Origin of the sequence: Mesorhizobium australafricanum (genome assembly GCF_033977265.1) — a bacterium.
GTDB lineage: Bacteria > Pseudomonadota > Alphaproteobacteria > Rhizobiales > Rhizobiaceae > Mesorhizobium > Mesorhizobium australafricanum.
Genome location: NZ_JAVIIT010000010.1, coordinates 114,029 through 213,330, shown reverse-complemented (window position 1 = coordinate 213,330; position 99,302 = coordinate 114,029). Strand labels below are relative to the sequence as shown.

The following is a 99,302-nucleotide window of genomic DNA, read 5'->3' as shown; positions in this document are numbered from 1 at the left end:
GACGCCGGCTTTCCTTAGGAGGTCCCGACAAAGAGCCCGCCCAAACGTCAGAAGAGCGGGCTCTTTCATTGAGCCCTTGCCATCTGAAAGCATCTAAGGAATATAATCCTCTCCGGTGCGGCGACCCATTCCAGCGAGGGGATCTCCTGAAAATCATCTATTGTCACGAATGCCTGGCCGCCGCCGCGACGACCGAAACCTGCAGTTCACGAACCACGCGTTGACGCCGGAACAGCGAAGGGGCGGCCCGGCAAGCTGACCGGGGTAGGGCCTGCAAACGCCGGGCCTAACCGGCGACGGGGGCTCGGGGGCGAGACACCATACCGGCTGGCGACAAAGTATATGCTCGTACTGAAATGGCCGGCATCATCCATACGGACGAAGCTGGGAACAGCTTTTAGGATGTCGCCGGCAGCAGAAGCTTCATCGCCAGTGCGTAAGCACGTGAGAGCCAAGGAGCGACATCACCAGGCTCGCCGTCATCCCGATCAGGTCGCCCCGCCGGTAGCGCCAGATATCGCTGGTGAGCATGGCGAGGCAGATTGCGGAGATGGAGGGCGGGACCAGAATTTACACGCTCTAGCCGGCTAACAAGATCGCGCTAGTTTCATGGCTGGCGTGGCCACACCTGCGCCGTCGAGCGCCGGCTTGCCGGTCCCCGTAGCTGGCCGATTGGCAACCGGCGCTCCTCTATTTGCTCTTGCCCTTCGGCACTATCGAGAACTTCGGCGGATTGGCTTCGCGGATGAGCTTAGCGGCTTCGTCTATGGTGATGCCAACCTTGCGGGCGTAGTAGGCGGCTTCCGCTTCAAGCTCGCCGTCTAATGGAATATCAACCGCATGCTTGGCCTTGCGCTGTGCCTTCTTTCCCATGGGGGAATCATAGCACATTACGGGGCTTGGCTGAATGACCGCTTCTGATGCTGGTTGAATTTCAAACTGGACCACGCCGGCTCCCCGAAGGGGTTTGGCGATCAGCGGCCCTTGGCCTTTTGGACCTGCAACAGCAGCCATGCCCATGCGAGCCGAATCAGCGAGCGGATCAGCCTCGTGGCTCGGCCTCGTCGCCGGCGAGGTACTCCCTGACGCTTTCGGCCACCCCGATCGGCTCCCGACGGGGGAGTGCTTGACGATTTTAGCGGCTTGCAAGAACGCGCGCTGGCGGGGGCAGCAGACGGCAATGGGGATTCTGCTACAATCCCTTATGGTCGTCCGAATAGTGGTTGTCCTGGCGCTTCTTTTCGCCTTCGCCTACGGATTCGCAAAACTCGTGGAGCGCTATGGCGGCGTTGGCAATCTGCCCTCTGCGTGTGGACAATTGTCGACCGTTGATTGCCCAGACCAGAACGCGCCGCCTCCTGAGCCCAAGCCTACGCCTTCCTGAGCCTCACACCGGCGCCGCCGCCGTTCTCGGAGATGAACACCACGCCAGCGGCTTCCAGCGCCTGGTCATCGCCGCGAGGTTGTTCGCCCACTGGCAACGCCAACCTTCGCGCGCGCCAACAACAAGCCTGCCTCTCTGGTGTAGAGAGGCAGGCTGCCGTTCGGAACTCAGGCAGCAACCCGCAGGTGAAGCCGACGCTTCTTCGTCTTACGGAACCACACAACAGCCAGCGCCTTCCAAAATGGCCAGCGATGAGCGTGGCTCATCACTTTTGCATCGTCTTCGGCCGTTAGAAACATGTCGCTGATGGGTGTGGTTAGATCCTGCGGCTCGAACTTCTGGCAATAGTCCTTGTTCGTCATCAGGTATTCCGCGGCGCGGATGTGGTGGCCAGTGATGGGCGCCAGATCAGCGTTCGCCAGCACTTCTAGGATACGGCGCGCTCCCATGGCTGTCTGGCGGGCGACAAGGCTTGGCTGGACCTTCGACCATGACGAGACAATCGCACTGCTCACCTCGCTCACGGCTCGGGAGGCTTAGTTCTCCGCATGGCTGAAGACGACGGCACCGTTGTCCTTACGGACTTCAACGGACACGACCCCATCGTCACCCTTCCGGGTCTGGAACATAGCGATAGCATGGTCCTTGGCCGTCTTTTCGACGTCGAAGGTCACCTTGTCGATGATGCCTTTTCGCCCATACCAGATAACAGTGTAGACCATTGGGGCTCCCATGCTTTCCGCCAAGCTTATAGGAGTTCGGAAGCATAGGCGATAACGCCCAGGCGGAAGCGCATATTCCAAACTGAGAAGTCCCACCCCACCGCCGGACCAACGCTGGCAGCTTACATTTGGGCGTTGGCGGGTTCCCCGGCCTTGAAGGCGCCAAGATATCGGAAGCGCGCTAAGGCTGTCGAACGGCTGATAGTCGCGCTTCAGAAAAAGGTGACCAATTCTCAAACATGCGAAGCGGCCCTCCTATGGATGGCGGGTAGTGGGTCAGTTTGAAATTTCAGTCGAGCTTCTCAATACGACCCTTTTCGAGACGAAATATCCCATCGGTGCCCCCTTGGCGCTCGAAGTCGGTCTGGATTTCGTCCCATGTGCCAAGATACTGGCCGCAATCGGTGCATCTGATCGGCGTTAAAGGCTGGGCGTCTTTTGGAATCCTAAGACGTATGGTGCCGCAATAGGGACACTCCAACTGGTGGTTCAGGTACTCGCCTGCCATGGTCACTTTCAACGCACGTCCCTGCGGCGACTATTGGGCGAGCAATCGGCAAACGCAAGGTTATTTACGCGTGCGCCACGCATCAGCTGTGGCTCGAAAATGCGCTTGGGAGTGCCCTGGGGGTGCCCGCGCCCCACTACGGGGTCAGGCCGCATTGGGCCTTGCGAGATAACTAGCTGATAAAGCTAGAGAAACTTTGGTGGAGCCAATCGGAATCGAACCGACGACCTCTTGAATGCCATTCAAGCGCTCTCCCAACTGAGCTATGGCCCCACTCCCGGCAGTCAGCCGGCGCCGTTTCCGGCGAAGAGATCCGGCGCGGTTTGAGAGCCGCGCCGTTTTTAGTGCTGGCGGCTTCTAGCGCCGCCTTCGGACAAGATCAAGCCTTCAAAAGCCGCTTTTTCGTCACAGGCCAAAATGGCCGGCAAACGATCAAATCAGACCTCGTCCTCGTCGTCGCCGACGCCGATCATGTCGGAGACGTCGTCATCCTCTTCTTCTTCGTCGGCAAGGAAGGTATCGTCCTCGTCGTCGCCGAGATCGACGTCTTCATCCTCATCGTCGCCGAGATCGGGAAGATCGTCGCCGCCGCCCTTGGCCTCGTCATCGGCTTCCTCGAGCGAAACGACTTCGGCGCCTTCTTCCTCGTCGCCGTCCACTTCCTTGTCAGCGACCTCCTCTTCTTCCTCGATGGCGGAAATCTTGCCTTCGTCGAAATAGGAGCGCGGATAGCTCTTGCCCGTATAGGGCGAGACAATCGGGTCCTTGTTGAGATCGTAGAATTTCCGACCCGTTTCGGGGTCGATACGCTTGGTGCCAAGTTCAGTTTTCGCCACAGCAGGCCTCGTCAATAAAAGAGTGGTCCCCTTAACCGCAGTTTTAAGCGCTGTCAAAGCCAAAAGCCGGCGTCGTAAAACCCCGCGTTCGAACGGCCGCGCCAAGGGGATGACCATTGCAGCGCGCCGTGATACGAGACCGCCGCAACATCAAGAACAGAGCCGGGCAGCCGGCATTTCATTTGGAAGACAAGGATGTCTCACTCCGCCGCCGCTAAGCCAGCCACGGCCCGCAAATCCCCTGCCCTTTCCGGCACCGCGCGCGTGCCTGGCGACAAATCGATCTCGCACCGTTCCTTCATGTTCGGCGGCCTTGCCTCCGGCGAAACCCGCATCACCGGCCTGCTAGAAGGCGAGGACGTGATGCGCACAGGCGCGGCCATGAAAGCAATGGGTGCGCATATCGAAAAGAACGGCGCCGAATGGGTGATCCGCGGCACCGGCAACGGCGCGCTGCTTGAGCCCGAAGGTCCGCTTGACTTCGGCAATGCCGGCACCGGCTCGCGGCTGACCATGGGCCTTGTCGGCACCTATGACATGGAGACGACCTTCATCGGCGATGCCTCGCTGTCCGGCCGGCCGATGGGCCGCGTGCTCGACCCGCTGCGCCAGATGGGCGTGCAGGTGCTGAAGGCCGCACCCGGCGACCGCATGCCGATCACGCTGCGCGGCCCGAAGCATGCCGGGCCGATCACCTATCGCGTGCCGATGGCGTCCGCCCAGGTGAAGTCGGCGGTGCTGCTTGCCGGCCTCAACACGCCGGGCATCACCACGGTGATCGAGCCGGTGATGACGCGCGACCATACCGAGAAGATGCTGAAGGGCTTCGGCGCCAATTTGACCGTCGAGACCGACGAACGCGGCGTGCGCCACATCTTCATCGAGGGCCAGGGCAAGCTGACGGGGCAGACAATCGCCGTGCCCGGCGACCCGTCCTCCGCCGGCTTTCCGCTGGTGGCGGCGCTCATCGTTCCGGGCTCGGACATTACAATCGAGAACGTGCTGATGAACCCGACCCGCACCGGCCTTCTTTTGACGCTGCAGGAGATGGGCGGCCGCATCGATATCCTCAATCCGCGCAATGCCGGCGGCGAGGATGTGGCGGATCTGCGGGTGCGCTCCTCCGATCTGAAGGGCGTCGTGGTGCCGCCGGAGCGCGCGCCGTCGATGATCGACGAATATCCGGTGCTGGCCGTGGCGGCGAGCTTCGCCGAGGGCGAGACGCTAATGCAGGGGCTGGAGGAATTGCGCGTCAAGGAATCCGACCGCCTGGCCGCGGTGGCCACCGGGCTGAAGCTCAACGGCGTCGACTGCACCGAGGGCGAGGCTTCGCTTGCCGTGCGCGGCAAGCCGGGCGGCAAGGGGCTTGGCGCTCACCCCAACGGCCAGGATACGGCGGTGAAGACGCATCTCGACCATCGCATCGCCATGAGTTTCCTTGTCATGGGGCTGGCGACGGAAAAGCCGGTGACCATCGACGACGCCAACATGATCGCGACGAGCTTTCCGGAGTTCATGGGCTTGATGAAGGGGCTGGGCGCGGAGATCGAGTGACGGGCAATGAGCTTGAGCCGACCTGAGCTGTTGGCGGGACAGCACCCCCCTCTGTCCTGCCGGACATCTCCCCCGCAAGGGGGGAGATCAGCTGGCACGCGGGCTTTCGCTAATCGCCAACGTCGCAGGATTGAGCGGGGCGCAGCCGCCGCCAATCTCCCCCCTTGCGGGGGAGATGTCCGGCAGGACAGAGGGGGGTGCGAAGGAACGCGGCGCTTGTTCTATTCATCGTGCCCCCCGATCGCATCGGCTCGCCAATGACCCACACCTTCACCATCGCCATCGACGGGCCGGCGGGCGCCGGCAAGGGCACCCTCGCACGCCGGCTCGCCGACCACTACCGGCTCAACCTGCTCGACACCGGCCTGACCTATCGCGCCGTCGCCCACAAGCTGCTCGAGCTCGGCCTGCCGCTCGAGAATGTCTCGGCGGCCGAAACGGCGGCGCGGCAGGTCAACCTGTCGAACCTCGACCGCGCGGTGCTGTCGGCGCATGCGGTGGGCGAAGCGGCCTCCAAGGTCGCGGTCATCCCCACGGTGCGGCGCATCCTGGTCGAGAAGCAGCGCGCCTTCGCCAAGGCGCCGCCGGGTGCCGTGCTCGACGGCCGCGACATCGGCACCGTGGTGTGCCCCGACGCCGACATCAAACTCTATGTCACGGCGAGCGCCGAGGTTCGGGCGCTGCGCCGGCTGGCCGAGATCGAGAGCATGGGCGGCAGCGCCGACTTCGCCACCATCCTCGCCGATATCGAGCGCCGCGACGAACGCGACATGGGCCGCGCGGACTCGCCGCTCAAGCCAGCGGCGGACGCGCACTTGCTTGATACCAGCGAAATGGCTATAGAGGCGGCGTTTCTGGCGGCGATGGCGATCGTTGACGACGTCCTTGCCAAGAGAAACAAGGCCTGATCCGGGTTTTCTCTCACGCTTGCAATTGCCGAAAGCGGGAAAAATACCCATATCGGGCACGAACCAGCCTGCCAGCATTCTTTATGCGCCGGACTTGCCGCCTGAACAGCGGCCAAGGGCTTTCAGCCCGGAACGCCGGCAGGCTCAACGCAACGCTAACCCACGGCGCCCGCCCCGCTCAAGATGCGGGGTATTCCAGGAGAAACAATGTCAGTAGCTAATCCGTCTCGCGACGATTTCGCGAGCATGCTCGAAGAATCATTCACCGCCGGCCATTCCGGCGAGGGCCAGGTTGTCCGGGGCACGATCACCGCGATCGAAAAGGACATGGCCATCATCGATGTCGGCCTCAAGGTCGAAGGCCGCGTGCCGCTGAAGGAATTCGGCGCCAAGGGCAAGGAATCCGTTCTCAAGGTCGGCGACACCGTCGAAGTCTATGTCGAGCGCATCGAGAACGCGCTTGGCGAAGCCATGCTGTCGCGCGAGAAGGCTCGCCGCGAGGAGAGCTGGGTCCGTCTCGAAGAGAAGTTCACCAAGGGTGAGCGCGTCGAAGGCGTCATCTTCAATCAGGTCAAGGGCGGCTTCACCGTCGACCTCGACGGCGCCGTGGCGTTCCTGCCGCGCAGCCAGGTCGATATCCGTCCGATCCGCGACGTCACCCCGCTGATGCACAACCCGCAGCCCTTCGAGATCCTCAAGATGGATCGCCGTCGCGGCAACATCGTGGTGTCGCGCCGCACCGTGCTCGAGGAGAGCCGCGCCGAACAGCGTTCGGAAATCGTGCAGAACCTCGAGGAAGGCCAGGTGGTCGAAGGCGTGGTCAAGAACATCACCGACTACGGTGCGTTCGTCGACCTCGGCGGCATCGACGGCCTGCTGCACGTCACCGACATGGCATGGCGCCGCGTCAACCATCCGACCGAGATCCTCAACATCGGCCAGACGGTCAAGGTGCAGATCATCCGCATCAACCAGGAAACCCACCGCATCTCGCTCGGCATGAAGCAGCTCGAGTCGGATCCGTGGTCGGATATCGGCACCAAGTTCCCGATCGGCAAGAAGATCAAGGGCACCGTCACCAACATCACCGACTACGGCGCGTTCGTCGAGCTGGAGCCGGGTATCGAGGGCCTCATCCACGTTTCGGAAATGTCGTGGACGAAGAAGAACGTGCACCCCGGCAAGATCCTGTCGACGACGCAGGAAGTCGACGTGGTGGTGCTCGAGGTCGATCCGGCCAAGCGCCGCATCTCGCTCGGCCTCAAGCAGACGCTCGAGAATCCGTGGCAGGCTTTCGCCTCGAGCCATCCGGTCGGCAGCCAGGTCGAGGGCGAGGTCAAGAACAAGACCGAGTTCGGCCTGTTCATCGGCCTGGAAGGCGACGTGGACGGCATGGTGCATCTGTCCGACCTCGACTGGACCCGTCCGGGCGAGCAGGTCATCGAAGAGTACAATCGCGGCGACATGGTCAAGGCGCAGGTGCTCGACGTCGACATCGACAAGGAGCGCATCTCGCTCGGCATCAAGCAGCTGGCCCGTGACGCGGTCGGCGAAGCGGCGACTTCGGGCGAACTGCGCAAGAACGCCGTCGTCACCTGCGAGGTCATCGGCGTGAAGGATGGCGGCCTGGACGTGCGGCTGGTCGACAGCGGCATCGAGACCTTCATCAAGCGTTCGGATCTTTCGCGCGACCGCGACGAGCAGCGCCCCGAGCGCTTCACCGTCGGCCAGAAGGTCGATGCCCGCGTCATCGCCTTCGACAAGAAGACCCGCAAGCTGCAGGTCTCGATCAAGGCGCTGGAAATCGCCGAGGAGAAGGAAGCGGTCGCCCAGTACGGCTCGACCGACTCCGGCGCCTCGCTGGGCGATATTCTGGGCGCGGCGCTCAAGAAGCAGGGAAGCTAAGTCCTTCCGGCTACCGAACAAAAAACCCCGCCGGAGCGATCCGGCGGGGTTTTTCTTTGTTCGTGAGCTTTCTGCGTCAGGCCCGGCCATAGAGCGGCACCAGCGTGCCGCTCATGACCTGGTTGGTAGGCGAGGCGAGGTAGGCGATCGCTTCCGCCGCGGCTTCGAGGCTGACCCATTTGCCGAAATCGGCGTCGGGCATGTCGGCGCGGTTGGCGGGCGTGTCGAGGGTCGAGGGCGCCACGGCGTTGACCAGTATGCCCTTGCCTTTCAACTCCTCGGCCATGGCCACCGTCATCGCCGCGACCGCCGCCTTGCTTGCGGCATAGGCGACCATGCCGGAGCCGCGCCTGGGGTCGAGCCCGGCGCGCGCGGTGACGTTGACGATGCGCCCCGCGGTGCCGGACGCCAGCATCGAGCGCACCGCGGCACGGCTGCACAGGAAGGCCGTGCGGGCGTTGGTGTCCATCATTTCGGCGAAGGAAGCCGACTCGATCTTTTCGACCGGCGCCATGGTGAAGCCGCCGGCAAGGTGGATCGAGGCCCAGAGCTCGGGGACCTGATGGTAGAAGGCTTCGACTTTGGCCGAATCCGACAGGTCGACATTATGCGCCAGATGCACGCTGGCGTGGGCTGCGTAAGGAAAATGCGGCGGGGCCGCCGCGTGGGCATTGGGCACGTGGCAGATCGCGCCTTGCTCCAGCAATCTGCCGACAACCGCGCCGCCGAGCGCCCCCGTGCCGCCCGTCACCACGACATGCCTGCCGTTAAGCGTTTCCGTCATACTTAGACCGCTCCTGTCATTTTTTTATCATTATTTCTTTTGGTTACGCCGCCCCAGATTGGAACGTGGCGCCTTTCGCGTTGTCACTCAATTGAAATATCGACATGGCAGGCGCAGCGTCTTTGCATGCGTCGGGCTGTCGCGGGCGACATCAAGCCAGCCGCCATCTGGAATCGATCTGATGGTGAGATTTGCCGGGCGCCAGCCTGGGACCAACCCAACAGTCGCACCCGCCGCGACCTCTTTCAGTCGACGGTGATTTCGATGACGCGCGGCTTCCCGGCCGCCCGCGCGCGCTTCAGCGCCACGGCAAGGCCGCCGACCCCGGCCAGCCGCTCGGCCTCGATGCCATAGGCCTCGGCAAGCTTGCAGAAATCCGGCGGCGCCGGCGACACGCCGACCGGCTCGACGCCGACATCGAGCATCGACGTCTCGATCTCGCGATAGCCGCGATTATTCCACACGACGAAGATCACCGGCGCTTCGGCGTCGAGCGCGGCGCCGATTTCCGGCAAGGTGAACTGGAAGCCGCCATCGCCGGTAAGGCACACCACCGGCGCCTCCGGCACGGCAAGTGCGGCGCCGATCGCCGCCGGCGGACCGTAGCCGAGCGCCCCGAAGCCGGTCGCGGCGTTGAACCAGCCGCCGGGACGATCGTGGTCGTAATAGAGGTTGGCGGCGTAGATCGGCTGCGTCGAGTCGCCGACGATGATGGCGCCCGGCAGCGCATCGCGGATCGCTTCGACGGCGCGCACCTGCGCCAGATAGTCGGGCTTCAGTTCGGTCCGCGCGGCGGCGCGCGCCGCGGCAGCGCGGGCCTCCCCATCCCTTGCCGCAACATGACCGGCCCCGATCGCAGCAAGCAAAGCCTCGATCCCTTCGGCGCAATCCGCCTGGATGCCGACCGTCACCGGCCGGCGCGCGATCTGGTCGGCGCCGATATCGATACGGATCAGGTTCTTCGGCAGCACGAAGCCGCCATCGCCATAGCCGTCATAGTCGGTCGGGCCGAATTCGGTGCCGGCGGCAATCACCAGATCGGCGTCGGCCATCAGCGCGCGCACGGCCTCGAGGCTGGGGCTCGCCGGCACGCAAAGAGGATGGCCATGCATGAGGCCGCGCGCATTGGCGGTCTCGACCACGGGCGCGCCAAGCGTCTCGGCCAGACGCCGCAATGCCGCGTCGGCCTTCTTGGCGCCGCCGCCCGAAAGGATCAGCGGGCGGCGGGCGGCCTGGCAAAGTCGCGCCGCCTCGGCGATCGCGGCCGCATCCGGGACGGGCGGCGCGGCATTGCTCAGCGCTGCCGCGATGCCGTCGGCGGGTTTCACCATGACATCGGTGGGGATCTCGATATGGACCGGCCCCGGCCGCGCCGACGAAAACAGCGCGAAGGCGCGGGCGAGCGCGCCCGGCAGTTCACCGGCCTCGGTGACACGCTCGGAAAATAGCGCAACCTTTTCCATCATGCCGCGCTGGTCGGGCAGTTCATGCAGGAAGCCCAGCCCCTTGCCAAGCGTATCGGTGGCGTTGACGCCGGAGATGACCAGCATCGGCACCGAATCGGCGCGCGCCTGGCCCATGGCGGTGATGGTGTTGGTGAGGCCCGGCCCGGTGATGACGAAGGCGACGCCCGGCCGGCCGCCGGCCCGAGCATAACCGTCGGCCATGAAGCCGGCGCCCTGTTCGTGGCGCGGCGTGACATGACGGATCTTCGAGCGCGCCAGGCCGCGATAGAGCTCCACCGTATGCACCCCCGGAATGCCGAAGACGGTGTCGACGCCATGCGCCTCGAGCAGGGTGATCAGCGCTTCGCCTATGGTGGTCATTGGTCTTCTCCCCTTTCCTGTGCGAGGCCGAGCTCGGCCTCCACAGCCTTGATGCCGATCGCGGCCAATTCGCCGGACGAGAACATCTCGCCGGCCAGGCAGCCTTCGATCCAGAGCCCGTCGATGATCGCATTGATCGCGATGGCATGGTGGCGCAGCTCGCTTTCGTCCGTCTTGCGCTGTTCGGCGGCGAGCACTTCGGCCACAACCGCTTCCACCTCGTTGCGAAAGCCAAGGTAGCCTTCGCGGTGGGCACGGGCGAGCGTCGGATCCGCGCTGGCGCGGCCGAGGAAGGTTGCCCAGAGCGAAAACACCCGCTGGTCGATGATGGGCGCGTTGAGGTTGGCGGTGACGAAAGCGGCAAGCCGCTGGCGCGGCGAGGCATCCTCCATGACCAATGCCGCTTTCGCCTGCTCGGTCATGCGGCCGACCAGCGCCGTATAGGCTTCCTGGAGCAATTCTTCCTTGCCGGGGAAATAGTGCCGGATCAGCCCCGCGGTGACGCCGGCACGCAACGCGATGGTGCGCAGGCTAGCGCCTTGCAGGCCATATTCCGCCACGCAGTCCAGTGTCGCATCGATCAGATCCTGCCGCCGCCGCTCCTCGCCCTCGCGGCGGAACTTGCGGCGCGCATTCATTGGCGCAGGATCGGCCGCGTCAGGCATGTCGGCCCGCCCTCGCAGGCGATGCACAGCGCATCCGCCTCGAATATCTCAACGGTGCAGCCGGCGGCTTCCATCGCGGCTTTGGTCCTGGGAAAGCCGGCAACGGCAATGACCTTGAGCGGGCTGGTCGGCAGCACGTTCAGGCTGAGACCATTGGAAGCGGCGAACTCTTCGGCGTCGCCTTCGACCAGCCGGATGCCTCGCGCCTTCAGCATCTGATAGAATGGGGCCGGCAAAAGCGGTGAATAGACCAGTGCGAGGTCGTCGGCCAGCGGGCTGATCACCGACATCAGATGCAGGCACGCCTCTTCGCCATGCCACAGCGGCAGATCGAAGCCGTAGACGGAAATGCCCAGCGGCGTCAGCAGGTTGGAAAGCTGCTGGATGCCTTCCTGGTTGGAGCGGACACCGCGCCCGATGGCCAGCGTGCGGGCATCCACCCATACACAATCACCGCCTTCGACCTGACCGGGAGCCTCGACGCGGCCGAGGATCGGAATGCCCAGCCTTTTGTAGGTCTCCTCATGCAGCGAGGGCTCCCTGGCACGCAACGGCTTGCCCATGGACAGGATCAGCGCGCCGCGGTCGGTCATCAGCGATGGGTCGTGCGTGAACACCGAATCCGAAAGTGCGTCGGCCTTGTCCTCGATCCATTCGATTTGGGCGCCGGAAGCCGCCACCAGTTCGGCAAGGACCGCGTGCTGCGAAGCTGCTTTCGCCGGATTGAATCCCGGGCCATAGTGCCAGGCAGCCCTGTCGGCGTCGCGCATGGCGTTGGCCGCCGACCGCATCAGCACCCGCCGCAGCGGCGCCGCCATGGATTGTGATCCGAAAGCGCTCATCGATACCCTTTTAAGATGAAAAAAATCGTGAAAATTTCATGAAAGGCTATTTATACACTTGCACAACAAGGCCGCAAGTGCCGTAATGAGCGGGATTGACGGGCTCACGCTGTCGGGTCCATGCTGAAGTCAGGAGTGGGACAATACAGCGTATGTTGATTAGCCGGATGGACGTTCGACGAACTGCCGTCGCCCCTATAGAGGTCACCCGGTGAGCGCTGTGGGAGCTGCCGCAGCCCCATCCGGCGAGGCGCAAAGCGGCGCCGCCGAAGCCATCCATGTCGAAAACCTGCACAAGAAATTTGGCCAGCTGCACGTGTTGAAAGGCGTTTCGCTGTCGGCGCGCGACGGCGAGGTGGTCGCCATCATCGGCGGCTCCGGTTCCGGCAAATCGACGCTGCTGCGCTGCATCAACTGCCTTGAAAATCCGACCAGCGGCATCATCCGCGTCAATGGCGAGGAGATCAAGCTCAAGGCCGACAGCCACGGCCATACCGTTCCGGCTGACCGCAGGCAGATCGAGCGCATCCGCTCCCGGCTCGGCATGGTGTTCCAGAATTTCAACCTGTGGAGCCACATGACGCTGATCGAGAACGTCATCGAGGTTCCGGTGCATGTGCTCGGCGTCAAGCGCGACGAGGCGATCGTCCAGGCTGAGAAACTGCTGGCCCGGGTCGGGCTGGCGGAGAAGCGCGACGTCTATCCGGCTTTCCTGTCCGGCGGGCAGCAGCAGCGCGCCGCGATCGCCCGGGCGCTGGCGATCAATCCGCGCGTCATGCTGTTCGACGAGCCGACTTCCGCGCTCGATCCCGAACTGGTCGGCGAGGTGCTGAAAGTGATCGGCGACCTGGCGCGCGAGGGGCGCACCATGGTGCTGGTGACGCATGAAATGAAGTTCGCTCGCGAGGTCGCGACGCATGTCGTCTACCTCTACAACGGGCTGGTCGAGGAAGAAGGTCCGCCGGAACAGTTGTTCGGCGCGCCCAAATCCGAAAGGCTCAAGCAATTCCTCCGCAATGTCGGCTAGGATCGGCGTCAAGCGGTGCGAAAACCGGGAACAACAACAAACTGGGAGTCCTGACATGAAGACTGTTCTCAAGACATTCGCGGCGGCGCTGCTTCTCGGCGTCGCAGCTATGGGCGGCGTGGCAAAGGCCGACCAGGTCAAGATCGGCGTCGCCGCCGAGCCTTATCCGCCCTTCACCTCGCCCGATGCCTCGGGCAAGTGGGTAGGCTGGGAGATCGAGTTCATCGATGCGGTCTGCGCCGAGGAGAAGCTCGACTGCGTGATCACCCCAGTCGCCTGGGACGGCATCATCCCGGCGCTGACCACCAAGAAGATCGACCTGATCGTCGCCTCGATGACGATAACCGAGGAACGCAAGAAGACCATCGACTTCTCGGACAAGTACTACAACACGCTGCCGGCGATCATCGGCCCGAAGGACCAGAAATTCGGCTCCGCTCCGGACGATCTCAAGGGCAAGGTCATCGGCGTCCAGGTGTCCACCACGCACGCCGCCTACGCCAAGAAGCACTTCACCGGGGCGCAGGAGATCAAGGAATACCAGACCCAGGACGAGGCCAACCAGGATCTCGCGGCAGGCCGTCTCGACGCGGTTCAGGCGGATTCGATCGCCATGGCGGAGTACCTGAAGAGCGACCAGGGCAAGGCCTGCTGCGATATGAAGGGCATGGTGGCGCCGGATGACTCGGTGCTGGGGCCAGGCATCGGCGCCGGCGTGCGCAAGGAAGACACCGCACTGAAGGAAAAGATCAACGCCGGCATCAAGGCCATTCGCGCCAATGGCAAATATGACGAGATCACGAAGAAATACTTCGATTTCGACATCTATGGCGGGCCGGCGCAATCGAACTGAACCCTCTCGCAAATGAGTAAGGGCATGGCGCCCGCGCCATGCCCGACCTTGCCACGCATGCCCGCCGCTGACCTGGCCGTCAGCGGCTTGCCAGCAATCCGGGGGCGAAGCTGATCGACGCCTTTCTTCCGGCCTCCGCGGCCGGCATCATGGAACTCCTGTCGCCCGTGGCGCCAGGCTGGGGCGGCACGCTGCTGGTCGGCCTGCTGCATTCGGTCGAGATCGCCGTAGGCGCCACCTGCCTCGGCCTCATGATCGGCACCGCCGGCGCCTTCGGCAAGCTTTACGGTGGCCCGGTGACGCGCGATCTGCTCGCGGTCTATACGACCGTCGTGCGCGCCGTGCCGGAACTGGTGCTGATCCTGCTGCTCTATTACGCCGGCACCGACCTCATCAACCAGGTGCTGACGGCAATGGGCTACAGCCGTGTCGACATCAGCGGGCTCGCGGCCGGCATTTTCGTGCTGGGCTTCGTCCAGGGCGCCTATTCGACGGAAGTCATCCGCGGCGCCATCCTCGCCATCCCGCAAGGCCAGATCGAGGCCGCCCGCGCCTACGGCATGTCGCCAGGCCTGATGCTGCGGCGCGTCACGGTGCCGGCGATGCTGCCCTTCGCCATCCCCGGCCTGGCGAATCTGTGGCTCATCGCCACCAAGGACACCGCGTTGCTCGCCGTCGTCGGCTTCTTCGAACTGACGCTGGCGACGCGCCAAGCGGCGGGCGTCACCAAAGCCTACCTGCTCTTCTACCTCGCCGCCGGCGCGCTTTATCTTGCCTTGTCGCTCTTCTCCAACCTGATCATCGGCCGCGTCGAGACCTGGTCTCGGCGCGGCATGCCCTCCGTCAAGGAGGCGCGCTGATGTCGGCCGAAGCCACCGCGATCAACATGGCGGCGCGCGCCTCGATCTGGCTCAAGCCGCACCGCATCGTGCTGATCCTGATAGCCTTGGCGCTGGTGCTCTGCGCGGCCTTCTTCATGCGCTGGGACTGGCTGCCGCAATATTGGGAAATGGGCCTGATAGGCCTCTGGCGGTCGCTCTGGATCCTCGCCGTCACCTGCGCGCTGGGCTTTGCGCTTGCCGTGCCGCTCGGGCTCGCCCAGGCCGGCGGACCGATCTGGTTCTCGGCACCGGCGAAGGTCTTCTGCACCATCATCCGTGGAACGCCGCTGCTGTTGCAGCTGTGGCTGCTCTATTACGGCCTCGGCTCGATCTTCCCGCAATATCCGTGGATCCGCGAATCGTGGCTTTGGCCGTATCTCAGGCAGGCCTGGCCGTACGGTGTGGTGGCGCTGACCTTCTCCTTCGCCGGTTATGAGGGCGAAGTGATGCGCGGCGCCTTTGCCGGTGTGCCCAGAGGCCAGCTCGAGGCGGCGCGGGCCTTCGGCATGAGCCGCTGGAAGATCTTCCGGCGCATCTGGCTGCCGCAGGCCTTCTACCGAGCGCTGCCGACGCTGACCGGCGAGACCGTGCTGCAGCTGAAATCGACGCCGCTGGTGGCGACGATCAGCGTCATCGACATCTTCGCCGTCTCCTCCAAGGTGCGCCAGGACACCTATCTGACCTACGAGCCTTTGCTGTTGCTGGCGCTGATCTATATGACGATCACCGGCATCCTGGTCTTCGTCTTCAGTCGGATAGAGGCTCGGATCCCGGTGAAGATCGGATAGCGAATAGAGAGTAGCGAATAGCGAGTAGTTCGTTTATCTCCCCTACTCGCTATTCCCTATTCGCTACTCGCTGCAGGGCACCGCTGATGCAACTCACTCTCGACCAGGCAACAGGGCTGTGCCGGATGGCGGCGCTCGGCGCCGGCGCCAATGAGGAGGCGGCACAATCGCTTGTCGCCTCCATCATCGCAGCGGAGGCCGAAGGATTGTCGACGGTGGGGCTATCGCATTTCATCGACTATCTGGAAGCGCTCGAAGCTGGCCGCATCGACGGCAACGCCGAGCCTTTGATCACCCGGCCGGCGCTCGCCGTCTATCTCTCCGACGCGCGCGGCGGGCTCGCCCATACCGGCTTCGACCGCACGATCGACGACCTGGTCAAGGCGGCGAAGCTGTTCGGCGTCGCCATCTTCTCGCAGAAGAACGCCTATACCTGCGGCGCGCTCGGCTATTTCACCGGGCGGCTGGCGGAACAGGGACTGGTCTCCTTCGCCGCCACCAACGGACCGGCGGTGCTTGCCGGCTCAGGCTCGATCAAGCCGGTCTATTGCACCAATCCAATGTCGTTCGCGGCGCCCGCCGCCGACGGGCCGCCGCTGGTCATCGACCAGTCGTCGAGCGCCACGGCCTTCGTCAACATCCGCAAGGCGGCCGAGGACGGCAAGAAAATCCCCGAAGGCTGGGCGCTGGATGCCAGCGGCAACACGACCACCGATCCGGCGGCGGCGATGAAGGGCGCGATGCTCGCCTTTGGTGGTCAGCGCGGCGCCAACATCGCGCTTATGGTCGAGGTGCTGGCGGCGGGCATTTCCGGCGCAAACTGGTCGCTCGACGCGCCCTGGTTCTCGGGCGGGCCGGACAGCCCCGGCACCGGCCTCTTCGTTCTCGCCATCGAACCCAAGCTGCTCGATCCGGAATTCGAGCAGCGCATGAAGGACCAGCTCGACCGGCTGCGGCGGCGCTATGGCGTGCATATTCCCGGCCGCTCCCGCGCCGAGAGCGCGGAGAAGGCAAAGGCGCGCGGGATCGCCACGTCCAAGGCGGTGGTGCAGCGCATTTCGGAATTCGCCGAGCGTTATTCGGCCTGATTTTCGCGCGCGATCGAACCTTTTCCGGCCCTGACACGACCCATCTGCGGCACCCCACGCCGCGAGCCGCCTGGTTGGCTTCGTTCGGCTCGCGGTTGGCGGCGCCGCGCCGGGCGTTCAGGGCGGAGGCGGGCGTGCTTGCTTCACGCCACCTTGATACCGTCTCAGGTCAGGCCGCCTCGTTGGACCCTGTTTCGGCGTGGACACTGCCCGGAAAACCCCGCTTCGGTGGGGTTTTCTGCGTTTTCGATCGCATTTCCGGGCGGCAATCCCGGCCTTCTTCGTAATCCGCGGCGGCAGTCGCCACTCGGTCGACGCGCCCACATCGGCAGGGCTTTCCGGACGATGCAAAACAAGCAGCGGCGACCTCCGGTCGCTCTTTGCCTTTGGCGAGAAACGGATTAAGAAACGGCTTCAGCCAAGCATTTTCGCGCGCGGAGCCAGCCATGACCGAAATCCTGCAGACCCCCAAGCTCGTCGTCGTCTTCGGCGGTTCGGGCTTCGTCGGTCGCCACGTCGTGCGGGCGCTGGCCAAGCGCGGCTACCGCATCCGGGTCGCCTGCCGGCGGCCCGACCTTGCCGGCCATGTCCAGCCGCTCGGCAATGTCGGCCAGATCCAGCCCGTGCAGGCCAATGTGCGCGTGCGCTGGTCGGTCGACCGCGCCGTGCAGGGCGCCGACCATGTCGTCAACCTGGTCGCCATCCTGCATGAGACCGGCCGCCAGAAATTCGGCGCCGTGCACGATTTCGGCGCGCGCGCCGTCGCCGAGGCCGCACGCTCGGTCGGCGCCGGCCTCACCCAGATCTCGGCGCTCGGCGCCGATCTCAATTCGCCGTCCGACTATGCCCGCACCAAGGCACTCGGCGAAAAAGCCGTGTTCGACACGATCGGGGACGCCGTCATCTTCCGGCCGTCGATCAATTTCGGGCCGGAGGACAGCTTCTTCAACCGCTTCGCCGGCATGGCGAAGCTCTCGCCCATCCTGCCGCTGATCGGCGGCGGGCAAGCGAAATTCCAGCCGGTCTATGTCGGCGACGTCGCCGAAGCGATCGCGCGCTCGGTCGACGGCAAGGTCAAGGGCGGCGAGATCTATGAGCTCGGCGGCCCGCAGGTGCTGACCTTCAAGGAATGCATGGAGGAGCTGCTCGCGGTCATCGACCGCCGGCGTCTGCTGGTGCCGGTGCCGTGGTGGGTGGCGAACATCCAGGCGTCGATCCTTCAGCTGCTGCCCAATCCGCTCCTGACCAAGGACCAAGTGCTGCAACTGCGCGCGCACAACGTCGTTTCGGACGAAGCCGCCAAGGCCGCCAGGACACTTGCCGGGCTCGGCATCCAGCCGCAGGCGATCGCCACGATCCTGCCGAGCTACCTGTGGCGCTTCCGCGCCGCCGGTCAGTTCCAGCAGCGCCGGCCGATCGCCGACCGCTAACAAAAGCTCAGGCGCGGCGGGAGACCTGCATCGGCAGGCCGCCCTGCGGCTGCGTGGTGAGCTTCTGCACCGGCCATGGCCGGGTCTCGGCCGTCGCGTCGAAGCGGAAGCGCGACAACAGGATCGCCAGCGCGATGATCGCCTCCTGCATGGCGAAGCTGGCGCCGATGCAGACGCGCGGGCCAGCACCGAAGGGCAGATACTGGAAGCGGTCGATCCTGTCGCGATTTTCCGGATGGAAACGCTCCGGCATGAAGGCGTCCGGCCTGTCCCATAGCTTGCGGTGGCGATGCACGACCCAGGGCATCACCAAGACCGCGGCATATTTCGGGATATAGAGACCGTTCCAGGTCTCCGGCTCGATCGGCTCGCGGTTGATCGAGGGCGCCGGCGGATAGAGCCTCAGCGCCTCCTCGAAAGCGGCCCGGGTGAGCGGCATGGCATCCAGCCATTTGGTCGGATCGGGCTCGTGCGCCAGCACGGCGTCGATCTCTTGCTCGACCTTGTCGCGTTCCCAGGGCGCCTCGGCGAGGCAATAGATCGTCCAGCCGAGCGCCCGCGCGGTCGTCTCATGGCCGGCGCCGATGAAGGTGATGATGTTGTCCTCGACTTCGGCGCGGGTCAGCCCGTCCGGCCCCTCGGCCCGCAGGAGAAGCGTGAGAAAATCCTGCGGCACGCCATCGGGATCGCGCTTCATCCGCTCTTCGCGCATCCTCACCGTGCCGGCGACGATGTTGCGGAAATAGGCCATGGTCTTGCGGCCGCGGATGCGCGTGAGCCGCGGCAGCCATTCGGGCGCCCGCAACAGGTCGAGCGGATCGACACGGCCCATGGTCTCGAACAGGCGGTCGATCTCCCCGGCGAAGCTGCCGGGTTCGCCGGCGATCTCGCCGGAAAACAGCGTCTCGGCGAGAATATCGTAGGTGAGCAGCGTCATGTCATGTGCGATGTCGGACATGCCGCCGGCCTCGTAGCGGGTGACGAATTCCAGCGTGCGCTTCAGCATCGGCTCGGCGAAGCCGAAGATGTGGCGCGGCGTGAACACCGGCGCCATCGCCTTGCGCGAACGCCTCCAGACTTCGCCCTCGGCGGTGAGCAGGCCGTCGCGCAGGATCGGGCGCAGAATCAGCTGGCGGACCGTCGCCATCTTGTAGTTCTTGGCGTTGTCGATCAGCACATGGCGGATGAGGCCGGGATCGTTGGCTACGATCAGATGTCCACCAACGCCATTCGCCGAAATCCAGGGCTCGTTGTAGGTGTGCTCGCCCCACAGCTCGAGGGGATTGCGGTAGACGATGCGCATCATCTCCAGCGTCGAGGGCGGCGTGGTGCGCGGCTTCGGCGCGGGCGGCACAAAGGGGGCGGGCTTGGTGTCCATGATGCGTGCTCCGCTGACAGCGTCAAATGTAGTGCCCGATGAAGCGGACGTCCATGTGACCCGTCCGCAAGGACGATGCTCGACGGATTGTTCCGCTGGGCCGAGGCGCCGACGACGCTGCGCGCCGCCGCATAAGCGCAAAAATTTCCCCAGGGAATGCAGTTACGAGGCTGCGCTTCGGCGCTGCTTTCGCAATCGGTTGTCTCCATGCACGCGCCAGTATCTCGTGCAGGCGTGGAAAGACTGTGTCGCCAAGCCGGCAAAATGCCCGCAAACCTTGGAAAAGCAGCCGTTTGCGCCTATATCTAGGACATCAAAACGGCGCGATTCGGGGCCATTTTTCCGCGCTGTATCAGCGCCACCAATCAGACAGGTTTTCATGAGCGACCAGACCGAGAGCGCCATTGGCGCGGAAGCCGAGTACGGCGCCGATTCCATCAAGGTTTTGAAGGGGTTGGATGCCGTGCGCAAGCGGCCGGGCATGTATATCGGCGACACCGATGACGGTTCGGGCCTGCATCACATGGTCTATGAGGTGGTGGATAACGCCATCGACGAGGCGCTGGCCGGGCACGCCGACCTCGTTTCGGTGACGCTCAACCCCGACGGTTCCGTCACCGTCATCGACAATGGCCGCGGCATTCCCACCGATATCCATTCCAGCGAGGGCGTCTCGGCGGCCGAAGTGATCATGACGCAGCTGCATGCCGGCGGCAAATTCGACCAGAACTCCTACAAGGTTTCCGGCGGCCTGCACGGGGTCGGCGTCTCGGTGGTCAACGCGCTTTCCGCCTGGCTGAAGCTCAAGATCCGCCGCAATGGCGAGATCTTCGAGATGAGCTTCACGCATGGCAATGCCGACGCGCCGCTGAAGGTGACCGGCAGCTACGAGCAGGACAAGCAGCCCGGCACCAACGAAGGCCGCAGCGGCAGCGAGATCACCTTCTTCCCGTCGGCCGAGACCTTCACCATGGTCGAGTTCGACTACGGCACGCTGGAGCACCGGCTGCGCGAGCTTGCTTTCCTCAATTCCGGCGTGCGCATCATCCTGACCGATGCGCGCCATGCCGACCTCGTGCGCCATGAGCTGCATTATGACGGCGGCCTGGAGGAGTTCGTCAAATATCTCGATCGGGTGAAGAAGCCGCTGATCGAGACGCCGATCGCCATCCGCGCCGAGCGCGACGGCATCACCGTGGAAGTCGCTATGTGGTGGAACGACAGCTACCACGAGAATGTGCTGGCCTTCACCAACAACATCCCGCAGCGCGACGGCGGCACCCATCTGGCCGGCTTCCGCGCGGCGCTGACCAGGCAGATCACCGGCTACGGCGAATCTTCCGGCCAGACCAAGAAGGAAAAGGTCTCGCTGACCGGCGACGACTGCCGCGAAGGCCTGACCGCGGTTCTCTCGGTCAAGGTACCGGACCCGAAATTCTCCTCGCAGACCAAGGACAAGCTGGTCTCCTCCGAGGTTCGTCCGGTGGTGGAGAGCCTGGTCAACGAGGCGCTGGGCACGTGGCTGGAAGAGCACCCGAGCGAAGGCAAGGTGGTGGTCGAGAAGGTGATCCAGGCCGCGGCAGCGCGCGAGGCCGCGCGCAAGGCGCGCGACATCACCCGCAAGAGCTCGCTCGGCGTCACCTCGCTGCCCGGCAAGCTTGCCGACTGCCAGGAGCGCGATCCGGCGAAGTCGGAAATCTTCATCGTCGAGGGCGACTCGGCCGGAGGCTCGGCCAAGGGCGGGCGCTCGCGCCAGAACCAGGCGATCCTGCCGCTGCGCGGCAAGATCCTCAATGTCGAGCGCGCGCGCTTCGACCGCATGCTCTCCTCCGACATGATCGGCACGCTGATCACCGCGCTCGGCACTTCGATCGGCAAGGACGAGTTCAACGCCGACAAGCTGCGCTACCACAAGATCATCTTGATGACCGACGCCGACGTCGACGGCGCCCACATCCGCACGCTCCTGCTCACCTTCTTCTTCCGGCAGATGCCGGAGCTGATCGAGCGCGGCCACCTCTACATCGCCCAGCCGCCGCTCTACAAAGTGACGCGGGGCAAGAGCTCGCAGTATCTCAAGGACGAAAGCGCCTACGAGGAATATCTGATCGAGTCGGGGCTGGACGAGGCTTCGCTTGTACTTGCCTCCGGCGAGGTGCGGGCAGGACAGGATCTGCGCAGCTCCGTCGACGATGCGCTCGCGGTGCGCCAGCTGATCAACGGGCTGCACACGCGCTACAACCGCAGCGTCGTCGAGCAGGCGGCGATTGCCGGCGCGCTCAATGCCGACGTGCTTGCCGATCTCGGCCGCGCCAACGCCATGGCCGAGCGTGTCGCCCGGCGGCTCGACATGATCGCCGAGGAGACCGAGCGCGGCTGGGCCGGCCGGCTGTCGACCTCCAATGACGGTTCCGGCGGTTATGTCTTCGAACGTACCGTGCGCGGCGTGAAGGATGTGGCGCAGCTCGATGCCGGGCTGATCAATTCGGCCGATGCGCGCCAGCTCGACCGCTACGCGTCGCGCCTGGCGGAAGTCTATGGCGAACAGCCGAGCTTGCGCCGCAAGGAGAGCTCGGAGCTGCTTTCGGGGCCGCTGGCGCTGCTCAACGCGGTGTTCGCCTCCGGCCGCAAGGGTCTCACCATGCAGCGCTACAAGGGCCTTGGCGAGATGAATGCCGAGCAGCTCTGGGAAACCACTCTGGATCCGAATGTGCGCTCGCTGCTGCAGGTCAAGGTTAATGACGCGACCGACGCGGATTCGCTGTTCTCGCGGCTGATGGGCGACGAGGTCGAGCCGCGGCGCGAGTTCATCCAGGACAATGCGCTGTCGGTGGCTAATTTGGACATCTGAGCGGAATCCGGGGCCGACAGCCTTCCGCAACAAAAAAGCCCGACCATGTCGGGCTTTTTTGTTGCGGAAGCTGCGGCTGATCAGTGGTCCATGGCCTTGACGATTTCCTCGGTCATCTTCTTGGCGTCGCCGAGCAGCATCATGGTGCCGTCCTTGTAGAACAGCGTGTTGTCGATGCCGGCATAGCCGGAGCCGAGCGAGCGCTTGACGAACAGGCAGGTGCGGGCCTTGTCGACGTCGAGGATCGGCATGCCGTAGATCGGCGAGGACTTGTCGTCACGCGCGGACGGGTTGGTGACGTCGTTGGCGCCGATGACATAGGCGACGTCGGCCTGCGCGAATTCGGAGTTGATGTCCTCCAGCTCGAACACCTCGTCATAGGGCACGTTGGCCTCGGCCAAGAGCACGTTCATGTGGCCGGGCATGCGGCCGGCGACAGGGTGAATGGCGTATTTGACCTCGACGCCATTGGCCTTGAGCTTGTCGGCCATTTCGCGCAGCGCATGCTGCGCCTGGGCGACCGCCATGCCGTAGCCGGGCACGATGATGACCTTCTGCGCGTTCATCATCAGATAGGCGGCATCGTCGGCCGAGCCCTGCTTGACGGTGCGCTCGATGCCGTCGTCGACAGCCGCGGCCGTCTCGCCGCCGAAGCCGCCGAGGATGACCGAGATGAAGGAGCGGTTCATGCCCTTGCACATGATGTAGGACAGGATCGCGCCGGACGAGCCTACCAGCGCGCCGGTAATGATCAGCGCCAGGTTGCCGAGCGTGAAGCCGAGAGCCGCCGCCGCCCAGCCGGAATAGGAGTTCAGCATCGACACCACGACCGGCATGTCGGCGCCGCCGATCGGAATGATGAGCAGCACGCCGAGCACCAGCGAGGCAGCGACGATCAGCCAGAAGACGAGCTTTGCTTCGGTGGCGACCAAAAGCACGATCAACACGACCAGCGCTGCGCCGAGGGCGATGTTGATCAAGTGGCGGCCGCCGATCATGATCGGCTTGCCGGACATGCGGCCGTCGAGCTTCAGGAAGGCGATGACCGAGCCGGTGAAGGTGATGGCGCCGATCGCCACGCCAAGGCTCATTTCGATCAGCGCCTGGGCGTGGATGTCGCCCGCCGTGCCGATGCCGAAGCTTTCCGGCGCGTAGATGGCGGCGGCCGCCACCATGACGGCGGCGAAACCGACGAGCGAGTGGAACGCGGCGACGAGCTGCGGCATCGACGTCATGGCGATGCGGCGCGCGGTGACGGCGCCGATGCCACCGCCGATGGCGAGGCCGAGCACGATCAGGCCGAAGCGGCCGGCCGACGGGGTCGCCAACGCCAGCGTGGTGGCGATGGCAATGCCCATGCCGATCATGCCGTAGAGATTGCCCTGGCGGCTGGTGGTCGGGTGCGACAGGCCGCGCAGAGCCAGGATGAACAGGATGCCCGAGACGAGATAGAGGAAGGAAGCGAAGTTGGCGTTCACGTCACTTTTCCTTCTTCTTGTACATGGCCAGCATGCGCTGAGTGACGAGGAAACCGCCGAAGATATTTACCGAAACAAGCACCAACGCGACGAAGCCGAAGCCCGCGGCAAGGCCTGAAGCGGCAATGCCGACGGCAAGCAGCGCGCCGACGACGATGACCGAGGAGATGGCGTTGGTGACGGCCATCAGCGGCGTGTGCAGCGCCGGCGTCACCGACCACACGACATAATAGCCGACGAAGATCGCCAGCACGAAGATGGCGAAACGGAAGACGAAGGGATCGATGGCGCCGCCAGACAAGGCATGCGCCGCGTTGCCGGCGGCCTCGGCGCCGGCCGGCGCGTTGGCAAGATCCTGCACCGCAAGGCGAACGGCGGCGGTCGCCTGATCGAGCTGGTCGAGAGCTTTCTGCAGCTGTTCCATCACGCGGTCCCTTTCGACTTGGACGAGGGCGACTTGGCTGCGGCGGGTTGTTTCGCCGCTGTCTTCTTCGCAGCAGGTTTGGCCGAGACGTCGGCGACCATCGTCGAGGCCGGGATCGCAGCCGGTTCGGTACGCGGCTCCTCGGCTGCCTTGGCGAAGTTCGGATGCACGACTTTGCCGGCGTCGGTCAGCATCGTCGCCTTGACCAGCTCGTCGTCGCGCTTGATGGCAAGCTGCTTGGCCGCCTTGTCGACCATGGTCTCGAGGAAGGCGTAAAGGTTCCTGGCGTAAAGCAGCGAGGCCGAGGCCCCGACGCGGCCCGGCACGTTGAGATGGCCGACGATCTTGACGCCGTTTTGTGTCGTCACGACCTTGCCGGGCACCGCGCCCTCGACATTGCCGCCGCGCTCGACGGCTAGGTCGACGATCACCGAACCCGGCTTCATCGAGGCGACCATGGCGGCGGAGACCAGCTTCGGCGCCGGACGGCCCGGGATCAGCGCCGTGGTGATGACGATGTCCTGCTTGGCGATATGCTCGGCCGTGAGCGCCGCCTGCTTGGCCTGGTATTCCTTCGACATTTCCTTGGCATAGCCGCCGGCCGTCTCGGCCGCCTTGAACTCCTCGTCCTCGACCGCCAGGAACTTCGCGCCAAGCGATTGCACCTGCTCTTTCACAGCCGGCCGCACGTCGGTGGCGGTGACGATGGCGCCGAGACGGCGCGCCGTGGCGATCGCCTGCAGGCCGGCAACGCCGACGCCCATGATGAAGGTCTTGGCCGCCGGCACCGTGCCCGCCGCCGTCATCATCATCGGCAATGCGCGGTCATATTCGGCCGCCGCGTCGATCACCGCCTGGTAGCCGGCAAGATTGGCCTGCGACGACAGCACGTCCATCACCTGCGCACGGGTGATACGCGGCATGAATTCCATGGAGAAGGCGGTGATGCCGGCCTTTGCCATGGCGGCCACCGCGGCATCGTTGCCGTATGGGTCCATGATGGCGATGACGGCAGCACCCGACTTGTAGCCCTTCAGCTCCGCATCCGTTGGCCGGCGCACCTTCAACACGACATCGGCCTTCCTGGCATCGCCGGCCGTTCCGAGCATGCCGCCGGCGCCGGTGAAATCCTGGTCGGGGATGCGGGAGCCGAGGCCGGCACCCTTTTCGACGATCACGTCAAAGCCGAGACCCACCAGACGTTTGACCGTGTCCGGCGAGGCCGCGACGCGCGGCTCGTTCGGGTCAAGCTCACGAGGGATGAACACTATTTGTCCCACCGGATGATCCTTTCGGCTGGAACCTTGATCACGCAAGGCGTCGGCCGGGACGTCCGGCGACGTCGAGGGCAATGGGCTTGGGAAGTTTACCGCAAAATGAGAGTGCCGAGTGCCGTGATCAGGATGAACACGATGAGCCCCGAAAAGAAGCCGCCGACAAAGAAGCCGAAGGCCATTGCAATAAGGATGGCGGCACAGACCAGCGAGCCATATTTGGCCAGGCCGAGAAAGCCTTTGTAGGTACGGTCGTGCTCGGCATAGTCCATCTGCGCGCCCAACTCGACAGGACCGGTCGGCGTGTGATCAGCCATGGAAGTACCCCTTCGAAAATGCCTTTGAGGCACATAGCGAAAAGCCGAACCAAGAGCAATGGCGCTATTGCCGCACGGCCTGCGACAACAGCCTCAAATGAAAGTTGAAAAACTGGTTGTCGCCGCAGGCAGCGGCCGGCGCCTGGCGATCCCTATCAGCCCTTCTTCATGTGCTTTGACAATTTCGCGTTTTCCCGCGCGAGGGAGGAAGACTATCGTTGCCGGCTCGGAGGACCCGACCAGGAGCCGCCATGATTTTGCCGACGCAGAGATTTGATTGGAACGGCACCATGATCGCCTGGGGCTCGGTCGGCTCCGGCCCCGCCATCGTGCTCGTCCATGGAACGCCTTTTTCCTCGCATGTCTGGCACCGTGTTGCCCCTGAACTGGCGCGTGACCACACGCTTTATTTTTACGATCTGCCGGGATATGGCCAGTCCGAGAAACGGGAAGGCCAGGACGTCTCGCTGGGCACCCAGAACAAAGCCCTGGCGGCGATGCTGGAGTTCTGGAAGCTCGACCGGCCGAACGTAATCGCCCATGATTTCGGCGGCGCCACCGCCTTACGCGCGCATCTGATCAACGGCTGCAATTATGAAAGGCTATTGTTGGTCGATCCGGTGGCGGTTCGGCCCTGGGGCTCACCTTTTGTCCAGCATATCTTGCGCCACGAATCGGCTTTCGCCGGCGTACCGGACTACATCCAGGCGGCGATTCTGAAGGCCTATATTGCGGGCGCAGCCGCCAAGCCGTTGTCGGACGGCGACTTGCAGCCCTACATCGCACCATGGACCGGACCGGTCGGCCAGCCCGCCTTCTATCGGCAGATCGCGCAGATGGATCAGCGTTTCACCGACGAAGTCGAACCGCTCTATGGTGCGTTCCGCTGTCCTGTGGCCTTGCTGTGGGGAGAGGAGGACCGCTGGATCTCACCGCAGAGCGGCGCGAAGCTCGCGGCCATGCTGCCGGACTGCAGCTTGACGCTCATTCCAGGCTCCGGGCACCTCATGCAGGAAGACGCGCCCGAAGCGATCGTGGCCGCCGCCCTGCGCTTCTTCGCCGGCTGAGCGGTTCATCAGCTGGCGAGGTGGGGAAACAAGCCGAGCAGGCCGACAACGATCAGGTAAAGCGCGACGATGTAGTTGAGGAGCCGCGGCATGACCAGGATCAGCACACCGGCGATCAGCGAGATCAGCGGGGTCAGCGCGAGCGAGTGGATGGTCATGTGTGTATCCTTTCCTATGCCAGGCGAGCGCCTGTCATGACAGGGCTGCGGACCCGATAACGGCACAGCCCGCGAAAGGTTCATTGCCTGCGGTCAGGCAGCTGCGAGAAGGAATTTCGCCGTCGGCACAATCGAGAGGGGGGTCAGCCGGTTGATGGCCGGATTGCCGAACATCAGCCGCTGCTCCAGCGGCGTCGATCTGAAGAACGGCAATCGTTTGAGCGTCAGGCGCATGTTTTCGCCGGCCGGTATTTCGAACAGTGCGAGCGGGGGAAGAACGCCCGGAAATGCTTTACCCTCTGTCCTCTGCACGGCCTGAAAGTAACGAACGTAAAAAGCGGAATGCTCCATCTTGACCGGCGTCAGCACCGAGTCCTGGCCAAAATAACAGGAGGCGACCATGGCAATCCTGAGCGTCAGGAAAGGTATCACTCCGGGCGACGGTGCGCTGGCAGGATCGGCTGCGAAGCGGGTTCCGTCAATGAAGGTTTCGCCGCGGGCGAGCCGTGGAAGCAAGACTTCGGGATAGGCATCGATCGAAGGCGAGTATGGCTGCGCACTGGTAATATAATGGAAACGCAGTGTGCTGACCAATTGGTCATAGCAATAGACACCGAACCGATAGGCGTTGGGTAGATTATCCCAGCGATCCTCGAACATCCCACTCGCGATCGGACCACACATACCTGAGCGCCGATAGGAATTGTAGCGGAGCCGATAGATCGCCTCCTGATCTTCACCTCCCGCGATGAGACGATATTCGACATGGTCCAGCAGTTCCATCATCGACCGGTTGAGCGCGGAGTCCATCCTCGCGCTGGCGTCGGCCGACGCACTCTTCCTCGCAGCATCCATTGTCAGTCCTCGAATTCCGCCTGCGACTAAGGCTATTCGAGTTGAAATGAGACACAAGCTGAAAATTCGATATTGCTGATTTACCTTTTGTTAACCTTAATGCCGGGCGCCAAATTTCGCTGATCATGCGCGAAAAAGCAAATCCCGGCGCGAGCGACCGTCTAATACCAACCGGTTCTAATCGATGGAGTCATTTTGAATTCAGAGCTTCGAAAGCGCCGAAGCATGCCCAGCCTACACTTGTCCTGTAGCGGCCGATATATTTGGCGGGCCCTCAACACAGATCGTAATTCTGCGAAGTGGAAGCCGTTTTGCGCTTTGCCCGGGAAATCCGGTCAGCTGGCCGTTCGTTTGCCGGCGATATGCAGCTCTGCGGCAAATGGCCATGTGACGCTCGACATCGTCTCGATGCCCGACGCGCTGAGCGCGGCGCCGAAGAGAAAACCCTGCACGAAGTCCGGCTTGACCAGATGAACCAGCGTCTTCAGCTGCTCGAAGGTCTCGACCCCTTCGATGGTGACCGAAAGGCCCAATGTCCGCGACAGGCTGACGATGCCCTTCAGCAGATCGAGCGACTGCCGGTTCTGGTTCAGATCGACCAGGAACGAGCGGTCGATCTTGATCTTGTCGAGCGGCAGCTTGTGGAGATAGCTCAAGCTGGAGTAGCCGGTCCCGAAATCGTCAAGCGCGATGCGCGCGCCAAGGGCCTTCAATTCCTCGATCGACTCGCGCGTCAGCGACTTGTCGTCGAGCAAGGCGGTCTCGGTGACCTCGATTTCGAGCCGGTGCGCCGCCAGGCCCGACTTGGCCAAGGCGTCCCTGACCTTCTGGACGATATCGCGACTGCGGAAATCCTTGGCCGACAAGTTCACCGACACACTGGTCTGGGCCGGCCATTTGGCGCATTCGGCGCATGCGGCCTCCAGCACGAACGTGCTGATGTCGGAAACGATGCCCATCTCTTCCGCCAAGGGGATGAAGACACTGGGCGAGATCGGGCCGAGATCGGGATGGTCCCAACGGCAGAGCGCCTCGCAACTGGCGATGCGCATGGTGCTGACAGCCACGATCGGCTGATAGACGACGCGCAATTCCCTGGCCTGCACGGCGTTGCGCAGATCGGCCTTCATCAGCTGGCGATTGCGGAAGGCGGCATCCATGGCCGCCTCGAACAGTCGCCAGCTGTTCTTGCCAAGCTCCTTGGCCTTGTAGAGGGCAAGGTCGGCCTTGACGATCATGGCATCAACGTCGGTGTCCTTGACCTTGGACAGCACCGCGCCGCCACTGGCCTGGATGCGCAACCCGTGGCCGGCGACGTCCACCTCGCCCTGCAGGTCCGCGAAGATCCGGTCGAGCAGGGTGCCGAGATGGCTCTCGTCCTCGACGCGGTCGAAGAAGATCATGAACTCGTCGCCGCCGAAGCGGCTGACCGTGATGCCCGGTCCGGCAATCGCCGCGAGACGCTCGGCCACGGCGTAGATCAGCCCGTCGCCGACCGGATGGCCGAGCGTGTCGTTGACGCTCTTGAAGTCGTCGAGATCGAGCACCGCGAGGCCGCAGAGCCGATCCTCCTCGCCGGAGGCCATGGCCTCACGGACCAGCTCGTGGAAATAGGCGCGGTTCGGCAGGCCGGTCAGATTGTCATAGCGCGCCATGAAGCGGATCTTTTCCTCCGCCTCGACACGGGCCGTTACATCCTCGAAGGTGATGACGCCCAGTTCCTGGCTGCCCTCGCGGGCGGAGAACTCATAATGCTGGCCGTTGGCGAGCGAGACCAGCACCTTGCGGTCGCGGCCCTCGCGCAAGGCGCGGGTCAGCTGCGCCTCGATGTAGCGGCAGTCTTTCGGCGCCAGCATGCCGCCGGCGACGCCGCGCATCAAAAGGCCATGGATCGAGCGCCCCAGCAAAGCATCGCCCGATCTCAGCGACATCAGGCGGGCCGCCTCTGCATTGGCCACCGCGACGCGCCCGTCGGGCCCCAGCATGACCAGGCCATGCGACATGGTGTTGAGCGCGCGATCGAACCGGCGCGTCAGGTTCCTGGCCTGCTTGTGGCCGATGACCGCGGAGAAGAGCACGTTGCGGACATGGTCGGCGCTGTTGATGGTGACGAACGTCAACGGGAAGATCATCAAGCCGAGGACGACAGAAGCCATATCCATGCGCAGGATGAGCGCAAGAGCCGCGGGCCCGACGAGGGTCAAGGAAAAAATCTGGACCATGCGCATGGACCCGTAGCTTCGTCCGACAACCGTTACCAGGGTCGTCAACGACAACGACACCGACGCCAGTTCAGCAAATTGATCAGGACGAAGGTAGATCGACACGAAGCAGAATGACCCCAATGCGAGGCCTTGCGCGCTGCCTTTGAGAATGTAATTGCGCTCTATCGCTTCTGCCTCTGCGACACTTGCTATGGTGCCGCCCGCTCTATGGAAGCCTCGGATGCTGAAGTACCGCCAGAGGCTGGCCGATAGCAGAACGAAAGCCAACGTCAGATAAAGCAGATCCTGCGTACGCAGGTAGACCATGAATCCGAGAATCCAGTAGCATACGCCGCCGATCGCAACCATGCCGGCGTTGTCGAACAATGCCCGCACGAACTGGATATAGACATCCGCCGGGATGTTCTCGGTCTTTGTTCTGCCCATGTCGCTGGCCCAACACTAAGCCCTCTAATGCCACGCCCGCCTTAAGAAAGGCTTAGAACAACGGCTTGACCTCGGTTGCCGAAGTTACGAAACCGAGGGGCAGATCAGAGAATTCAATCCTTCGGCAAACAATCGGCCGGCTGGTGCGATCACTCCGCCGCCCGAAGTGCCGGCTCCGCCGAAGCCTGGGCCAAACGCTCGATCAACCGCGAGCGCTCGCCTGCCGCCTTCCCGGCGCTGGCCTGCCGGACATGGCCATAGCCGCGAACAAGAGCCGGCACGGAGGCAAGGGCCGTCGCGGCCTCCACCCTGCCGGGTGTCAGCGCGCCGGCAATGAGGTCGAGATCGGCTTCGTACTCTCTCAGCAGCTGTCGTTCCATGCGCCGCTCGGTCGTGTAGCCGAAAAGATCGAAAGCGGTTCCGCGCAGGCCCTTCATCGCCGCCAGCAGCCGAAACCCCTTCATCATCCACGGGCCGAAGCTGGATTTCCTGGGCTTGCCGTCATTGCCGCGCCGGCCAAGGATCGGCGGTGCGAGATGGAATTCAAGCCTCTCGTAACCCTGGAACTGCTTGGCGAGGTCGGCGGCGAACGTGCCGTCTGTGTAGAGCCGCGCCACCTCGTACTCATCCTTCATCGCCATCAGCTTGAAGAGATTCCTGGCGACGGCCTCGGTCACCGCGGTCGAGCCGGGCACGGCCTTGGCTTCAGCGGCGCGCAAGATGGCCAGGCGGTCGGCGTAGCGCCTGGCGTAGGCGGCGTTCTGATAGGCGGTGAGGAACGCGACACGGCTGGCGATGACATCGTCCAGCGTCTCGGCCGGCGTGGATGCCGCCTTGCCGGCCTGGCCAACCAGCCCGCGCACGAAATCAGGCTGATGCGCGGCGCGGCGGCCCCAACGGAAAGCCGCGATATTCATCGCCACCGCTTCACCGTTCAATTCTATCGCCTTTTCAACGGCTTCGGCTGAAAGCGGCAGGCCGCCATGCTGGAAGGCGAAGCCAAGCATGAACATGTTGGCGCCGAGCGAATTGCCGAACAAAGCGGTCGCCGTGCGGGTGGCATCGAAGAAGTGGGCCTTGTCGTCGCCGGCAGCCGCCCGGATCGCCTTCTTCAACCGCTCGATCGGCAGCGAGAAGTCGGCGGAACGGGTGAATTCGCCAGGCATGATTTCGGCGGTGTTGGCGAGGAAGATCGTGTGGCCCTCGCGCACCGCGCCCAGCACCTTCTTGGCTCCGGAGACGACGAGATCGCAGCCGAGCACGAGGTCGGCCTTGCCGGCCGAAACGCGAATGGCGTGGATGTCCTCGGGCGTCGGGGCGATGCGGACATGGGTGAAGACCGAGCCGCCCTTCTGGGCAAGGCCGGCCATGTCGATCATGCCGCAGCCCTTGCCTTCCAGATGCGCGGCCATGCCAAGCACCGCGCCGACGGTGACGACGCCGGTGCCGCCGACGCCGTCGATGATCGCCGCCCAGCCCTGATTGCCCATGCGGAATTCAGCCGGCACGGGCACGCCGTCCAGCGGATCGGCCCTGCCGGCAATGCCTTCGGCCTTCCTGATCTTGCCGCCATGCACGGTGACGAAGGACGGGCAGAAGCCGTTGAGGCAGGAAAAATCCTTGTTGCAGCTCGACTGGTCGATGCGGCGCTTGCGGCCGAATTCGGTCTCGACCGGCTGGATCGAGACGCAGTTCGACTGCACACCGCAATCGCCGCAGCCTTCGCAGACCAGTTCGTTGATGAAGACGCGCTTGTCGGGATCGGGAAAGGTGCCGCGCTTGCGGCGCCGACGCTTTTCGGCGGCGCAGGTCTGATCGTAGATCAGCACCGAAACGCCCTTCACGTCGCGAAGCTCGCGCTGGACGAGGTCGAGATCGTCGCGATGATGGATGGTGATGCCGGGAGGGAAATCGGCCTTGCCGGCATATTTGTCCGGCTGGTCGGTGACGACGGCGATGCGGTCGACGCCCTCGGCGCGCACTTGTCTCGCGATCATGTCGACGGTCAGGCCGCCCTCATGCGGCTGGCCGCCGGTCATCGCCACCGCGTCATTGTAAAGGATCTTGTAGGTGATGTTGGCGCCGGCGGACAGTGCGAAGCGGATCGCCAGCACGCCGGAATGATTGTAGGTGCCGTCGCCGAGATTCTGGAAGATGTGGTCGCGCCTGGAGAACGGCGCCTGGCCAACCCATTGCGCGCCCTCGCCGCCCATGGCGGTGAAGCCGACGGTGTTCCTGTCCATCCACAGCGCCATGAAATGGCAGCCGATGCCGGCGGCGGCGATCGAGCCGTCCGGCACCTTGGTCGACGAATTGTGCGGGCAGCCCGAGCAGAAGAAGGGCGTGCGCGAACCGATGTCGACGGTGTCGGCAAGCATCGCCTGGAACTGGCGCAGCTTCGCCACCCGCGCGGCGATCTCTTCCGACGGACCGATCGTGCGCAGGATCCTCTCGCCGAGCGCGATCGCGATCTCGTTCGGATCGAGCGCGCCCTTGGCCGGAAACAACCAGTCGCCGCGCTCGTCCTTCTTGCCGACGATCACCGGCCGCGTGGCGGTGCCGTAGAGGTTCTCGCGCAGCTGCACCTCGATCAGCGAGCGCTTTTCCTCGACGACCACGATGGTGTCGAGGCCGCGGGCGAATTCGGCGATATGCTGCAGGTCGAGCGGCCATGGACAGCCGACCTTGAACAGGCGGATGCCGATGCGATTCGCCGCCCCTTCGTCGATGCCGATATCCTCCAGCGCCTGGCGGACATCGAGATAGCTCTTGCCGATGGTGATGACGCCGAGCTTGGGATTGCGGCCGCCGGAATAGACGATGCGGTTCAGCCCATTGGCCTGGATGAAAGCCGAGGCGGCGGCGCGCTTATATTCATGCAGCCGCTCTTCCTGGCCGAGCATGTCGATCTCGTGGCGGATGTTCAAGCCGCCCTTTGGCATGTCGAACTCGGGAATGACGATGTTGAGCCGCTCGATCGAGGCGTCGACCGAAGCCGTCGATTCGACGTTGTCCTTCACGCATTTGATCGCCGCCCAGGTGCCGGCGAAGCGCGACATGGCAAAGCCGTAGAGGCCGTAGTCGATGATCTCCTGGACGCCGGCCGGGTTGAGGATCGGCACCATGGTATCGACGAACAGGAATTCGGTGGCATGCGCGTTGGTCGAGGATTCGGCCATGTGGTCGTCGCCCATCAGGGCAAGCACGCCGCCATGCTTCGACGAACCGGCAAGATTGGCGTGGCGGAAGACGTCGCCGGAACGGTCGACGCCCGGCCCCTTGCCGTACCAGACCGAAAAGACGCCGTCATGCGTGCCCTCGCCCAGCAATTCGGTCTGCTGCGAGCCCCAGCAGGCGGTGGCGGCGAGTTCCTCGTTGAGGCCGGGCTGGAAGACGATATCAGATTGCGCGAGCTGCCTTTTTGCCCGCCATAGCTGCATGTCGAGGCCGCCAAGCGGCGAGCCGCGATAGCCGGAGACGAAGCCCGCCGTGTTGAGGCCGGCGCGCCGATCGCGCTCGCGCTGCATCAGAAGCATGCGCACAACCGCCTGCGCGCCGGACAGGAAGACGCGCTCCTTGCCAAGGTCGAACTTGTCGTCGAGCGCGACGTCGTGCAGCGTCATCAGGTATTTCCTCTGCGGAGGCGCCGCAAATCAGGCAGCCAGCGTCGGAGTGGGACGGCGCAGTCTTTCTTTCCTTGCGGGAGAGGTCAAACAAAATCGCAGGGGCCAAGTAACACGCAACAAACGGTCTGGCGAATAGCCAGCGGCGCATGCAAGATGATGCTAACCGCTTCGCGAGGAACAAAAATTTCGCGTGAATGCGTGCGTTTCAGGTCGCTTTCGAGCAATCCGGCTTCTGCTCATCGGGCAGTTTGCCGTCAGGATGACCGGCGAGGTCCGGGTTGAGCTCGTAGTTCGGCCCGATCACCAGCGGCCGGTCAGGCAGCATCGTCTGGTCCTCGGACGAGGTCATGGTGGTGTCGATGCTCTGCAGCAACGTGCCGCTCGCATCCTGGATGCGGATCGAGACGGCGTAGGGCTTGTCCTTGACCACGCAGGTGAGCGGCGGGCTGGTCAGCGTAATGTGAGGCAGCTTCGGCCAGATCTTCTGGTTGACGATGATCGGATCGCCACCGGCCGGGTTCTGGAAGCTCACGACCGCGACCTGGCCATCGACCATCGGGCGCAGCGGCTTCAGCGTGATGACATAGGTGGCGATGGCAAGCCGGTAGTTGAACTCGAACAGTTTTCCGGAGATGGCAAAGAGCTGATCCTTGCCGGTGTCGCGGCAGGCGCCGAGCGCGATTGCGGCGACCAAGGCAGCGCCGACCAGAGCCGAACGCGACAGTTTCCTAAGCATTGCTGACCTCCCTCGCCGCCGTACGACGGCGGTAATAGCGGTTTGCCTTCTGGCGGTTGCCGCAAACGGCCATGTCGCACCAGAGACGGCTGGCGTTGCGGCTGCGGTCGACGAACAGCCAGCTGCAATTGGGGCAGATCCTCAGCCTCGCCACCGTTTCGTCGCGCAACAGCGACAGCGCCGAGACGGCCAAAGCCGCCTCGAAGGCAATCGGCGTTTGCGGATTGCCGAAAGGCTGGCCCGGCGCCCCGATCTCGGTCGCGCTGCCGGACAGCCCGCTGGCGCAGGCGGTGAGGAAATCCGGCAGGTGGCTGGTCGCGACCGCGCCGTTCGATACGGCGTGGCGAAACAGGCGATCGGTCGCTTCTCGAATCGAGATGACAGTTGGTTTTATCTCGCCCGGCTCCGGCGCCCTCAGCCGCCGGCCGCCGAGCTCGGTGGCGCGAAAGCCGCTCGCCGCCTCCGCGAAGCGGGCGATCTCGGTCGGATCGTCGAAGCGATCGAAGGACTTTTGCGGATCGTTGCGCAGCACGACGGTGTTCGCCGTGTCGAGCGCTAGAATGCCACCGGTGAAGCGGTGTGGGGTCCAGGATACCGTCATGGTAGAAATCTAACCGATAAAACCTGTTTGACAAGTTAGATTCCGGATGCAACGCTTCGAATTGTGGCCAAGGGGACGCGACGGCCCAGGGATGCCGCATGCTCTATTTCTTCCAGCAGGTGCTAAACGGGCTGCATTCGGGCGCACTCTATGCGCTGCTCGCTTTCGGCTATGTGCTGACCAACGGCATCCTGCACCGCACCAACCTAGCCTATGGCGCGCTGTTTGCCTTTTGCGGCCAGACGATGATCCTGACCGCCGCCTTCGGCTATCAGGCGCTGTGGCTGACGCTGGCCGCCTCGGTCGCGCTCGGCGTGGTTGCCGCCGTGCTTTACGCCGCGCTGATCAGCCATGCCTTGTCGCGCAGCGTGTTCGAAAAGCTCGCCGACCGTTCACCCAACGCCATCGTCGTGACGACGCTCGGCATTTTGCTCTTCCTGTCGGAAGCCAGTCGCATCGCCGCCGACACGCACGACCTCTGGCTGCCGCCAATGCTCGCCGATCCCGTCATTTTCGCCCAGGGTGACGGCTTCAAGGTCACGCTCACCGTCATCCAGTTGCTCGACTGCGCTTGTGTCATCGCGATGGTGGCGCTGGCCGCCTGGCTGTTTTCGCATTCACGCTTCGGCCGCGCCTGGCGCGCCGTCTCGGACGATCCGAAGGCGGCGGCGATGTGCGGCATCGACGTGGGCGCGGTGTTTCGCCTGGCCGTGCTGTTCGGCGGCTTCTGCGCAGCCTTGGCCGGGGTGCTTGCCGGTCTCTATTACGGCAATGTCAGCTTCGGCACCGGGCTCATCTACGGCCTCAAGATCCTGTTCGTGACGGCGGTCGGCGGCTATCTGTCGCCGCTCAAGGCGGCGCTTGGCGCGGCGGCCTTCGGCATGGCGGAATCGCTCTGGGCCGGCTACTTCCCGCTCGAATGGCGCGACGCCTGGATCTACCTCTTCCTCGTCGCCATGCTGGTGCTGATCGGCGCCGGCCGCGACCAGGCCAAGATCGCCTGAACCTCCATACTTTGGTTGCATGACGTTCGGTGAACCGGCGCCTTTCCACCGGCGCTATCGTTTGTCGCGCCTTGTCGTGTTGACCTGCCAGACCACGCGCTGCATACCGTTGGGCCAGGCGACGCGACACCGGAGGGGGAATCGGGCGCGCCGTCTAGCATCAGGGAGGAATGCATGGCAGGGCTTCTCGCTCTTTCCAGGACAATCGACCGCATCAATGAGTTCATCGGCCGCTGGGTCTCGTGGCTGATCCTGCTTGCGATCCTGGTGAGCGCTGGCAATGCCGTCATCCGAAAGGTGTTCGACATCTCCTCCAATGCCTGGCTGGAACTGCAGTGGTACCTGTTCGGCGCCGCCTTCATGCTGGCCTCCGCCTACACGCTGAAGCAGAACGACCATATTCGCATCGACATCGTGTACGGCATGTTTTCGCGCCGTGCGCAGCACCGGATCGACCTGCTCGGCCATCTGCTTTTCCTGATGCCGTTCGTCGTGCTGATGGTGATCTATTTCGTGCCTTACGTGTCACTGTCCTTCCACAGCGGCGAGATGTCGACCAATGCCGGCGGCCTGATCGTCTGGCCGGCCAAGGCCATCCTGCTCGTCGGCTTCTTCCTGCTCGCCCTGCAAGGGGTTTCCGAAATCATCAAGAAGATCGCCATCATGCGCGGCGACATGGACGATCCCAATCCCTTCGTGTCGGCGCATGAGCAGGCCGAACTGGAGGCCAAAGCGCTGGTCGAAGAGGCCAAGGCGATCGCTGGCGAGGTGCGCCCGTGATCGAATTCATCGCGCAGAACATGGCGCCGATCATGTTCGCCTCGCTGATCATCTTCCTGTTGATCGGCTACCCCGTCGCCTTCTCGCTCGCCGCCAACGGCCTGCTGTTCTTCTTCATCGGCGTGCTGGTCTCGCCCTATTCCGGCGGCTCGATCAACCTTGCCTGGCCGCTGCTGCATGCATTGCCCGACAATTTCTACGGCACCAGGGTGATGTCCAACGACACGCTCCTGGCGATCCCCTTCTTCACCTTCATGGGCATCGTGCTGGAACGGTCCGGCATGGCCGAGGACCTGCTCGACACGGTCGGGCAGCTTTTCGGCCCGATCCGCGGCGGGCTTGCCTATGCGGTGATCTTCGTCGGCGCGCTGCTTGCCGCCACGACCGGCGTGGTGGCGGCGTCGGTCATTGCCATGGGGCTGATCTCGCTGCCTATCATGCTGCGCTACGGCTATGACCGTCGCGTGGCGTCGGGTGTCATTGCCGCCTCCGGCACCCTCGCCCAGATCATCCCGCCCTCGCTGGTGCTGATCGTGCTCGCCGACCAGCTCGGACGTTCAGTCGGCGACATGTACGCCGGCGCATTGATTCCGGGCCTCGTTCTGACCGGCATCTACATGCTCTATATCCTGATCGCGTCGATCGTCCGGCCGAACGCAATGCCGGCATTGCCACTCGAAGCCCGCACGCTCGGTCACGGCGTGATCTCGCTGATCGTGGCGCTGCTGGTCGCGGGCGCGGTCTCCTACGGCGCCTACCGTTACCTCGTGCCAGCCCATGGCGACAATGCCGACATCCTCGGCGCCGCCGTCGGCGTCATCGTCATCTACATCGTCGCCATCGCCGACAAGCGACTGAACATCAAACTGATGTCGAGGCTGGCGCAGCAGGTGGTGATCGTGCTGATCCCGCCGCTGGCGCTGATCTTCCTGGTGCTCGGCACCATCTTCCTCGGCATCGCGACCCCGACGGAGGGCGGCGCCATGGGCTCTGTCGGCGCTTTGATCATGGCGGCGGCGAAGGGTCGGTTGTCGCTGGATGTGATCAAGCAGGCGCTGACCTCGACGACGCGCCTGTCTTCCTTTGTGCTCTTCATCCTGATCGGCGCGCGCGTCTTCTCGCTCACTTTCTATGGCGTCAACGGCCATATCTGGGTCGAGCATCTGTTGACCTCGCTGCCCGGCGGCGAGGTCGGTTTCCTGATCGGCGTCAACATCCTGGTCTTCGTGCTCGCCTTCTTCCTCGATTTCTTCGAGCTCGCCTTCATCATCGTGCCGCTGCTCGCACCGGCCGCCGACAAGCTCGGCATCGACCTGATCTGGTTCGGCGTGCTGCTCGGCGTCAACATGCAGACCAGCTTCATGCATCCGCCCTTCGGCTTCGCGCTGTTCTACCTGCGCTCGGTCGCGGCCCGCGTGCCCTATCTCGACCGTATTACCGGCAAGAAGATCGCGCCGGTCACCACCGGGCAGATCTATTGGGGCGCGGTGCCGTTCGTCTTCATCCAGGTGATCATGATCGGGCTGACCATCGCCTTCCCGCAAATGGTGATGCGCTACAAGGGCGCCGCAGTCGAGCCCAGCAGCATCGACATCAAGTTGCCGGACATGCCGTCGCTGTCGCCGCTCGGCACGCCGCCGGCGGGCAATGGCGCTGAGCCGGCAAATGGCGGCGCGCCGGCGACATCCGGCACGCCAGACCTGTCGCAGCCGCCGAACTTCGGCGACGCGCCGGCCAAGCCGGCGGCGCCGGCGCCCGATCTCTCGCAGCCGCCCAAATTCAACTAGGGCAATTCACCGTTTCACAGAAACGGCGAAATGCCCTATCTCTTTGTTTTGACGCAATTTCGGACGGAAGGCTACGGCGAAGTCGCCGAGCCTAACCGCTTCACACTTTTCCTGAAATTGCTCTGAGGTGATTACCATGCGAGCCGTGCGGCTGGACAAAGTGGGCAGCATCGGGCTGCGTGAGGTTCCCAGGCCCGTTCCCGGGCCCGAGGACATTCTCGTGCGCATCGAGGCCTGCGGCGTCTGCGGCACCGACCGGCACCTTTTCCATGGCGAGTTTCCCTGCACGCCGCCGGTAACGCTCGGCCATGAATTCTCCGGCATTGTCGAAGCCGTCGGCAGTGCCGTATCCGGCATTGCCGTCGGCGACCGGGTCACCGGCGATCCCAACATCGCCTGCGGGCGCTGCGCCCACTGCCATGCCGGCCGCGTCAATCTCTGCAGCAATCTCAGGGCCATCGGCATCCACCGCGACGGCGGTTTTGCCGACTATGTGCTGATGCCGCAGAAGCAGGCTTTCCGGCTGCCGGCAAGCCTCAAGCCGACGCATGGCGCCTTCTGCGAGCCGCTGGCCTGCTGCCTGCACGGCGTCGACCTGGCCGCGATCCGGCCCGGCGCGTCGGTCGTCGTGCTTGGCGGCGGCGTCATCGGCCTGCTCGTCGTGCAACTGGCCAAGCTTGCGGGTGCGGCGACCATCATCCTGTCGACCAGGCAGGCCTCGCGCCGCGCCCTTGCCGAAGAGCTCGGCGCGACCGCAACGGTCGATCCAAGCGCCGGTGATCCTGTTGATGCCATCGCAGGTTCGTCCGGCCTGGCGCCCGGCGGTGTCGACGTGGTGCTGGAATGCGCCGGCGTGCGCGACACGGTCGAGCAGTCGATGCGGATGGCGAGGGCCGGCGGCACGGTCGTGATCGTCGGCGTCGTGCCGCAAGGCATGAAGGTGGAGATCGAGCCGTTCGACCTCCTGTTCAGGGAATTGAAGGTGCTCGGTTCCTTCCTCAACCCGTTCACGCATGGACGCGCGGCGCAGCTCATTGCCTCAGGCGCCATCGAGATCGACCGGCTGATTTCGCGGCAGGTCAGCCTTGAAGAGGCGCCGGACGTGATCGCCAACCCGCCAGCGCCGGGCGAGGTCAAGGTGCTGGTGGTGCCTGGCCGAGGCTGAAGTGCAGCCTTGCAACGGCTGGCGATTGACGAAACCGCCGGGACAGCGCCCCTCTCTGCGTCTCTATACGGGGAGAGGATGCCGGTCCACCCTCCGCAGCTGCAGCGCAGCTGCTGCGGAGGACGGGCAGGCAGATGAGGGGCAGCGCCAGCGCCGGACGGGTAAGGCATGAGGTTGGTGCTTCGGCCCTGCACTTAAGCCCAAGGCGATCCAATTGCCGAAGCTGGCGCCGCCCCTCATCCGCCCTTCGGGCACCTTCTCCCCGTATAGTGACGGGGAGAAGGGACTGTTCGCGGCCTACAGCTTGCCGTTGCGCTGCTGCACCATCATGAAGGTGTCGTAATTGTATTCGGCGACCTGGGCCCACAGGTAGTGCTCCTTACGGAAGCCCTTGATCGATTCCCAGATCTTCTTGAACGGCGCGTTCGAGGATTCCATCTCGGCGTAGACCTCGTTGGCCTTCTCGAAGCAGGCGGCCATGATCTCCTGGCTGAACGGCGCCAGCTTGGCGCCGCTCGACACCAGCCGTTTCACGGCGGCCGGGTTGAGATAGTCGTATTTCTGCAGCATGTTGGCGTCGGCAGCCTGGGCCGCGGTGTGCACCAGCGACTTGTAGGCCGGCGAAAGCTCTTCGTACTTGGCCTTGTTGAACAGCAGGTGGACGGTGGGGCCGCCTTCCCACCAGCCGGGATAGTAGTAGTAGGGCGCCACCTTGTAGAAGCCGAGCTTCTCGTCGTCATAGGGGCCGACCCATTCGGCGGCATCGATGGTGCCCTTTTCCAGCGCCGGGTAGATGTCGCCGCCGGCGATCTGCTGCGGCACGACGCCCAGCTTCTGCACCACTTTGCCGGCAAAACCGCCGATGCGCATCTTGAGGCCGGAAAGATCCGCGACGGTGTTGATCTGCTTGCGGAACCAGCCGCCCATCTGAACGCCGGTGTTGCCGCCCGGCAGGCCGAACAGTCCTTGCGTGGCAAGGAACTCGTTGAAGAGATCGATGCCGCCGCCATGATAGTGCCAGGCATTCATGCCGCGCGCATTGAGCGAGAAGGGCACGGCTGCGCCCAGTGCCCAGGTGGGGTCCTTGCCCCAGTAATAGTATGCCACCGTATGGCAGGCCTCGACGGTGCCGGCCGTGGTGGCATCCGCCGCCTGCAGGCCAGGCACCAGTTCACCCGAGGCGAAGACCTGGACCTGGAAATTGCCGTCGGTTGCCTCCGACAGCATCTTGGAAAAGACTTCGGCGCCGCCATAGATCGTGTCGAGCGATTTCGGGAAGGACGACGCAAGCCGCCAGGTCACTTTCGGGTTGGACTGGGCAATGGCCGGCGTGGCAAGTGCTGCGGCCGCTGCCGCAGCACCGACGCCGGACGCACCGGCCTTGCGGATGAATGAACGACGATCCATGCAGTTTCCTCCCTTGCGGATCAGCTGACCGGCCTATCGGCAATCCTCGCTGCCTTGGTCGGTTGCGCGAAACAATACACGGGCAAGATGTCGAGTCCAGCATCGCGGGCAACGTGCAACTATAGTCTAACGCCATTCGCCCTGGCCCATGCGAGGCCACGAAACTTGCCATGGCAAACTGCCTTCAGATCGCCTATTTTGTAGGCAGATTAACTCCTTAGCTCTCGAAGGACCCCAGACCCAAAATGCAGCAGCCGCTTGTCGCAGTCTCGACCGACGTCCGCCAGTTCGACAACTACACCTGGCACGCAGCACCGCAGCAATATCTGGAAGCGGCGGTCGCGGGCGCCGGTGTGTTTCCGCTGCTGGTGCCGTCCTTCGGAGATCGGCTCGACCTCGACGAATTGCTGTCGTCGGTCGACGGCGTCATGGTCACCGGCTCGAAGTCCAATGTGCATCCTTCGCTCTATGGCGGCGATCCGAGCGAGGCCAACGGTCCCTACGATCCGGCGCGCGACGCCACCACGCTGCCGCTGATCCGCAAGGCGATCGAGCGCGGCGTGCCGCTGCTTGCCATCTGCCGCGGCATCCAGGAACTGAACGTTGCGCTCGGCGGCACGCTGGGCACCGAAATCCAGGAGCGCGAAGGCTCGCTCGACCATCGCGCGCCGGTGAGCGACAATCAGGACGAGCGCTTCGGCATCCACCAGACGATCTCGATCAAGCCGGGAAGCTGTCTTGCCGGCGTGTTCGGCGCCGGTGAAATCAAGGTGAATTCCCTGCATCGCCAGGGGATCGACCGGTTGGGTTCCAAGCTCCAGGTCGAAGCTTTGGCTACCGACGGCACTGTCGAGGCGGTCTCGGTCAAGGACGCCCGCGCCTTCGCGGTCGGCGTGCAATGGCACCCCGAATATTGGGTGAAGTCGGACAGCAATTCCGCCAAGATCTTCCGCGCCTTCGGCGATGCCGTGCGCCTGCATGCGGCGGCGAAGACTGGCGCCCGCGCGGCGGCGGAATAGAGCTGCCGGGAAGTTCGGCCGTTATTCGTCGTTGTTGAGAGCCAACAGCGGCGCGGCCGGCGCATAGGATTCATAACCATCGCCATCGGCAACGCCGAAGGCGACGATCGGATCGACGCCGTTCTCACTGAAAGCGACCGAGCCGTCCGCCTGCTCGCGCCAGAATTTCACGCGCTCGATGCCGGGCATCAGCCTGCGGCAATCCGGAGCAACATCGAGCCGCGACAGACCGTCCGAGACCGAGGCTCCCCGCTGGACAGCGCAGGCCGCTTCGTCGCCATTGGCAGTCAATCGGTAGGTGGTTGCGGCGGCGGTCTCGACAGCCATGCCTTGGCCGTCGCTGCCATCCAGGAAATGCGCGCCCCCGAACAACGCGACCGACGCAACCAACCCTGCAACCAGCTTCACGCCGCTTCTCCATACTCAGCCAAGTATGGAAAATGATTTCAAATGGTTAAGCAGCAGTTAATGCGCTATCAATGCATTAACAAATGTGGCGAACACGCCTAAAGCGCGTCGCGCTGAACCGGGTTCAGGCGACGCGCTTTAAGTCGTTGTTTGATACATGTCGTTGTCCCAGAACCGCTGCACACTTCTGGGCGACATGCATTAACCGCGCGCCTTGACGTTGATCGTCTCCGGCACGGGGGTCAGCGGCCGGCGCTCGGTGAACCAGGCGACGAGATTGTCAACGCAGAGATCGGCCATGGCGCGACGGGTATGGTCCGAGGCCGAGCCGATATGCGGCAGCAGCGAGGTGTTGGGCGCGTCGAGCAGGGCCTGCGGCACGTTCGGCTCGTCGGCAAAGACGTCGAGCCCCGCTGCGGCGATGGTGCCGTTCTTGAGAGCCGCGGCAAGCGCTGCCTCGTCCACCGTGCTGCCGCGACCGATGTTGACCAAGACGCCGTTCGAACCCAGCGCCGACAGGATCTCGGCATTGATCGCTTTTTCCGTGGCAGCACCGCCCGGGGCAATGCAGATCAGCGTGTCGACGGCTTCGGCAAGGCCTTTCAAAGTGGCGTGATATTCGTAAGCCGGGCCTTCGACCTTGCGGCGGTTGTGATAGGCGATCGGCAGGCCGAAGGCTTCAAGGCGACGGGCGACGGCAAGGCCGATGCGGCCCATGCCGAAAATGCCGATGCGGCGGCCGCGCAAGGTAAGCCGGCTCAGGCGATAATTGCCCTTCTTCACCCAGTCGCCGTCGCGCAGCCATTTCTCGGCGGCGTACATGTCGCGCACGGTGTTGATCAGCAGGCCGATCGTGGTGTCGGCAACCTCCTCGGTCAGCACATCGGGCGTGTTGGTGACCATGACGCCGCGCTTCGCGGCATGATTGGCATCGACCGAATCATAGCCGACGCCGAAATTGGCGATGATCTCGAGGTTGGGCAACGCGTCGATCATGGCGGCGTCGATGCCGCCGAAGCAGGCGATGCCGCGCACGGTCCTGCGCATTTCGTCCGTCACCAGCCCAGGGTCGGCGCGTTCGATCCGAACGCGCTTGAACGCCTTGTCGATGCGGCCGATGGCATGGTCGTTGAAATTGCCCGGCACCAGGATGGCGACCGGCGATGTTCCTTCGGCCTTGGTCATGCACGCTCCACCGGCTTGCCGGTCGACTGCCGCACATGCAGTTCCGGCTTGATCAGTTCCTGCGAGGGCCGCACCGCCTGTCCGTTCAATTTGTCGAGCAAGGCGCTCGCGGCGCGGCGGCCAACCTCACGCTGGCCGTTCCAGACCGTGGTCAGGGCCGGTGTCGCGATTGCCGCCTCCTCGAGATCGTCATAGCCGGTCACGGAAATATCGACGCCTGGCATGAGGCCGGCGCGCGCGATGCCGTTCATCAGCCCGATCGCGACCAGATCATTCCAGCAGCAGGCGGCGGTCGGCTTGTCTTTCAGCGCCAAAAATTGTCCCGCGGCCTCAAAACCGGCCTGCTTGGTGCGCGGCCCGGGAATGCGCCAGGACGGCCTGACTTCCAGTCCGGCCGCCTCCATGGCGTTGACATAGCCCTGGTAGCGGTCGCGGCCTGTCGAGGTCTGATCGGTGCCGCCGACCATGGCGATGCGCTTGTGGCCGAGCGAGATCAGATGATTGGTGGCAAGTGCCGTGCCATAGGCATCGTCGCCGCGAAACACCGGCACGTCGGCGCCGGCGACGGTGCGCGCGATCAGAACGGCGGGCAAGCCGTTTTCCTCGGCCATGATGATGTCCTCGGCCGGCGTGCCGATCGCGGGCGACATGATGACGCCGTCGGCGCCGAGCTGCAGCAGCGTGTCGATGAAGGTGCGCTGCTTTTCGAGCTGGTCGTAGTGGTTGGACAGGATGAATGTCTGACGGCTGCGGTCGAGCTCGCTTTCGATCGAGCGCAGGATTTCGGCGAAGAACGGGTTCATGATGTCGTGCACGACGACGCCGACGATGCCGGAGCGCGAGGTGCGCAGCGAGGCGGCGCGACGGTTGTAGATATAGCCGATGGCGCGGGCGTGTTCCTTGATGCGCTCGCGCGTGGCGCCGGCCACCAGCGGGCTGTCGCGCAGCGCCAGCGATACCGTTGCCGTGGAGACGCCGAGCGCATCCGCGATCGTCGAAAGCTTGATCTTCTGTGCCAGTGCCCTTCGCTCCCCAGGGTCTTTGGATTCAGGTCTTTAAATTTTTTAAAACGGCCTTATGCCATCGATCAGGAGCAATTCAAAGTTTTTTCGCCAGCGTTTCGGCCTCGGTATCCACCGTCGCAAGGTTGCGCAGGCGCAGCCGGTGCTCGCGGTGGATGATGTAAAGGCCGCTGGCAACGATGATGGCCGCACCCAACAGCGTCCAGCGGTCCGGGAACTGATGGAAGATCAGCCAGCCCGAAATGATCATCCAGACCATTTGAGAATAGGGGTAAGGCGCAAGTGCCGTGGTGGTGGCCAGGCGATAGGCCTGCACCAGCAGGTAGTGACCGCCGGCGCCAAAGACCCCCAGCATCAAAAGAATGAACCAATGCCAGCCGTCCAGCGGCAGCGCATGCGAGAAGGGCAGCATGGGCAACAGCAGCGCGGCCGGCGCCAGCGCCGAGAACAGGATCAGGCTCTCGGACGTTTCCGTCGCCGACATGCGCCGGGTCATGATGACGTAAAAGCTGTTCGACAGCATCGAGCCGAGCGCGAAGAGATGGCCGACGCCGAACACGCCTACACCGGGCCGGGTGATGACAAGCACGCCGAAAAAACCGGTGAGGATCGCCAGCCAGCGCCGCCAGCCGGCCCATTCACCAAGCAGCGGGCCGGCAAGCGCGGTGATGACCATCGGGCCGAAGAAATAGATCGAGGTGGTTTCGGCCAGTTGCAGCGTCTTCAGCGCCAGGATGTTGAACATGGTCGAGCCGAAAAGCAGGCAGCCGCGCAAGATATGCGCCGGCAGGTTGTTGGCGCGAAAACGCGCCGGCTTGCGCCAGCCGCGCAGGAAGAGACCGACGAGCAGCACGTGGACGGTGAATCGGGTCCAGGCGACGATCAGCGCCGAAACGCCGGCCAGCACCAGATATTTGCTGGAGGTGTCGAGAAAGGTGAAGCAGACATAGACGCAAAGCATCAAAAGCATCGCCACGGGCGGCGTTGCGCTGTCGTCGTTGTTTTTGGGAATGTTCAAAGTCGGGCCGGGGGAAAGGTAGACACCACCCTTTTGCGGCAATCGCCGCCGGCCGGCAAGCCAAAAGCGACTGGCCCAACAAGCGCGCCGGACAGGCTTAGAACGCACAGTCGATGGCGATTGGCCTGAGCGTTCCTCGTTGTGATAGCGTTCAGACTGATCGTGGAGGGATTGACCGAAGCCTCCGGGACGTCGTCATCCACGGGCGGAGCGACGCGAAGCGGAGCGAAGACCCGAGGATCCATTCCGTGACCTTCCGCGTGGAGTGCAAGCGGAGCAGAATTCTGCATCGTGGCAACGCTTTGAAGTCACGGAATGGATTCTATGGTCTGCGCCGCGTCGCTTCGCTCCTTGCTCCGCCATAGAATGACGACGTGATGGGCGTTCAGGCCAACCCCAAACGTCCGCAATGGCCCTTCGGGCGAAGGAGCATGTCACCCATTTCAGGCATGCATGCGGGCGCCCTTGGTGATCTTGTCGGCCAGCTTCTTTTCGCCGCGCAAAGCGATGCCGACGACCTTGGCATCGTTGGGGGCGAATTCGGCGAAGACGGCGCGATTGGCAGCATCATGGCCGGTCGCGAACATCTCCTCGACATAGGCGGATGTCGTTACGCCGCGCTCCAGTGCCCGGCGATGGATCGTGCTCAGCGTCGCCCCATCAGCCGACAATACGATGATCGGCTGGACGGACATAGGGTTGTAAGGATTGCCGGCGCGGTCGCGATAGGGGTCGCCGATGATCTCGGGGAACTGTGCCACGATACCGCTGGTCAGGAACGCCGTGACGTTGAGCTTCTGCCACACAGGAAGATCGTCCCTCAGAACAATTGCAATTTTCGTATCGAACACCAAGATTGAGACTCCGAGAGATGGCCCATGACGGGCGGGACGCGATGGCTCAGGGTCTAGGCGGTGAGGTGGCACAGGGTCTTGAACGTTCGTGCGCGGATGCTACCGGTGACCGCATCGTTTCGGCGCCGGGCGGCCTGGGCCTCGAGCGCATCGAGGCGCGCTTCCGTGGCAATGCCTTCGACCTGCACCGGCACGACACCTATGCCATCGGCGTGACGCTCGACGGCGTGCAGCGCTTTCACTATCGCGGCGCGCTGCAACACAGCCTGCCCGGCCAGGCGATCGTGCTGCATCCGGACGAATTGCACGATGGCGGCGCCGGTACCGAAGACGGGCTGCGCTACAGGATCCTTTACCTGGAGCCGTCCCTGCTGCTCGACTGCCTCGATGGCGAGCCGCTGCCTTTCGTCCGTGACGCCGTGGTCAACGATCCGGCGCTGCGAGACACGCTGCTGTCGGCGCTGGCGCCGCTGGACGAGGAGCTCGGTGACCTTTTCGTGGCTGATTTCGTTGCGCAGCTGGCGCAACACCTTCAGCGCCACGCCGGACAGCCGGCAAAGTCAACAGGCAAGACCGCATGGCGCGCCGCCGCGCTTGCCCGCGACTATCTTGAGGAGAATGCCGAACGGCCGGTGCGCTCCGATGAGCTGGAGGCCGTTACCGGCCTCGACCGTTACGCGCTGTCGCGGCATTTTCGCGCGACCTATTCGACCAGCCCGCATCGCTTCCTGTTGATGCGCCGGCTGCAAAGGGCACGACGCATGATTGCCGAGGGAGAGTCGCTGGCGGAAATCGCCGCTGGCGCCGGCTTCAGCGACCAGAGCCATTTCAACCGCCATTTCAAGAAGGCGTTCGGCCTGACGCCGGGGCGTTGGGCAGCGCTGGTTGGCGCGACGCGTAGCGTCGTCGCTCAAGGGCGAGACGGCCGGTGATGGCGCCAAGCGCGATGCGCAGCATCGTCGCCCTTTTCGGCTAAAATCCTTGGGTGGTGCATGAGCGATGACGCTGCGCGTCACGCTTTCGGAACAATGTCGACGTGGGTGAGTGAAGCGACGACGCTGCGCGTCGCGCCTTCACGCTTCATCCAGCTCCGCATCGTCGTCGATCAGGACCAGATCTTCGTTCGACAAGTTGGCCTCGATGCGGGCAAGCAGCTTGAACAGCGCTTTCTGATCCTTCTTGTCGAGGCCCTTCAGCGCCTGCTTCTCGGTCTTCTTGACCGACTTCTCAATGGCGCGGATGGTTTCGCGACCGGACTCGGTGAGGAAGATATGAGCCTGACGAGCGTCGGCGTTGGAGGCGCGCTTTTCGAGGAAACCCTGCGCCTGCAGCCGGTTGATGGTCTTGGTGATGGTCGGCGGACGCACGCCGAGCCGGCCGGCGAGGGTGCCGGGGGTCTGGCCGTCCTCGCGGTCGAGCGCCAGCATGATCTGGTCCTGGCCGGCATAGAAGCCGTGCGCCAGAAGCCGCGCCGCGAGCGCCGTGCGCGCCAGCCTTGCCGCCGAATGCAGCCGGCTCATTGTCGCTGTCTTGTCCGCCTTGGCCATGGTCATTCCCTCTTCGGCCGAACCGGTGCGGGCACCTTAAAGGCTGTCCGACGGTTGGCAAATGACGATCTCTAAGAATCCGGCTTGCGGAACGCTTTGCCGGCAAGCATTGCGGTGCCCGGGCAGGTGATGCCAGATGTTTATTTCAGTTAGATGACAAACGACTTTTGTGCCGACGAGATTCACGATGGACGCCGGCAAGGGCCATTCGGCGCCCGCGCGGCTGCTTCGTTTGGCCTGCCTCGAGCGCCGCCAATCCGTCCTTGGCGCCACCCCGATCGGAGGGTCCGCCTGGCCTATCGGTTTGGCGCGTGCAAAAGCGTGGCACCCATCCTATATGAGGCCGACAATCCAAGATTTTCGAGGCCAAGATTTTCGAGGCAAGTCATGAGCGATGCACAGACGCAAATCCCGGTAACCGTTCTCACCGGCTATCTCGGCGCGGGCAAGACGACGCTGCTCAACCGCATCCTGTCGGAGAACCACGGCAAGCGCTACGCCGTCATCGTCAACGAGTTCGGCGAGATCGGCATCGACAATGACCTGATCGTCGAATCCGACGAGGAAATCTACGAGATGAACAATGGCTGCGTGTGCTGCACGGTGCGCGGCGACCTCATCCGCGTCGTCGAAGGCCTGATGCGGCGGCCCGGCCGCTTCGACGCCATCGTCGTCGAGACGACGGGGCTGGCCGATCCGGTGCCGGTGGCGCAGACCTTCTTCATGGATGACGACGTGCGCACCAAGACCAAGCTCGACGCGGTTGTGGCGCTGGTCGACGCCAAGCACCTGCCGCTGCGGCTCAAGGATTCCAAGGAAGCCGAGGACCAGATCGCCTTTGCCGACGTCGTGGTGCTGAACAAGACCGATCTGGTCACCCCGGAAGAGCTGGAAAAGGTCGAGGCGACGATCCGCGCCATCAACCCGGCGGCCAGAATCCATCGCACGGAGCGCGCCGGTGTCGCGCTTGGCGAGGTGCTCGACCGCGGTGCCTTCGACCTGTCGCGCGCGCTGGAGAACGATCCGCATTTCCTCGAGGCGCATGATCATGATCATGATCACGACCACCACGATCATGACGGGCATGACCATCATCACCACGACCATGCGTCGGATATCCACGACGTGACGGTGAAGTCGGTGTCGCTGCGCGGCGGCGAGATGGACCCGAAGAAGTTCTTCCCCTGGATCGAGAAAGTGACCCAGATGGAAGGGCCGAACATCCTGCGGCTAAAGGGCATCATCGCGCTCAAGGGCGACGACGACCGCTATGTCCTGCAGGGCGTGCACATGATCCTCGAAGGCGACCACCAGCGCGCCTGGAAGGATGGTGAAAAGCACGAAAGCCGGCTGGTCTTCATCGGCCGCGATCTCGACGCCGATCGGTTGCGCAAGAGTTTTGAAGCCTGCCAGGCGGCTTGATTTCCGCCGGCCTTCCCCTTCTCCCCTTGTGGGAGAAGGTGGATCGGCGCGCAGCGCCGAGACGGTTGAGGGGTGCGTGACGGATCGCCGTCTTTGCCAAGCTGGAGCACCCCTCATCCGACCGAGCTTCGCTCGGCCACCTTCTCCCACAAGGGGAGAAGGGAGAACCCCGGCGCCGGCGCCCCCCTCGCTTGTCACGGTTCCAATCATGGGTTGAGACCCGCAGCTCAACCCCTTATGGGGAACGGCAGAAATCTCATATGGACCAATTTGCATGCCGACAGTCGCCCCGCTTGATCTCGAAGGCCATTGCGTCGCCGCGGTCTTCCTTGCCGACGTGCCTCACTTTGCGCTCGCCGACGGTTCGATCCACCGGCTGGACAATGGGCAAAAGACGGTGCGGGCCAATGACGGACTGCTCGCCGCCTTCCACGACGCTCCCAACGACCGGCTGATCACCGGCGGGGAGGACGGCAAGGTGTTTGCCGTGAAGGCCGGCGGCGAGGTGAGCGAGCTCGCCAGCGCGGGTAAAAAATGGATCACCAGCGTCGCCGCGGGGCCGCAAGGCGCGATCGCCTATGCGTCGGGCAAGAACGCTTTCGTGCGTTTTGCCGACGGCAAAACCAAGGAATTCATCCATCCGCGCTCGGTGGAGGGGCTGGCCTTCTCGCCCAAGGGCATGCGGTTCGGCGTTGCCCGCTACAATGGCGCGACGCTGCATTTCCCGGCCGCCGAGGGCAAGCCCGTCGAACTCGAATGGGCCGGCGCCCATACCGGCATCAGCTTTTCGCCGGACGGGGCCTTCCTGGTCACCACCATGCAGGAGAATGCGCTGCATGGCTGGAAGCTTGCCGACGGCAAGCACATGCGCATGAGCGGTTATCCCGGCAAGGTGAAAAGCCTCTCCTGGAGCGTCAAGGGCAAATGGCTGGCGAGCTCGGGGGCGCCGGCGGCAATCGTCTGGCCCTTCGCCAGCAAGGATGGACCGATGGGCAAGGCGCCGCTGGAGTTCGGCACGCGCGGCAACACAATGGTGACCTGCGTCGCCTGTCATCCGAGCCAGGATGTTGTGGCCATCGGCTATGAGGACGGCATGGTGATCGCGGCGCGCTTCGCCGATGCCAAGGAAGTGCTTCTGCGCCGCCCCGGCAAGGGCGCCATCACCGCGATGATGTGGGACAAGGAAGAGCGCCGCATCGTGTTCGGCAGTGCCGCAGGCGATTGCGGCGTCATAGACATCACGGCATAGGCAGTAGGGAATAGGCAGTAGGGCTTAGGGACGACGGCACCTACTGCCTACTGCCTACTGCCTACTGCCTACTGCCTACTGCCTACTGCCTACTGCCTACTGCCTACTGCCTACTGCCTACTGCCTGAAGGGGGCTTCATGCATTCAATCGACCGGACTTCCATCGGCGGCATCGCTGCCGCCCGCATCGCCGAATTGCGCGACACTGAGGCGGCCGCCTTCCGCAAGGCGCGGCCGAAATCCGAGGCCAAGCTCGGCAATGGCATCGCCGGTTTTCTCGGCGGCGTGCCGATGCACTGGATGACCGACTGGCCAACGCCGTTCCCGATCCTGGTCGACGGCGCGAAAGGCGCCACCATCACCGACATCGACGGCAACAGGCTTGACGATTTCTGCCTCGGCGACACCGGCTCGATGCTTGGCCATTCGCCGCCGCCGGTTGCCCGCGCGATTCGCCGCCAGTCCGGGCGCGGACTGACCTATATGCTGCCCAGCGAGGATGCGCTGGCGATAGGCTCGCTCCTGCAGCAGCGCTTCGGCCTGCCCTACTGGCAGATCGCCACCACCGCCACCGACGCCAACCGCTTCGCGCTGCGCGTGGCCCGCGCCGTGACCGGGCGCGAAAAGATCCTGGTCTTCAACGGCTGCTATCATGGCGCGGTCGACGAGACGATGGTGCGGCTGGTCGACGGCAGACCGGCGAACCGGCCGGGGCTCGCCGGCGAGTTCCGCGACCTGACGCGAGCGACCAAGATCGTCGAGTTCAACGACATTGCCGCATTGGAAGCGGCGCTGGCCGACCGCGACGTCGCCTGCGTCATCACCGAGCCGGTGCTGACCAATTCCTGCATGGTGCTGCCGGAGCCCGGCTTCCACGACGCGCTGCGGCGCCTGACCCGCGCGGCCGGCACGCTGCTCCTGATCGACGAGACGCACACGATTTCGACGGGGCCGGGCGGCTATACAAGCAAGCACGGGCTGGAGCCGGACCTGTTTGTGCTCGGCAAACCGGTGGCCGGCGGCGTGCCGGCGAGCATCTGGGGCATGAGCGAGGAGGTTGCGACACGCTACGGCGCCTACAACCGGGTGAAGGAGCCCGGCTATTCCGGCATGGGCACGACGCTGTCGGCCAATCCGCTGCAATTCGCGGCGATGCGCGCGACGCTCGAAGAGGTGATGACCGAGGCGGCCTATGCACATATGGACCGGCTGGCGCGCCGGCTCGATGCGGGGCTCTCGGCCGTCATCGAGCGAAACAAGCTGCCCTGGCATGTCGCGCGGGTCGGGGCGCGCGTCGAATTCATCTGCGTGCCCGGGCCGCTCGGGAATGGCGGCGAGGCGGAGAAAGCGCATGCGCCGGAACTGGAAGCCGCCATCCATGTCGCGCTGGTCAATCGCGGCGTGCTGATCGCGCCGTTCCACAACATGATGCTGATCTCGCCGGCAACGACTTCCGCGCAAGTGAGCCGGCTGATCGCCGCCTTCGCCGCAGTTGCAGCCAGGCTGACGGCATGAGACAAGCAGTTGAAAGATTGGCGGCCATGGACAATCCGAACACAGTTGCGACTTCTCCTCCCGGCTCGGCGCCCGCGGAGGCAAAAGCCTTTCTCGACGCGCATCCCGAGATCGAGGCGTTCGACATCGTGCTCACCGACGCCAACGGCATCGGCCGCGGCAAGATCGTGCGCCGGCACGAGCTGATGGGCATTTTCGAGAACGGACGGCATCTGCCGATCTCGATCCTTGGCCTCGACATCACCGGCGAGGACGTGCACGAAACCGGGCTGGTGTGGGACACCGGCGACGGCGACCTTCGGGCATGGCCGATCCCCGGCACGCTGGTGCCGCTGCACGGCACCACCCCGCCGCGCGGCCAGGTGCTGATGTCGATGCACCACCTCGACGGGCAGCCGATGACTTCCGATCCGCGGCTGGTGCTGGCAAGGCAGGTGGAGTTGCTGGCGGCCAGAGGTTTGCATCCGGCCGGCGCCTTCGAGCTGGAATTTTTTCTTTTAGCCAACGAGCGCGATGCGGACGGCAAGGTGCAAGCCGCCCGCGCGGTGCTCGACGGCCGCCGCTCGGCCAAGACGGAAGTCTATTCGGTCGACCATCTGCACGGCATGGAGCCGCTGTTTTCCGACATTTACGCCGCCGCCAAGGCGCAAGGCATCCCGGCCGAGACGGTCATTTCCGAATACGCGCCCGGCCAGTACGAGCTGACGCTGAACTACCGCAAGGACGTGATGCGGGCGGCGGACGACCTCGTCATGCTGAAGCGGCTGGTCAGGGCGCAGGCGCGCCGGCACGGCGTCACCGCCTGCTTCATGGCCAAACCCATCGAGGCCTATGCCGGCTCGGGCATGCATTTCCACGTCTCGCTGCAGGACGATGCCGGCCGGAACGTCTTCACCGAGGCCGCCGGCGAAAAATGGTCGCCAAGCCTGCTCAACGCGCTGGGCGGCCTGATCCACACCATGGCGGAATCGATGCTGGTGTTTGCGCCGCACGCCAATTCATGGCGGCGCTTCGTCGCGCAATCCTACGCGCCGGTGGCGCCGAGCTGGGGCGTCAACAACCGCTCGGTAGCGCTGCGCGTGCCGGCGGGCGATGCCAGGAACCGCCGCATCGAACACCGGCCTTCCGGCGTCGACGCCAACCCCTATCTGGTGGCGGCGACTGTGCTGGCCGGCATCGTCAAAGGGCTCGACGAGGGACTGGATCCAGGGCCTGAGACAACCGGAAACGGCTACGAGCAGGCAACGGAGAAATCGACCATGCCGGTCGACTGGCGCGCCGCGATCGAGGCGGCCAGGGCCTCGTATTTCCTGAAGTCGGCGCTCGGCGCCGACCTGCACCGTACCTTCGTGGCGATCAAGCAGGCGGAATATCTGCGCGTCGCGCGCACCGTCAGCGAGCTGGATTACCACCTCTACCTGCACGAGGTGTGAGGATCGGGAACCATTGCCAGGCTCGCCCATTTCAAGTTTGAAAGCGGGCGAGACAGAACGATGGCGACAACACTGTCAACTATGGCCTTGCGACGTGAAGCGAGGCGTCCAGCCAGGCGCATCCCCGCGCCCGAGCCAGAGCCAGCTGCAGAAGGAGGCGCCACCTCCATCGGCGAGGCGCGCGAAGCGGCAAAAGGCTGCCATCGCTGCTCGCTCTGGCGCAACGCCACGCAGACCGTGTTCGGCGAGGGACCGGAGAGTGCCGATGTCATCTTCGTCGGCGAGCAACCCGGCGACCAGGAGGATCTGGCCGGCAAGCCTTTCGTGGGGCCGGCAGGCAGAGTGTTCGACAGCATCCTGGACGACGCCGAGATCGACCGCCGTAAGGTCTATGTGACCAATGCGGTGAAGCATTTCAAATTCGAGCCCCGCGGCAAGAGGCGCATCCACTCGAAACCCAATGCCGGCGAGATCCAGGCCTGCCGCTGGTGGCTGGACAAGGAGCTCGACCTCATCAAGCCGAACCTCGTGGTGGCGCTCGGCGCGACGGCGGCGCAGTCGCTGCTCGGCAAGGCGGTGCCGATCATCAGGATGCGCGGCGACGTGGTCGAGCGGGAGGATGGGTTGCGCGTGTTCCTGACCATCCATCCGTCCTTCATCCTGCGTATCCGCGACCAGGAGGACAAAGAGGCCGAGCGCGGGCGGTTTTTGAAGGATATGCGGAAGGTGAAGCAGTTGATGGGTGCTTGATCATTGTTCTGCGCGCCCAGGAACGGCCGACGGGAGTTTGACGGGGCTTGCTGTACGAAGTTGCGCGGCGTTGGGGATTAGCTGAAGCGCTTATCGCTTCGTCATCCATGGGCGGAGCAAGGAGCGAAGCGACGCGCGCAGACCCGAGGATCCATGCCATTACTTCGACGTGTTGCGACCGGGCAGAATTCTGCTCCGTTGCATCCTTCGACCAAGGTCACGGAATGGATCCTCGGGTCTCCGCGACGGAGCTGCGCTCCTGCTTCGCCCGTGGATGACGAAGTTCTGGAGGCTCTAGCGCTACCTAACCAGAATCGCCCTCAGATCATTCACATTCGTTCCGGTGGGACCCGGCACGAACAAATCCCCAACCGCGTTGAAAGCCGTCCAGGCGTTGTTGCCGGCGAGCATCGCCTTGGCATCGACGCCAGCAACCCGCATCCGCGCCACCGTCGAGCCGTCTGCGAAGGCGCCAGCATTGTTTTCCGAGCCGTCGATGCCGTCGGTGTCCGCAGCCAATGCGTGGATGCCATCGACGTCGTCGATCCCGATGGCGAAGGCAAGCAGGAATTCGGAATTGCGGCCGCCCTTGCCCTTGGCCCGCAGCGTCACCGTCGTCTCGCCGCCGGACAGGATCAGCACCGGCTTCCTGAAGGGCCGGTTGCGCGTCGCCACCTCGCGGGCGATCGCGGCGTGGACGCCGCCGACCTCGCGTGCCTCGCCCTCGATCGCATCCGACAGGATGACGGCCTCGATGCCTTGCCGCTTCGCTTCGGCGGCCGCCGCTTCCAGCGACACGCCGGCCGAGGCGGTCAGGTGAACTTCATTGCCGGCAAAGCGGGGATCGTCGGGACGTGGCGCGTCGGCGGCCGGCGAACTGATATGCGCCATGACCGCATCCGGCAGCTTCATGCCATAGGCGGCGATCGAAGCCAGCGCATCCTCGCGGCTGCCTGTGTCGGGAACGGTCGGGCCCGAGGCAACCAGCGCCGGATTGTCGCCGGGGATGTCGGAGACGACCAGCGACACCACTCGCGCCGGGTGCGCCGCGGCAGCCAGGCGTCCGCCCTTGATGGTCGAGACATGCTTGCGGATGGCGTTCATCGCCGCGATGGGCGCGCCGGAGGCAAGCAGCGCCTCGTTGACGGCGATCTCGTCGGCAAGCGTCAACCCGGGAGCGGGCGACGGCAGCAGCGCCGAACCGCCGCCGGAAATCAACGCCACGACCAGATCGTCGGCGGTCAGACCCCGCACTTTCTCCAACAACCGTTTCGAGGCTTCCAAGCCCGCGGCGTCCGGCACCGGGTGCGCCGCCTCGATGATCTCGATGCGCTCGCATCTGGCGCCATAGCCGTAGCGGGTGACGACCAGCCCGTCGATCGGGCCGTCCCAGACCTTCTCGAAGGCAGCCGCCATCTGCGCCGAGCCTTTGCCCGCGCCGATGACGATGGTGCGGCCTTTCGGCCTCGCCGGCAAATGATCGCGGATCGTCTTTTCCGGATCGGCGGCGGCGACGGCGGCGTTGAAGATCGACGTGAGGAAGCTTTTCGGGTCGGTCATTTTTCTTCCGGCGGCAGCGCGAGCCCGCTCGCATCGATGCCAAGATGAGCGCAAAGCGCGTCGACGACGACGCCATGGTCCTCGCGTTCCGGCAGGCCCGAGACCGCGATGACCCCGATGACGCCGGCGCCCTTGACGGTGACGGGAAAGCCGCCGCCGGCAAGCACATAGTCCGAAATGTCGAGCGCCTCGCCGACCTTGAAGGTACGGTCGGGCCGCTGCTGCTCCAGCACAAGACGGTAGGTGCTGCTCAGATAGCGCTTCACGACATTGATCTTGCGCCGCGCCCAATCGGGATTGGAGGCGTTGGAGCCCGGCATCGCGGCATAGAAGAGCGGCCGGTCGAAGGTCCTGATGTCGACGATAATCGGCAGGTTTTCCTTCAGCGCCCGATCCCTGATGGCAGAACCGATCTTGAAGGCGACGGCCTCGTCGAAGGCCGGGAAGACCAGCGTGGCTTCCTGTTTCTTGATCAGAGCGATGTCGTCGGCGGCAGCCATGGCGTTTCCCCTGTCAAATGTCGACGCACGCTTTGGCCGATGGCTGACGCGGGGTCAAGCGAAGAGCAGGTTTAATCTATGCGACAATCGCGCTCTTCGCCGGCCGGCCCGCCACATAGACCTCGCGCACGGCACGATCGTCGCCCAGCGTCTGCAACAGGAACAGCTCCTCGGCCAGCGTCTCCACCGTCTCCATCCTGAGCCGCATGCCAGGCGTCGTATGGGCGTCGAGCACGACGATGTCGGCATCCGTGCTTTCATCCAATGTGCCGACCTTGTCGGCCACCGACAACGCCTCGGCATTGCCGCGCGTCAGCTGCCAGAAGGACTGGAACGGGTTCAGCTTCTCGCCATTCAGCGCGATCACCTTGTAGCCTTCGTCCATGGTGCGCAGCATCGAATAGTTGGTGCCGCCGCCGACATCGGTCGCCGCTGCGATTCGCAGCGGCTTCTCGCGCCGGCGATAACGCTGGTAGTCGAACAGGCCGGAGCCGAGGAAAAGATTGGAAGTCGGGCAGAACACCGCCACCGAGCCCGATTGCGACAGTGCGTCCGCCTCGCGTTCCGACAGATGGATGCAGTGGCCGAACAGGCTCTTTTTGCCGAGCAAGCCGTAGCGCTCATAGACATCGGTGTAGTCGCGCGACCAGGGATAGAGCTCCTGGGTGAAGGCGATCTCGGCGTGGTTCTCCGACAGGTGCGTCTGCATATGCAGATCGGGATGCTCGCGACAGAGCGCGCCGGCCATTTCCATCTGCTCGGGCGACGAGGTGATGGCGAAGCGCGGCGTGATGGCATAGAGCTGGCGGCCTTTGCCGTGCCATTCGGCGATCAGCGCCTTGGTTTCGTCATAACCGGTCTGCGGCGTGTCGAGCACACCGTCGGGCGCGTTGCGGTCCATCATCACCTTGCCGGCGATGTTGAGCATGTTGCGCTCATGCGACTCGGCGAAGAAGGCTTCGGCCGACGATTTGTGCACCGAGCAATATGCAGCGACCGTCGTCGTGCCGTGCCGCAGCATCTCGTCGAGGAACAGCCTGGCGATGCGGCGGCCGTGCTGCGCGTTCTGGAATTTCGACTCCTCCGGAAAAGTGTATTTGTTCAGCCAGTCGAGCAGTTCGGCACCGTAGGAGGCGATGACCTGCATCTGCGGAAAATGCACATGGGCGTCGAGAAATCCAGGCAGGATGAGATGCGGACGATGGTCGATCGTCTCGACCCCCGCGCCCGCCTTCTTCGCGACGTCCGCATAGGAACCGGCGGCAATGATCTTGCCGTTGTCGATCAGCAGACCGCCATCCTCCTCGTAACGCCAGGCGGAATGGTCGTCGATCGCTTCGGGCCAACGCAGGAAGGAGAGCGTGCGGCCGCGCAGAAGTTTTGATGTCATGCTTATTTTCCAGCGCCTTCGAACCAGGCGACCAGAAGGACTCGTTCCTGGTCGGTGATGTGGCTGACATTGGCGGGCGGCATGGCATGCGCCCGGCCGGCCTGGATATAGATCTCGCGGGCATGCTCGGCGATGCGCGCGTCGGTGTCGAGCAGCACGCCCTTCGGCGCATGGTAGATGCCCTCATAGACCGGCTCTTCCGTGTGGCACATGGAGCAGCGGCCCAGCACAGTGTCGCGCACCGCCGGGAAATGCGCCGATGCCATATAGACCTGCGCGGCGGCGGAGGCCGCGGAGGCCTTCGGCTCGCCGGTCAGCACCTTCGGCACGGTCGACAGCCAGATGATGATCATGAACAGCACGGCCGCGCCCAGCCAGGTCCAGGTCGGGTTGCCTTTGCGCGCATGCACCGTGTTGAAATAGTGCCGGATCAGCACGCCGATGATGAACACCAGCGAGGCGATGACCCAGTTGAACTCAGTGCCGAAGGCCAGCGGGTAGTGGTTCGACAGCATCAGGAACAGGACCGGCAAGGTCAGGTAGTTGTTGTGCAGCGAGCGCTGCTTGGCGATCTTGCCGTATTTCGGATCCGGCTTGCGGCCGGCGATCAGGTCGGCGACGACGATCTTCTGGTTGGGGATGATGACCATGAAGACATTGGCCGACATGATCGTGGCGGTGATGGCGCCGAGATGCAGGAAGGCGGCGCGACCGGTGAAGAGGTGCGTGAGTCCCCAGGCGATGAAGACCAGCACGCAATAGAGCACCAGCATCAACCCGGTGTCGCTTTTGCCGAGCGGCGAGCGGCAGAGCAGGTCGTAGACGATCCAGCCGACGCCGATGGTGGCCAGCGACAGCAGGATGCCGACCGGCACCGAGATGTTGAGCACGTTGGGGTCGATCAGGAAGAGATCGGCGCCGGCATAATAGACCACGCAGAGCATGGCGAAGCCCGACAGCCAGGTGGCGTAGGATTCCCATTTGAACCAGGTGAGGTGCTCCGGCATCTCGGCGGGCGCCACCAGATATTTCTGGATGTGGTAGAAGCCGCCGCCATGCACCTGCCATTCCTCGCCGAAAGCGCCGACGGGCAGGCCCGGGCGCTGGCGCAAGCCCAGGTCGAGGGCGACGAAATAGAAGGACGAGCCGATCCAGGCGATGCCGGTGATGACATGCAGCCAGCGGACGGCGAAGCTCAGCCAGTCCCAGAAAATCGCGAAATCCATCATTGAAATCGTCCCTGCCGATCAGGCGACTTTACGGGCTGGCGCGCAAACGAAAAGAGGCGAGGTGCGCGATGACTTTCAAAAAAAAATGGAAAATAGTAGGCTTGCTCAAGATGTGTTGAGATTCAGGTCAGGCCGAGCCGAAAATGACGGGTTTCGAGAACCGGAGCGGAGCGTACTTCCGGTACGTGAGCACCGGAAGCGCAGGAACACGGCATTTGCAGGCCGGCATCAACTGAATATCGACATATCTGGACGCAGCTGTTTGAGAGCCACGAAAGCCGCATGGCCTATCTCGACAACATCGCCGTCTTCGTCCGCGTCGTCGAGCTCGGCAATCTGTCGGCGGCGGGGCGCGACATGCGCATTTCTCCGGCGGTCGCCTCCAACCGCATCAAGGAACTGGAGAAGCATCTAGGGGTCAGGCTGTTCAACCGCACGACAAGGCAGTTGATGCCGACCGAGCACGGCACGGTGTTCTATACCGGCGCCAAGCAGGTGCTGGATTCGATCACCGAGGCGGAAGCCGCGGTCGCAGCACTTTCCGGCCAGCCGCGCGGCACCATCAGGGTGACGGCGCCGCTCGGCCTCGGCCGGCGGCTGATCGCTTCCGGCATTCCGGATTTCCACGATCGGTACCCAGATATCGAAGTACGGCTCAGGCTTTCCGACCACAATGTCGATATCATGAAGGAAGGCATCGACGTCGCCTTCCGGCTCGGCATCATCGAGGATTCGAGCCTCAGGATGCGCGGCATCATGGAATGCGAGCGAGTGCTGGTGGCCGCACCGAAATATCTGGAAGCGCGCGGCGAACCGACCGAGTCGCAGGAACTGATCGGCAAGAAGCACGATTGCCTGATGCTGCGCTATGCCGGCGCGCGCGAATATGTCTGGACGCTGCAGACGCCGAGCGGCCCGCAGAAATTCGAGGTGCACGGCCCCTACGACACCGACGATGGCGATGTGCTGACCGGCTGGGCGCTGTCGGGCCGGGGCATCATCAACAAGCCGCGCTTCGAGGTCGAGCCCTTCATCCGCGACCGGCGGCTGAAGGTGATCCTGCCCCAGACACCGCCGACGCCGGTGCAATTCGCCGCCGTCTATCCGCACAAGAAGCTGCAGGATCCGAAGGTGCGGCTGCTGCTCGACTTCATGGCCGAACGCTGCCAGCGGCTGATCAAGGATATCTTGGCCGGCAAGTAGGGGGCTGGCAGCGTTGCGTCGCGATTGGCCGAAGCCTCCGTGGCGTCGTCATCCACGGGCGAAGCGACGCGAAGCGGAGCGCAGACCCGAGGATCCATTCCGTGACTTTCGCCGAAGGGCGCAGCGGAGCAGAATTCTGCACCGTCGCAACGCGTCGAAGTCACGGAATGGATCCTATGGTCTGCGCCGCGTCGCTTCGCTCCTTGCTCCGCCATAGAATGACGAGGCGCGTCGGCTAACCACCGAGCTATGCGACCCGCCACGCAACATCGGCTCGGCAGGACTTCTACCTCGCCGCTAATACGGTGGCTGGTCGGCAGGTGACAGCTTGGTGGCCCACTCGCTCCCGTTGCCTTGCGCAAAAGCGAGCCTAGGTTGGTAGCCGAATGGCTGCAGACGCCGGTTGCAGCCGAATGGGCCGCACAATGCATCTCGCCGTTTCGCTCAACATTGCTTCCTCCATCGGGCAGGCCAGTCTGACATTTGCTGAGATCGCCGGCTTGGTGCGGAAGGCGGAGGCGGCCGGGATCGATATGGTTGTCATCTCCGATGCAACGGACGAGCGATCAAGCAGCCCTTTCGAGGCAACGACGCTGCTGGCTGCGCTGGCAACGGCGACAGAAAGGATCGGCCTCGTCGCCAGCGCCTCGACGCTCGCGCACCAGCCCTACAATCTGGCGCGCCGTTTCGCTTCGCTCGACATCATCAGCCATGGCCGCATCGGCTGGAACGCCACGCTGAGGCAAAATCCGCGTGAGGCTGCGAACTTCAGCCGGTCGGAAGGGTTTTCGAACGATGATTTTCGCCGCCGCGCGGAAGAGTATATCGGCATCGTCCAGGGGCTATGGCGAGGCTGGGATACGGACGCCTTGCTGTTCGACAAGGCGGGCGGCCGGTTCCACGATCCCGACAAGATGCATTTCCTCGACCACAAGGGCGAGTTCTTCTCGGTGCGCGGGCCGCTGAACATTGCCCGCTCGCCGCAGGGCACGCCAGTACTGGTCATGTCCAGCCTGGCGGAAGCTGAGTTCGATTTTGCGGCCCGCGTCGCTGACGTCATCTTGGTTGACGCCGTATCACCGGCAGACGCGAAGGCCGCTTGCGACGACTTGAAACGCCGGGCGGTCACCGCCGGACGCGAGCCGCACGCGTTGAAGACATTGGCCACGCTCCAGGCGGAGCCCGAGCTCGGCACCGATCATCTGGATCACTGGTTCGCCGGGCAGGGCTGCGACGGCCTCAACCTCGCTTTGCCGGCCGATCTTTCGGCACTCGACGACTTCGCCGATCGCATCCTGCCGGACCTTCGCCGCCGCGACGCCGCCCGCTCCGCTCATGCCGGGGCAAGATTACGCGACCATCTCGGACTCGGGGCGGGAGGCGAGAAATGAGCGCACGCCAGATGAAGCTCGGCCTGTTCCTGTGGGCGACCGGCCATCACATTGCCGCCTGGCGTCACCCGGACGCACATGTGAAGGCCGGCATCGACATCGATCACTACATCCAGCTGACGCGAACGGCGGAGGCCGCGAAGTTCGACATGGTGTTCTGCGAGGACGCCGCCGGCCTGCGCGAGGCCAATATCAACATCGCCAGCCAGACCTCGCGCTCGATCGGCTTCGAGCCGATCAGCCTGCTGTCAGCGCTTGCCGCGCAGACCGAGCGCATCGGCCTCGTGTCGACGGCATCGACGAGCTACAACGAACCCTATGGGCTTGCGCGCGTCTTCGCCTCGCTCGACAATCTGAGCGGCGGGCGCGCCGGCTGGAACCTGGTGACCTCGGCAAGCCCCGTCGAAGCCGCGAATTTTGGGGCGACGGGCCTGAGACCGCACGCCGATCGCTACGCGCGGGCACGCGAGTTCGCCACGGTGATCACCGGCCTGTGGAACCGGCGCTTTGCCGGCCATGACGGCGAGAGCTTTTCGGTTCGCGATGCGCTCGACATACCGCCCTCGCCGCAGGGCGCGCCGGTGATGGTGCAGGCCGGCGCCTCCGACGATGGCAAGGATCTTGCCGCCCGCACCGCCGATGTCGTGTTTTCGGCGGCCCAGACTTTCGAGGAGGCCAAGGCCTTTTACGACGACCTCAAGGGACGGCTCGCCGCCTATGGCCGCCAGCCGGACGATGTGAAGATCATGCCCGGCGTGGCGCCGATCGTCGCGGCGACCAAGGCCGAGGCGCAGGCCAAATACGATGCGCTGCAGGAATTGATCCCCGACGACGTCGGTGTCGCGCTGCTCTCCAGCTATCTCAGCATTTCCGATCTTGGGCGCTATCCGATCGACGGGCCATTGCCCGAACTACCGGAGAGCGAAGGCATGAAAAGCCGGCAGGCGCTGGTCATAGATCAGGCGCGCCGCGACGGGCTCTCGATCCGCGGGCTCGCGCGTTATTTTGCCGGCGCGCGCGGCCACTGGCGCGTCATCGGCACGGCCGGAGAGATCGCCGACGAATTGCAGGCGCGTTTCGAAGGCGGCGCCGCCGACGGCTTCAATGTCATGCCGTCCTGGTTCCCGGGCGACCTCGACGCCTTCGCGACGCTGGTGGTGCCGGAACTGCAGCGGCGCGGCCTGTTCCGCAAGGAGTATGAAGGCCGCACGTTGCGCGAGCATCTCAGCCTCAAGCGGCCGGTTTAAGCCGCGGCGGCCCGCGCATCCATCAGGCGGGCTGTTCCAGACACCCTGATCGAGCTGCCCGGTGGCGAGGGAATATCGGCATGAAGCCGCGAGCGCATGCCCATGTCCTCGCCCTGGACGATGTCGATCCCGCCGCCATGCGGCCAGCCGAGATCGCGCAGATAGCCGGCAAAGGCCGCCGTCGCCGCCCCCGTTGCCGGATCCTCATAGACACCGCCGGAGGCGAATGGATTGCGGGTGTGGAAGAGGCGCGGCGTCTCGGCATAAGCGAGCAGGATCGTGACCAAGCCTTCGCGCCGCATGAAGGACTGGCCCTGCTTCAAGGCATAGGCCATGGCGGCCAACGCCTCGCGTGACTTCAGCGCGAGCACGAGATGATCGGCACCACCATGGACGAGCGCCGGCGGAATAGCGGGGTCGAGATCGCCTGGCTGATAGCCGAACAGCGCCAATGCCTCGCCGACCAGTTCCGACGAAGCCGGCCCGCTGCGTGTCGGCGGCGATTGCAGGGCGGCGGCGAAATTGGCGCCGTCGCGAAAACCTTCGACGGTGATGTCGGCCTGGTTGAGGGCCAGCTTGAAAATGCCGTCGCCGAACTTTCTGACCAGCGCCGCACCCAGCGCGATGGTGGCATGGCCGCAGAACGGCACTTCCGATTCCGGCGAAAAATAGCGGACACGCCAGCCGTCATCTTCGGGCGCGGCAAAGGCGGTTTCCGAAAAGCCGACCTCGGCCGCGACGCGCTGCATGTCAGCCGCGTCCGGCAAGGCCTCGCCGATCACCACGCCGGCGGGATTTCCGCCTCCATTCCCGTCTGCAAATGCCGCTATGCGCAATACGTCCATGTCGTTCACCCGTGTTGATGCGTGTGTTTGTCAGGCGCGCAGAAAACACCGCTCGACCGCGTTTGGGAAACGAAGAAAACGACGAGCAGCTGTGAGCGGCAGTCATACCTCCCGGCATCGTCGGCGCCCTTCGGGACGGAACGAACTTGCTCTGTCACCGTTTGGCGATTGGCGGTCACTCAGACCGCCTCCTCAGCCAATCGACGCAGCGCGAACAGGAGCCGACCATGGACGCCATCGTCACCAAGAACGACCTCAAATCCGATGCCAAGAAGGAATCGATCGACCTTCTCAACGCCAGGCTTGCCGACGCCATCGACCTGGCGCTGATCACCAAGCAGGCGCATTGGAACGTCAAGGGGCCGCAGTTCATCGCCATCCACGAAATGCTGGATGAATTCCGCGAGGAAATCGACGGCCATGTCGACATCGTCGCCGAGCGCGCCGTGCAGCTCGGCGGCACCGCGCACGGCACCTCGCAGGAAGTGTCGAAGGCGACCAGGCTGAAGCCCTATCCGACTGACATCCACAAGACCAAGGATCATCTGGCGGCGCTGATCGACCGCTATGCCGCGGCGGCCAAGCTGACCCGCGAAGCGATCGACGAGGCGGACGACGCCGGCGATCGCGATACCGCCGACATTTTTACCGCCTATTCGCGCTCACTCGACAAGTTGCTCTGGTTCCTAGAGGCGCATACCCAGGAAAAGGAATAGCCAAGCGGCTACTCGTGCATGGCCGTCTGGATCAGCCGGCCATCGCCTTTTCGGGCGCAGCTGAAGCCGATGCCTGGGTCGAATGCGACACCAGCGCCGTCATGATCTCGGCGGCGGCAAGCGCGGCGATCACCGGCGGGCGCTTGTCTTTCACCGCGTTGCCGCCGATCGGCGAGACGAGCCGGCCGAACTGCGCGTCGCTGCCCTCGACAGATTTCAGGAACCAGTTCCTGAAGGTTGCCTTCTTGGTCTTGGAGCCGATCATGCCGACATAGGCCGTGTCGTCGCGCTTCAGCGCCTCGGCGACGATCAGGAAATCCAGCGCATGGTCGTGGGTGAGGATGGCGAAGGCCGATCCGGCCGGCGCCTCGCGCACCACGGCTTCGGGCATCGGCGTCAACCGCGTCTCGACCGTGTCCGGCATGCCTTCCAATGCTTCGGATCGGGTTTCGATGACGACGACGTGGACCGGCAGGAGCGTCAGCGAAGCGGCCAGCGCCCGGCCGACATGGCCACCGCCGAACAGATAGACATGCGGAAGATGCGCCTCTTCCAACTCGGCGTTAGCGATCAGCTCATGTTCAAGCGAAGCATCGACGAGGCGGATCAGCACCTCGACGCGCCCGCCGCAGCATTGGCCGATTTCCGGCCCAAGCGGGACGTCGAGCGTGGCGCAGATTTCATCGACCTCGATGCGGGCTCCCTTATCCTCCCCCTTATGGGGAGATAGGGGGCGCAGCATCTGCCGCGCCTTGTCGATCGCCATATATTCGAGCTGGCCGCCGCCGATGGTGCCGAAAATGGCCGATGCCGAGACAAGCATGAAGGCGCCGGCCTCGCGCGGCGTCGAGCCCTTCGTGGCCGCGACCTCGACGAGCGCAGCGCTGCCGGCCTTGCCAAGAAACACTTTCAGCTCTTGCACTTTCGAGTTCATGGTCTGCATTTCCGACTGCTCGGCGCATGATCTTTTCCGAAATCGATGCCGATTTCGGGCTCATGCGCTGGGAAATATAGCGTTTTGCGCCCCGATTTGCACGTTTAGCCGGATTCAGGCCGGCTTCGCGGCTTCCCGCTTCAGCCGCTCGATCGCCATCAGCACCCGTTCCGGCGTGGCCGGCGCGTCGAGGCGCGGGCAGATCTTGTGGTCGGCCACACTGGCCACCGCGTCCGACAGCGCATGCAGCACTGACATGCCATGCGGCAGCGGAGGCTCGCCCACCGCCTTGGAGCGGTGGATGGTCGGCTCATAGGCCGACGACCAGTCCGTCAGCTTGACGTTGAATATTTTCGGCCGGTCGGAGGCGAGCGGGATCTTGTAGGTCGATGGCGCATGCGTGCGCAGCCGGCCGCTGTCGTCCCACCACAATTCCTCCGTCGTCAGCCAGCCCATGCCCTGGATGAAGCCGCCCTCGATCTGGCCGAGGTCGATCGCCCGGTTCAGCGAGCGGCCGGCATCGTGCAGGATATCGGTGCGCTCGACGACATATTCGCCGGTCAGGGTATCGACCGAGACTTCCGAACAGGCCGCTCCATAGGCGTAGTAGTAGAAGGCATGGCCGCGACCCTTGCTGCGATCCCAATGAATTTTCGGCGTCTTGTAGAAGCCGGCCGCCGAAAGCTGGATGCGGGCGATATAAGCCTGCTTGACCAGATCGTTGAAGGTCACTTCCTGATTGCCGACGCGTACACGGTTGGGCAGGAAGACGATCTGATCGAGGGGAACCTGGTATTTGTCGGCGGCGAAATCGGTCAGCCGCTTGCGGATCTGGCGGGCGGCATCCTGCGCCGCCATGCCGTTGAGGTCGGCGCCTGAGGATGCGGCCGTCGGCGAGGTGTTCGGCACCTTGGCGGTGGTGGTCGCGGTGATCTTGACCCGGTCAAGATCGATCTGGAACTCCTCGGCGACGACCTGCGCCACCTTGAGATGCAGGCCCTGGCCCATCTCGGTGCCGCCATGGTTCATATGCACCGAGCCATCGGCGTAGACATGCACCAATGCGCCGGCCTGGTTGGCCTCCGTCTTGGTGAAGGAGATGCCGAACTTGACCGGCGTCATCGCCAACCCGCGCTTGATGAAGCGGCTGTTGGCGTTGAAGGCGCTGATCTCGCGGCGGCGCCGCGCATAGTTCGAGCTTTCCTCCAGCTCCGCCACGATGCGCTGAATGATGCAGTCCTCGACCCTCTGGTGATAGGGCGTGACGCAGCGCTCACCGATAGCCTCCATCGGGTCGTAAAAATTCAGCTTGCGGATTTCGAGCGAGTCCTTGCCGACGGCGAAGGCGACCTCGTCGATGATGCGCTCGGCGCCGACCATGCCCTGTGGGCCGCCAAAACCGCGAAAGGCGGTGTTGGAGACGGTGTTGGTGTAGAGCGGCGCCGATTTCGCATGCACCGCCGGGTAGAAATAGGCGTTGTCGCAGTGGAACAGCGCGCGGTCGCCGACCGGGCCGGACAGATCGGCGGAGAAGCCGCAGCGCAGCGCATAGGTGAAGTCGACACCGAGGATGTTGCCCTCGTCGTCGAAGCCTACTTCATAATCGATCACGAAATCATGTCGCTTGCCGGTCGCGGTCATGTCTTCGTCGCGGTCGAGCCTGATTTTCACCGCGCGCTTCAATTTCTTGGCGGCGATCGCGGCGATTGCGGCGCATTGGTTGGCTTGAGTTTCCTTGCCGCCGAAACCGCCGCCCATGCGGCGCACCTCGACCGTTACGGCATGGCTCGGCACGCCGAGCGCGTGGGCGACCAGGTGCTGCGTCTCGCTCGGACCCTGTGTCGAGCAATAGACGATGACCTCGTCATCCTCACCGGGGATGGCCAGCGAGACCTGACCCTCGAGATAGAAATGGTCCTGGCCGCCGAGCCACATGCGGCTCTTGATGCGCCGGGGTGCCGCTGCGATCACCGCCGCGGCGTCGCCGCGTTTCAGGATCAGCGGCGTGGTGACCTGCTTGTCCTTGACCGGGTCGAGATCCCAGATGTCGATGACGGCCGCAAGCTCGTCATACTCGATTCTGGCCAAACGCGCGGCGCGGCGCGCCTCCTCGCGCGTCTCGGCAACCACGGCGAAGATCGGCTGTCCGTAAAACTGCACCTTGTCTTCGGCGAGCACCGGATCGTCATGCATATTGCTCGGCGAAACGTCGTTCTCGCCGGGCACGTCTGCATAGGTCAGCACGTCGACGACGCCGGGCGCCGTGCGCACGGCCGACAGGTCGACGCTTTTCAGGGTGCCGTGCGCGACTTTCGACAGACCAAGGCCGACATGCAACGTGCCGGCGGGCTCCGGCATGTCGTCGATATAGACGGCGGTGCCGCTGACATGCTTGTGCGCGGAATCGTGCCGCTGATCGGTGGCGACGCCGCCAACGATTTTTTCCGCCTTGAGATTGGGGGTGGCGTGCTTGTTCATCAGGCCGCCTCGTTGCGTGATATCTGGAACGGCGCCTTCGTTCCTGTCGTCTCGACATAAAAGCGCAGCAAGAGGTTCTTTGCCGCCAGCGCCCGGTATTCAGCGGTCGCCCGCATGTCGGTCAGCGGCGTGAAATCCTTGGCATATTCGGCCATCGCGGCCTCCACCGTCGCTTCGTTCCAGACCTTGCCGATCAGCGCATTCTCAACCGCCGTGGCGCGCTTCGGGGTCGCGGCCATGCCGCCATAGGCAATGCGGATATCGGCCACGGTGCCGTCCTTGGCCAAGGTCAGATGGAAGGCGCCGAGCGTCGCGGTGATGTCCTCGTCACGGCGCTTGGTCACCTTGTAGACGGCAAACTTTTCGCCCTTTGCCGGCACGGGCACATGGACTGCTTCGACGAACTCGCCGGGCTGACGATCCTGCTTGCCATAGGCGATGAAGAAGGTTTCGAGCGGGATCGTGCGGCGGTCCTTACCCTTGCGCAGGGTGAGCCGCGCGCCAAGCGCGATCAGCGGCGGCGGCGTGTCGCCGATCGGCGAGCCGTTGGCGATGTTGCCGCCGATCGTGCCCATGTTGCGCACCTGCTCGCCGCCGATGCGGTCGACCAGAGGGCCCAAGGGGGGGATGCGCTTCGACAGCGTCTCGAACGCTTCGGTGTAGGTGACGCCGGCGCCGATGGTGATAACGCCATCTTTCTCCGACATCGCGCGCAGGCCGTCGAGACCGCCGATGAAGATCGCCGGCGAGATGTCGCGCATGTGCTTGGTGACCCATAGGCCGACATCGGTCGAGCCGGCGACGATGATGGCGCCCGGCTCCTTCTCGAGCGCGGCGGCGAAATCGTCGACGTCAGCCGGCACGATCAGCCGCTTCCTGGCCGATCCGACCTCGACCCTGGCGCCGTCGCGCAGCGCTTCCAGCCGAGCGGTAATGTCCTTGCGTTCCACCGCCAGCGGGTCCTTCGCCGCCTTGCCGTAGCTCGAAATGGCACGAGCGGCGCGCATGATCGCCTCATAACCGGTGCAGCGGCAGAGATTGCCCTGCAGCGCCTTTTCGATCGCCGCATCGGACGGGTTGGGTGTCCTCATCCACAGCGCATAGAGCGACATGATGAAGCCCGGCGTGCAGAAGCCGCATTGCGAGCCGTGGAAATCGACCATCGCCTGCTGCACCGGATGCAGTTTTTCGCCATCGCCGCGCAAATGTTCCACAGTCACGACGTGCGTGCCGTCGAGCGAGCCCATGAAGCGGATGCAGGCATTGACGCTCTCGTAGACCAGGCCTTCGACGGAGAGCTTGCCCACCAGCACCGTGCAGGCACCGCAATCGCCTTCGGCGCAGCCTTCCTTGGTGCCACGCAGCGAACGGCTGAGCCGCAGCCAGTCGAGCAGCGTTACATCGGGCGCGACGTCACCGAGCGCGACGTCAGTGCCATTCAGAATGAAACGAATCTCGTTGCGGATCTTGGTGTCTGCCATGTCTCAGCTCCCCCGATAGGTCGAGTAGCCATAGGGCGAAATCAAGAGCGGCACATGATAGTGCCGCTCTTCCGCCATGCCGAAGCGGATCGGCACGATATCGAGGAAAGCGGGTTGCGGCAGGCTGTTACCCTGCCCGCGCAGATAATCACCGGCAGCGAAAACCAGCTCATACTCACCGGTGCGGAAATCGGCACCGGCAAGCAGCGGCGCATCGCAGCGGCCGTCATCGTTGGTGGCAACGGTCTTGAGATGCGTGCGGCTCTGGCCCTCGATGCGGAAAAGCCCGATCGACAGGCCCTTTGCCGGCCGGCCGGTCGCCGTGTCGAGCACATGGGTCGTCAGGCGCCCGCCATCGGCTTTCGACGTTTCTGCCACTGGCCGCCTCCCATCTCGGTACAGTTCAACGTTTTCAAGTCAATTGTGCGCCAATTAAAGGCGATGCATAAGCCCGGGTCGAGCGGAGTGCGGCAAAAAGCACTTTCAAAAATTTTCGGGGGAATGCAGCAGCACTCCTTTCGATATCTTCAACGCAACAATCGGGCAGGAGCGGCAATGCGTTACGACAGGGACATGCGCGGTTACGGGGCCAATCCGCCGGACCCGAAATGGCCCGGCGGGGCGTATGTCGCGGTGCAGTTCGTCGTCAACTATGAAGAAGGCGGCGAGAATTGCGTGCTGCATGGCGACAAGGCTTCTGAAGCCTTCCTTTCTGAGATCGTCGGGGCGGCTCCCTGGGTCGGCCAGCGCCACTGGAATATGGAATCGATCTATGAATACGGCGCCCGCGCCGGCTTCTGGCGGCTCCACCGTCTGTTCACCGAAGCGCAGGTGCCGGTAACCTGCTACGGCGTCGCGACCGCGCTCGCCCGCTCGCCCGACCAGGTCGCGGCGATGCAGGAAGCCGGCTGGGAGATCGCCTCGCACGGGCTGAAATGGATCGACTATCGCGACCATGCGGCCGAGGACGAGCGGCGCGATCTCGAAGAGACGATCCGGCTGCATTACGAGGTGACCGGCGCGCGCCCGACCGGCTGGTACACCGGCCGCACCTCGGTCAACACGGTGCGGCTCGTCGCCGAGGAAGGCGGCTTCGACTACGTGTCCGACACCTATGACGACGAACTGCCCTACTGGTTCGACCGCGACGGGCTGGAGAAGCCGCAGCTCATCATCCCTTACACGCTCGATGCCAACGACATGCGTTTTGCCACGCCGCAGGGCTTCAACTCCGGCGACCAGTTCTTCGCCTATCTGAAGGATAGCTTCGACACGCTCTATGCCGAGGGCAAGGCGGGTAGGCCGCGCATGATGAATATCGGCCTGCATTGCCGGCTGGTCGGCCGCCCGGGCCGCGTCGCGGCGCTGAAGCGCTTCGTCGACTATGTGAAATCGCATGACAAAGTGTGGCTGACGCGGCGCATCGACATCGCCAGGCACTGGCGCGAAACGCATCCTTACGAGGCTCCGGCGCTGCGCCCGTCGCGGATGACGTTCGAGGAGTTCGTGCATGCCTTCGGCGGCGTGTTCGAACATTCGCCGTGGATCGCCGAGCGCGCCTACGAATTGGAGCTTGGACCGGCGCATGACAGCGCGGGCGGCCTGCACAACGCGCTCTGCCGCATCTTTCGCGCAGCAACGGAAGCCGAGCGGCTTTCCGTGCTCAACGCCCACCCGGACCTTGCCGGCAAGCTGGCCAACGCCAAGCGCCTGACGCCTGAATCGGCCAAGGAACAAGCCTCCGTCGGGCTCGATGCGCTGACCGACAAGGAGCGCGAATTGTTCTCCAAGCTCAACGCCGCCTACGTCACCACCTTCGGCTTCCCCTTCATCATCGCCGTCAAGGGCAAGACCAAGGACGAAATCCTGGCGGAGTTCGAGGCGCGGATCGGCAACAGCCGCGGCACCGAGTTCGAAACCGCCTGCCATCAGGTCGAACGCATCGCGCTGCTTCGACTGAAAGACATGCTGCCGCAATAACGCCAGGGATCCCCATGGATATGATCAAGACGTCCGAGCGAACCTATTATGCGCCGCATGGCGGCCATTCCGGCCAGAACGAGCTTTTGACCGGCCGCGCCGTCTTCACCGAAGCCTATGCGGTCATCCCCAAGGGGGTGATGCAGGACATCGTCACCAGTCCGCTGCCGTTCTGGGACGAGACGAGGGCCTGGATCATCGCAAGGCCGCTCTCGGGCTTCGCCGAGACGTTCTCGCAATATATCGTCGAGGTTCTGCCTGGCGGCGGCAGCGACCGGCCGGAACTCGACGCGGGCGCCGAGGGTGTGCTGTTTGTCGTCGAGGGCGAGCTCACCGTATCGCTTGCCGGCAAAAAACATGTGCTTGCCCCCGGTGGCTTCGCCTTCCTGCCCCCGGCGAGCGGCTGGACGGTGCGCAACGAAAGCGGCGCCGCCGTCCGCTTCCACTGGATCCGCAAGGCCTATGAGGCCGTCGAGGGTATCGACGTGCCGGAGGCCTTCTTCTCGAGCGACCGGCAGGTGGCGCCGAGCCCGATGCCCGGCACCGAAGGCCGCTGGGCCACGACGCGCTTCGTCGACCCGGCCGACATGCGCCACGACATGCACGTCACCATCGTCACGCTCGAACCGGGCGCGGTCATTCCCTTCGCCGAAACCCACGTCATGGAGCACGGGCTCTATGTGCTCGAAGGCAAGGCGGTGTACCGCCTCAACCAGGACTGGGTCGAGGTCGAGGCGGGCGATTTCATGTGGCTGCGCGCCTTCTGCCCGCAGGCCTGCTACGCCGGCGGCCCAGGCAACTTCCGCTACCTGCTCTACAAGGACGTCAACCGTCACGCCAAGCTTGGCGGCGCGCATGGGGGTCTGGCGCGGTGACCCGCATCGTCGCCCAGCCGCTGAGCCGCGAAACCTTCGCGCCCTTCGGCGACGTCATCGATATGGGCGGCGACAACCGCTACCCGATCAATGGCGGCAAGGCGATGCGCTATCACGACCTCGCCACCGCCGAGGCGATGGGACCGAATGCGCGGGTGCTGATTTCCATGGTGCGCGGAACGCCTTACGAAATGCCGCTGAAGCTCACCATGGTCGAGCGCCATCCGCTCGGCAGCCAGGCATTCATCCCGCTGTCGCCGCGGCCCTTCCTGGTCGTTGTCTGCCATGACACCAAGGACGGGCCAGGCGAGCCGCACGCCTTCATCGCCGCGCCCGGACAAGGCATCAACTACCGCCGTAACCTCTGGCACGGCGTGCTGACGCCGATCGGCGAGGAACAGGATTTCCTCATCGTCGACCGCGGCGGCGAGGGCTCCAATCTCGAAGAGTTTCATTTCTCGCATCCGTACGAGATCCACCTTCCCTGAAAGCTTCCGATTCATATGACCGACGTTTCGCTGATCGACCGCCTGCTCGACGTGATCGAGCATGACATCGTGCCCAAGACCGCCGAAGGCGTTGCCCATGGCAACAAGCTGTTCGGGGCCGCCATTCTGAGGAAGGGTGACCGCTCGCTGGTGCTGGCCGAAACCAACAACGAGATGGAAAATCCGCTCTGGCATGGCGAGGTGCACTGCCTGAAGCGTTTTTACGAAATGCCCAAGGCCGAGCGCGTCGATACCAAGGATGCGCTGTTCGTCGCCACGCACGAACCCTGCTCGCTCTGCCTGTCGGCCATCACCTGGACCGGCTTCGACAATTTCTACTATCTCTTCAGCCACGAGGATTCGCGCGACAGTTTTGCTATCCCGCATGACCTGAAGATTTTGAAAGAGGTCTTCACCCTCGACCCCGGCGGCTACAATGCCGAGAACGCCTATTGGAAAAGCTTCTCAATCCGCCGGCTGGTGCGCGCTTTGCCCGAGGCGGAACGCAGGCGGCTGGAGGCCCGCATCGACAGGATCTCGGCGCGCTACGACGAATTGTCGGGCACGTATCAGTCGAGCAAAGCGGATAACGACATCCCGCTGAACTGAGCCCAGTTCAACTGCTGCTTGAATTGCCACCTTTATGGTGGCATACTAGGCTATGGAGAAACTCAGGCCCACGTACGATCTTGACGCGATCAAGACGACGTTTGGGTCTGTTGATACGCTGGCTATTACGGCGTCTGCGCTACGAGACGCAGTTGGCGTCGGCTTCGATCGCGCCGGTATTGTCGAAGTGATCGGCGGCATGACGCGGAAGATGTTCGTGAAGTCGATGACGACCTTCGCTGATCACCGCGTCTGGCAGGACGTCTATCACGTGCCGGCGCGTGGCTTGCTTCTCTATGTGAAATTTCAGGCGGATGTCGTGACCGAATTTACGGTCATGGCATTCAAGGAGAAATGACCCATGGCAAGAGAAACCAGTGAAACCATGATCTCTCCCGAAACCGGAGAGACGCTGACGCGCAGCGTGCGTCCGTTCACCGTGACCTACAAGAGCGAGAGCATTACGGTCGACCTGCCCGGCTACTATCCGGCATCGGATGGCGAAAGCGTGCATGTCGGGGACGACATGATTGCCGTCGATGCGGCGCTCCGCCTCCTCAAGGAGAAGATCGACGGTGTCCCAGCTCCGGCAACCATCCGGCGCATGCGCACAAAGCTCAAGCTGTCCCAGCGCGAGGCCGGGTCCCTGTTCAAGGTCGGCGAGAATGCTTTCGACAAATATGAAAGAGGCCTTATCGAGCCGAGTGGCCCGACCATTCAGCTGATGACATTGCTCGAAAAACACCCCGAATTGGTCGACGAATTGCGCTAACGGCCCAGGTCGCAATTTTTGATGCTCCAGTCGCGAATGGCGATTGAAAGTCGCCACGCTGCGTAGCGTTATGCACGGCCATGAAAACCGTCACCGAATTTCCCCGCAAGGTCGTCGAGTTCCCTGACATGGGCATTGTCATGCCGGATGGCTGCCGCTTGTCGGCGCGCATCTGGATGCCCGAGGACGCGACCGACAATCCGGTGCCGGCAATCCTCGAGCACCTGCCTTACCGCAAGCGCGACGGCACCATCTTCCGCGACCAGCTCACCCATCCCTATTTCGCCGGGCACGGCTACGCGTCGATCCGGGTCGACATGCGCGGCAATGGCGATTCCGAAGGGCTGATGGACGACGAATATTCCGAGCAGGAATTGCAGGATGCCTGCGACGTCGTCGCCTGGGCGGCGGCGCAGCCCTGGTGCAACGGCAATGTCGGCATGATGGGCATTTCCTGGGGTGGCTTCAACTGCCTTCAGGTGGCTGCCAAGCAGCCGCCGGCGCTGAAGGCGGTGATCAGCCTCTGCTCGACCGTCGACCGCTATGCCGACGACATCCACTACAAGGGCGGCTGCCTGCTCTTGGAGAATTTCGGCTGGGCCTCGACGATGCTGTCCTACTCGTCGCGGCCGCCGGATCCGGCGATTGCCGGCGGCAACCGCTGGCGCGATCTTTGGCTCAGCCGGCTCGAAAACCAGCCTTTCCTGTTGCCGCTCTGGCTCAGCCACCAGCATCGCGACGCCTATTGGAAACGCGGCTCGATCTGCGAGGATTTTTCGGCGGTCAAAGCGGCCGTGCTGTCGATCGGCGGCTGGCACGACGGCTACCGCAACACGATCTCCAACCTCGTCACCGGCATCCAATCGCCGGTCAAAGGCATCGTCGGCCCCTGGATCCACAAATACCCGCATTACGCCGGGCCCAGTCCAGCCATCGGCTTCCTGCAGGAAGCGTTGCGCTGGTGGGACCGCTGGCTGAAGGACACAGAAACGGGCGTCGAGACCGATCCGGACTACCGCGCCTATGTCATGGACAGCGTGCGGCCGGCGCGCTGGCATCCCGAGCGGCCGGGTCGCTGGGTGGCGGAACAGGAATGGCCATCTTCCAACATCAAGATCGAGGCGATCGACCTCATTTCCGCGGGCGCAAGGCCTTCGATCGTCGCTTCGCCGCAGACCTGCGGACTTGCCGGCGGCGAATATTTTCCCTTCACCTTCGGGCCGGAACTGCCGGGCGACCAGCGCCCAGACGACGCGCTCTGCGTATGCTTCGACCGACCGGAACTTGGCGAGGCGATCGACATTGTAGGAGCGCCGGAACTTGAGGTCCGGGTCGCCGCCGATCGGCCCCAGGCCAACATTGCGGTGCGCCTCTGCGACGTGCATCCCGACGGCGCCTCGGAACTGATCTCCTATGGCGTGCTCAATCTGACCCACCGCAATTCGCATGAATTCCCGCAAGCGCTCGTCCCCGGCGAGACAGTTTCGGCACGCGTCGTGCTCGACCAGTGCGCCTACCGGGTGCCTGCCGGCCACAAATTGCGCATCGCCGTCTCGACCGCCTACTGGCCGATGATTTGGCCCTCGCCGGAGCCGGTACGGCTTGATCTCGCAAAGGCGACGCTGAAGCTGCCGCTGCGCCCGCTGGCGAAAGGGGATGAGGTTTCGTTCCCTGAGCCGGAAGGCGCGACTGCATGGGCGACCGAGGAAATCAGACCGACCAACTCGGAACGCCACATCGATCGCGATGAGAAGACCGGCCTAGTCACCCTTTCCATAACCGACGATTTCGGCGAAGTGCGCGATCTCGACCACGGGCTGGTCAATGGCAGCATCGTGCGCGAGACATGGGCGATCCATCCCGACGACCCGCTGTCGGCCACCGGAGCCACGCATTGGACGCAGACATTGTCGCGCAACGAATGGTCGGTGCGGACCGAGACCTTTGCCCGGATGCGATCGGACGCCGGGAACTTCATCGTCAGCGCCAGAATCGAAGCCTATGAGGGCGAAAAACTGGTCTCCGAACGCGACTTCGAGCAGACGATTCCCCGCTCTCTGGTTTGAGTCGGGCGAGATTGGTCCAAACGAGACGTGCGATTTACGCCACGGTATGTCGCATTCGGTCTTGCCTGCTGCTTTCCCTTACGGTCATTATCCCCTCCAATAGCAAGAAACGACCATAAGGTCGGATACCCAGAGTGAGGAACCATAATGTCCAACGAACTCGACTATCTCAGCCGGCGAGTCGCTGCCGGAAAGCTTAGCCGTCGCGACTTTCTCGGCCGCGCCGCGGCGCTCGGCGTCGCAGCCACCGTTGCCAACTCGATGCTCTCCAGCGCCGTGCGCGCTGCCGGCCCGGTCAAGGGCGGCACGCTGAAGGCCGGCCTGCAGGGCGGCGAATCCACCAACAGCCTCGATCCGGCGACCTTCCTTAGCCAGGTTCCGTTCGCTTTCGGCAAGTGCTGGGGCGAAACACTGGTCGAGCTCGCGCCGGGCGGCGGCGTCGAATATCGCATCGCCGAGGAGATTGGATCTTCGGACGACGCCAAGACCTGGACGATGAAGATCCGCAAGGGCGTCCAGTTCCACAACGGCAAGGAAGTGACGCCGGACGACGTGGTGGCGACGCTGAAGCGCCACAGCGACGAGAAGTCCAAGTCGGGCGCGCTCGGCGTTCTGAAGAGCATCGACACCATCAAGACCGATGGCGGCAATGTCGTGGTCACGCTGAAAGACCCGAATGCCGACATGCCTTATCTGATGGCGGATTATCACCTGATCATCCAGCCGAATGGCGGCATGGACAAGCCGGATGCCGGCATCGGCACCGGCCCGTACAAGGTCACCACCAACCAGCCCGGCGTGAAGCATGGCGGCGAGCGTTTCGCCAATTACTGGCAGGCCGACAAATACGGCCATGCCGACCAGGTCGAGATCATCGTCGTCAACGACCCGACGGCGCGCATGGCCGCGCTCCAGGGCGGCCAGGTCAACATGATCAACCGCGTCGAGCCGAAGATCGTCGATCTCGTCAAGCGGCTGCCCGGCGTCACCATCCGCGCCGCCTCGGGCCGCGGCTTCTATCCCTTCAACATGTTCTGCGACACTGCGCCTTTCGACAACAACGACCTCAGGATGGCGCTGAAGCTCGCCATGGACCGCGAGGAGATGCTGACCAAGATCCTGCGCGGCTACGGTGAAGTCGGCAACGACATGCCGGTCAACAAGGCCTATCCGTTGTTTGCCGGCGATTTCGAGCAGCGCAAGTTCGATCCGGAAAAGGCGGCCGCGGCTTACAAGAAGTCGGGCCATAGCGGCTCGATCCTGCTGCGCACCTCCGACGTCGCCTTCCCCGGCGCCGTGGACGCCGCCCAGCTCTATCAGCAGAGCTGCGCCAAGGCCGGCATCAAGATCGAGATCAAGCGCGAGCCGGGCGACGGCTACTGGACGGAAGTCTGGAACAAGCAGCCCTTCTCGCTCTCCTACTGGGGCGGCCGCCCGACCCAGGACCAGATGTACTCGACCGCCTATCTGTCGACCGCCGACTGGAACGACACCCGCTGGAAGCGCCCGGACTTCGACAAGATGGTGCTATCCGCACGCGGCGAGCTCGACGAAGCCAAGCGCAAGAAGATCTACCGCGACATGGGCGAGATCATGCGCGACGAAGGCGGCCTGATCGTGCCGTTCTTCAACCAGTTCGTCGACGCGACCGGCAAGGGCGTCGAAGGCTGGGTCGACAACCCGGCGCAGGAACTCAGCAACGGCCATGCCCTGATCGAGTGCTGGCTGCAGGCTTGACGAAGGATAAGGGAAGGGCCGGCGCGAGTCGGCCCTTCCTGGCTTTCATGACCCGCCCGAAAGGCGGGCATCATCCCTTCTTCACCATGGCGGGTTGCCGATGTCGTCTCCGATCCTGAGATTGGTTGCTCAGCGTATCTTGCTGGGCATAGTTCTTCTATTTGCCGTTTCGGTGCTGATCTTCGCCGGCACGCAGATCCTGCCGGGCGACGTCGCCCAGGCGATCCTCGGCCAATCGGCAACGCCGGAGGCGCTGGCGAACCTGCGCCAACAGCTCGGGCTGAACGACCCGGCATGGCTGCGCTACGTGCACTGGCTCTGGGGCATCCTGCATGGCGATTTCGGCACGGCGCAGTCGAGCGGACTGGACATTGCGAGCTCGATCGGCACCCGGCTGAAGAACACGATGTTCCTGGCGGCCTGCGCGGCAATCGTCGCGGTGCCGCTGGCGATCATTCTCGGCCTGATCGCGGTGCGCTACCGCAACGGCTTCGTCGACAAGCTGATCTCCGGCCTGGCGCTTGCCTCGACCTCGTTCCCGGAATTCTTCATCGGCTATGTGCTGATCTTCGTTTTTGCCGTGCACTGGCAGATCTTCCCGAGCATCTCGACGGTGGATGACTCCACGCCTTTCCTGGAAAGGCTGCAGGCCGTGGTGCTGCCGGCCACCGCGCTGACGCTGGTGGTTCTCGCCCACATGATGCGCATGACGCGCGCGGCGATCCTCAACGTCATGCAGTCGGCCTATATCGAGACGGCTGAGCTCAAGGGGCTGAAAGCCTTCGACATCATCCGCAAGCACGCTTTCCCGAACGCGATCGCGCCGGTCGTGAACGTCGTCATGCTCAACCTCGCCTACCTCATCGTCGGCGTTGTGGTGGTCGAGGTGATCTTCGTCTATCCGGGCATGGGGCAATATCTGGTCGACCATGTCGCCAAGCGCGACGTGCCTGTGGTGCAGGCGGTCGGCCTGATCTTCGCCGCGGTCTACATCACGCTCAACATCGTCGCGGACATCGCCGCCATCGTGGCAAATCCGCGGCTGAGACATCCGAAGTGACTGGGGCATCCGAAGCGACGGGCCGGATGCGGGACGACCAGAAGGGGAACTGAGGCGAATGGCACTAAGACAAATTCCGTTCACCGCCTGGGTGGGGCTGATCCTGACCGGCGCTTTCGCGTTCTGCGCCATCTTCGCGCCCTGGGTCGCGCCCCACGGCAATGGCGAGATCGTCGGTGACGTCTGGGAGCCGATGTCGGCCGCCCATTGGCTTGGCACCGACAATCTCGGCCGCGATCTTATCTCACGCATGATCTATGGCGCGCGCATCACCATGGAGATCGCGGTGGCGGCGACGGCGCTGTCCTTCTCGCTGGGGTCGATCCTCGGTTTCTCGGCCGCGGTATTCGGCGGCTGGTTCGACACGTTGATGTCGCGCTTCGTCGACCTTTTGATGTCGATCCCGACGCTGATCTTCGGCCTCGTCGTGCTCTCGGTGCTGCCGACGAACGCGCTGACGCTGATCCTGGTCATGGGCATCCTCGATTCCACCCGCGTCTACCGCCTGTCACGCGCGGTCGCCGTCGACATCAACGTCATGGACTTCGTCGAGGCGGCGAAGCTGCGCGGCGAAGGCAAGGCCTGGATCATCTTCCGTGAGATCCTGCCCAACGCGCTGTCGCCGCTGGTGGCGGAGCTCGGCGTGCGCTTCATCTTCGCGGTGCTCTTTCTCTCGGCGCTGTCCTTCCTCGGCCTCGGCGTGCAGCCGCCGGATTCGGACTGGGGCGGCATGGTCAAGGAAAACAAGGACGGCATCGTGTTCGGCATTCCGGCGGCGCTGATCCCGGCTGCGGCGATCGCGGTGCTGGCGATCTCGGTCAACCTCGTCGCCGACTGGGTGCTCAACCGCACGACGAGTCTCAAGGGAGGACGCGGCTGATGGCTGACAATCAGGCAAAGTCAAAGTCCGGGCAGGCAAAGTCCGAGCAGACGAAATCGGGCCGGCTGCTCGACATCCGCAATCTGCGCATCGAGGCGACCGTCTATCCTCCGGGCGAGGCGCCGAAGACCATCACGCTCGTCCACGATGTCTCGCTGACGCTCGAAAAGGGCAAGGTGCTCGGCCTGATCGGCGAATCCGGCGCCGGCAAGTCGACCATCGGACTCTCGTCGATGGCCTATGGCCGCGGCGGCGTGCGCATCACCGGCGGCGAGGTGATCCTCAACGGCCGCGACATCATGAAGGTCGGCCCGAGGGGCGTGCGGGCGCTGCGCGGACGCGAGGTCTGCTATGTGGCGCAGTCGGCGGCTGCCGCCTTCAATCCGGCGCACAAGCTGATCGACCAGGTAGTCGAGGCGACCCTGCTGCACGGCACCGCAACGCGCGCCGAGGCGGAGAAGCGGGCCATTGCGCTGTTCAAGAAGCTCAGCCTTCCCAATCCGGAAACGATCGGCGAGCGCTACCCGCACCAGGTCTCCGGCGGCCAGTTGCAGCGCGTGATGACGGCGATGGCGCTCTGCTCGGAGCCCGACCTCATCGTCTTCGACGAGCCGACCACGGCGCTCGACGTGACGACGCAGATCGACGTGCTTGCGGCGATCAAGGACGCCATCCGCGACACCCATGTGGCGGCTTTGTACATCACCCACGACCTTGCCGTCGTCGCCCAGGTCTCGGACGAGATCATGGTGCTGCGCCACGGCCGGCTGGTGGAGTGGGGCGGCACGCGACAGATCATCAAGGAGCCGCGCCAGGAATACACCAACGCACTGGTCTCGGTGCATGAGATCGAACACCATGAACAGCAGCCCGGCGCAACGCCATTCCTGTCGGTGAAGAATGTCACCGCCGCCTATGGCGGCGGTCATGTCAAAGTGCTGAAGAACGTCTCGGTCGACATCTATCCCGGCCAGACGCTGGCCGTCGTCGGCGAGAGCGGCTCCGGCAAGTCGACGCTGGCACGCGCCATCACCGGGCTTTTGCCGCCGGAGGAAGGCACCGTCACCTTCGACGGCAGGCCGCTCGCCAACAGGCTTGCCGACCGGCCGAAAGAGGATCTGCGTCAGCTGCAGATGATCTACCAGATGGCCGACGTGGCGATGAACCCGCGCCAGACGGTCGGCACCATCATCGGCCGGCCGCTGGAATTCTATTTCGGCATCAAGGGACGCGAGCGCGACAAGCGCGTCGCCGAACTGCTCGACGAGATCGAGATGGGCAAGGGTTTCGTCGACCGCTATCCGGCCGAGCTTTCCGGCGGCCAGAAGCAGCGCGTCTGCATCGCCCGCTCGCTCGCCGCCAAGCCGAAGCTGATCATCTGCGACGAGGTGACATCGGCGCTCGACCCGCTGGTTGCCAACGGCATCCTGAAGCTGCTGCTCAACCTGCAGCAGCACGAAAAGGTCGCCTACCTGTTCATTACCCATGATCTGGCGACGGTTAAGTCGATCGCCGATTCGATCGCGGTGATGTATCGCGGCGAGGTGGTGCGTTACGGTGCCAAGAGCAAGGTGCTGACGCCTCCGTTCGACGCCTACACGGACCTGCTCCTGTCCTCCGTGCCGGAGATGGAAATCGGCTGGCTGGAGAAGGCGATCAAGGGCCGGCGCATGGCGAGCGCCGGAAATTAGAGCAATTCCAGGAAAAGTGTGAAACGGTTGGGTTCGGCGCCTTCGCCGTAACCTTCCGTCTGGAATTGCGTCGAAACAAAGAGATAGCCCACGAAAAGTCTGCCGCCGAGGCTGCCGCTGTCATGCGGCTGCAATAGGGAACGGGAAAGATCGCTGGCGGGCGGGTAGTGCTCGCACCGAAGTCAATTTCCGAAAAGGGGGCAGCACATGCAGACGGAACTCGAGCATCTCGCCGAACTCGCCGGCAAGGACAGGATCTCGCGCCGCGATTTCCTCGGCCGCGCGGCAGCGCTCGGCGCCTCGGCGGCGCTGGCGACGACGCTGGCCGGCAAGGCTTTTGCCGCGACCCCGGTAAAGGGCGGCATCATCAAGGCCGGCCTGCAGGGCGGTGAATCGACCAACAGCCTCGACCCGGCGCTGAACCTCAGCCAGGTGACCTACAGCTTCTGCAAGCAGTGGGGTGAATTCCTCGTGCGGCTGACGCCCGATGGCGGCGTCGAGAACCTGATCGCCGAAGAGATCGGCGCCTCCGCCGACGCCAAGACCTGGACGATGAAGATCCGCGACGGCATCGAATTCCATAACGGCAAGACGGTGACCGCGCAGGACGTCGTCGCCACGCTGGAGCGCCATGCCGACGAGAAGTCGAAATCCGGCGCGCTCGGCGTTCTGAAGAACATCAAGACCATCAAGGCCGACGGCAAGGAAGTGGTGGTCTCGCTCGGCGACGCCGATGCCGACTTCCCCTATCTGATGGCCGACTACCATTTGGTCATCCAGCCGAATGGCGGCAAGGACAACCCGAATGCCGGTATCAGCGCCGGCCCCTACAAGGTCACCGTCAACCAGCCCGGCGTGAAGCATGGCGGCGAGCGCTTCGCCAATTACTGGCGCGGCGACAAGGCCGGCCATGCCGACCAGATCGAGATCGTCGTCATCAACGATCCGACGGCACGCCTTGCCGCGTTGCAGGGCGGCCAGGTGCACCTCATCAACCGCGTCGAGCCCAAGGTGGTCGATCTGGTGAAGCGCATGCCGGGCGTCAGCATCGAGAACGTCGCCGGACGCGGTTACTACCCGTTCAACATGTTCTGCGACACCGCGCCTTTCGACAACAACGACCTCAGGATGGCGTTGAAGCTCGCGATGGACCGCGAGGAGATGCTGGACAAGATCCTGCGCGGCTATGGCTCGGTCGGCAACGACTTCCCGATCAACGAGGCCTATCCGCTGTTTTCCTCCGACATCGAGCAGCGCAAGTTCGATCCGGAAAAGGCGGCCGCGGCCTACAAGAAGTCGGGCCATAGCGGCTCGATCCTGCTGCGCACCTCGGACGTCGCCTTCCCCGGCGCGGTCGACGCCGCCCAGCTCTACCAGCAGAGCTGCGCCAAGGCCGGCATCAAGATAGAGATCAAGCGCGAGCCCGGCGACGGTTACTGGTCGGAAGTGTGGAACAGGCAGCCCTTCTCGCTCTCCTATTGGGGCGGCCGGCCGACGCAGGGCCAGATGTATTCCACCGGCTATCTGTCGACCGCCGACTGGAACGACACGCGCTTCAAGCGGCCCGAATTCGACAAGATGCTCTACACGGCGCGCGCCGAGCTGGACCAAGCCAAGCGCAAGGCGATCTATCGCGACATGGCAATGCTGATGCGCGACGAAGGCGGCCTCATCGTGCCGTTCTTCAACCAGTTCGTCGACGCCGCCAACACCAAGAAGCTCAGCGGCTGGGTGAAGAACCCGAATGGCGAGATGATGGACGGCTATGCGCTCAACGAGTGCTGGCTGAACGCCTGACATCGGGCTATCCAAAGCAGCGCCGCGTGTCCGCGCGACACGCGGCGCTTTTGTTTCGAAGAACAATCACAGGGATGTTCCGTGGCGCTCAAATCCAAACTGCTGCTCATCATCCTCGACGGCGTGCCCTACCGGAACTGGCGCCGGCTGATGGGCAATCTCGAGGGATGGGCGCAGTCGGGCGAGGCGCAGGTCTGGAAGATGCGCTCCGTGCTGCCGTCGACCTCGGCCTGCTGCTATGCCTCGATCCACACCGGTGTCACGCCGCAGGTGCACGGCATCCTGTCCAACGAGAACCGCTTTCGGGTCTCGCAGCCGGATATCTTCTCGGAAGTCCGCAGGGCCGGCGGCAGGACAGGCGCCGTGACCCATTCCTACTGGTCGGAATTCTTTCGCTCGTACCCGTTCGACCTTGTCGAGGACATGGAGTTCGACGAGCCAAGCGGGCCGATCACGCATGGCCGCTTCCACACCATGACCGGCTACAATCTCAAGAACCAGATGACGCCGAGCGACGTCGACTTGTTCGCGACGCTGACCATGCTGGCGAAGCGCCATGGCATCGACTACGGCATACTGCACACCTGCACGCTGGATTCGATGGGCCATCGCTTCGGCCATGACTGCCAGGAGATGGACCATGCCTGCTACGCCATGGATGGCATGCTTGCCGCCTTCCTGCCTTTGTGGCGCCAGGCCGGCTACGAAGTGATCGTCACCGCCGACCACGGCCAGACCGACCGCGGCCACCATGGCGGCCACGACGACGAGATGCAGGATTTCGCGCTCTATTATTTCGGACCTGCGAAGGGTCCTGAGGGCGATACATTGCTCGACCAGCTGCAGCTCGCGCCGACGGTGCTGAGCCGGCTTGGGGTGCAGATACCCGAGACGATGAAGGCGAAGGTGTTTTTGGAGTGAGCGCCTTTCCCTTCTCCCCTTGTGGGAGAAGGTGGATACGGCGCGCAGCGCCGAGACGGATGAGGGGTGTTCCAGCGGAGTGAGACGCTGGCTTTCCCTGGAGCACCCCTCATCCGTCGCCTTCGGCGCCACCTTCTCCCACAAGGGGAGAAGGCAAGACCCTCCTCTTTCAACCTCCCCGCTCTTCGGCTAGCCTCCAAGAAATCCTTGGCGGAGGGTGAACCTTTTTGGACCGATCAGCGACAGAGCTTCGAGGAGCCAGGCGGCTCGACCGGCCATGAATGCGGCGACGGAAACCGATCGCGCGCTTGTAGACCGGGTCGCGAAGGGCGACCGGGCCGCCGTTCGGCTCCTGTTCATGCGTCACCACGCGCGGATCTACCGCTTCGTGGCACGCCAGACGGGATCGGAAATGATGGCCGACGATATCGCAAACGAGGTTTTTCTGGAGCTGTGGAAACAGGCGCCCAGCTTCGAGGGGCGCTCTGAAGTTTCCACGTGGCTGCTCGGCATCGCCCGCTTCAAGGCGCTGTCCTCGCTGCGCAAGAAGAAGGAAGACTGGATCGACGACGACGACGCGGCACAAGTTCCCGACGGCGCCGACACGCCGGAAGTCGTGACCATGAAGGAGGACAAGGCCGCCGCCTTGCGCCGCTTCGTCGATGCCTTGCCGGAAGAACACCGCACGGTGATCGACCTTGCCTATTACCATGGCCAGTCGGTGACCGAGATCGGCGAGGTGCTCGGCATTCCGGTCGCGACCGTCAAGACCAGGATGTTCTACGCCCGCAAGAAACTCGGCGAAGCCCTCAAGGCCGCCGGTTACGACAGGGGGTGGCCATGAGCGCCGCTGAAAAAATGTCGCGCCGCGACGAGATGGAGACGCTGCTGCCATTCTACCTGAACGGCTCGCTGGAAGGCGCCGAGCTGGAGGCCGTCGAGGAATGGTTGGCCACCGATCCGGCGGCGATGACAGCGCTTGGCGAAGCGGAGGCCGAGTTCTCCGGCACCGCCGCGGCCAACGAGGCGATCCGGCCGCCCGCCGATGCGCTGTCGCGCTTCGCCAAGGCGCTCGACGCCGAAGCGGGTCCGGCGCGCGCGCCGGCCGGCCAATCCTGGCTTGCCAAGGTCTTCGGCCGGGTGACGGCCATGCCGGCCGGCGTCGCCTGGGCGGCCGCCGCGGCGCTGCTTGCCCTGGTGGTGGCGCAGTCCTTCCAACAGCCGGGCGGCAGAGGCAACGACATCGAGGTGGCCGGCACCCAGGACGATCTCGCGAAGCTGCCTTTCGCCCTGGTCAAGTTCAAGCCGGATGCCAAGATGGCCGATATCGCCGCCTTCCTCGGCCAGAACGGGCTGAAGATCGCCAGCGGCCCGACCGCCGACGGCGTGTTCCACCTGACGATCCCGGCCAACACGGCGGCCGACTATGACAGGCTTGTCGGCCTTATTGCCGCCCAGCCTTTCGCGGATGCTGTGATGCAGGGAAGGAAACCGGCCGATGGCGGCTAAAGCAATTCCAGGAAAAGTGCGCCGCGGTTTTCCGTCCGGAATTGCGACGAGACCAACAGTCATTCTTCATGTGGTAATCCTCGCGGCGGCATTTGTCGCCGCACCTGCGTTTGCGCAGACCAATGACCCTAAACTGACGCAGAAACAGGTCGATTGCCTGGACCGCACGACTGCGGGAGGCGCGGGCTGCGACAAGAATGGCGGCAACAAGAGCGGTGGGACACCGGGCACCGGCACTGCCACGGGCGACGCGGTGTTCCTGCCGGCGCTGATCGTCGACCTGTTCCCAAATCCGCCGGCCGGCGCGGCCTCGCAAACGCCTGCGCCGTCTGACGGAACTTCGTCATCGAACGCGCCCGCCAACACGCTGCCGCCCGCTCCGGTGCCGAGCGGGCCGGTCACAGCGCCTCAGGGTCTCAACCTAGCCGAGCCGCCGCGCGCCATCACCGGCGAGTTCGTGCCCGACGAGGTGCTGGTGACGGTCGACGGCGATGCCGGCGTCGTGCAGCAGATCGCCAATTCATTCGGCCTGCAGGTGCGCTCGCAGCGCCAGTCGCGGCTGCTCGGCACCACGCTTGTGCGTTTCGGCATCACCGACGGGCGACCCGTCGGCGTGGTGCTGGCGCAGCTTGCCGCCGACGGCCGCACTGAGCGGCGCGAACCCAACCATATCTACACACTGCAGCAGGCAGCCGGCATCGTGAACTACGCCTTCGACCGCATCACGCTCGATGCGAAGCAGGCGAGCGGCGAGAATGTGCGTGTCGCCGTCATCGACACCGGCATCGACGACACCAACCCGGCGCTGAAGGGTGTGATCGCCGAACAATACGACGCCATGCCCAACGTGCCGATCGAGAAGCGCGACCATGGCACCTCGGTAGACGGCCTGATCGCCGGTGTCGGTGCGCTGGAAGGCATGGCGCCGGGCGCCAGGATCTACCACGCGCGCGCCTTCGAAGGCGGCAAGTCGACGATGGATGTCATCCTGTCGGCACTCGACTGGGCGGCAAGCCAAGATGTGCGCATCATCAATATGAGCTTTGTCGGGCCGAAGAACGACCTGCTCGGCACCGCCTGCCGCAATGCGCGGACGCTGGGCATGGTGCTGGTGGCGGCGGCCGGCAACAACGGCCCGAAGGCGCCCTACGGCTATCCGGCCGCCTTCGACGGCGTCATCGCCGTCACCGCCACCGACGCCAAGGACGGCTTGATGCCGCAGGCCAATCGCGGCGCCTATGTCTTCATCTCGGCGCCGGGCGTCGAAATGGTGGCGCCGAGCGGCGCCGGCTCCGACGTGGTGACCGGAACGTCCTTTGCGGCAGCAATCGTCAGCGGCGCCATCGCCAACTTGATCCATGCCGCGCCGGACCGGTCGGCCGATGACATCGAGAAGGCACTTGCAGCAACGGCCAAGGATCTCGGGCCGAAGGGGCGCGACAATGATTTCGGCTATGGGCTGATCGATACCAAGGCGGCTGAGGCTGCGAAGGAATAAGGTTCCCTCACACCAGTGGCGTCGGCGGGACAGCACCCCCCTCTGTCCTGCCGGACATCTCCCCCGCAAGGGGGGAGATCGGCAGCTCAACCGCTGGCTCTCACTTTCAACGTTGGCAATTGGCGAAGGCCGGCGGCGACGTCCAATCTCCCCCCTTGCGGGGGAGATGGCCGGCAGGCCAGAGGGGGGTGTGAAGGAACTCGACGCGAATGCTGTACTCTTGAGCGTCTCACCTACGGCACGATTCCTACACCGGCGCTCCTGCAACCGATCCCCTCACCACCAAATCCACCGGCCAGACCTCGCCGCGCGCCCCTTCTTCCAGCCCTGATATCCGCGCCGCCAGGCGTTCGGCGACGCGCGCGCCGGCAAGGCGGATCGAGGAGCGCGTCGTCGACAGCGGCACCGGGAAGTTCTCCGGCCGCAGCCAGGGGAAGACGTCGTCATGGGCGATCAGCGACAGATCGCTAGGGATTGTCAGGCCGAGATCGCGCACGGCGCGCACGACGCCGAGCGCCATGATCAGGCTCGAGCAGAGGATCGCGGTCGGCGGCTCGCTTTCCTCGAGCAGGCGGCGGGCGGCGCGATAGCCATTTTCCTCGGTCATGGTTACCGAGCGAATGTGGCGCTCGCCGAGCGTGAGGCCGCTGGCTGCGAGCGCCCGGCGCACGCCGCGCTCGCGGTGGATGGCAAAAGTCTCGCGATCGTTGCCGTTGATCAGCGCCAGGCGCTTGTGGCCGAGTTGGATCAGCAGCCGCGCCGCTTCGTGGAAGGCGCCCTCATTATCGATGTCGAGATAGGGATAGTCGAAGTCAAAGCCCTCGCTGCGGCCATGGACGATGAAGGGAATGCCAAGCGTGTTGACCAGCGCCAGCCGCCTGTCGGCCGGACGCGGCGAGGAAAGATAGACGGCGTCGACCTGCCGGTTGGCAACGATGCGCCGGTAGGTCGTCTCTTCGTCGTCGGCATCGGCGGGCGAAAGCACAAGGTCGAGATCATGCCCGCGGGCATAGTCGCCGAGGCCGGAGAGGAATTCGACGAAATGCGGATCGATGTCGACGGCGGCACCCGTCGGCAGCACATAGCCGATCATTCCCGACTTGCCGGTGGCGAGCCGGCGTGCGCTGGGGTTCGGCCGGTAGCCATGGCGCTTGGCCGCATCCATCACCCTGCGCCGGGTTTCCTCGCTGACCTCGGGGTAGCCGTTCAGCGCCCGGCTGACCGTGGTCTGCGAGAGCGACAGCATATGCGACAGTTGCTTGAGGTTCATCGGAGGCCCTCCAGCCTCAAAGCGCTTTCAATTTGAATCGATCCGCTGACGACTGTCGCAATCGCCAGACAAAGCGACTTTAGAGCCGCATCCGCTTGGCTTGAAGTGGAAATTGCTGCTGCAGCGCCAAAAAAGTATGCTGCGCTGCACTTCGGCGGATGTTTCCGCAGTTTTAAATCGATTAGCTAAGTGGGCCTCTTGACTTCGCGATAATTCAATGGCGAGATCAAATTAGCCAAAGCGCTTTGGAATGCTCTTCGAAAGGTTGCAGTTGCCTTCTCGCTGAGTCACAGTTCCGTGGGCGCCGGCGGACGGGATGGAGGTCTCGTCCGAACTGTTTCACCACTGGGAGGATTGCGATGAAGAAAATGCTTCTCTTGGGTGCCGCGTTCGCTGCGCTCACCCTTGGCCTGCCGGCACATGCCGAACTGAAATTCAAGCCGGGCGAGGATTCGAAGTTTCACTGGGCGAATTACGACGACCTCAAGAAGGTCGACCTCAAGGGCGAAACACTGACCATCTTTGGTCCGTGGCGCGGAGAGGACGAGACGCTCGTCCGTTCGGTTCTCGACTATTTCTCCGAGGCCACCGGCGCGGAGGTGAAATATTCCTCGTCCGAGAACTACGAGCAGCAGATCGTCATCGACACCCAGGCCGGCAGCCCGCCCAACATCGCCGTCCTGCCGCAGCCCGGCCTCATCCAGGATCTTGCTTCCAAGGGCGTGCTCACCCCGCTGGGCGACGACGTCGCCGCCTGGATCAAGGAAAACTACGCCGCCGGCGACTCCTGGGCCAAGCTCGGTACCTATAATGGCAAGGACGGCAAGCCCGGCTTCTACGCATTCCCCTACAAGATCGACGTGAAGGGACTGGTCTGGTACTCGCCCGACAATTTCGACGAGGCCGGCTACAAGGTGCCGAAGACCCAGGAAGAACTCGCCGATCTCGAAAAGAAGATCATCGCCGACGGCGGCAAGCCCTGGTGCATCGGGCTCGGTTCCGGCGGCGCCACCGGCTGGCCGGCGACCGACTGGGTCGAGGACATCATGCTGCGCACGCAGCCGCCGGAAGTCTACGACAAGTGGGTGAAGAACGAGATCCCGTTCACCGACCCGGCCGTGGTCAACGCCATCGACATCTTCGGCAAGATCGCCACCGACGACAAGATGGTGGACGGCGGCGCCAAGGCGGTCGCGGCGACCGACTTCCGCGACAGCCCGAAGGGCCTCTTCACCGTGCCCCCCAAGTGCTACATGCACCATCAGGCGTCGTTCATCCCCTCCTTCTTCCCCGAGAACGTGAAGCTCGGCCAGGATGCGGACTTCTTCCCCTACCCGCCTTACGCCTCCAAGCCGGAACTGGGAACGCCGCTGGAAGTGGCCGGCACGCTGGTGATGATCACCAAGGATTCCAAGGCCTCGCGTGAGTTCATCAAGTTCCTCCAGATGCCGCTCGCGCATGAATTGTGGATGGCGCAGAAGAGCTTCGTCACGCCCTTCAAGGGCGCCAACAAGGATGCCTATGGCTCCGATGCGCTGAAGAAACAGGGCGAGATCCTCGTCGGGGCCACCACGGTGCGGTTCGACGGCTCGGACCTGATGCCCGGCAAGGTTGGCGCGGGCTCGTTCTGGACCGGCATGATCGACCTGGTCGGCGGGAAGTCCGCGCAGGACGTCGCCGCCGGCATCCAGAAAAGCTGGGATGCGATCAAGTAAGCATCCGGCAAACAGGCCGCCATGCGCGACCTAGGTTTGTACGCAATTCCGGGCGGAAAACCGTTGCACATTTTTCCTGGAATTGCCCTGAAATCTTCCTGATCCTGCTACTGGATCCGGGCTCCGGCCCGGGTCCGACCGGCGGTCCACGCCGGAAGCCTTCGCGTTTCGATTGTTCCGAATAACCGGAAGTCGGTGCATCCGGCCGCCAGCCCTGGCTGATCGGTCATGCGCAGGGAGAGGGACCCATGGCGACTCAGATTTTCTCGGCCATATTCGTCATCATCATCGGCGTCGGCGGCTGTGTCGCCTATTTCTGGGGCGCCAACAAACTGCTCGATCTTGTCTTCCCGTCGCGCGGCGTCTCCGGGACGGCCGCCGTCGACAATCTGCGCCGGCAGGGACTGGTGCGGCCCTGGCTGTTCGTCGGCCCGGCGATGATCATCCTCACCATCTATCTGATCTACCCGGTCATCGAGACGCTGAGGCTCTCCTTCCTCGATCGCGGCGGCGAGAACTTCGTCGGCCTCGCCAATTATGAATGGGCGCTCGGCGATCACGATTTCCGCAATTCGATCCTGAACAACATCCTGTGGCTGGCGGTGGTGCCGGCGGCCTGCACCTTCCTTGGGCTGATCATCGCCGTGCTCACCGACAAGATCTGGTGGGGCACGATCGCCAAGAGCCTGATCTTCCTGCCCCTGGCCATCTCGTTCGTCGGCGCCAGCGTGATCTGGAAGTTCATCTACGAGTATCGCGGCGAGGGCCAGGTGCAGATCGGCCTGCTCAACGCCGTCATCCAGTATTTCGGCGGCCAGCCGCAGGTGTGGATATCGCTGCCGTTCTGGAACAATTTCTTCCTGATGATCATCCTGATCTGGATCCAGACCGGCTTCGCGATGGTCATCCTGTCGTCGGCGCTGCGCGGCATTCCGGAAGAGACGCTGGAGGCCGCGGTCATCGACGGCGCCAACCCGTTCCAGATCTTCTGGAAGATCATGGTGCCGCAAATATGGGGTACGATCGCCGTTGTCTGGACCACCATCACCATCCTGGTGCTGAAAGTGTTCGACATCGTGCTGACCATGACCAACGGCCAATGGAACAGCCAGGTGCTCGCCAATCTGATGTTCGACTGGATGTTCCGCGGCGGCGGCGATTTCGGCCGCGGCGCGACCATCGCGATCATCATCATGATCGCGGTCATCCCGATCATGGTCTGGAACATCCGCCAGGCCAACAAAGAGACGGGAGGGCACTGAGATGGCGGCCAAGACCGGAAAATCCTTCGCCGGCCGCTTCGGCGTCCACATCGCCGTGCTCGTCTTTGTGGTGATCTGGACCATTCCCACGCTCGGCATTCTCGTCTCGTCGCTGCGCGACAAGGACCAGATCGTCGCCTCCGGCTGGTGGAATTCCTTCGCCAGTTCCAGCCAGAGCGAGGCCGGGCGGCTTCCCGCGGCATCGGCGCAAACCCAGAAAGACGGCAAATACGTCATCGAGGGCAACATTTTCGGGGACGGGCCCAAGCGCGATATCAGCGCATTCGGTGTGAAGTCCTCCGCGCCGACGCAGTACAAGGCGGGGACGGTCGCCGAACTCAATGACGGCGTCACCCTGCAGATGAATGCCGACGGCACGTTTGTCCTGTCGTCTGCGAAAGCCTTCGAGGGCGACCGCGGCCAACGCGTCTATTTCGTCTCCTCCGCGCCGCCGAAATTCACCACGGACAACTACGATGCCGTGCTGTTTTCCGAAGGCATCGGCCGCTCGTTCATGAACTCGCTGACGGTGACCATCCCGGCAACGATCATCCCGATCCTGATCGCGGCCTTCGCGGCCTATGCATTGGCCTGGATGCGCTTCCCGGGTCGGGCGCTGTTGATTGCCGTCATCATCGGCCTGCTGGTCGTGCCGCTGCAGATGTCGCTGATCCCGCTGCTCAAGCTCTATAACGGCGTCGGCACCTTCTTCGGTGTGCCCTCCAAGACCTATCTCGGCATCTGGCTGGCGCATACCGGCTTTGGCCTGCCTTTCGCCATCTATCTGCTCAGGAGCTATATTGCCGGCCTGCCGCGCGAGATCATGGAATCGGCGCGCATCGACGGCGCCAGCGATTTCGAGATCTTCGTCAAGATCGTGCTGCCGCTGTCGTTCCCCGTGCTTGCCTCCTTCGCTATCTTCCAGTTCCTGTGGGTATGGAACGATCTCCTGGTGGCGATGGTTTTCCTCGGTACGGCGCCCGACCAGATCGTGCTGACGGCCAAGCTCAACGCGCTGCTCGGCTCGCGCGGCGGCAATTGGGAGATCCTGACGACATCGGCGTTCATCACAATCATCGTGCCGCTCATCGTGTTCTTCTCGCTGCAGCGCTATTTCGTCCGCGGGCTGCTTGCCGGCTCGGTGAAAGGAGGTTGAAGACATGCAATCGGCTTTGAAGGCGACTACGCGACCAGACCCCGCCGTCGACCGCGACTGGTGGCGGGGCGCGGTGATCTACCAGATCTATCCGCGCTCCTACCAGGACTCGAATGACGACGGCATCGGCGACCTGAAAGGCATTGTGCAGCGCCTGCCCTACATCGCCTCGCTCGGCGTCGATGCCATCTGGATCTCGCCCTTCTTCAAATCGCCGATGAAGGATTTCGGCTACGACGTGTCGGACTATTGCGACGTCGACCCGATGTTCGGCACCCTGGCCGATTTCGACGCGCTGGTGGCGGAAGCCCATCGGCTGGGCCTGAAGGTGATGATCGACGAGGTGCTGTCGCACACCGCCGACATCCACCCGTGGTTCAAGGAAAGCCGCTCGAGCCGCGGCAATGCGAAATCCGGCTGGTATGTGTGGGCCGACGCCAAGCCCGACGGCACGCCGCCCAACAACTGGCTGTCGATCTTCGGCGGCTCGGCCTGGCAGTGGGACACCAGCCGCCAGCAATATTACATGCACAACTTCCTGGCCGAGCAGCCGGACCTCAATTTCCACAACACGGAAGTCCAGGACGCGCTGCTCGACATCACCCGCTTCTGGCTGGAGCGCGGCGTCGACGGTTTCCGCCTCGACACCATCAATTTCTACTTCCACAGCCAGGGGCTTGAGGACAATCCGCCGCTGCCGCCGGAACAGCGCAACGACCAGACGGCGCCGGCGGTCAATCCCTACAACTACCAGGACCATATCTACGACAAGAGCCGGCCGGAGAACCTCGGCTTCCTCGAGCGCTTCCGCGCGCTTCTCGACGAATATCCGGCGCAGGCCGCGGTCGGCGAGGTCGGCGATTCACAGCGCGGCTTGGAAGTGGTCGCCGCCTACACCGCCGACGGCAAGCGCGTTCACATGTGCTACTCCTTCGATTTCCTGGCGCCGGAAAAGATCAGCGCCGCGAAGGTGCGGGCGGTGCTCGAGGCCTTCGGCACCGTCGCCAGCGACGGCTGGTCATGCTGGGCGTTCTCCAACCATGATGTGATGCGCGTGGCCTCGCGCTGGGCCGCCAACGAGGCCGACCCGACAGCCTATCTCAAGGTGATTTCGGCGCTGTTGATGTCGCTGCGCGGCTCGGTCTGCATCTATCAAGGCGAAGAGCTCGGCCTTGGCGAGGCGGAGCTCAAGTTCGAGGACCTGCAAGACCCCTACGGCATCCGATTCTGGCCGGAATTCAAGGGCCGCGACGGCTGCCGCACGCCGATGGTGTGGGATGCCGCCGCCAGGAATGGCGGTTTCTCGACCGCCAAGCCCTGGCTGCCGGTGCCGGGCAAGCACCTGTCGCAAGCCGTCAATGTGCAACAGGGCGATGCAAGCTCGCTGCTCGAACATTACCGCCGTTTCCTCGCGTTCCGGCGCCAGCATCCGGCGATGGCCAACGGCGACATCGACTTTATCGAAAGCGATGGCGACACCGTCGCCTTCACACGCCGCGAGGGCAATGAGCGGATCGTCTGCGCCTTCAACCTCGGCAGCAAGCCTGCCGTGGTCGATCTCGGCCAAGGCACGCTGCAACCCTTGCCCGGGCATGGTCTTTCGGGACAGACTGGCCCCGGGCCGGTCCGCCTCGGCGGATACGGCGCCTGGTTCGGGCGCATCGACTGAACTTGCGAAACAGAGATTAACGGGAGGAGAAAGTCATGGCCGATGTCAGACTCAACCAGGTGAAGAAATCATACGGCAACCTCAACATTCTCCACGGCATCGACCTCGACATCAAATCGGGCGAGTTCATCGTCTTTGTCGGGCCGTCGGGTTGCGGCAAGTCGACCTTGCTCAGGTCGATCGCCGGTCTCGAGGAGATTACCTCGGGCGAGTTGAAGATCGACGGCGAGGTGGTGAACGACGTGCCGCCGTCGAAGCGGGGCATCGCCATGGTGTTCCAGTCCTATGCGCTCTATCCGCATATGACGGTCTACGACAACATGGCCTTCTCGATGAAGATTGGCAAGGAAAGCAAGGCCGAGATCGACAAGCGGGTGCGGCAGGCGGCGGAGATCCTGCAACTGACCAAATATCTCGACCGGCTGCCCAAGGCGATGTCGGGCGGCCAGCGCCAGCGCGTCGCGATCGGCCGCGCCATCGTGCGCAACCCGAAGGTATTCCTGTTCGACGAGCCGCTGTCGAACCTCGACGCCGCACTCCGTGTCGCCACCCGCATCGAGATCGCCAAGCTGAAGGAATCGATGCCGAACACGACGATGATCTACGTCACCCACGACCAGGTCGAGGCGATGACGCTGGCGGACCGCATCGTGGTGTTGAAGGAAGGCGTTGTCGAGCAGGTCGGCACGCCGATGGAGCTCTACAAGCGGCCGGGCAATCTGTTCGTCGCCCAGTTCATCGGCTCGCCGGCCATGAACATTTTGCCGGCAAAGATCGAGAAGGCTGGCAACCCGACCGTGATCAGCCATGTCGGCGGCCGCAAGGCGACGGTGCCGATCGCGACGCCCGGATCGGCGAATGGCGCGGCGGTCAGCTTCGGCGTGCGGCCGGAGGATCTCGCTATCGCCACCGGCACGGACTATCTGTTCGAAGGCAAGGTGGATTATATCGAGCAGCTCGGCGAGGTTCAGCTCGTCTATGTCGATATCGGCCGCACCGACCTGCCGCTGGTCACTAAGCTGCCAGGCAATGTCGAGGTCAAGCGCGGCGAGACCCTGCGGCTCAACGCCGGCGGCGGCGATCTGCACATATTCGACGCGGACGGCCACTCCTTCACGCTGCATCGCGAGGAAGCAAAGGCGGCCTGACGGCCAAGGCCGAAGCCGTTGCGGAACAGAAAAGCGGCGGGCCAAGGCCCGCCGCTGGTCTGTTCATGTCGCCTAAAGCGCGTCGCGCTGAAACGGATTCAAGCGACGCGCTTTAAGTCTCGGCGACATGCATTAGGCGCTCCGGCCAAGGCCGAAGCCGTTGCGGAACAGAAAAGCGGCGGGCCAAGGCCCGCCGCTTTTCTGTTCATGTCGTCTCAGGCTCTTAGCGGCCGAACAGGTTGCGGTCGCTGCCCTGAGGCGTCGACTTGTGAACGTCGTTCGACGAGTTCAACAGTTGGTAGGCCGTCGAGTCGGTGTTGGTCGACGACGTACGCGTGGTGTCTACGGCGGGAGCCGGCTGGTTGACGCCGCTATCGCCGTAATTGTCGCTGCCCGCGAACGCGGCGCCGGAAACGGCCACGAGGGCCACGGTGGCAAGAATGATCTTCTTCATTTTAGTACTCCTGAATTTTCACCCCGACCAAGGCGCGGGCGAACCCGCCGCCGGTTCGAGGCCGGCTGTTAGTTGTTGCCGAAAAGGTTGTGGTCAGCGCCCGCGGCGGCAGTCTTCTGAGCGACCGGTTCGGACTTATGGACCGAGGCCGTGTAGGAAGAGTCGACCGTGACGGCCGTGGGATTGGCTGCCTGCGAACGATAATTGTCGCTGCCAGCGAAGGCGCTGCCGGAAATCGCCAGAAGGGCTGCGGCGGTGAGAATAATCTTTTTCATTTTTGCTACTCCAGTATCTTTATTCAGTCCGTCTAGCGCCGTGTCTTGGGAATGGAATCGCGTCGTTCGGACAGCGCTGATTTGGGTGAGCCGAGTGCCGGATACCAATCACGAAGTTTTTCCGGCTGGACCATGATTCCACACCTTGAAATTGTACCCGGCTCACCTACATCTTTATTTTTCCTCAATTGAATCAATATCTTACATGAATATTCGGTTTGGCTCACCAAATGTGTCGGACCACCAACGTTCACACCATCCTGCACGCACCGTCAACAGAAACGAACCGTTCAGTTCGATTTTAGAATCTTCTAATAGTCACTTTTCGATACTGTAACCATTCTACCCCCATTCCAACGGTCGATTCGGCTCACTCCAGGATTGGTCAGACTGACGGCTCGCATGTCACACTCGATCAAACCCCCTAAAGCCCGTCGCGCTGACACGGATTCAGGCGACGCGCTTTAGGTCTTTGTTTTGATGGATGTCGTTGTCCCAGAACCGCTGCACACTTCTGGGCGACATGCATTAGCGTTCGGTGCGGGTGATTTCCGGCGGGACATCGGCGTCGATCACGGGTTCGGCGGTCGAACGAGGGACAACCCGGCAGCCGTTCAGGTGTCCGGAGTGATCAGCTTCAAGGAGGGGAAACAGGTTCGGTATCGGCCGACATCGCGTGTCAGAAGTGAAAGGCGGCCGACCGCAGCATGGGCACCAATGAAGAAGTCCGGCAAAACGCCGGTCTTGTGTCCCCCTGACCGGCGGTACTGCGTAAATGCCTTTCCGGCAAGGAAAAGAGCTGTCCTTGGCATGGGCGTCATTTCAAGACCGGCCGCATCGAAAAACGCATCAAGATCCTCGATACGAGCGTAGCGAACGGCGACCTCGGCGTAGACCACGTCATTGATCAACAACGGTCCATTGAGACTCGCTGCCTCAAGCTGGGCAACCGACCAATCTGCCCAGTTTGGGTCGTCCGTAACAAGGTCGAGCAGAACGTTGGTGTCAACGAGCGTCACGCTTCGCCACGCGTCATCGCCATGATCTGGTCGGTCGTGAGGCCCTCGCCGGCATGGCCGCGCAACTTGGCGAAGCGGCTCACCGGCTGCTTTCTGTCAACACGAGCCAGCACCACACTGCCATCGGCGGCACGCCGGAAGTCGACCCTGCTCCCCGGGACGATCCCCAGTAGATCGCGGACCGGTTTCGGAATGGTCACTTGTCCTTTGGCTGTAACGGTGGTGGCCATCTTCGCTCCTCAGTAATACCAGATATAAGTAAGGTATTACCTTCCGGATCGAATTTCAACGGCCCGAGGGGCAGCGTCTATTCAAACCCCGTAGCGCTCGGTGCGGATAATCCCCGCTGGGACATCGGCGTCGATCAGAGCCTGTGCAGCCGCCGACACGAACGCATTCGAGCCGCAGACATAGGCCAGCCTGGGCGCCTTCGGCAGGCGCTCGATGGCCTGGACCATCATGCGGGCATCGACGCGCCGGGAATAGTCGGAAGGTCGGCGGGCCGGTTCGCGTGTCAGAGTCAGCACGAGGTTGAACCCGTCAAGCCGGTCGTCGAGGCCGATCAGCTCGTCGCGGAAGATCACCTCGTCCCAGACCCGGGCCGAGAACACCAGCGCGACGGGCACCGCCGCATTGCGCAGCGTGCGATGGCGTAGCATCGCCATCAGCGGCACGACGCCGGAGCCGCCGGCGACCAGAAGGATCGGCCCGCCGCCGCTGTCCTCCCAGATGAAGTGGCCGCCCAGCGGCCCGCGCAGCTCGATCTCGTCACCGACCGCCGCCACGTCGTGGAAGAAGGGCGAGATCTCGCCGTCGTCCAGCCGCTCGATCGCCAGCTCGACGGCAGCGCCGGCTTCCGGCGCCGAGGCGATGGAATAGGAGCGGCGCGCCTGATAACCGTCCGGCGCCGTCAGCCTGATGTCGACATGCTGCCCCGCCAGATGGGTGAACGGCCGCGACGGCTTGAACCAGAAGCTGGTGACGCGCGGGGTGCGTTTTTCGATACGGGTGATCGTGGCTGCCTGCCACGGCGATTGCGGCGACGGCTCGGCGCTCATGGATCGCCCTTCAAGGATCGCTCGAATAGCGCTGCTCGCGCCAGGGGTCGCCATAGATGTGATAGCCGCGCAGCTCCCAGAAGCCCGGCTCGTCGCGCTCGGTGAACTGCAACCCGTTCACCCATTTGGCCGATTTCCAGAAATAGAGATGCGGCACCAAGAGCCGCGCCGGCCCGCCATGATCGGGCGTGATCGGCTTGCCCTCATAGAGAAGCGCCACCATCGCCTTGCCAGTGACGAGGTCCTTGGTCGGCACATTGGTGGAATAGCCGTCAAAGGACAGCGCCAGCGTATAGGCAGTCGGCGGCTCGATGCCGGCGTCGGCGAGGATGTCGTCGATCATCACGCCTTGCCAGGGCGTGTTGAATTTGGTCCAGGCGGTCACGCAATGGATGTCGCGCGTCATCTTGCTTTGCGGCAAGGCGTTGAATTCGGCC

General features: G+C 63.8%; 89 protein-coding genes, 1 tRNA gene and 1 pseudogene (1 of these 91 cut by a window edge). 47 read left to right on the top strand and 44 right to left on the bottom strand.

The genetic code is table 11. The features are described 5' to 3' along the window. Positions 1-690: 690 nt before the first annotated feature. From RFM98_RS20650 to RFM98_RS20625, 6 genes are all read right to left on the bottom strand, one after another. Positions 691-1,014: a hypothetical protein gene (locus RFM98_RS20650; protein ID WP_320310593.1), complete on the bottom strand. Its 324-nt coding sequence runs from the start codon at positions 1,012-1,014 to the stop codon at positions 691-693. 537 nt (positions 1,015-1,551) lie between these two features. Next, positions 1,552-1,908 (bottom strand): hypothetical protein, encoded by a 357-nt coding sequence (locus RFM98_RS20645; RefSeq protein ID WP_320310592.1) that lies wholly within the window; start codon positions 1,906-1,908, stop codon positions 1,552-1,554. A gap of 12 nt (positions 1,909-1,920) precedes the next feature. Further along, positions 1,921-2,106, bottom strand: coding sequence for a hypothetical protein (locus tag RFM98_RS20640; protein WP_320310591.1), 186 nt, complete (start codon positions 2,104-2,106; stop codon positions 1,921-1,923). Between the two features lie 289 nt (positions 2,107-2,395). Continuing rightward, a complete protein-coding gene (locus RFM98_RS20635; protein ID WP_320310590.1) occupies positions 2,396-2,614 on the bottom strand; it encodes a hypothetical protein in 219 nt (72 codons plus the stop codon). 197 nt (positions 2,615-2,811) lie between these two features. Further along, a tRNA-Ala gene (locus RFM98_RS20630) sits at positions 2,812-2,887 on the bottom strand. Between the two features lie 164 nt (positions 2,888-3,051). Continuing rightward, positions 3,052-3,450, bottom strand: a complete 399-nt coding sequence (locus RFM98_RS20625) for a TIGR02300 family protein (RefSeq protein ID WP_320310589.1) — start codon at positions 3,448-3,450, stop codon at positions 3,052-3,054. A 195-nt stretch (positions 3,451-3,645) separates the two neighbouring features. Between RFM98_RS20625 and aroA the strand changes: the two genes are divergently transcribed. The 3 genes from aroA to rpsA all read left to right on the top strand — a co-directional run bounded on the left by aroA (position 3,646) and on the right by rpsA (position 7,817). Next, positions 3,646-5,004 (top strand): 3-phosphoshikimate 1-carboxyvinyltransferase, encoded by a 1,359-nt coding sequence (gene aroA, locus RFM98_RS20620; RefSeq protein ID WP_320310588.1) that lies wholly within the window; start codon positions 3,646-3,648, stop codon positions 5,002-5,004. 257 nt (positions 5,005-5,261) lie between these two features. Beyond that, entirely contained in the window at positions 5,262-5,912 is a 651-nt protein-coding gene (gene cmk, locus RFM98_RS20615) for a (d)CMP kinase (RefSeq protein WP_320310602.1), read from the top strand. 207 nt (positions 5,913-6,119) lie between these two features. Beyond that, positions 6,120-7,817 carry a 30S ribosomal protein S1 gene (gene rpsA, locus RFM98_RS20610; RefSeq protein WP_320310587.1) on the top strand — a complete coding sequence of 566 codons (1,698 nt, stop codon included), beginning with the start codon at positions 6,120-6,122 and terminating at the stop codon, positions 7,815-7,817. A gap of 76 nt (positions 7,818-7,893) precedes the next feature. Here the strand turns inward: rpsA and RFM98_RS20605 are convergent, their stop codons facing one another. The 4 genes from RFM98_RS20605 to RFM98_RS20590 all read right to left on the bottom strand — a co-directional run bounded on the left by RFM98_RS20605 (position 7,894) and on the right by RFM98_RS20590 (position 11,934). Beyond that, complete coding sequence (locus RFM98_RS20605; protein WP_320310586.1) at positions 7,894-8,601, bottom strand: SDR family NAD(P)-dependent oxidoreductase; 708 nt, start codon at positions 8,599-8,601, stop codon at positions 7,894-7,896. A gap of 245 nt (positions 8,602-8,846) precedes the next feature. Continuing rightward, positions 8,847-10,427 (bottom strand): 5-guanidino-2-oxopentanoate decarboxylase, encoded by a 1,581-nt coding sequence (locus RFM98_RS20600; protein WP_320310585.1) that lies wholly within the window; start codon positions 10,425-10,427, stop codon positions 8,847-8,849. After that, entirely contained in the window at positions 10,424-11,092 is a 669-nt protein-coding gene (locus RFM98_RS20595; RefSeq protein WP_320310584.1) for a TetR family transcriptional regulator C-terminal domain-containing protein, read from the bottom strand. The genes RFM98_RS20600 and RFM98_RS20595 overlap by 4 nt, the downstream gene beginning before the upstream one ends. Beyond that, a complete protein-coding gene (locus RFM98_RS20590; protein WP_320310583.1) occupies positions 11,062-11,934 on the bottom strand; it encodes a dimethylarginine dimethylaminohydrolase family protein in 873 nt (290 codons plus the stop codon). The genes RFM98_RS20595 and RFM98_RS20590 overlap by 31 nt, the downstream gene beginning before the upstream one ends. A 211-nt stretch (positions 11,935-12,145) precedes the next feature. Here RFM98_RS20590 and RFM98_RS20585 point away from each other — a divergent pair, with 211 nt between their 5' ends. The 6 genes from RFM98_RS20585 (at position 12,146) to RFM98_RS20560 (ending at position 18,001) form a co-directional block, all read left to right on the top strand. Then, positions 12,146-12,961, top strand: a complete 816-nt coding sequence (locus RFM98_RS20585; RefSeq protein WP_320310582.1) for an ABC transporter ATP-binding protein — start codon at positions 12,146-12,148, stop codon at positions 12,959-12,961. A gap of 55 nt (positions 12,962-13,016) precedes the next feature. Continuing rightward, on the top strand, positions 13,017-13,814 hold the full coding sequence (locus tag RFM98_RS20580; RefSeq protein ID WP_320310581.1) for a transporter substrate-binding domain-containing protein: 798 nt from the start codon (positions 13,017-13,019) through the stop codon (positions 13,812-13,814). A 149-nt stretch (positions 13,815-13,963) separates the two neighbouring features. After that, entirely contained in the window at positions 13,964-14,674 is a 711-nt protein-coding gene (locus RFM98_RS20575) for an ABC transporter permease (protein ID WP_320310580.1), read from the top strand. After that, positions 14,674-15,483 carry an ABC transporter permease gene (locus tag RFM98_RS20570; protein WP_320310579.1) on the top strand — a complete coding sequence of 270 codons (810 nt, stop codon included), beginning with the start codon at positions 14,674-14,676 and terminating at the stop codon, positions 15,481-15,483. Before RFM98_RS20575 ends, RFM98_RS20570 begins: the two co-directional genes overlap by 1 nt. 86 nt (positions 15,484-15,569) lie before the next feature. Beyond that, complete coding sequence (locus RFM98_RS20565) at positions 15,570-16,571, top strand: Ldh family oxidoreductase (RefSeq protein ID WP_320310578.1); 1,002 nt, start codon at positions 15,570-15,572, stop codon at positions 16,569-16,571. Positions 16,572-17,017: 446 nt separating this feature from the next. Further along, complete coding sequence (locus tag RFM98_RS20560) at positions 17,018-18,001, top strand: complex I NDUFA9 subunit family protein (RefSeq protein WP_320310577.1); 984 nt, start codon at positions 17,018-17,020, stop codon at positions 17,999-18,001. Positions 18,002-18,008: 7 nt separating this feature from the next. On the opposite strand, the gene RFM98_RS20555 is transcribed toward RFM98_RS20560, so the two are convergent. Then, positions 18,009-19,379 (bottom strand): cytochrome P450, encoded by a 1,371-nt coding sequence (locus RFM98_RS20555; protein WP_320310576.1) that lies wholly within the window; start codon positions 19,377-19,379, stop codon positions 18,009-18,011. A gap of 379 nt (positions 19,380-19,758) precedes the next feature. Here RFM98_RS20555 and gyrB point away from each other — a divergent pair, with 379 nt between their 5' ends. Next, the gene (gene gyrB, locus RFM98_RS20550; RefSeq protein WP_320310575.1) at positions 19,759-22,230 is read left to right on the top strand and encodes a DNA topoisomerase (ATP-hydrolyzing) subunit B; all 2,472 of its coding nucleotides are present in this window, start codon (positions 19,759-19,761) and stop codon (positions 22,228-22,230) included. A gap of 80 nt (positions 22,231-22,310) precedes the next feature. Here gyrB and RFM98_RS20545 read toward each other — a convergent pair whose 3' ends face one another. From RFM98_RS20545 to RFM98_RS20530, 4 genes are all read right to left on the bottom strand, one after another. Further along, on the bottom strand, positions 22,311-23,708 hold the full coding sequence (locus RFM98_RS20545; protein ID WP_320310574.1) for an NAD(P)(+) transhydrogenase (Re/Si-specific) subunit beta: 1,398 nt from the start codon (positions 23,706-23,708) through the stop codon (positions 22,311-22,313). Between the two features lies 1 nt (position 23,709). Then, positions 23,710-24,132 carry an NAD(P) transhydrogenase subunit alpha part 2 gene (locus tag RFM98_RS20540; protein WP_040974911.1) on the bottom strand — a complete coding sequence of 141 codons (423 nt, stop codon included), beginning with the start codon at positions 24,130-24,132 and terminating at the stop codon, positions 23,710-23,712. Continuing rightward, positions 24,132-25,412, bottom strand: coding sequence for a Re/Si-specific NAD(P)(+) transhydrogenase subunit alpha (locus tag RFM98_RS20535; RefSeq protein ID WP_320310573.1), 1,281 nt, complete (start codon positions 25,410-25,412; stop codon positions 24,132-24,134). The genes RFM98_RS20540 and RFM98_RS20535 overlap by 1 nt, the downstream gene beginning before the upstream one ends. 86 nt (positions 25,413-25,498) lie before the next feature. Beyond that, on the bottom strand, positions 25,499-25,723 hold the full coding sequence (locus tag RFM98_RS20530) for an aa3-type cytochrome c oxidase subunit IV (RefSeq protein ID WP_320213001.1): 225 nt from the start codon (positions 25,721-25,723) through the stop codon (positions 25,499-25,501). A gap of 251 nt (positions 25,724-25,974) precedes the next feature. Between RFM98_RS20530 and RFM98_RS20525 the strand changes: the two genes are divergently transcribed. After that, positions 25,975-26,790, top strand: coding sequence for an alpha/beta fold hydrolase (locus tag RFM98_RS20525; protein ID WP_320310572.1), 816 nt, complete (start codon positions 25,975-25,977; stop codon positions 26,788-26,790). 8 nt (positions 26,791-26,798) lie between these two features. On the opposite strand, the gene RFM98_RS20520 is transcribed toward RFM98_RS20525, so the two are convergent. The 6 genes and pseudogenes from RFM98_RS20520 to RFM98_RS20495 all read right to left on the bottom strand — a co-directional run bounded on the left by RFM98_RS20520 (position 26,799) and on the right by RFM98_RS20495 (position 35,417). Next, positions 26,799-26,948: a DUF3096 domain-containing protein gene (locus tag RFM98_RS20520; RefSeq protein ID WP_127866594.1), complete on the bottom strand. Its 150-nt coding sequence runs from the start codon at positions 26,946-26,948 to the stop codon at positions 26,799-26,801. Positions 26,949-27,041: 93 nt separating this feature from the next. Continuing rightward, positions 27,042-27,803: an N-acyl amino acid synthase FeeM domain-containing protein gene (locus RFM98_RS20515; protein ID WP_320310571.1), complete on the bottom strand. Its 762-nt coding sequence runs from the start codon at positions 27,801-27,803 to the stop codon at positions 27,042-27,044. Positions 27,804-28,138: 335 nt separating this feature from the next. Next, complete coding sequence (locus tag RFM98_RS20510) at positions 28,139-30,454, bottom strand: putative bifunctional diguanylate cyclase/phosphodiesterase (protein WP_320310570.1); 2,316 nt, start codon at positions 30,452-30,454, stop codon at positions 28,139-28,141. Positions 30,455-30,603: 149 nt separating this feature from the next. Next, positions 30,604-34,089, bottom strand: a pseudogene (locus tag RFM98_RS20505) (indolepyruvate ferredoxin oxidoreductase family protein); the annotation flags it as partial. 196 nt (positions 34,090-34,285) lie between these two features. Next, positions 34,286-34,816, bottom strand: a complete 531-nt coding sequence (locus RFM98_RS20500) for a hypothetical protein (RefSeq protein WP_320310569.1) — start codon at positions 34,814-34,816, stop codon at positions 34,286-34,288. Continuing rightward, positions 34,809-35,417 (bottom strand): CGNR zinc finger domain-containing protein, encoded by a 609-nt coding sequence (locus tag RFM98_RS20495; RefSeq protein WP_320310568.1) that lies wholly within the window; start codon positions 35,415-35,417, stop codon positions 34,809-34,811. Before RFM98_RS20495 ends, RFM98_RS20500 begins: the two co-directional genes overlap by 8 nt. Positions 35,418-35,515: 98 nt before the next feature. Between RFM98_RS20495 and RFM98_RS20490 the strand changes: the two genes are divergently transcribed. The 4 genes from RFM98_RS20490 (at position 35,516) to RFM98_RS20475 (ending at position 40,153) form a co-directional block, all read left to right on the top strand. Beyond that, positions 35,516-36,421: a branched-chain amino acid ABC transporter permease gene (locus RFM98_RS20490; protein WP_320310567.1), complete on the top strand. Its 906-nt coding sequence runs from the start codon at positions 35,516-35,518 to the stop codon at positions 36,419-36,421. 174 nt (positions 36,422-36,595) lie between these two features. Then, positions 36,596-37,201, top strand: a complete 606-nt coding sequence (locus RFM98_RS20485; RefSeq protein ID WP_320212994.1) for a TRAP transporter small permease subunit — start codon at positions 36,596-36,598, stop codon at positions 37,199-37,201. Continuing rightward, positions 37,201-38,988 carry a TRAP transporter large permease gene (locus RFM98_RS20480; protein ID WP_320310601.1) on the top strand — a complete coding sequence of 596 codons (1,788 nt, stop codon included), beginning with the start codon at positions 37,201-37,203 and terminating at the stop codon, positions 38,986-38,988. Before RFM98_RS20485 ends, RFM98_RS20480 begins: the two co-directional genes overlap by 1 nt. A 136-nt stretch (positions 38,989-39,124) precedes the next feature. Beyond that, positions 39,125-40,153 (top strand): zinc-dependent alcohol dehydrogenase family protein, encoded by a 1,029-nt coding sequence (locus tag RFM98_RS20475; RefSeq protein ID WP_320310566.1) that lies wholly within the window; start codon positions 39,125-39,127, stop codon positions 40,151-40,153. A gap of 297 nt (positions 40,154-40,450) precedes the next feature. Here the strand turns inward: RFM98_RS20475 and RFM98_RS20470 are convergent, their stop codons facing one another. Further along, a complete protein-coding gene (locus RFM98_RS20470; RefSeq protein WP_320212992.1) occupies positions 40,451-41,560 on the bottom strand; it encodes a TRAP transporter substrate-binding protein in 1,110 nt (369 codons plus the stop codon). Positions 41,561-41,805: 245 nt separating this feature from the next. Between RFM98_RS20470 and RFM98_RS20465 the strand changes: the two genes are divergently transcribed. Further along, positions 41,806-42,579, top strand: coding sequence for a gamma-glutamyl-gamma-aminobutyrate hydrolase family protein (locus tag RFM98_RS20465; protein WP_320310565.1), 774 nt, complete (start codon positions 41,806-41,808; stop codon positions 42,577-42,579). Between the two features lie 21 nt (positions 42,580-42,600). On the opposite strand, the gene RFM98_RS20460 is transcribed toward RFM98_RS20465, so the two are convergent. The 5 genes from RFM98_RS20460 to RFM98_RS20440 all read right to left on the bottom strand — a co-directional run bounded on the left by RFM98_RS20460 (position 42,601) and on the right by RFM98_RS20440 (position 47,063). After that, on the bottom strand, positions 42,601-42,987 hold the full coding sequence (locus RFM98_RS20460) for a hypothetical protein (protein ID WP_320310564.1): 387 nt from the start codon (positions 42,985-42,987) through the stop codon (positions 42,601-42,603). A 201-nt stretch (positions 42,988-43,188) separates the two neighbouring features. Then, a complete protein-coding gene (locus RFM98_RS20455) occupies positions 43,189-44,172 on the bottom strand; it encodes a 2-hydroxyacid dehydrogenase (protein ID WP_320310563.1) in 984 nt (327 codons plus the stop codon). After that, on the bottom strand, positions 44,169-45,191 hold the full coding sequence (locus RFM98_RS20450; RefSeq protein ID WP_320213101.1) for a LacI family DNA-binding transcriptional regulator: 1,023 nt from the start codon (positions 45,189-45,191) through the stop codon (positions 44,169-44,171). The genes RFM98_RS20455 and RFM98_RS20450 overlap by 4 nt, the downstream gene beginning before the upstream one ends. 79 nt (positions 45,192-45,270) lie before the next feature. After that, positions 45,271-46,155: a DMT family transporter gene (locus RFM98_RS20445; RefSeq protein ID WP_320310600.1), complete on the bottom strand. Its 885-nt coding sequence runs from the start codon at positions 46,153-46,155 to the stop codon at positions 45,271-45,273. 500 nt (positions 46,156-46,655) lie between these two features. Further along, a complete protein-coding gene (locus RFM98_RS20440; protein WP_320310562.1) occupies positions 46,656-47,063 on the bottom strand; it encodes a DUF2000 family protein in 408 nt (135 codons plus the stop codon). Positions 47,064-47,107: 44 nt separating this feature from the next. Between RFM98_RS20440 and RFM98_RS20435 the strand changes: the two genes are divergently transcribed. Beyond that, entirely contained in the window at positions 47,108-47,998 is an 891-nt protein-coding gene (locus RFM98_RS20435) for an AraC family transcriptional regulator (protein ID WP_320310561.1), read from the top strand. A 141-nt stretch (positions 47,999-48,139) separates the two neighbouring features. Here RFM98_RS20435 and RFM98_RS20430 read toward each other — a convergent pair whose 3' ends face one another. Next, positions 48,140-48,613, bottom strand: a complete 474-nt coding sequence (locus tag RFM98_RS20430; RefSeq protein ID WP_320212986.1) for a MarR family winged helix-turn-helix transcriptional regulator — start codon at positions 48,611-48,613, stop codon at positions 48,140-48,142. Positions 48,614-49,000: 387 nt separating this feature from the next. On the opposite strand from RFM98_RS20430, the gene RFM98_RS20425 reads away from it, so the two are divergent. The 5 genes from RFM98_RS20425 (at position 49,001) to RFM98_RS20405 (ending at position 54,982) form a co-directional block, all read left to right on the top strand. Then, entirely contained in the window at positions 49,001-50,035 is a 1,035-nt protein-coding gene (locus RFM98_RS20425; protein ID WP_320310560.1) for a CobW family GTP-binding protein, read from the top strand. A gap of 274 nt (positions 50,036-50,309) precedes the next feature. Then, positions 50,310-51,284, top strand: coding sequence for a WD40 repeat domain-containing protein (locus RFM98_RS20420; RefSeq protein ID WP_320310559.1), 975 nt, complete (start codon positions 50,310-50,312; stop codon positions 51,282-51,284). A gap of 138 nt (positions 51,285-51,422) precedes the next feature. Beyond that, entirely contained in the window at positions 51,423-52,799 is a 1,377-nt protein-coding gene (locus tag RFM98_RS20415; protein ID WP_320310558.1) for an aspartate aminotransferase family protein, read from the top strand. Then, on the top strand, positions 52,796-54,232 hold the full coding sequence (locus RFM98_RS20410; protein ID WP_430682328.1) for a glutamine synthetase family protein: 1,437 nt from the start codon (positions 52,796-52,798) through the stop codon (positions 54,230-54,232). The genes RFM98_RS20415 and RFM98_RS20410 overlap by 4 nt, the downstream gene beginning before the upstream one ends. 60 nt (positions 54,233-54,292) lie before the next feature. Continuing rightward, positions 54,293-54,982, top strand: a complete 690-nt coding sequence (locus RFM98_RS20405) for a UdgX family uracil-DNA binding protein (protein ID WP_320310557.1) — start codon at positions 54,293-54,295, stop codon at positions 54,980-54,982. Between the two features lie 300 nt (positions 54,983-55,282). Here RFM98_RS20405 and RFM98_RS20400 read toward each other — a convergent pair whose 3' ends face one another. The 4 genes from RFM98_RS20400 to RFM98_RS20385 all read right to left on the bottom strand — a co-directional run bounded on the left by RFM98_RS20400 (position 55,283) and on the right by RFM98_RS20385 (position 59,661). Next, positions 55,283-56,542, bottom strand: coding sequence for a glycerate kinase type-2 family protein (locus tag RFM98_RS20400; protein WP_320310556.1), 1,260 nt, complete (start codon positions 56,540-56,542; stop codon positions 55,283-55,285). After that, complete coding sequence (locus RFM98_RS20395; RefSeq protein ID WP_320310555.1) at positions 56,539-57,042, bottom strand: heme-degrading domain-containing protein; 504 nt, start codon at positions 57,040-57,042, stop codon at positions 56,539-56,541. The genes RFM98_RS20400 and RFM98_RS20395 overlap by 4 nt, the downstream gene beginning before the upstream one ends. Positions 57,043-57,118: 76 nt before the next feature. Beyond that, positions 57,119-58,432: a guanine deaminase gene (gene guaD, locus RFM98_RS20390; RefSeq protein ID WP_320310554.1), complete on the bottom strand. Its 1,314-nt coding sequence runs from the start codon at positions 58,430-58,432 to the stop codon at positions 57,119-57,121. A 2-nt stretch (positions 58,433-58,434) separates the two neighbouring features. Next, complete coding sequence (locus RFM98_RS20385) at positions 58,435-59,661, bottom strand: urate hydroxylase PuuD (RefSeq protein ID WP_320310553.1); 1,227 nt, start codon at positions 59,659-59,661, stop codon at positions 58,435-58,437. A gap of 282 nt (positions 59,662-59,943) precedes the next feature. Here RFM98_RS20385 and RFM98_RS20380 point away from each other — a divergent pair, with 282 nt between their 5' ends. The 3 genes from RFM98_RS20380 to RFM98_RS20370 all read left to right on the top strand — a co-directional run bounded on the left by RFM98_RS20380 (position 59,944) and on the right by RFM98_RS20370 (position 63,502). Continuing rightward, complete coding sequence (locus RFM98_RS20380) at positions 59,944-60,864, top strand: LysR family transcriptional regulator (RefSeq protein ID WP_320212977.1); 921 nt, start codon at positions 59,944-59,946, stop codon at positions 60,862-60,864. A gap of 425 nt (positions 60,865-61,289) precedes the next feature. Continuing rightward, entirely contained in the window at positions 61,290-62,255 is a 966-nt protein-coding gene (locus RFM98_RS20375; protein WP_320310552.1) for an LLM class flavin-dependent oxidoreductase, read from the top strand. Next, positions 62,252-63,502: an LLM class flavin-dependent oxidoreductase gene (locus RFM98_RS20370; protein WP_320310551.1), complete on the top strand. Its 1,251-nt coding sequence runs from the start codon at positions 62,252-62,254 to the stop codon at positions 63,500-63,502. The genes RFM98_RS20375 and RFM98_RS20370 overlap by 4 nt, the downstream gene beginning before the upstream one ends. Here RFM98_RS20370 and RFM98_RS20365 read toward each other — a convergent pair. Beyond that, entirely contained in the window at positions 63,499-64,347 is an 849-nt protein-coding gene (locus RFM98_RS20365) for a PhzF family phenazine biosynthesis protein (protein ID WP_320310550.1), read from the bottom strand. The genes RFM98_RS20370 and RFM98_RS20365 overlap by 4 nt on opposite strands. A gap of 227 nt (positions 64,348-64,574) precedes the next feature. Here RFM98_RS20365 and dps point away from each other — a divergent pair, with 227 nt between their 5' ends. After that, entirely contained in the window at positions 64,575-65,063 is a 489-nt protein-coding gene (gene dps / locus RFM98_RS20360; protein ID WP_320310549.1) for a DNA starvation/stationary phase protection protein Dps, read from the top strand. A gap of 31 nt (positions 65,064-65,094) precedes the next feature. Here dps and xdhC read toward each other — a convergent pair whose 3' ends face one another. The 4 genes from xdhC to uraH form a co-directional block, all read right to left on the bottom strand. Next, positions 65,095-65,997 (bottom strand): xanthine dehydrogenase accessory protein XdhC, encoded by a 903-nt coding sequence (gene xdhC / locus RFM98_RS20355; RefSeq protein WP_320310548.1) that lies wholly within the window; start codon positions 65,995-65,997, stop codon positions 65,095-65,097. Positions 65,998-66,111: 114 nt separating this feature from the next. Then, positions 66,112-68,475, bottom strand: a complete 2,364-nt coding sequence (xdhB, locus tag RFM98_RS20350) for a xanthine dehydrogenase molybdopterin binding subunit (RefSeq protein ID WP_320310547.1) — start codon at positions 68,473-68,475, stop codon at positions 66,112-66,114. Next, on the bottom strand, positions 68,475-69,956 hold the full coding sequence (gene xdhA / locus RFM98_RS20345; RefSeq protein ID WP_320310546.1) for a xanthine dehydrogenase small subunit: 1,482 nt from the start codon (positions 69,954-69,956) through the stop codon (positions 68,475-68,477). The genes xdhB and xdhA overlap by 1 nt, the downstream gene beginning before the upstream one ends. A gap of 3 nt (positions 69,957-69,959) precedes the next feature. Then, positions 69,960-70,334 (bottom strand): hydroxyisourate hydrolase, encoded by a 375-nt coding sequence (gene uraH, locus RFM98_RS20340; RefSeq protein WP_320212969.1) that lies wholly within the window; start codon positions 70,332-70,334, stop codon positions 69,960-69,962. 177 nt (positions 70,335-70,511) lie between these two features. On the opposite strand from uraH, the gene puuE reads away from it, so the two are divergent. The 16 genes from puuE (at position 70,512) to RFM98_RS20260 (ending at position 87,839) form a co-directional block, all read left to right on the top strand. Further along, on the top strand, positions 70,512-71,936 hold the full coding sequence (puuE, locus tag RFM98_RS20335) for an allantoinase PuuE (protein WP_320310545.1): 1,425 nt from the start codon (positions 70,512-70,514) through the stop codon (positions 71,934-71,936). 14 nt (positions 71,937-71,950) lie between these two features. Then, positions 71,951-72,811, top strand: a complete 861-nt coding sequence (locus RFM98_RS20330; protein WP_320310544.1) for a bifunctional allantoicase/(S)-ureidoglycine aminohydrolase — start codon at positions 71,951-71,953, stop codon at positions 72,809-72,811. Beyond that, the gene (locus tag RFM98_RS20325) at positions 72,808-73,299 is read left to right on the top strand and encodes an ureidoglycolate lyase (protein ID WP_320310543.1); all 492 of its coding nucleotides are present in this window, start codon (positions 72,808-72,810) and stop codon (positions 73,297-73,299) included. Before RFM98_RS20330 ends, RFM98_RS20325 begins: the two co-directional genes overlap by 4 nt. A gap of 15 nt (positions 73,300-73,314) precedes the next feature. Beyond that, positions 73,315-73,908 (top strand): nucleoside deaminase, encoded by a 594-nt coding sequence (locus RFM98_RS20320; RefSeq protein WP_320310542.1) that lies wholly within the window; start codon positions 73,315-73,317, stop codon positions 73,906-73,908. Positions 73,909-73,960: 52 nt separating this feature from the next. Then, complete coding sequence (locus tag RFM98_RS20315; protein ID WP_320310541.1) at positions 73,961-74,266, top strand: type II toxin-antitoxin system MqsR family toxin; 306 nt, start codon at positions 73,961-73,963, stop codon at positions 74,264-74,266. A gap of 3 nt (positions 74,267-74,269) precedes the next feature. Then, a complete protein-coding gene (locus RFM98_RS20310) occupies positions 74,270-74,680 on the top strand; it encodes a type II toxin-antitoxin system MqsA family antitoxin (RefSeq protein ID WP_320310540.1) in 411 nt (136 codons plus the stop codon). 80 nt (positions 74,681-74,760) lie between these two features. After that, entirely contained in the window at positions 74,761-76,746 is a 1,986-nt protein-coding gene (locus RFM98_RS20305) for a CocE/NonD family hydrolase (RefSeq protein WP_320310539.1), read from the top strand. 147 nt (positions 76,747-76,893) lie between these two features. Next, positions 76,894-78,483 (top strand): ABC transporter substrate-binding protein, encoded by a 1,590-nt coding sequence (locus RFM98_RS20300; protein ID WP_320212961.1) that lies wholly within the window; start codon positions 76,894-76,896, stop codon positions 78,481-78,483. Between the two features lie 100 nt (positions 78,484-78,583). Further along, the gene (locus RFM98_RS20295) at positions 78,584-79,543 is read left to right on the top strand and encodes an ABC transporter permease (protein WP_320310538.1); all 960 of its coding nucleotides are present in this window, start codon (positions 78,584-78,586) and stop codon (positions 79,541-79,543) included. A gap of 58 nt (positions 79,544-79,601) precedes the next feature. Further along, positions 79,602-80,423 carry an ABC transporter permease gene (locus RFM98_RS20290; RefSeq protein ID WP_320212959.1) on the top strand — a complete coding sequence of 274 codons (822 nt, stop codon included), beginning with the start codon at positions 79,602-79,604 and terminating at the stop codon, positions 80,421-80,423. Continuing rightward, complete coding sequence (locus RFM98_RS20285) at positions 80,423-82,114, top strand: ABC transporter ATP-binding protein (protein WP_320310537.1); 1,692 nt, start codon at positions 80,423-80,425, stop codon at positions 82,112-82,114. Before RFM98_RS20290 ends, RFM98_RS20285 begins: the two co-directional genes overlap by 1 nt. A gap of 207 nt (positions 82,115-82,321) precedes the next feature. Then, positions 82,322-83,911 (top strand): ABC transporter substrate-binding protein, encoded by a 1,590-nt coding sequence (locus tag RFM98_RS20280; RefSeq protein WP_320310536.1) that lies wholly within the window; start codon positions 82,322-82,324, stop codon positions 83,909-83,911. Positions 83,912-83,992: 81 nt separating this feature from the next. Then, complete coding sequence (locus tag RFM98_RS20275; protein ID WP_320310535.1) at positions 83,993-84,832, top strand: alkaline phosphatase family protein; 840 nt, start codon at positions 83,993-83,995, stop codon at positions 84,830-84,832. 277 nt (positions 84,833-85,109) lie between these two features. Continuing rightward, positions 85,110-85,676, top strand: a complete 567-nt coding sequence (locus RFM98_RS20270) for a sigma-70 family RNA polymerase sigma factor (RefSeq protein WP_320310534.1) — start codon at positions 85,110-85,112, stop codon at positions 85,674-85,676. After that, positions 85,673-86,341, top strand: coding sequence for an anti-sigma factor (locus RFM98_RS20265; RefSeq protein WP_320310533.1), 669 nt, complete (start codon positions 85,673-85,675; stop codon positions 86,339-86,341). Before RFM98_RS20270 ends, RFM98_RS20265 begins: the two co-directional genes overlap by 4 nt. Then, positions 86,331-87,839, top strand: coding sequence for a S8 family serine peptidase (locus tag RFM98_RS20260; protein WP_320310532.1), 1,509 nt, complete (start codon positions 86,331-86,333; stop codon positions 87,837-87,839). The genes RFM98_RS20265 and RFM98_RS20260 overlap by 11 nt, the downstream gene beginning before the upstream one ends. Positions 87,840-88,086: 247 nt before the next feature. Here the strand turns inward: RFM98_RS20260 and RFM98_RS20255 are convergent, their stop codons facing one another. Further along, the gene (locus tag RFM98_RS20255; protein WP_320310531.1) at positions 88,087-89,109 is read right to left on the bottom strand and encodes a substrate-binding domain-containing protein; all 1,023 of its coding nucleotides are present in this window, start codon (positions 89,107-89,109) and stop codon (positions 88,087-88,089) included. A 359-nt stretch (positions 89,110-89,468) separates the two neighbouring features. On the opposite strand from RFM98_RS20255, the gene RFM98_RS20250 reads away from it, so the two are divergent. The 5 genes from RFM98_RS20250 to RFM98_RS20230 all read left to right on the top strand — a co-directional run bounded on the left by RFM98_RS20250 (position 89,469) and on the right by RFM98_RS20230 (position 96,059). After that, positions 89,469-90,824, top strand: coding sequence for an ABC transporter substrate-binding protein (locus tag RFM98_RS20250; RefSeq protein ID WP_320310530.1), 1,356 nt, complete (start codon positions 89,469-89,471; stop codon positions 90,822-90,824). Between the two features lie 248 nt (positions 90,825-91,072). Further along, positions 91,073-92,086, top strand: a complete 1,014-nt coding sequence (locus RFM98_RS20245) for a carbohydrate ABC transporter permease (protein WP_320212949.1) — start codon at positions 91,073-91,075, stop codon at positions 92,084-92,086. Position 92,087: 1 nt separating this feature from the next. Then, positions 92,088-93,242 (top strand): carbohydrate ABC transporter permease, encoded by a 1,155-nt coding sequence (locus RFM98_RS20240; protein ID WP_320310529.1) that lies wholly within the window; start codon positions 92,088-92,090, stop codon positions 93,240-93,242. A 4-nt stretch (positions 93,243-93,246) separates the two neighbouring features. Next, entirely contained in the window at positions 93,247-94,911 is a 1,665-nt protein-coding gene (gene bglA, locus RFM98_RS20235; protein ID WP_320310528.1) for a beta-galactosidase BglA, read from the top strand. 35 nt (positions 94,912-94,946) lie between these two features. Beyond that, positions 94,947-96,059 carry an ABC transporter ATP-binding protein gene (locus tag RFM98_RS20230; protein ID WP_320310527.1) on the top strand — a complete coding sequence of 371 codons (1,113 nt, stop codon included), beginning with the start codon at positions 94,947-94,949 and terminating at the stop codon, positions 96,057-96,059. Positions 96,060-96,282: 223 nt separating this feature from the next. On the opposite strand, the gene RFM98_RS20225 is transcribed toward RFM98_RS20230, so the two are convergent. The 6 genes from RFM98_RS20225 to RFM98_RS20200 form a co-directional block, all read right to left on the bottom strand. Then, positions 96,283-96,513: a DUF680 domain-containing protein gene (locus tag RFM98_RS20225; protein WP_320310526.1), complete on the bottom strand. Its 231-nt coding sequence runs from the start codon at positions 96,511-96,513 to the stop codon at positions 96,283-96,285. A 68-nt stretch (positions 96,514-96,581) separates the two neighbouring features. Then, on the bottom strand, positions 96,582-96,788 hold the full coding sequence (locus RFM98_RS20220) for a DUF680 domain-containing protein (protein ID WP_320310525.1): 207 nt from the start codon (positions 96,786-96,788) through the stop codon (positions 96,582-96,584). A gap of 614 nt (positions 96,789-97,402) precedes the next feature. Further along, positions 97,403-97,807, bottom strand: coding sequence for a type II toxin-antitoxin system VapC family toxin (locus RFM98_RS20215; RefSeq protein ID WP_320310524.1), 405 nt, complete (start codon positions 97,805-97,807; stop codon positions 97,403-97,405). Then, complete coding sequence (locus tag RFM98_RS20210; RefSeq protein ID WP_320212942.1) at positions 97,804-98,037, bottom strand: AbrB/MazE/SpoVT family DNA-binding domain-containing protein; 234 nt, start codon at positions 98,035-98,037, stop codon at positions 97,804-97,806. The genes RFM98_RS20215 and RFM98_RS20210 overlap by 4 nt, the downstream gene beginning before the upstream one ends. Positions 98,038-98,118: 81 nt before the next feature. Beyond that, positions 98,119-98,865 (bottom strand): ferredoxin reductase, encoded by a 747-nt coding sequence (locus RFM98_RS20205; protein WP_320310523.1) that lies wholly within the window; start codon positions 98,863-98,865, stop codon positions 98,119-98,121. A 10-nt stretch (positions 98,866-98,875) separates the two neighbouring features. After that, a protein-coding gene (locus tag RFM98_RS20200) for a molybdopterin-dependent oxidoreductase (protein ID WP_320310522.1) crosses the window boundary here: on the bottom strand, positions 98,876-99,302 show its 3' portion. Its footprint extends 185 nt past the window's final position; the window shows 427 of its 612 coding nt (coding positions 186-612); its start codon lies beyond the right edge, outside the window; its stop codon occupies positions 98,876-98,878.

Coding starts and splice junctions, on each gene's coding strand:
- RFM98_RS20210 (WP_320212942.1), bottom strand. CDS start 98,037: ATGGCCACCACCGTTACAGCCAAAGGACAAGTGACCATTCCGAAACCG.
- xdhB (WP_320310547.1), bottom strand. CDS start 68,475: ATGAACAAGCACGCCACCCCCAATCTCAAGGCGGAAAAAATCGTTGGC.
- RFM98_RS20400 (WP_320310556.1), bottom strand. CDS start 56,542: ATGACCGACCCGAAAAGCTTCCTCACGTCGATCTTCAACGCCGCCGTC.
- RFM98_RS20310 (WP_320310540.1), top strand. CDS start 74,270: ATGGCAAGAGAAACCAGTGAAACCATGATCTCTCCCGAAACCGGAGAG.
- RFM98_RS20435 (WP_320310561.1), top strand. CDS start 47,108: ATGGCTCAGGGTCTAGGCGGTGAGGTGGCACAGGGTCTTGAACGTTCG.
- RFM98_RS20555 (WP_320310576.1), bottom strand. CDS start 19,379: ATGGACACCAAGCCCGCCCCCTTTGTGCCGCCCGCGCCGAAGCCGCGC.
- RFM98_RS20540 (WP_040974911.1), bottom strand. CDS start 24,132: ATGGAACAGCTGCAGAAAGCTCTCGACCAGCTCGATCAGGCGACCGCC.
- RFM98_RS20240 (WP_320310529.1), top strand. CDS start 92,088: ATGGCGGCCAAGACCGGAAAATCCTTCGCCGGCCGCTTCGGCGTCCAC.
- RFM98_RS20290 (WP_320212959.1), top strand. CDS start 79,602: ATGGCACTAAGACAAATTCCGTTCACCGCCTGGGTGGGGCTGATCCTG.
- RFM98_RS20205 (WP_320310523.1), bottom strand. CDS start 98,865: ATGAGCGCCGAGCCGTCGCCGCAATCGCCGTGGCAGGCAGCCACGATC.
- RFM98_RS20470 (WP_320212992.1), bottom strand. CDS start 41,560: ATGGATCGTCGTTCATTCATCCGCAAGGCCGGTGCGTCCGGCGTCGGT.
- cmk (WP_320310602.1), top strand. CDS start 5,262: ATGACCCACACCTTCACCATCGCCATCGACGGGCCGGCGGGCGCCGGC.
- RFM98_RS20650 (WP_320310593.1), bottom strand. CDS start 1,014: ATGGCTGCTGTTGCAGGTCCAAAAGGCCAAGGGCCGCTGATCGCCAAA.
- RFM98_RS20370 (WP_320310551.1), top strand. CDS start 62,252: ATGAGCGCACGCCAGATGAAGCTCGGCCTGTTCCTGTGGGCGACCGGC.
- guaD (WP_320310554.1), bottom strand. CDS start 58,432: ATGACATCAAAACTTCTGCGCGGCCGCACGCTCTCCTTCCTGCGTTGG.
- RFM98_RS20490 (WP_320310567.1), top strand. CDS start 35,516: ATGCTCTATTTCTTCCAGCAGGTGCTAAACGGGCTGCATTCGGGCGCA.
- RFM98_RS20580 (WP_320310581.1), top strand. CDS start 13,017: ATGAAGACTGTTCTCAAGACATTCGCGGCGGCGCTGCTTCTCGGCGTC.
- RFM98_RS20455 (WP_320310563.1), bottom strand. CDS start 44,172: ATGACCAAGGCCGAAGGAACATCGCCGGTCGCCATCCTGGTGCCGGGC.
- RFM98_RS20330 (WP_320310544.1), top strand. CDS start 71,951: ATGGATATGATCAAGACGTCCGAGCGAACCTATTATGCGCCGCATGGC.
- RFM98_RS20305 (WP_320310539.1), top strand. CDS start 74,761: ATGAAAACCGTCACCGAATTTCCCCGCAAGGTCGTCGAGTTCCCTGAC.
- RFM98_RS20605 (WP_320310586.1), bottom strand. CDS start 8,601: ATGACGGAAACGCTTAACGGCAGGCATGTCGTGGTGACGGGCGGCACG.
- RFM98_RS20515 (WP_320310571.1), bottom strand. CDS start 27,803: ATGGATGCTGCGAGGAAGAGTGCGTCGGCCGACGCCAGCGCGAGGATG.
- RFM98_RS20530 (WP_320213001.1), bottom strand. CDS start 25,723: ATGGCTGATCACACGCCGACCGGTCCTGTCGAGTTGGGCGCGCAGATG.
- RFM98_RS20250 (WP_320310530.1), top strand. CDS start 89,469: ATGAAGAAAATGCTTCTCTTGGGTGCCGCGTTCGCTGCGCTCACCCTT.
- RFM98_RS20320 (WP_320310542.1), top strand. CDS start 73,315: ATGACCGACGTTTCGCTGATCGACCGCCTGCTCGACGTGATCGAGCAT.
- RFM98_RS20560 (WP_320310577.1), top strand. CDS start 17,018: ATGACCGAAATCCTGCAGACCCCCAAGCTCGTCGTCGTCTTCGGCGGT.
- RFM98_RS20420 (WP_320310559.1), top strand. CDS start 50,310: ATGCCGACAGTCGCCCCGCTTGATCTCGAAGGCCATTGCGTCGCCGCG.
- RFM98_RS20485 (WP_320212994.1), top strand. CDS start 36,596: ATGGCAGGGCTTCTCGCTCTTTCCAGGACAATCGACCGCATCAATGAG.
- RFM98_RS20570 (WP_320310579.1), top strand. CDS start 14,674: ATGTCGGCCGAAGCCACCGCGATCAACATGGCGGCGCGCGCCTCGATC.
- bglA (WP_320310528.1), top strand. CDS start 93,247: ATGCAATCGGCTTTGAAGGCGACTACGCGACCAGACCCCGCCGTCGAC.
- RFM98_RS20375 (WP_320310552.1), top strand. CDS start 61,290: ATGCATCTCGCCGTTTCGCTCAACATTGCTTCCTCCATCGGGCAGGCC.
- RFM98_RS20380 (WP_320212977.1), top strand. CDS start 59,944: ATGGCCTATCTCGACAACATCGCCGTCTTCGTCCGCGTCGTCGAGCTC.
- RFM98_RS20635 (WP_320310590.1), bottom strand. CDS start 2,614: ATGGCAGGCGAGTACCTGAACCACCAGTTGGAGTGTCCCTATTGCGGC.
- xdhA (WP_320310546.1), bottom strand. CDS start 69,956: ATGGCAGACACCAAGATCCGCAACGAGATTCGTTTCATTCTGAATGGC.
- RFM98_RS20500 (WP_320310569.1), bottom strand. CDS start 34,816: ATGCTTAGGAAACTGTCGCGTTCGGCTCTGGTCGGCGCTGCCTTGGTC.
- RFM98_RS20410 (WP_430682328.1), top strand. CDS start 52,796: ATGAGACAAGCAGTTGAAAGATTGGCGGCCATGGACAATCCGAACACA.
- RFM98_RS20415 (WP_320310558.1), top strand. CDS start 51,423: ATGCATTCAATCGACCGGACTTCCATCGGCGGCATCGCTGCCGCCCGC.
- RFM98_RS20255 (WP_320310531.1), bottom strand. CDS start 89,109: ATGAACCTCAAGCAACTGTCGCATATGCTGTCGCTCTCGCAGACCACG.
- RFM98_RS20640 (WP_320310591.1), bottom strand. CDS start 2,106: ATGGTCTACACTGTTATCTGGTATGGGCGAAAAGGCATCATCGACAAG.
- RFM98_RS20600 (WP_320310585.1), bottom strand. CDS start 10,427: ATGACCACCATAGGCGAAGCGCTGATCACCCTGCTCGAGGCGCATGGC.
- aroA (WP_320310588.1), top strand. CDS start 3,646: ATGTCTCACTCCGCCGCCGCTAAGCCAGCCACGGCCCGCAAATCCCCT.
- dps (WP_320310549.1), top strand. CDS start 64,575: ATGGACGCCATCGTCACCAAGAACGACCTCAAATCCGATGCCAAGAAG.
- RFM98_RS20225 (WP_320310526.1), bottom strand. CDS start 96,513: ATGAAGAAGATCATTCTTGCCACCGTGGCCCTCGTGGCCGTTTCCGGC.
- RFM98_RS20510 (WP_320310570.1), bottom strand. CDS start 30,454: ATGGGCAGAACAAAGACCGAGAACATCCCGGCGGATGTCTATATCCAG.
- RFM98_RS20220 (WP_320310525.1), bottom strand. CDS start 96,788: ATGAAAAAGATTATTCTCACCGCCGCAGCCCTTCTGGCGATTTCCGGC.
- RFM98_RS20395 (WP_320310555.1), bottom strand. CDS start 57,042: ATGGCTGCCGCCGACGACATCGCTCTGATCAAGAAACAGGAAGCCACG.
- RFM98_RS20285 (WP_320310537.1), top strand. CDS start 80,423: ATGGCTGACAATCAGGCAAAGTCAAAGTCCGGGCAGGCAAAGTCCGAG.
- RFM98_RS20280 (WP_320310536.1), top strand. CDS start 82,322: ATGCAGACGGAACTCGAGCATCTCGCCGAACTCGCCGGCAAGGACAGG.
- RFM98_RS20495 (WP_320310568.1), bottom strand. CDS start 35,417: ATGACGGTATCCTGGACCCCACACCGCTTCACCGGTGGCATTCTAGCG.
- RFM98_RS20300 (WP_320212961.1), top strand. CDS start 76,894: ATGTCCAACGAACTCGACTATCTCAGCCGGCGAGTCGCTGCCGGAAAG.
- RFM98_RS20465 (WP_320310565.1), top strand. CDS start 41,806: ATGCAGCAGCCGCTTGTCGCAGTCTCGACCGACGTCCGCCAGTTCGAC.
- RFM98_RS20425 (WP_320310560.1), top strand. CDS start 49,001: ATGAGCGATGCACAGACGCAAATCCCGGTAACCGTTCTCACCGGCTAT.
- RFM98_RS20520 (WP_127866594.1), bottom strand. CDS start 26,948: ATGACCATCCACTCGCTCGCGCTGACCCCGCTGATCTCGCTGATCGCC.
- xdhC (WP_320310548.1), bottom strand. CDS start 65,997: ATGAACTCGAAAGTGCAAGAGCTGAAAGTGTTTCTTGGCAAGGCCGGC.
- rpsA (WP_320310587.1), top strand. CDS start 6,120: ATGTCAGTAGCTAATCCGTCTCGCGACGATTTCGCGAGCATGCTCGAA.
- RFM98_RS20265 (WP_320310533.1), top strand. CDS start 85,673: ATGAGCGCCGCTGAAAAAATGTCGCGCCGCGACGAGATGGAGACGCTG.
- RFM98_RS20295 (WP_320310538.1), top strand. CDS start 78,584: ATGTCGTCTCCGATCCTGAGATTGGTTGCTCAGCGTATCTTGCTGGGC.
- puuE (WP_320310545.1), top strand. CDS start 70,512: ATGCGTTACGACAGGGACATGCGCGGTTACGGGGCCAATCCGCCGGAC.
- RFM98_RS20245 (WP_320212949.1), top strand. CDS start 91,073: ATGGCGACTCAGATTTTCTCGGCCATATTCGTCATCATCATCGGCGTC.
- RFM98_RS20230 (WP_320310527.1), top strand. CDS start 94,947: ATGGCCGATGTCAGACTCAACCAGGTGAAGAAATCATACGGCAACCTC.
- RFM98_RS20260 (WP_320310532.1), top strand. CDS start 86,331: ATGGCGGCTAAAGCAATTCCAGGAAAAGTGCGCCGCGGTTTTCCGTCC.
- RFM98_RS20475 (WP_320310566.1), top strand. CDS start 39,125: ATGCGAGCCGTGCGGCTGGACAAAGTGGGCAGCATCGGGCTGCGTGAG.
- gyrB (WP_320310575.1), top strand. CDS start 19,759: ATGAGCGACCAGACCGAGAGCGCCATTGGCGCGGAAGCCGAGTACGGC.
- RFM98_RS20405 (WP_320310557.1), top strand. CDS start 54,293: ATGGCGACAACACTGTCAACTATGGCCTTGCGACGTGAAGCGAGGCGT.
- RFM98_RS20365 (WP_320310550.1), bottom strand. CDS start 64,347: ATGGACGTATTGCGCATAGCGGCATTTGCAGACGGGAATGGAGGCGGA.
- RFM98_RS20525 (WP_320310572.1), top strand. CDS start 25,975: ATGATTTTGCCGACGCAGAGATTTGATTGGAACGGCACCATGATCGCC.
- RFM98_RS20595 (WP_320310584.1), bottom strand. CDS start 11,092: ATGCCTGACGCGGCCGATCCTGCGCCAATGAATGCGCGCCGCAAGTTC.
- RFM98_RS20315 (WP_320310541.1), top strand. CDS start 73,961: ATGGAGAAACTCAGGCCCACGTACGATCTTGACGCGATCAAGACGACG.
- RFM98_RS20575 (WP_320310580.1), top strand. CDS start 13,964: ATGGAACTCCTGTCGCCCGTGGCGCCAGGCTGGGGCGGCACGCTGCTG.
- RFM98_RS20385 (WP_320310553.1), bottom strand. CDS start 59,661: ATGATGGATTTCGCGATTTTCTGGGACTGGCTGAGCTTCGCCGTCCGC.
- RFM98_RS20270 (WP_320310534.1), top strand. CDS start 85,110: ATGAATGCGGCGACGGAAACCGATCGCGCGCTTGTAGACCGGGTCGCG.
- RFM98_RS20565 (WP_320310578.1), top strand. CDS start 15,570: ATGCAACTCACTCTCGACCAGGCAACAGGGCTGTGCCGGATGGCGGCG.
- RFM98_RS20430 (WP_320212986.1), bottom strand. CDS start 48,613: ATGGCCAAGGCGGACAAGACAGCGACAATGAGCCGGCTGCATTCGGCG.
- RFM98_RS20590 (WP_320310583.1), bottom strand. CDS start 11,934: ATGAGCGCTTTCGGATCACAATCCATGGCGGCGCCGCTGCGGCGGGTG.
- RFM98_RS20445 (WP_320310600.1), bottom strand. CDS start 46,155: ATGCTTTGCGTCTATGTCTGCTTCACCTTTCTCGACACCTCCAGCAAA.